107 protein-coding genes, 6 tRNA genes and 3 pseudogenes are annotated in these 111,465 nt (G+C 63.3%); 55 read left to right on the forward strand and 61 right to left on the reverse strand.

Annotated elements, in window-relative coordinates:
• The 3 genes and pseudogenes from AAIH46_RS07040 to AAIH46_RS07050 form a co-directional block, all read right to left on the reverse strand.
• A pseudogene (locus AAIH46_RS07040) lies at positions 1-76 on the reverse strand (GTP-binding protein); the annotation flags it as partial.
• Positions 77-248: 172 nt separating this feature from the next.
• A tRNA-Gly gene (locus AAIH46_RS07045) sits at positions 249-322 on the reverse strand.
• Positions 323-346: 24 nt separating this feature from the next.
• A tRNA-Tyr gene (locus AAIH46_RS07050) sits at positions 347-431 on the reverse strand.
• Positions 432-628: 197 nt separating this feature from the next.
• Here AAIH46_RS07050 and rlmB point away from each other — a divergent pair.
• Complete coding sequence (gene rlmB / locus AAIH46_RS07055) at positions 629-1,510, forward strand: 23S rRNA (guanosine(2251)-2'-O)-methyltransferase RlmB (RefSeq protein ID WP_430305037.1); 882 nt, start codon at positions 629-631, stop codon at positions 1,508-1,510.
• 37 nt (positions 1,511-1,547) lie between these two features.
• On the opposite strand, the pseudogene AAIH46_RS07060 reads toward rlmB, so the two are convergent.
• Positions 1,548-1,964 (reverse strand): annotated as a pseudogene (locus tag AAIH46_RS07060) (response regulator); the annotation flags it as partial.
• 391 nt (positions 1,965-2,355) lie between these two features.
• Between AAIH46_RS07060 and AAIH46_RS07065 the strand changes: the two are divergent.
• A complete protein-coding gene (locus AAIH46_RS07065) occupies positions 2,356-3,075 on the forward strand; it encodes a hypothetical protein (RefSeq protein WP_430305038.1) in 720 nt (239 codons plus the stop codon).
• 218 nt (positions 3,076-3,293) lie between these two features.
• Positions 3,294-3,722, forward strand: a complete 429-nt coding sequence (locus tag AAIH46_RS07070) for a YqaA family protein (protein ID WP_430305039.1) — start codon at positions 3,294-3,296, stop codon at positions 3,720-3,722.
• Between the two features lie 55 nt (positions 3,723-3,777).
• On the opposite strand, the gene AAIH46_RS07075 is transcribed toward AAIH46_RS07070, so the two are convergent.
• Positions 3,778-3,853: transfer RNA gene (locus tag AAIH46_RS07075), tRNA-Thr, on the reverse strand.
• Between the two features lie 170 nt (positions 3,854-4,023).
• Between AAIH46_RS07075 and AAIH46_RS07080 the strand changes: the two genes are divergently transcribed.
• Positions 4,024-4,797, forward strand: a complete 774-nt coding sequence (locus tag AAIH46_RS07080) for an NAD kinase (protein ID WP_430305040.1) — start codon at positions 4,024-4,026, stop codon at positions 4,795-4,797.
• 67 nt (positions 4,798-4,864) lie between these two features.
• Here AAIH46_RS07080 and prfB read toward each other — a convergent pair.
• From prfB to AAIH46_RS07095, 3 genes are all read right to left on the reverse strand, one after another.
• Positions 4,865-5,993 (reverse strand): peptide chain release factor 2 gene (prfB, locus tag AAIH46_RS07085; protein WP_430305041.1). Its coding sequence is split into 2 segments (ribosomal slippage): positions 4,865-5,923 and positions 5,925-5,993, totalling 1,128 coding nucleotides; the frame shifts between segments, so codons are not numbered across the junction.
• A gap of 106 nt (positions 5,994-6,099) precedes the next feature.
• Positions 6,100-8,553, reverse strand: coding sequence for a penicillin-binding protein 1A (locus AAIH46_RS07090; protein ID WP_430305042.1), 2,454 nt, complete (start codon positions 8,551-8,553; stop codon positions 6,100-6,102).
• A 283-nt stretch (positions 8,554-8,836) separates the two neighbouring features.
• Positions 8,837-10,084 carry an N-acetylmuramoyl-L-alanine amidase gene (locus AAIH46_RS07095; RefSeq protein WP_430305044.1) on the reverse strand — a complete coding sequence of 416 codons (1,248 nt, stop codon included), beginning with the start codon at positions 10,082-10,084 and terminating at the stop codon, positions 8,837-8,839.
• 698 nt (positions 10,085-10,782) lie between these two features.
• Between AAIH46_RS07095 and AAIH46_RS07100 the strand changes: the two genes are divergently transcribed.
• From AAIH46_RS07100 to aat, 6 genes are all read left to right on the forward strand, one after another.
• Positions 10,783-13,788: an Rne/Rng family ribonuclease gene (locus tag AAIH46_RS07100; protein ID WP_430305045.1), complete on the forward strand. Its 3,006-nt coding sequence runs from the start codon at positions 10,783-10,785 to the stop codon at positions 13,786-13,788.
• Positions 13,789-14,030: 242 nt separating this feature from the next.
• Complete coding sequence (locus AAIH46_RS07105) at positions 14,031-14,795, forward strand: DsbA family protein (protein ID WP_430305046.1); 765 nt, start codon at positions 14,031-14,033, stop codon at positions 14,793-14,795.
• A gap of 117 nt (positions 14,796-14,912) precedes the next feature.
• Entirely contained in the window at positions 14,913-15,350 is a 438-nt protein-coding gene (aroQ, locus tag AAIH46_RS07110) for a type II 3-dehydroquinate dehydratase (RefSeq protein WP_430305047.1), read from the forward strand.
• Positions 15,351-15,375: 25 nt separating this feature from the next.
• Entirely contained in the window at positions 15,376-15,840 is a 465-nt protein-coding gene (gene accB, locus AAIH46_RS07115) for an acetyl-CoA carboxylase biotin carboxyl carrier protein (RefSeq protein ID WP_430305048.1), read from the forward strand.
• Positions 15,841-15,850: 10 nt separating this feature from the next.
• Entirely contained in the window at positions 15,851-17,200 is a 1,350-nt protein-coding gene (gene accC, locus AAIH46_RS07120; RefSeq protein WP_430305049.1) for an acetyl-CoA carboxylase biotin carboxylase subunit, read from the forward strand.
• 2 nt (positions 17,201-17,202) lie between these two features.
• Complete coding sequence (gene aat / locus AAIH46_RS07125) at positions 17,203-17,832, forward strand: leucyl/phenylalanyl-tRNA--protein transferase (protein WP_430305050.1); 630 nt, start codon at positions 17,203-17,205, stop codon at positions 17,830-17,832.
• A gap of 8 nt (positions 17,833-17,840) precedes the next feature.
• On the opposite strand, the gene AAIH46_RS07130 is transcribed toward aat, so the two are convergent.
• The 6 genes from AAIH46_RS07130 to AAIH46_RS07155 form a co-directional block, all read right to left on the reverse strand.
• Positions 17,841-18,266 carry a DUF2155 domain-containing protein gene (locus AAIH46_RS07130; protein WP_430305051.1) on the reverse strand — a complete coding sequence of 142 codons (426 nt, stop codon included), beginning with the start codon at positions 18,264-18,266 and terminating at the stop codon, positions 17,841-17,843.
• Between the two features lie 92 nt (positions 18,267-18,358).
• Positions 18,359-18,757: an NADH:ubiquinone oxidoreductase subunit NDUFA12 gene (locus AAIH46_RS07135; RefSeq protein ID WP_430305052.1), complete on the reverse strand. Its 399-nt coding sequence runs from the start codon at positions 18,755-18,757 to the stop codon at positions 18,359-18,361.
• A gap of 98 nt (positions 18,758-18,855) precedes the next feature.
• Positions 18,856-19,329, reverse strand: coding sequence for an N-acetyltransferase family protein (locus AAIH46_RS07140; protein WP_430305054.1), 474 nt, complete (start codon positions 19,327-19,329; stop codon positions 18,856-18,858).
• Positions 19,330-19,337: 8 nt separating this feature from the next.
• Positions 19,338-19,838: an N-acetyltransferase family protein gene (locus tag AAIH46_RS07145; protein WP_430306510.1), complete on the reverse strand. Its 501-nt coding sequence runs from the start codon at positions 19,836-19,838 to the stop codon at positions 19,338-19,340.
• Positions 19,839-19,907: 69 nt separating this feature from the next.
• Entirely contained in the window at positions 19,908-21,410 is a 1,503-nt protein-coding gene (gene gatB / locus AAIH46_RS07150) for an Asp-tRNA(Asn)/Glu-tRNA(Gln) amidotransferase subunit GatB (protein ID WP_430305056.1), read from the reverse strand.
• Between the two features lie 104 nt (positions 21,411-21,514).
• The gene (locus AAIH46_RS07155; protein WP_430305057.1) at positions 21,515-22,009 is read right to left on the reverse strand and encodes a GNAT family N-acetyltransferase; all 495 of its coding nucleotides are present in this window, start codon (positions 22,007-22,009) and stop codon (positions 21,515-21,517) included.
• 278 nt (positions 22,010-22,287) lie between these two features.
• Here AAIH46_RS07155 and AAIH46_RS07160 point away from each other — a divergent pair, with 278 nt between their 5' ends.
• Complete coding sequence (locus AAIH46_RS07160; RefSeq protein WP_430306511.1) at positions 22,288-22,524, forward strand: BrnT family toxin; 237 nt, start codon at positions 22,288-22,290, stop codon at positions 22,522-22,524.
• Positions 22,475-22,726, forward strand: coding sequence for a BrnA antitoxin family protein (locus AAIH46_RS07165; protein ID WP_430305058.1), 252 nt, complete (start codon positions 22,475-22,477; stop codon positions 22,724-22,726). The genes AAIH46_RS07160 and AAIH46_RS07165 overlap by 50 nt, the downstream gene beginning before the upstream one ends.
• Before the next feature lie 55 nt (positions 22,727-22,781).
• On the opposite strand, the gene gatA is transcribed toward AAIH46_RS07165, so the two are convergent.
• The 3 genes from gatA to AAIH46_RS07180 all read right to left on the reverse strand — a co-directional run bounded on the left by gatA (position 22,782) and on the right by AAIH46_RS07180 (position 25,455).
• Positions 22,782-24,263 carry an Asp-tRNA(Asn)/Glu-tRNA(Gln) amidotransferase subunit GatA gene (gene gatA / locus AAIH46_RS07170; protein WP_430305059.1) on the reverse strand — a complete coding sequence of 494 codons (1,482 nt, stop codon included), beginning with the start codon at positions 24,261-24,263 and terminating at the stop codon, positions 22,782-22,784.
• A gap of 50 nt (positions 24,264-24,313) precedes the next feature.
• Positions 24,314-24,601, reverse strand: coding sequence for an Asp-tRNA(Asn)/Glu-tRNA(Gln) amidotransferase subunit GatC (gatC, locus tag AAIH46_RS07175; RefSeq protein WP_430305061.1), 288 nt, complete (start codon positions 24,599-24,601; stop codon positions 24,314-24,316).
• A 149-nt stretch (positions 24,602-24,750) separates the two neighbouring features.
• The gene (locus AAIH46_RS07180; RefSeq protein ID WP_430305062.1) at positions 24,751-25,455 is read right to left on the reverse strand and encodes a metal-dependent hydrolase; all 705 of its coding nucleotides are present in this window, start codon (positions 25,453-25,455) and stop codon (positions 24,751-24,753) included.
• A gap of 199 nt (positions 25,456-25,654) precedes the next feature.
• Between AAIH46_RS07180 and ruvX the strand changes: the two genes are divergently transcribed.
• Positions 25,655-26,140 carry a Holliday junction resolvase RuvX gene (gene ruvX, locus AAIH46_RS07185; protein ID WP_430305064.1) on the forward strand — a complete coding sequence of 162 codons (486 nt, stop codon included), beginning with the start codon at positions 25,655-25,657 and terminating at the stop codon, positions 26,138-26,140.
• Here ruvX and AAIH46_RS07190 read toward each other — a convergent pair.
• Together AAIH46_RS07190 and AAIH46_RS07195 are read right to left on the reverse strand one after the other, a co-directional pair.
• Entirely contained in the window at positions 26,086-26,409 is a 324-nt protein-coding gene (locus AAIH46_RS07190) for a DUF6105 family protein (protein ID WP_430305065.1), read from the reverse strand. The two genes, ruvX and AAIH46_RS07190, sit on opposite strands and share 55 nt — an antisense overlap.
• Before the next feature lie 314 nt (positions 26,410-26,723).
• The gene (locus AAIH46_RS07195; protein WP_430305067.1) at positions 26,724-28,376 is read right to left on the reverse strand and encodes an acyl-CoA dehydrogenase family protein; all 1,653 of its coding nucleotides are present in this window, start codon (positions 28,374-28,376) and stop codon (positions 26,724-26,726) included.
• A gap of 124 nt (positions 28,377-28,500) precedes the next feature.
• On the opposite strand from AAIH46_RS07195, the gene AAIH46_RS07200 reads away from it, so the two are divergent.
• From AAIH46_RS07200 to dprA, 4 genes are read left to right on the forward strand one after another with little or no spacing between them, the layout of a single operon-like run.
• Positions 28,501-29,457 carry an aspartate carbamoyltransferase catalytic subunit gene (locus AAIH46_RS07200; RefSeq protein ID WP_430305068.1) on the forward strand — a complete coding sequence of 319 codons (957 nt, stop codon included), beginning with the start codon at positions 28,501-28,503 and terminating at the stop codon, positions 29,455-29,457.
• Positions 29,454-30,746: a dihydroorotase gene (locus tag AAIH46_RS07205; RefSeq protein ID WP_430305069.1), complete on the forward strand. Its 1,293-nt coding sequence runs from the start codon at positions 29,454-29,456 to the stop codon at positions 30,744-30,746. Before AAIH46_RS07200 ends, AAIH46_RS07205 begins: the two co-directional genes overlap by 4 nt.
• Before the next feature lie 12 nt (positions 30,747-30,758).
• Positions 30,759-31,376, forward strand: a complete 618-nt coding sequence (plsY, locus tag AAIH46_RS07210) for a glycerol-3-phosphate 1-O-acyltransferase PlsY (RefSeq protein ID WP_430305070.1) — start codon at positions 30,759-30,761, stop codon at positions 31,374-31,376.
• A 6-nt stretch (positions 31,377-31,382) separates the two neighbouring features.
• Positions 31,383-32,534 (forward strand): DNA-processing protein DprA, encoded by a 1,152-nt coding sequence (dprA, locus tag AAIH46_RS07215; RefSeq protein ID WP_430305072.1) that lies wholly within the window; start codon positions 31,383-31,385, stop codon positions 32,532-32,534.
• Here the strand turns inward: dprA and AAIH46_RS07220 are convergent.
• A complete protein-coding gene (locus AAIH46_RS07220) occupies positions 32,508-32,717 on the reverse strand; it encodes a hypothetical protein (protein ID WP_430305074.1) in 210 nt (69 codons plus the stop codon). The genes dprA and AAIH46_RS07220 overlap by 27 nt on opposite strands.
• Positions 32,718-32,961: 244 nt before the next feature.
• Between AAIH46_RS07220 and topA the strand changes: the two genes are divergently transcribed.
• The 6 genes from topA to rpmG all read left to right on the forward strand — a co-directional run bounded on the left by topA (position 32,962) and on the right by rpmG (position 40,666).
• Entirely contained in the window at positions 32,962-35,643 is a 2,682-nt protein-coding gene (gene topA / locus AAIH46_RS07225) for a type I DNA topoisomerase (protein ID WP_430305075.1), read from the forward strand.
• Positions 35,640-38,000 (forward strand): ribonuclease R, encoded by a 2,361-nt coding sequence (gene rnr, locus AAIH46_RS07230; protein WP_430305076.1) that lies wholly within the window; start codon positions 35,640-35,642, stop codon positions 37,998-38,000. The genes topA and rnr overlap by 4 nt, the downstream gene beginning before the upstream one ends.
• A 13-nt stretch (positions 38,001-38,013) precedes the next feature.
• A complete protein-coding gene (locus AAIH46_RS07235; RefSeq protein ID WP_430305077.1) occupies positions 38,014-38,481 on the forward strand; it encodes a DUF983 domain-containing protein in 468 nt (155 codons plus the stop codon).
• On the forward strand, positions 38,478-39,191 hold the full coding sequence (locus AAIH46_RS07240; RefSeq protein ID WP_430305078.1) for an NUDIX domain-containing protein: 714 nt from the start codon (positions 38,478-38,480) through the stop codon (positions 39,189-39,191). Before AAIH46_RS07235 ends, AAIH46_RS07240 begins: the two co-directional genes overlap by 4 nt.
• A gap of 29 nt (positions 39,192-39,220) precedes the next feature.
• Positions 39,221-40,405, forward strand: a complete 1,185-nt coding sequence (locus AAIH46_RS07245) for an MFS transporter (RefSeq protein WP_430305079.1) — start codon at positions 39,221-39,223, stop codon at positions 40,403-40,405.
• Positions 40,406-40,498: 93 nt separating this feature from the next.
• Positions 40,499-40,666: a 50S ribosomal protein L33 gene (gene rpmG, locus AAIH46_RS07250; RefSeq protein WP_116405487.1), complete on the forward strand. Its 168-nt coding sequence runs from the start codon at positions 40,499-40,501 to the stop codon at positions 40,664-40,666.
• Positions 40,667-41,207: 541 nt separating this feature from the next.
• On the opposite strand, the gene AAIH46_RS07255 is transcribed toward rpmG, so the two are convergent.
• On the reverse strand, positions 41,208-42,575 hold the full coding sequence (locus AAIH46_RS07255; RefSeq protein WP_430305080.1) for a PleD family two-component system response regulator: 1,368 nt from the start codon (positions 42,573-42,575) through the stop codon (positions 41,208-41,210).
• Between the two features lie 13 nt (positions 42,576-42,588).
• Positions 42,589-42,960 carry a response regulator gene (locus AAIH46_RS07260; protein ID WP_430305081.1) on the reverse strand — a complete coding sequence of 124 codons (372 nt, stop codon included), beginning with the start codon at positions 42,958-42,960 and terminating at the stop codon, positions 42,589-42,591.
• Between the two features lie 125 nt (positions 42,961-43,085).
• Here AAIH46_RS07260 and AAIH46_RS07265 point away from each other — a divergent pair, with 125 nt between their 5' ends.
• The 4 genes from AAIH46_RS07265 (at position 43,086) to AAIH46_RS07280 (ending at position 46,783) form a co-directional block, all read left to right on the forward strand.
• Positions 43,086-43,391, forward strand: a complete 306-nt coding sequence (locus AAIH46_RS07265) for a DUF3572 domain-containing protein (protein ID WP_430305082.1) — start codon at positions 43,086-43,088, stop codon at positions 43,389-43,391.
• Positions 43,391-44,038 carry a hypothetical protein gene (locus tag AAIH46_RS07270; RefSeq protein WP_430305084.1) on the forward strand — a complete coding sequence of 216 codons (648 nt, stop codon included), beginning with the start codon at positions 43,391-43,393 and terminating at the stop codon, positions 44,036-44,038. Before AAIH46_RS07265 ends, AAIH46_RS07270 begins: the two co-directional genes overlap by 1 nt.
• Before the next feature lie 93 nt (positions 44,039-44,131).
• A complete protein-coding gene (locus AAIH46_RS07275) occupies positions 44,132-45,430 on the forward strand; it encodes a DNA polymerase IV (RefSeq protein WP_430305085.1) in 1,299 nt (432 codons plus the stop codon).
• Between the two features lie 102 nt (positions 45,431-45,532).
• A complete protein-coding gene (locus AAIH46_RS07280) occupies positions 45,533-46,783 on the forward strand; it encodes a L,D-transpeptidase family protein (protein WP_430305086.1) in 1,251 nt (416 codons plus the stop codon).
• 215 nt (positions 46,784-46,998) lie between these two features.
• Here AAIH46_RS07280 and dnaE read toward each other — a convergent pair whose 3' ends face one another.
• Positions 46,999-50,481, reverse strand: a complete 3,483-nt coding sequence (gene dnaE, locus AAIH46_RS07285; RefSeq protein ID WP_430306512.1) for a DNA polymerase III subunit alpha — start codon at positions 50,479-50,481, stop codon at positions 46,999-47,001.
• A gap of 674 nt (positions 50,482-51,155) precedes the next feature.
• Here dnaE and AAIH46_RS07290 point away from each other — a divergent pair.
• Positions 51,156-51,764, forward strand: a complete 609-nt coding sequence (locus tag AAIH46_RS07290) for a DUF2026 family protein (RefSeq protein ID WP_430305087.1) — start codon at positions 51,156-51,158, stop codon at positions 51,762-51,764.
• Positions 51,765-51,845: 81 nt separating this feature from the next.
• Here AAIH46_RS07290 and AAIH46_RS07295 read toward each other — a convergent pair whose 3' ends face one another.
• The 24 genes and pseudogenes from AAIH46_RS07295 to AAIH46_RS07410 all read right to left on the reverse strand — a co-directional run bounded on the left by AAIH46_RS07295 (position 51,846) and on the right by AAIH46_RS07410 (position 75,470).
• The gene (locus AAIH46_RS07295; RefSeq protein ID WP_430305088.1) at positions 51,846-52,529 is read right to left on the reverse strand and encodes an ABC transporter ATP-binding protein; all 684 of its coding nucleotides are present in this window, start codon (positions 52,527-52,529) and stop codon (positions 51,846-51,848) included.
• A 15-nt stretch (positions 52,530-52,544) separates the two neighbouring features.
• On the reverse strand, positions 52,545-53,852 hold the full coding sequence (locus AAIH46_RS07300) for a lipoprotein-releasing ABC transporter permease subunit (RefSeq protein WP_430305090.1): 1,308 nt from the start codon (positions 53,850-53,852) through the stop codon (positions 52,545-52,547).
• A gap of 42 nt (positions 53,853-53,894) precedes the next feature.
• Entirely contained in the window at positions 53,895-55,217 is a 1,323-nt protein-coding gene (proS, locus tag AAIH46_RS07305) for a proline--tRNA ligase (protein ID WP_430305091.1), read from the reverse strand.
• Positions 55,218-55,832: 615 nt separating this feature from the next.
• Complete coding sequence (locus AAIH46_RS07310; protein WP_430305092.1) at positions 55,833-56,108, reverse strand: DUF1467 family protein; 276 nt, start codon at positions 56,106-56,108, stop codon at positions 55,833-55,835.
• Positions 56,109-56,264: 156 nt separating this feature from the next.
• Positions 56,265-56,669, reverse strand: coding sequence for a methylmalonyl-CoA epimerase (mce, locus tag AAIH46_RS07315; protein ID WP_430305094.1), 405 nt, complete (start codon positions 56,667-56,669; stop codon positions 56,265-56,267).
• 103 nt (positions 56,670-56,772) lie between these two features.
• Entirely contained in the window at positions 56,773-58,440 is a 1,668-nt protein-coding gene (locus AAIH46_RS07320) for a ribonuclease J (RefSeq protein WP_430305096.1), read from the reverse strand.
• Between the two features lie 18 nt (positions 58,441-58,458).
• Positions 58,459-59,220, reverse strand: coding sequence for a biotin--[acetyl-CoA-carboxylase] ligase (locus tag AAIH46_RS07325; RefSeq protein ID WP_430305097.1), 762 nt, complete (start codon positions 59,218-59,220; stop codon positions 58,459-58,461).
• A complete protein-coding gene (gene nuoN, locus AAIH46_RS07330; protein WP_430305098.1) occupies positions 59,220-60,662 on the reverse strand; it encodes an NADH-quinone oxidoreductase subunit NuoN in 1,443 nt (480 codons plus the stop codon). The genes AAIH46_RS07325 and nuoN overlap by 1 nt, the downstream gene beginning before the upstream one ends.
• A gap of 17 nt (positions 60,663-60,679) precedes the next feature.
• On the reverse strand, positions 60,680-62,191 hold the full coding sequence (locus AAIH46_RS07335; protein ID WP_430305099.1) for an NADH-quinone oxidoreductase subunit M: 1,512 nt from the start codon (positions 62,189-62,191) through the stop codon (positions 60,680-60,682).
• Complete coding sequence (gene nuoL, locus AAIH46_RS07340; RefSeq protein WP_430305100.1) at positions 62,191-64,191, reverse strand: NADH-quinone oxidoreductase subunit L; 2,001 nt, start codon at positions 64,189-64,191, stop codon at positions 62,191-62,193. Before nuoL ends, AAIH46_RS07335 begins: the two co-directional genes overlap by 1 nt.
• 7 nt (positions 64,192-64,198) lie before the next feature.
• Positions 64,199-64,507 (reverse strand): NADH-quinone oxidoreductase subunit NuoK, encoded by a 309-nt coding sequence (gene nuoK / locus AAIH46_RS07345; protein ID WP_430305102.1) that lies wholly within the window; start codon positions 64,505-64,507, stop codon positions 64,199-64,201.
• A 24-nt stretch (positions 64,508-64,531) separates the two neighbouring features.
• Positions 64,532-65,146, reverse strand: coding sequence for an NADH-quinone oxidoreductase subunit J (locus AAIH46_RS07350; protein ID WP_430305104.1), 615 nt, complete (start codon positions 65,144-65,146; stop codon positions 64,532-64,534).
• A gap of 134 nt (positions 65,147-65,280) precedes the next feature.
• On the reverse strand, positions 65,281-65,772 hold the full coding sequence (gene nuoI, locus AAIH46_RS07355; RefSeq protein ID WP_430305105.1) for an NADH-quinone oxidoreductase subunit NuoI: 492 nt from the start codon (positions 65,770-65,772) through the stop codon (positions 65,281-65,283).
• A gap of 36 nt (positions 65,773-65,808) precedes the next feature.
• The gene (gene nuoH / locus AAIH46_RS07360; RefSeq protein WP_430305106.1) at positions 65,809-66,852 is read right to left on the reverse strand and encodes an NADH-quinone oxidoreductase subunit NuoH; all 1,044 of its coding nucleotides are present in this window, start codon (positions 66,850-66,852) and stop codon (positions 65,809-65,811) included.
• A gap of 12 nt (positions 66,853-66,864) precedes the next feature.
• Positions 66,865-68,946: an NADH-quinone oxidoreductase subunit NuoG gene (gene nuoG, locus AAIH46_RS07365; protein ID WP_430305108.1), complete on the reverse strand. Its 2,082-nt coding sequence runs from the start codon at positions 68,944-68,946 to the stop codon at positions 66,865-66,867.
• 62 nt (positions 68,947-69,008) lie between these two features.
• Complete coding sequence (locus tag AAIH46_RS07370) at positions 69,009-69,632, reverse strand: hypothetical protein (protein ID WP_430305109.1); 624 nt, start codon at positions 69,630-69,632, stop codon at positions 69,009-69,011.
• A 5-nt stretch (positions 69,633-69,637) separates the two neighbouring features.
• The gene (gene nuoF / locus AAIH46_RS07375) at positions 69,638-70,942 is read right to left on the reverse strand and encodes an NADH-quinone oxidoreductase subunit NuoF (protein WP_430305110.1); all 1,305 of its coding nucleotides are present in this window, start codon (positions 70,940-70,942) and stop codon (positions 69,638-69,640) included.
• Positions 70,943-71,055: 113 nt separating this feature from the next.
• Positions 71,056-71,964 (reverse strand): annotated as a pseudogene (gene nuoE, locus AAIH46_RS07380) (NADH-quinone oxidoreductase subunit NuoE); the annotation flags it as partial.
• Between the two features lie 16 nt (positions 71,965-71,980).
• Positions 71,981-72,238: a hypothetical protein gene (locus tag AAIH46_RS07385; RefSeq protein ID WP_430305111.1), complete on the reverse strand. Its 258-nt coding sequence runs from the start codon at positions 72,236-72,238 to the stop codon at positions 71,981-71,983.
• Positions 72,238-73,428, reverse strand: coding sequence for an NADH-quinone oxidoreductase subunit D (locus tag AAIH46_RS07390; RefSeq protein ID WP_430305113.1), 1,191 nt, complete (start codon positions 73,426-73,428; stop codon positions 72,238-72,240). The genes AAIH46_RS07385 and AAIH46_RS07390 overlap by 1 nt, the downstream gene beginning before the upstream one ends.
• Before the next feature lie 54 nt (positions 73,429-73,482).
• Positions 73,483-73,869 carry a four helix bundle protein gene (locus AAIH46_RS07395; RefSeq protein ID WP_430306513.1) on the reverse strand — a complete coding sequence of 129 codons (387 nt, stop codon included), beginning with the start codon at positions 73,867-73,869 and terminating at the stop codon, positions 73,483-73,485.
• A 40-nt stretch (positions 73,870-73,909) separates the two neighbouring features.
• Entirely contained in the window at positions 73,910-74,515 is a 606-nt protein-coding gene (locus AAIH46_RS07400; protein WP_430305115.1) for an NADH-quinone oxidoreductase subunit C, read from the reverse strand.
• 17 nt (positions 74,516-74,532) lie between these two features.
• On the reverse strand, positions 74,533-75,114 hold the full coding sequence (locus AAIH46_RS07405) for a NuoB/complex I 20 kDa subunit family protein (RefSeq protein ID WP_430305116.1): 582 nt from the start codon (positions 75,112-75,114) through the stop codon (positions 74,533-74,535).
• Entirely contained in the window at positions 75,105-75,470 is a 366-nt protein-coding gene (locus AAIH46_RS07410) for an NADH-quinone oxidoreductase subunit A (RefSeq protein WP_430305117.1), read from the reverse strand. The genes AAIH46_RS07405 and AAIH46_RS07410 overlap by 10 nt, the downstream gene beginning before the upstream one ends.
• 474 nt (positions 75,471-75,944) lie before the next feature.
• Here AAIH46_RS07410 and AAIH46_RS07415 point away from each other — a divergent pair, with 474 nt between their 5' ends.
• On the forward strand, positions 75,945-76,205 hold the full coding sequence (locus tag AAIH46_RS07415; RefSeq protein ID WP_430305119.1) for a hypothetical protein: 261 nt from the start codon (positions 75,945-75,947) through the stop codon (positions 76,203-76,205).
• 74 nt (positions 76,206-76,279) lie between these two features.
• On the opposite strand, the gene AAIH46_RS07420 is transcribed toward AAIH46_RS07415, so the two are convergent.
• Both AAIH46_RS07420 and AAIH46_RS07425 read right to left on the reverse strand, forming a co-directional pair.
• A complete protein-coding gene (locus tag AAIH46_RS07420) occupies positions 76,280-76,453 on the reverse strand; it encodes a hypothetical protein (RefSeq protein ID WP_430305120.1) in 174 nt (57 codons plus the stop codon).
• Positions 76,454-76,588: 135 nt separating this feature from the next.
• Positions 76,589-76,665: transfer RNA gene (locus AAIH46_RS07425), tRNA-Asp, on the reverse strand.
• Positions 76,666-77,000: 335 nt separating this feature from the next.
• Between AAIH46_RS07425 and AAIH46_RS07430 the strand changes: the two genes are divergently transcribed.
• Positions 77,001-77,076, forward strand: a tRNA-Val gene (locus tag AAIH46_RS07430).
• Positions 77,077-77,524: 448 nt separating this feature from the next.
• Here the strand turns inward: AAIH46_RS07430 and AAIH46_RS07435 are convergent.
• From AAIH46_RS07435 to clpP, 5 genes are all read right to left on the reverse strand, one after another.
• Entirely contained in the window at positions 77,525-78,544 is a 1,020-nt protein-coding gene (locus tag AAIH46_RS07435) for an NAD-dependent epimerase/dehydratase family protein (protein WP_430305121.1), read from the reverse strand.
• A 194-nt stretch (positions 78,545-78,738) separates the two neighbouring features.
• On the reverse strand, positions 78,739-79,014 hold the full coding sequence (gene hupB, locus AAIH46_RS07440; RefSeq protein WP_430305122.1) for a DNA-binding protein HupB: 276 nt from the start codon (positions 79,012-79,014) through the stop codon (positions 78,739-78,741).
• Between the two features lie 192 nt (positions 79,015-79,206).
• Positions 79,207-81,627 carry an endopeptidase La gene (gene lon, locus AAIH46_RS07445; RefSeq protein WP_430305123.1) on the reverse strand — a complete coding sequence of 807 codons (2,421 nt, stop codon included), beginning with the start codon at positions 81,625-81,627 and terminating at the stop codon, positions 79,207-79,209.
• Between the two features lie 380 nt (positions 81,628-82,007).
• Positions 82,008-83,285, reverse strand: coding sequence for an ATP-dependent Clp protease ATP-binding subunit ClpX (gene clpX, locus AAIH46_RS07450; protein ID WP_430305125.1), 1,278 nt, complete (start codon positions 83,283-83,285; stop codon positions 82,008-82,010).
• 280 nt (positions 83,286-83,565) lie between these two features.
• The gene (gene clpP, locus AAIH46_RS07455; protein WP_430305126.1) at positions 83,566-84,198 is read right to left on the reverse strand and encodes an ATP-dependent Clp endopeptidase proteolytic subunit ClpP; all 633 of its coding nucleotides are present in this window, start codon (positions 84,196-84,198) and stop codon (positions 83,566-83,568) included.
• Positions 84,199-84,579: 381 nt separating this feature from the next.
• Here clpP and ggt point away from each other — a divergent pair, with 381 nt between their 5' ends.
• Positions 84,580-86,346 (forward strand): gamma-glutamyltransferase, encoded by a 1,767-nt coding sequence (ggt, locus tag AAIH46_RS07460; RefSeq protein WP_430305127.1) that lies wholly within the window; start codon positions 84,580-84,582, stop codon positions 86,344-86,346.
• Positions 86,347-86,395: 49 nt separating this feature from the next.
• A complete protein-coding gene (locus AAIH46_RS07465; RefSeq protein WP_430305129.1) occupies positions 86,396-87,646 on the forward strand; it encodes a cytochrome P450 in 1,251 nt (416 codons plus the stop codon).
• On the opposite strand, the gene AAIH46_RS07470 is transcribed toward AAIH46_RS07465, so the two are convergent.
• The gene (locus AAIH46_RS07470; RefSeq protein WP_430305130.1) at positions 87,633-88,448 is read right to left on the reverse strand and encodes an SDR family NAD(P)-dependent oxidoreductase; all 816 of its coding nucleotides are present in this window, start codon (positions 88,446-88,448) and stop codon (positions 87,633-87,635) included. The genes AAIH46_RS07465 and AAIH46_RS07470 overlap by 14 nt on opposite strands.
• 148 nt (positions 88,449-88,596) lie before the next feature.
• Here AAIH46_RS07470 and AAIH46_RS07475 point away from each other — a divergent pair, with 148 nt between their 5' ends.
• From AAIH46_RS07475 to AAIH46_RS07485, 3 genes are all read left to right on the forward strand, one after another.
• Positions 88,597-89,058 carry a MarR family winged helix-turn-helix transcriptional regulator gene (locus AAIH46_RS07475; RefSeq protein ID WP_430305131.1) on the forward strand — a complete coding sequence of 154 codons (462 nt, stop codon included), beginning with the start codon at positions 88,597-88,599 and terminating at the stop codon, positions 89,056-89,058.
• A 173-nt stretch (positions 89,059-89,231) separates the two neighbouring features.
• Entirely contained in the window at positions 89,232-89,480 is a 249-nt protein-coding gene (locus tag AAIH46_RS07480) for a type II toxin-antitoxin system Phd/YefM family antitoxin (protein ID WP_430305133.1), read from the forward strand.
• On the forward strand, positions 89,480-89,881 hold the full coding sequence (locus AAIH46_RS07485; protein WP_430305134.1) for a type II toxin-antitoxin system VapC family toxin: 402 nt from the start codon (positions 89,480-89,482) through the stop codon (positions 89,879-89,881). The genes AAIH46_RS07480 and AAIH46_RS07485 overlap by 1 nt, the downstream gene beginning before the upstream one ends.
• Before the next feature lie 9 nt (positions 89,882-89,890).
• Here AAIH46_RS07485 and AAIH46_RS07490 read toward each other — a convergent pair whose 3' ends face one another.
• The 4 genes from AAIH46_RS07490 to AAIH46_RS07505 all read right to left on the reverse strand — a co-directional run bounded on the left by AAIH46_RS07490 (position 89,891) and on the right by AAIH46_RS07505 (position 92,873).
• A complete protein-coding gene (locus tag AAIH46_RS07490) occupies positions 89,891-90,235 on the reverse strand; it encodes a cupin domain-containing protein (protein WP_430305136.1) in 345 nt (114 codons plus the stop codon).
• A 5-nt stretch (positions 90,236-90,240) separates the two neighbouring features.
• The gene (locus AAIH46_RS07495) at positions 90,241-91,524 is read right to left on the reverse strand and encodes an O-acetylhomoserine aminocarboxypropyltransferase (RefSeq protein WP_430305137.1); all 1,284 of its coding nucleotides are present in this window, start codon (positions 91,522-91,524) and stop codon (positions 90,241-90,243) included.
• A gap of 185 nt (positions 91,525-91,709) precedes the next feature.
• The gene (locus AAIH46_RS07500; protein ID WP_430305138.1) at positions 91,710-92,249 is read right to left on the reverse strand and encodes a glyoxalase superfamily protein; all 540 of its coding nucleotides are present in this window, start codon (positions 92,247-92,249) and stop codon (positions 91,710-91,712) included.
• Between the two features lie 204 nt (positions 92,250-92,453).
• Positions 92,454-92,873 (reverse strand): CoA-binding protein, encoded by a 420-nt coding sequence (locus AAIH46_RS07505; protein ID WP_430305140.1) that lies wholly within the window; start codon positions 92,871-92,873, stop codon positions 92,454-92,456.
• A 311-nt stretch (positions 92,874-93,184) separates the two neighbouring features.
• Here AAIH46_RS07505 and rplM point away from each other — a divergent pair, with 311 nt between their 5' ends.
• From rplM to AAIH46_RS07545, 8 genes are all read left to right on the forward strand, one after another.
• On the forward strand, positions 93,185-93,649 hold the full coding sequence (gene rplM / locus AAIH46_RS07510) for a 50S ribosomal protein L13 (RefSeq protein WP_430305141.1): 465 nt from the start codon (positions 93,185-93,187) through the stop codon (positions 93,647-93,649).
• A gap of 2 nt (positions 93,650-93,651) precedes the next feature.
• Positions 93,652-94,116, forward strand: coding sequence for a 30S ribosomal protein S9 (gene rpsI / locus AAIH46_RS07515; protein ID WP_430305142.1), 465 nt, complete (start codon positions 93,652-93,654; stop codon positions 94,114-94,116).
• Between the two features lie 104 nt (positions 94,117-94,220).
• A complete protein-coding gene (locus tag AAIH46_RS07520) occupies positions 94,221-94,586 on the forward strand; it encodes a type II toxin-antitoxin system RelE/ParE family toxin (protein WP_430305143.1) in 366 nt (121 codons plus the stop codon).
• Positions 94,576-94,902 (forward strand): XRE family transcriptional regulator, encoded by a 327-nt coding sequence (locus tag AAIH46_RS07525; RefSeq protein ID WP_430305144.1) that lies wholly within the window; start codon positions 94,576-94,578, stop codon positions 94,900-94,902. Before AAIH46_RS07520 ends, AAIH46_RS07525 begins: the two co-directional genes overlap by 11 nt.
• A gap of 7 nt (positions 94,903-94,909) precedes the next feature.
• Complete coding sequence (gene speB / locus AAIH46_RS07530) at positions 94,910-95,863, forward strand: agmatinase (RefSeq protein ID WP_430305146.1); 954 nt, start codon at positions 94,910-94,912, stop codon at positions 95,861-95,863.
• A gap of 71 nt (positions 95,864-95,934) precedes the next feature.
• Positions 95,935-96,867, forward strand: a complete 933-nt coding sequence (gene argC, locus AAIH46_RS07535) for an N-acetyl-gamma-glutamyl-phosphate reductase (RefSeq protein WP_430305148.1) — start codon at positions 95,935-95,937, stop codon at positions 96,865-96,867.
• A gap of 24 nt (positions 96,868-96,891) precedes the next feature.
• The gene (locus AAIH46_RS07540) at positions 96,892-97,281 is read left to right on the forward strand and encodes a VOC family protein (RefSeq protein ID WP_430305149.1); all 390 of its coding nucleotides are present in this window, start codon (positions 96,892-96,894) and stop codon (positions 97,279-97,281) included.
• Positions 97,282-97,299: 18 nt separating this feature from the next.
• Complete coding sequence (locus AAIH46_RS07545; protein WP_430305151.1) at positions 97,300-98,151, forward strand: aminoglycoside phosphotransferase family protein; 852 nt, start codon at positions 97,300-97,302, stop codon at positions 98,149-98,151.
• 13 nt (positions 98,152-98,164) lie between these two features.
• Here AAIH46_RS07545 and AAIH46_RS07550 read toward each other — a convergent pair whose 3' ends face one another.
• Positions 98,165-99,262 carry a COX15/CtaA family protein gene (locus AAIH46_RS07550; protein WP_430305152.1) on the reverse strand — a complete coding sequence of 366 codons (1,098 nt, stop codon included), beginning with the start codon at positions 99,260-99,262 and terminating at the stop codon, positions 98,165-98,167.
• 140 nt (positions 99,263-99,402) lie between these two features.
• Between AAIH46_RS07550 and AAIH46_RS07555 the strand changes: the two genes are divergently transcribed.
• Together AAIH46_RS07555 and AAIH46_RS07560 are read left to right on the forward strand one after the other, a co-directional pair.
• Positions 99,403-99,612: a DUF2842 domain-containing protein gene (locus AAIH46_RS07555; protein ID WP_430305153.1), complete on the forward strand. Its 210-nt coding sequence runs from the start codon at positions 99,403-99,405 to the stop codon at positions 99,610-99,612.
• Positions 99,613-99,721: 109 nt separating this feature from the next.
• A complete protein-coding gene (locus AAIH46_RS07560) occupies positions 99,722-100,948 on the forward strand; it encodes a GNAT family N-acetyltransferase (RefSeq protein WP_430305154.1) in 1,227 nt (408 codons plus the stop codon).
• A 59-nt stretch (positions 100,949-101,007) separates the two neighbouring features.
• On the opposite strand, the gene AAIH46_RS07565 is transcribed toward AAIH46_RS07560, so the two are convergent.
• Positions 101,008-103,203 carry a GumC family protein gene (locus AAIH46_RS07565; RefSeq protein WP_430305155.1) on the reverse strand — a complete coding sequence of 732 codons (2,196 nt, stop codon included), beginning with the start codon at positions 103,201-103,203 and terminating at the stop codon, positions 101,008-101,010.
• A gap of 190 nt (positions 103,204-103,393) precedes the next feature.
• Here AAIH46_RS07565 and AAIH46_RS07570 point away from each other — a divergent pair, with 190 nt between their 5' ends.
• The 10 genes from AAIH46_RS07570 (at position 103,394) to AAIH46_RS07615 (ending at position 111,336) form a co-directional block, all read left to right on the forward strand.
• Positions 103,394-103,972: a polysaccharide biosynthesis/export family protein gene (locus AAIH46_RS07570; RefSeq protein ID WP_430305157.1), complete on the forward strand. Its 579-nt coding sequence runs from the start codon at positions 103,394-103,396 to the stop codon at positions 103,970-103,972.
• Positions 103,973-103,977: 5 nt separating this feature from the next.
• On the forward strand, positions 103,978-105,135 hold the full coding sequence (locus tag AAIH46_RS07575) for a glycosyltransferase family 4 protein (RefSeq protein WP_430305159.1): 1,158 nt from the start codon (positions 103,978-103,980) through the stop codon (positions 105,133-105,135).
• A gap of 71 nt (positions 105,136-105,206) precedes the next feature.
• The gene (locus AAIH46_RS07580; protein ID WP_430305160.1) at positions 105,207-106,787 is read left to right on the forward strand and encodes an undecaprenyl-phosphate glucose phosphotransferase; all 1,581 of its coding nucleotides are present in this window, start codon (positions 105,207-105,209) and stop codon (positions 106,785-106,787) included.
• Positions 106,784-108,058, forward strand: a complete 1,275-nt coding sequence (locus AAIH46_RS07585) for an O-antigen ligase family protein (protein WP_430305161.1) — start codon at positions 106,784-106,786, stop codon at positions 108,056-108,058. The genes AAIH46_RS07580 and AAIH46_RS07585 overlap by 4 nt, the downstream gene beginning before the upstream one ends.
• Before the next feature lie 31 nt (positions 108,059-108,089).
• The gene (locus AAIH46_RS07590) at positions 108,090-108,383 is read left to right on the forward strand and encodes a helix-turn-helix domain-containing protein (protein ID WP_430305162.1); all 294 of its coding nucleotides are present in this window, start codon (positions 108,090-108,092) and stop codon (positions 108,381-108,383) included.
• 76 nt (positions 108,384-108,459) lie between these two features.
• Entirely contained in the window at positions 108,460-108,609 is a 150-nt protein-coding gene (locus tag AAIH46_RS07595) for a hypothetical protein (RefSeq protein ID WP_430305163.1), read from the forward strand.
• Positions 108,610-108,725: 116 nt separating this feature from the next.
• Positions 108,726-108,914 (forward strand): hypothetical protein, encoded by a 189-nt coding sequence (locus tag AAIH46_RS07600; RefSeq protein ID WP_430305165.1) that lies wholly within the window; start codon positions 108,726-108,728, stop codon positions 108,912-108,914.
• A gap of 82 nt (positions 108,915-108,996) precedes the next feature.
• Positions 108,997-109,073, forward strand: a tRNA-Pro gene (locus tag AAIH46_RS07605).
• A 440-nt stretch (positions 109,074-109,513) separates the two neighbouring features.
• Positions 109,514-109,972: a DUF4126 family protein gene (locus AAIH46_RS07610; protein WP_430305166.1), complete on the forward strand. Its 459-nt coding sequence runs from the start codon at positions 109,514-109,516 to the stop codon at positions 109,970-109,972.
• The gene (locus AAIH46_RS07615) at positions 109,972-111,336 is read left to right on the forward strand and encodes an FAD-containing oxidoreductase (RefSeq protein WP_430305167.1); all 1,365 of its coding nucleotides are present in this window, start codon (positions 109,972-109,974) and stop codon (positions 111,334-111,336) included. The genes AAIH46_RS07610 and AAIH46_RS07615 overlap by 1 nt, the downstream gene beginning before the upstream one ends.
• Positions 111,337-111,465 lie beyond the last annotated feature (129 nt).

Genomic DNA, 111,465 nt, shown 5'->3' on the forward strand with positions numbered 1-111,465 from the left:
TCTTGCCGTGGTCAACGTGACCGATCGTGCCGATGTTGACGTGAGGCTTGTTGCGCTCAAACTTGCTCTTTGCCATTGATGCTTCCTGTGATCAAAAAGATGATGGATCCGCGCGAGCGGATTTGGTGTCGCCGTTTAAGGCTTTCCCCAACGATGCGCAAGACATAATTACGGCGGCCGCGGGAACAAGAGGGGGCGTGAAAGAAGGTGTTGCCGCTGCGGCGAAAGCCGGGCGGCTGGGGATCTGTTGGAGCGGGTAGCGGGAATCGAACCCGCGTATTCAGCTTGGAAGGCTGCTGCTCTACCATTGAGCTATACCCGCGGGCGTGGTTCGGTCGTGACAGAATGGTGGAGGGAGTTGGATTTGAACCAACGTAGGCTGAGCCAACGGATTTACAGTCCGTCCCCTTTAACCACTCGGGCATCCCTCCAGTATTCCGTCTGGACCGAAGACCAAGCTTGTGAACCGCGTCGTTCGCTGCAGTCACGGCGGCGTATATGACGGCGAGTTCCGCTGCTGTCAACACGACTTGCCGCGAAAAATTGAGGAAAGTGAAATCCGCCCTGCAAGCCGTCGTCGACCTGCGTCGGGACTATGCCGGACGCTCGACGCCCGCTATAAGGCCGCATGACCAAGGACGACCAGAACGATAAATCCGCCCGCGACACGCATTACGCGACGCTGCGCCGCCAGGTGCGCGACGCCAAGCGCGAGAGGGGTGACATCCCGACACCGCAGGAGAAGCGGCGCAGGAGCGGTGGCGAGTGGACACCGCCGAAGCTGGCCCCGGAGCAGGTGTTCCTCTACGGGCTGCACACGGTGCGGGCTGCCATTGACAACCCGCAGCGCAAGCTCATCAAGCTTTCGGTGACACAGAACGCGCTTGCGCGGCTGGATATCGGCGAAGCAGGCGCCCTGAAGTTCCCGGTGGACATGGTTTCACCGCAGGACATCGACAAGGTGCTCGGCCCGGATGCCATCCACCAGGGGGTCATGCTGGAAACCCGGCCCTTGCCCGTGCGTCGGCTGGAGGGACTGAAGGAAAGCCCGCTTCTGCTGGTTCTCGACCAGGTGACCGACCCGCACAATGTCGGCGCCATCATGCGCTCGGCGGTCGCCTTCGGGGCCGGCGCAGTGATCACCACGCAACGCCATAGCCCGACCGAATCCGGCGTGCTCGCCAAATCGGCCTCAGGCGCGCTCGAGCTCATCCCCTATATCCAGGTGACCAACCTTGCCGATGCGCTGGGTGAGCTTCACCGTCTCGGCTTCCAGACGATCGGGCTGGATTCGGAGGGCCCCGCCCCTCTCGAAGGCACGTTCGATGCCGCCAAGGTGGCGCTGGTTCTCGGATCGGAAGGAAAGGGTCTGCGTCAGAAGACGCGGGAGACGGTGACGTCGCTTGCCCGCCTCGACATGCCGGGCGCCATCAAGTCGCTGAACGTCTCCAATGCCGCAGCGATCGCTCTCTACGCTGCGCGGCACCACCTGGCGAAGAACGCCGACTAAAAGCTGCGGCCTTCAAGGCCAGGGCGCTGGCACCCGCTCAGGCGTGATCCGGATGAAACTGCCGCAAACGTTCGGGTGCCACCGCCGGATGGCCGGCGCGCAGTTCGGTCGCGTATTGTATGGCGCTGATCAGTTCCAGATCGAAGAGTGGCTTCGAGATCACGCCGAGCGTGCCCGGCACGCCGCTTGCGAGCGCTTCCGGATTTGCGGTCATGAAGATCACCGTGACGCCGTTGGCAGCGAGTGCGCGGCCGACATCCGGACCGGTCGGACCGTCCTGAAGCTGGACGTCGACGAATGCGATATCGCAGTGCTTCTCGAAGCCGAGCGCGTCGGCACGATTCGCGGCAATGCCCGCAACCTCGTGACCGAGGGCGAGCACAGCTTCTTCAATATGCAGAGCGATCAGCAGCTGGTCTTCGACCACCAATATTCTGTAAGGCATGGCCCCCTCTTTTTGCCATTCCGTCCATAACGCCTACAGCAGCGTAAGGTTCCTCAACAGCGGCAACATCAACCTGTGTACCTGAAACGCCGTGACGCATGGCGCGAGGTTTCCATTCATCCTAAACAAGATGCGGTCCGCACGGTCTACATGGATGCGCCACGGGACCTTTTGCGACGGCGATCGCCCAATGACCGCCCAGCCCGTCGCGGCAGCTGTTAGTCTACGGCTAGGAGCTTCGGCCGCACTCCAAACGCCGGAGCATGTATCACATTGATACATCTTCTGCGATTATTAGCCCCTACTAACAAATATTGGTGATGTTGGCCAGCAGGCAAGGAACCTCGGCGCAGGCTCGTCATTCTGATTCGCGCATCACGTGCATCGAATGGAGGATCCCATGCTCAGACTGTCTATAGCATTGCTGGTCGGTACCTGTCTCATGGTGCCCATCGGTCAGCCTGCATTCGCCCAGAGCATCAGTGCCGGGCTTGGCGGCGAAAACGGCATCAACGCCAGCGTCGGCCTCGGTGGTGAGGGTGGTCTCGGCGTCGGTGCTGACGTCTCCGTTGGCGGCGCCGGCGGGGTGAATGCCGGCGCCGGCGCATCCGCGGGCGGTTCGAGCGGCGTCAGCGCCGGGCTCGGCGCTTCGGTCGGCGGTGCAAGCGGCGTCAATGCCGGGCTCGGCGCCTCCGTCGGCGGCGCCAACGGCATCGGCGCCGGTGTCGGTGCGTCGATCGGCGGCGACCGGGGTGTCAGTGCCGGCCTCGGTGCCGGCATCGGAGGCGGCAGCGGAGTGGACGTCGGTGTCGGCGTTGGCGTCGGTGGCACCAGCAGCCAGGGCAACGGCCCGGGCGGTGGCGGTTCAGGAGGTAGCGGCTCAGGCGGCACCAGCGGCGGCGGCTTTAGCGGCGGCGGCGTGAATGGGAGCAGCACGGGTTCTACCGGCTCCGGCAGCACCGGCGGCTCCCTGACACCGGAGCAGCGACGGGCCTTCAACGGCATGACGGCCGGTGAGCGTCGCGAGGTTCTGCGTCGCTGCAACTCCGTCGGCTCCGGCAGCTACGATCCGGCGCTCGTCAGCCTCTGCCGGCTGCTTCGCCTGTCGGCGTCGCGCTGATCCTGCCCAATCGGCGAACGCGGTCCTCCAGGGGCCGCGTTCGCCGAGAGCCTGCGGCGATCCCGCCTCGCCTGCTCCGCAGTGTCTTGTTCGCCCGAGCAACCGACCGACAAGGCCGACATATCTTGTCGAGACCGGAGCCCGTCGCTAATGTGTGCGCCTGACACTGGCAACCCGACATCCCTTGCGCGGTTCGGCCGACATGGGATCATCCGGCGATGGCAGCCTACCTTGCTCTGTTCACGGCAGCCTTCTTTGCCGCCACCATCTTCCCCGCGCAGTCCGAAGCCTTGCTGGCAGGCCTCATTCTCAGCGGCGACTATTCTATCGTCGGGCTGGTGGCGGTTGCGGGTCTCGGCAACACGCTCGGCGCCGTCGTCAACTGGTTCCTCGGCCGCGGTGTCGAATCGTTCAAGCACAAGCGCTGGTTTCCTGTCCGCCCGGACAAGCTCGCGAAAGCACAGGAATGGTACCGCCGCTATGGAAAGTGGTCGCTGCTGCTCAGCTGGCTGCCTATCTTCGGCGACGCCGTAACCGTTGCCGCCGGCGTGATGAGGGAGCCGCTGACCGTCTTCGTGCTGTTCGTCGGCATCGGCAAGACCATCCGCTACGTCGCGCTTGCCGCGGCGCTGACCGAATGGATGTGAGCAACAGGCATCACGCCGCATACGCGGCACAAAGGAACGGTGAGTGCTGGAAAAATGGTGCCCCCGCCAGGGTTCGAACCCGGGACCCCCTGATTACAAATCAGGTGCTCTACCAACTGAGCTACAAGGGCATCTTGATGCGGGAGTTAGCATATTCTCTCCGCCTGTAAAGCGAAAACTGCAGTCGGTCACGTCTGATAAGGCAGATCGCCAGGCGAGGCACCGGCCGGCGTTCGGTTCGGCAAGGCTTGTCGCGCAACCGGCTTTTCCTGTACCAAGGCATCAGCCGAAGGGGTTGCCGATGTCATTGAACAACTTGCGTCTTTCTTTCCTCGCCTCACCGGCCCCGGAAGCGCTGAGCGCGCTCGACGAGCTCGCGCGGATCTACGGAAATGTGGCGATCGAGGATGCGGATGTGATCATCGCGCTGGGTGGCGACGGGTTCATGCTGCAGACGCTGCACCAGACCATCAACAGCGGCAAACGCATCTACGGCATGAACTGCGGCTCCGTCGGCTTCCTGATGAACGATTTTTCGATCGACGGCATGCAGGAGCGCATCGCCAATGCCATCGAGAACCAGTTCCATCCATTGGAGATGACCACGCGCAATGCCGATGGCTCCTCTTCCGTGGCACTGGCGATCAACGAGGTCTATCTCTTCCGGCAGTCGTATCAGGCCGCCAAGCTACGCGTGACCATCGACGGGCATGTGCGGCTGGAAGAACTGATCTGCGACGGCCTGATGATCGCCACGCCGGTCGGATCGACGGCCTACAATCTCTCGGCACATGGCCCGATCCTGCCGCTCGAGGCGCCGCTCCTGGCGATGACACCGGTGAGCGCCTTCCGACCGCGTCGCTGGCGCGGCGCGCTGTTGTCCAACAAGGTGTGCGTGGAACTGGATATCCTCGAGCCGAACAAACGGCCGGTCAACGCGGTTGCCGACAACACCGAGGTGAAGAGCGTGCTGTCGGTGCGGATCGCCGAATCGACGGTGCGCACGGCGCGCATCCTGTCGGATCCCGACCACTCCTGGTCCGAACGGATCATCGCCGAACAGTTTTCCTACTGATCGAAGCAAAGCGGCCCGCCTTCGAGAAGAAGGCGGGCCGCTTTCAGAAGTGCTTGGAGCCTGAGGCTCAGTCGATGTCGGCAACCTCGCCGGCACCGCCGCTGATGCGATGGGCAAGTGCTGCTTCCATGAACTCGTTCAGTTCGCCATCCAGCACGTCGCCAGGCGCCGTGCTCTCAACGCCGGTGCGCAGGTCCTTCACGAGCTGGTAGGGCTGCAGCACGTAGGAACGGATCTGGTGACCCCAGCCGATATCGGTCTTCGACGCGGCTTCCGCGTTTGCCGCCTCCTCGCGCTTTTTCAGCTCGACCTCGTAAAGACGGGCACGCAGCATTTCCCAGGCCTTCGCCTTGTTCTTGTGCTGTGACCGCTCCTGCTGGCACGACACCGCGATGCCGCTCGGAATATGCGTGATACGCACGGCCGAGTCGGTGGTGTTGACGTGCTGTCCGCCGGCGCCGGACGACCGGTAGGTGTCGATGCGGCAATCGCTTTCGTTGATGTCGATCTGGATCGAATCGTCGACCACCGGGTAGACCCAGATGGACGAAAACGAGGTGTGACGGCGCGCATTGCTGTCGTAGGGCGAGATCCGCACGAGGCGGTGCACGCCCGATTCGGTCTTCAGCCAGCCATAGGCATTGTGGCCCTTGACGAGGATGGTCGCCGACTTGATGCCGGCTTCGTCGCCGTCATGCACTTCCAGAAGCTCGACCTTGAAGCCGGCGCGTTCCGCCCAGCGGGTATACATGCGCAGCAGCATGTTGGCCCAATCCTGGCTCTCGGTACCGCCGGCACCGGAATGGACTTCGACGTAGCTGTCATTGCCGTCGGCTTCGCCGGACAGCATGGCTTCCACCTGTCGACGGTTGGCCTCCGCCTTCAACGCCTTCAAGGCATCCTCGGCATCGCGCACGATGCCGTCGTCGCCCTCTTCCTCGCCAAGCTCGATCAGCTCGACATTATCCTTGAGCTGCTGCTCAAGCGCCTTCACGCCGCTGATGGAATCGTCGAGTTGCTGGCGCTCGCGCATCAGCTTCTGGGCTTCGGCCGCATCGTTCCAAAGGGTCGGATCTTCGGCCTTGTTGTTCAACCAGTCCAGTCGTCTTACCGCCTGATCCCAGTCAAAGATGCCTCCTCAGCAGGGTTATGGCCTGCTTGATTTCATCGATAATATTCAGGGTTTCGTTGCGCATCGTGTGATTACGGTCCTTTCGGGAAGATCGCGCCGTGCATAGTGGCAGGCTCAGGCGATGTAAAGCCCGACAGGCTGTTCGCCAGCCGGCCGGGCAGATCGCATCGCTAGAAGAGGCCACCGGAGCCGGAGGTCACGGCCTGCTGCGTCTGCGGCGAGGTCTTGAGGATTTCCTCGGGCGGCAACTGGCTGTCCATGCCGATGACGGCCAGCGTGTCGGCCGGGCCGGTGCCGGGCTTGAATGCCTCGACGATGGTGTCCGGCTCGCCCTCGTAGGCGGCCATGCCGGTCTTGCGGTTGACCGAGATGAACTGCATGCCGGCCGGCACCTGGAACTTGGTCGGCGGCGACATTTTCGCAGCCTTGGCGAGAAAATCACCGAAGATCGGCGCCGCGAGACCGCTGCCGGTTCCCGCCCGGCCGAGCGGCGCAGGCGTATCGAAGCCGACATAGAGGCCAGCCACCAGATCCGGCGTGAAGCCGACGAACCAGGCGTCCTTCTCGTCATTGGTGGTGCCGGTCTTGCCGGCAACCGGACGGTCCTTGACGGGGATCTTGCCGGCGGCGGTGCCGCGGGTCACGACACCTTCCATCATCGAGGTGATCTGGTAGGCGGTCATCGGGTCGAGGACCCGCTCGCGGTTATCGACCAGCGTCGGCTCGTCCTGGCCGGCCCAGCTGTTGAAGTTGCAGCCCTCGCAGGTGCGTTCCTCATGACGGAAGATGGTCTTGCCGTAGCGGTCCTGGATGCGGTCGATCAGCGTCGGCTTGATCTGCTGGCCACCATTGGCGATGACCGAATAGGCCGACACCATCCGCAGCACCGTGGTCTCGCCGGAGCCCAGCGACATCGCCAGCAGCGGCGGCATCTTGTCGTAGATGCCGAAGCGGTTGGCATATTCCGCGACAACCTCCATGCCCATGTCCTGCGCCAGGCGGACGGTCATCTGGTTGCGCGACTTTTCGATGCCGAGGCGCAGCGTCGAGGGTCCGGCAGAATCGCCGCCGTAGTTTTCCGGCCGCCAGACCTGGCCGCCCGACACCATCTCGATCGGCGCGTCAAGAATGACGGAGGCCGGAGTATAGCCGTTGTCGAGTGCTGCCGCATAGACGAAGGGCTTGAAGGAGGACCCCGGCTGGCGCATCGCCTGTGTCGCCCGATTGAATTCCGACTGACCAAAGGAGAAGCCGCCGACCATCGCCAGCACGCGGCCGGTGTGCGGGTCCATGACGACCATGCCACCCTGCACCTTCGGCGGCTGGCGCAGGCTGTAGCTGCCATCCTTGCCGTCGACCGGCTGGACGTAGACGACGTCACCCGGATTGAGCACGCCTTCCGGCGACCTTGCGGTCTTGCGCTCCCCCTTGGCGTCGCGGTAGGCCCACTTCATGTCCTCGGCCGAGATCTGGCCGCGCGTCCGGGTTTCCTCGACCTTGCCGCCGACCGTTGAAGGCTGCAGCCCGATATCGACACTCTTTGCCGAGACGTTCAGGATGACCGCGAGTTTCCATTCCGGCACGTCCCGAAGGGTCGGCAGCTTGGCGAGTTCCGGACCCCAGTCGCCTTCGACCGATACCTTGCCGAGAGCGCCGTGGAAGCCTCGACGCTGATCATACTCCTCGAGGCCCTTCTGCAGCGAGGCGCGCGCCATGACCTGGAGATCGGGATCGAGCGAGGTGCGAACCGACAGGCCACCGCCATAGAGCGCCTTGTCGCCGTATTTCTCGATAATCTGGCGGCGCACTTCCTCGGAGAAATATTCCGATGCGAAAAGCGACGACCCACCGCGGCGGATATTCACGCCGAGCGGCTGCTTCTTCGCCTCCTCGGCATCGCTGGCGGTGATGTAGCCGTCTTCGGCCATGCGGGTGATGACATAGTTGCGGCGGGTAAGGGCTGCCTCTTCATGGCGGAACGGATTATAGTTGGCCGGCCCCTTCGGCAGCCCGCCGAGGAAGGCGGCTTCGGCGATCGTCAGTTCGGTCACCGACTTGTCGAAATAGGTAAGTGCCGCGCCCGCGATGCCATAGGCGTTGAAGCCGAAGAAGATCTCGTTGAGATAGAGCTCGAGGATCTTGTCCTTGGAATAGGTCTGCTCGATGCGGAAGGAGAGGATCGCTTCCTTGACCTTGCGGTCGATCGTCTGGTCGGACGACAGAAGGAAGTTCTTCGCCACCTGCTGGGTGATCGTCGAAGCGCCTTCCGGACGCCGGCCGGAACCGATGTTCTGGACATTGTTGACGACGGCACGCGTCAGGCCCCAGAAGTCGATGCCCGGATGCGTGTAGAAGTTCTGGTCTTCGGCGGCGATGAACGCGGCCTTGACGCGGTCGGGAATGGCCTGGATCGGCAGGAACAGCCGCTTTTCGCGCGCATATTCCGCCATAAGCGCACCGTTTCCGGCGTGCACGCGGGTCGCGACCGGAGGCTCGTAGGACGCCAGAACCTCGTAGTTCGGCAGGTCTCTGGATACGCTGGCGAGATAAACAGCGACGACGGCGGCAACTGCGAAGAAGGCAACGCAGGCCAGTCCGAAGAAGTATCCAAGCAATCTGATCATTCGAAGCTACCGTTTCGTCGTGTCCGGCGCATCTCAGGCGCACCATCTCATGTTTTTAGGGCTTTTGCACGGGCGATCCGACAAGTGCAAGTCCGGCACATGTCCGGCGGCTCGGCCGGCCCAGTCGCGGCCCGTGAGTCGGCCGCTGTCTGCTGTCGTTCGAGTAAACCCTTGAATGTGAGTAAAATAGGGCCCCTCACCCAACAAACCCAGGGTAAGTTCTTGTATATGCCGCATCGCAGCGGCTTTCTCCGCCCGCTGTCGTTTTCAGGTCACGCTCGCCTCAGCCGCCACCAACGACGGTCTGCTGGCGATAGGCGGTGACGGCCTTGGCGATGAGGTCGGCAACCTTGCTCCGCCAGCCGGGCTCCAGCAGCAGCTTTTCGTCCTCCTCGTTGCTGAGGAAGCCGAGTTCGAGCAGGATCGAAGGAATATCCGGTGCACGCAGCACCTGGAAGCCTGCCGAGCGGTGCGGGTTGTTGATCAGCTCAATCTGCCCGTTGAAGGAATTCACGAGACGGCGGGCGAGCGAGATCGAGAAAGCCTGCGTCTCGCGCCTGGCAAGATCGAGAAGGATGTCGGCGATTTCGGGTGGACCGTTCTCGATGGCGTAGCCGGCCAGCTGGTCGGACAGGTTTTCGCGCGCCGCAAGGGCTGCGGCCATGCGGTCGGAAGCAGTATCCGACAGCGTGTAGACGGTCGCGCCGCGGATGCCCTTCTGACCCAACTGGTCGGCATGCAGGGAGATGAACAGGTCGGCCGCCCCCTGTCGCGCCAGCGTCACCCGCTGGGAGAGCGACAGGAAGGTATCGTTCTTGCGGGTGAGGAACGCCCTCACCCCAGGCTCGCGGTTCAACCGGTCGGTAAGATCCCGGGCGAAGGCGAGCGTGATCTCCTTCTCCGGTGTGCCCGACTTGCCGCCCACCGTCCCCGTATCGATCCCCCCGTGGCCGGCATCGACGGCGATGGTGAAAACCGCATCGGTTGCCGGATCCGGAGAGGCGGCGGAGGCGCCGACACCCGCCGTCGGATCGGACGTGGGCTCTGCCGAGGTCCAGCTCTGCGTTTTCACGAGTTCGGCCACTGCTTCGGCGGTGGACATCTCGGCATCCAAAACGAGACGGAAGCCATGCCCCTCGTTCTTCTGCACTTCGGCATTGACCAGCTTTACCGGTCTGTTCGGCGTGAAGACGATCCGCGCGCTGCCCTCGTCCATCGCCCCATAACGAATATCCTGGAACAGGCCGCGCGGCGCCAGATCATCGGCGGGGAAGCCGAAAGCCGTTGCAGGCAGGTCGATGACGATGCGCTCCGGCGCCGCAAGATAGTGGACGGAGAAGGACGGCTTGCCATCGAAGTCGATGACGACGCGGCTGCGCGCATCATCGCCGGCGATCCGCGCGCCGAAAGCAAGGAGCGCATCGCCACGGGTCTCCGCGGCAGGCACCCCGGTCGCTCCAAGCAGGAGGATCGCCAGCCAGGCAGCAATGAAGCGTAGGCAGGCGGCAAACGGTCCACGTGCCTGAAACAAACCAAGCCGCCTAGACTTGATGGTCGGCGAGAACCCCTCACCGCTCATCCTACGGTCGTACGTCTGTCGCATGCCCCCGCAATCCGTTCTGTGTCGCGCCGCCGACACGTCTGATTCTCGTTCTACACCATTGGCAGAATCGGGAGCAAATGCCGCCCTGCCGAATGGCTCGCCCGGCCGCCCGCCGGGTTTTGCGGGTTAAGGCCGCGAAATTGATCCACAATAAGGCAGAACCGGCTTTCCGCTTGCTATTGTTATGGATAAAACATACAAGGGTTATGAGGGTTTAAGTGTCGACGGGATAGTCTGTCGATAGGCTGCCAGCGTTTCAGTTCTGGCGCCGCGGACCGCAGACATCCGCCGTCTCTACACTTGGCTCGAAACACTATCCGATCCGGCGGTGGCCGGGACAGTACCGGATGGCTCGCCATCCACGCTCATCGGGAGCAAATTCATCGGGCCCCTGTCAGGGTCTATTGTATCGTCTTTCTCGTCTGGTCTTTGATGTTGCGGCACGGATTGCATATTACGGAAACGCTGAGCGGGCCCAAGGCTCCTTTCGGCGTCCGGCCGGTGCAGCCATCAAACACTCCAACGGGATCTTTCTTATCCGGCGCACCGGACGCGAACCACGATAAGCCTGTCCTCGTGACAGACCTCTCGGCGTATGCGATCCCGCGCCGAGGAGCAGATATTCAATGGCAGACAAAATGCTTATCGACGCGTCTCACGAAGAGGAGACGCGCGTTGTAGTCGTCCGGGGCAACCGGATTGAAGAATTCGACTTCGAGTCGGAACACAAGAAACAGATACGCGGCAATATCTACCTGGCGAAGGTGACCCGCGTCGAACCCTCGCTGCAGGCGGCGTTCGTCGATTACGGCGGCAACCGTCACGGCTTCCTGGCCTTCGCGGAAATCCACCCCGACTACTACCAGATCCCGCTCGCGGATCGGCAGGCGCTGATGCAGGCGGAAGCCGAAGACCAGCGTCGCCATGCGGACTTCGATTCGGAGCCGGCCGGCGATCCTCCCAAGGTCGAACGTCCGAATGCCAAGGTCGTCGCCCAGGTTGAGGCAGCCCTTGGAAGCGAAGAGCCCGTCGCAGCCGACGAGACCGCCGCCGATCAGCCTGAACAGGCTGCTGGCGCCGAGGTCGAGGCTGTCGCCGAAGACAAGCCCAAGGCAAAGCCGCGCCGCAGCCGCGCCCGCAAGAAGGTTGCAGAGCCGGCTGGCGACGAAGCGGCCGCCGCTGAGGCCTCCGAAGCCGGCGCCGAACATGCTGGCGAGACGCCCGCCGTTCAGGCAACCGATGCCGACGACGACAGCACGCCGGACACCATGGCGGCTATGGTCGAAACCGACTCCATCTCCGAGGAAGTCGTCGACCGTCGCAGCCGCGACGACGATGATGACGATGACGACCATCACGAGAAGGAAGAAATCGAATCCGTCGGCGCCGAAGACGCCATGGAAGAGGTTCCGGATCGCGTCTACCGCAAGCCCCGCAAGCAGTACCGCATCCAGGAAGTGATCAAGCGCCGGCAGATCCTGCTGGTCCAAGTCGCCAAGGAAGAACGCGGCAACAAGGGCGCAGCGCTCACCACCTATCTGTCGCTCGCCGGCCGCTATTCGGTCCTGATGCCAAACACGGCGCGTGGCGGCGGCATTTCCCGCAAGATCACCCAGCCGACGGACCGCAAGCGTCTGAAGGAAATCGCCCGCGAGCTTGAAGTTCCGCAGGGCATGGGCGTCATCCTGCGGACCGCCGGTGCCAACCGCACGCGCGTCGAGATCAAGCGCGACTTCGAATACCTGATGCGCCTGTGGGAAAACGTCCGCACGCTGACGCTGAATTCCATCGCGCCGTGCCTGGTCTACGAAGAAGGTTCGCTGATCAAGCGTTCGATCCGCGACCTCTACAACAAGGACATTTCCGAAGTCATCGTGTCCGGCGAAGAAGGCTATCGTGAAGCGAAAGACTTCATGAAGATGCTGATGCCGAGCCACGCGCGGGTTGTTCAGCCATACCGCGACATGCATCCGATCTTCGCACGGTCGGGCATCGAAGCGCAGCTCGACCGCATGCTGCAGCCGCAGGTAACGCTGAAGTCCGGCGGCTACCTGATCATCAACCAGACCGAAGCCCTGGTTGCCGTCGACGTCAACTCCGGCCGCTCGACGCGCGAGCATTCGATCGAGGACACCGCACTCCAGACCAATCTGGAAGCTGCAGAGGAAGTCGCACGCCAGCTGCGCCTGCGCGACCTCGCCGGCCTGATCGTCATCGACTTCATCGACATGGAAGAGAAGCGCAACAACCGCGCCGTCGAAAAGAAGCTCAAGGATTGCCTGAAGAACGACCGCGCCCGCATCCAGGTCGGCCGGATCTCGCATTTCGGCCTGCTGGAGATGTCGCGTCAGCGCATCCGCGCCAGCGTTCTTGAATCGACGACCCAGATATGCTCGCATTGCGGCGGCACCGGCCACGTCCGGTCGCAGTCGTCGGTCGCGCTCCATGTGCTGCGCGGCATCGAGGAGCACCTCCTCAAGAACACCACTCACGACATCACCGTGCGCACGACGCCGGATATCGCGCTCTACCTGCTCAACCAGAAGCGCGGCAGCGTTGTCGACTACGAGAACCGCTTCGGCGTGGCGATCTACATCGAATCGGACGCGACGATCGGCTCTGCCCATTTCGCCATCGATCGCGGCGAGCCTGTCGAGAACCCGGTCAAGATCGAAAGCCTGATGCAGTTCGCCGCCATCCCGGTCGAAGAGGACGACGACGATCTGGTGATCGAGGCCGACGAGGAAGAGATCGAAGAGGAAATCTCCGGCAGCGCTCCGGCGCCGCAGGAAGCGCGCAGCGGCGAAGACGACCAGAACGGCAAGAAGCGCAAGCGTCGCCGCCGTCGTCGCAACCGTGGCGAACGCAACGGCGACCAGCCGCAGAATGATGCAGCCGAACTGTCGGACGACGAAGACGACAGCGAAGGTGGCGAAGATGACGACGCCGGCGAGACGGACGAAGCCCGTGCCGAGGATGCCGTAGCGGACGGTGACGACAGCCAGCGCCGCAAGCGCCGCCGTCGCGGCAAGCGCGGCGGTCGTCGCAACCGCCAGGAAGACGAGGCAAACGGCTCGGATGAAGGCGATGGCAACGCAGCGGTGTCCGCAGACGAAGCGGAAGGCACCGATCCGGTGGTTGCCGCGGAATCGGTTGCTGCCGAGACTGTAGCGGAGCGCCCGCCGGAAGCTCCCGAAGTCGCTTCGGATGCAAAGCCTGCAAGGCCGCGCCGGACCCGCAAGGCCAAGGCAAGCACGGTTGACGCCGAAGAAGTGGCTGCCGAGACGATCGAGACCCCGGCCATCGAGCCGCAGGCAAGCCCTGCTGCAGAAGCTGAGGCTCCGGTCGCGACGCCGGAAGAGGCTGCCGCAGAGCCTGCCGAACCGGTCAGCGCCGCTGCTGCCGAGCCGGAGGTCCCGGCAGAGGTTGAGGCGCAGCCGGAAGCCGCAGCATCTGCGCCGGAAGGCGATGCCGAGGACACGGCTGAAGACAAGAAGGTGCGGACCAATCGCGCCTCCAATATCAGCTCCTCGGAGCCGGTCGTGAAGTCGAATGCGCCTGCCGCAGATGACACCGCCGATGCCGGCAAGCCGAAGAAAGCCGGCTGGTGGCAGCGCCGCGGCTTTCTCTGAGAAGCCTTAGATCTGATCTATCTGTCGACGGCCGCAGAAATGCGGCCGTCTTCATTTGCCCCGCCATCTTCGTCCAGTGTCTCGCCGGGCGACGGAACGACCGGGCGCGACAGACGGGCCGAAACGCAGACGTGAGTTTGAGCGCGGCGCATTTGCCCTCTATGGTGCAACCCAAATCAGCTATCGAAGCATGCGCCCGGACCGGGTCCGAGAGCAGCATCAACCAATCGATGAGGAAAGACATGACGCCCGTCACCAAGATCGTTGCCGCCGTACTGATGACCGGCATCTCCTGCCTGCCCTTCGCTGGCAGCGCCGCGGCACTCGATGACCAGCAGAAGAAGGAAATCGGTGCGTTCGTGCGGGAATACCTGATCGAGAACCCGGAGATCATGCTGGAGGTTCAGGACGCACTGGAGAAGAAGCAGCAGCAGATGCGCGTCGCCCAGTCGTCGACCGGTATCGCCTCGAACAAGGACGCGATCTTCTCGTCGGCAAGCGATATCACGCTCGGCAATCCGAAGGGCGATGTCACCATCGTCGAGTTCTTTGACTACAACTGCGGCTACTGCAAGCACGCGCTGTCCGACATGGAGACTGTCCTTTCAGCCGACAAGAACGTCCGTTTCGTGCTGAAGGAATTCCCCATTCTCGGGCCGGATTCGATGGCGGCGCACCGGGTGGCCAATGCGGTCAGGCTGATTGCGCCCGAAAAGTACCCTGAGTTTCACCGGGGCCTGCTGGGCGGCCAGACACGCGCGACGGAAGACACGGCAATCGAGGTCGCCACCGGCCTGGGGATCTCGGAAGCCGCCATCCGCGCGTCGATGGAGAAGAACCCCAACGAGCCGCAGGTTCGCGCAACCTATGAACTTGCCAATGCGCTCGGCGTCACCGGTACGCCCTTCTACGTCGTCGGCGAAGAGGCTCTGTTCGGCGCAGTCGGACAGCAGCAACTGGCAGAAAAGATCGCCAACATGCGCGTCTGCGGCAAGGCGACCTGCTGACGGACTGCCCTCCTGTTCTTGCACATCCCCCGGTTATGCACGGCTTTCACAGCCGGGGGCTTTTCCTTGAGGCTGTGCCGGTCTATAGGTGGCCCTGATTTTTCTGACGGGTAATCCATGAGCAAGACCATCTTTGTCCTCAACGGGCCTAACCTCAACCTGCTTGGCAAGCGAGAGCCGGGCATCTACGGCGGCAAGACCCTCAAGGACATCGAGAACGACTGCATCGAGACGGGCGAAAGCCTGGGGTTTACTGTCGAATGCTTCCAGAGCAACCACGAGGGCGTGCTCGTCGACCGGCTGCAGGAGGCCGGTGAGCGCGCCACGGGCGTGATTATCAATCCGGGCGCCTATGGCCATACGTCGATCGCCCTGCACGACGCGATCCGCGCCATCGCCGTGCCCGTGGTGGAAGTCCATATTTCCAACATTCATGCGCGCGAAGAATTCCGGCACAAGTCGATGATTGCGCCGGCCGCCAAGGGCATGATTTGCGGATTGGGTCCCAAGGGCTACGTCCTTGCGCTACACGCGCTGCACGACATAACCAGCTAAGAACAACAGAACAGATAGGTTGACCATGTCTGAGAACAAAACCGGTATCGACAAGGGGTTGATCCGCGATCTGGCGAACATCCTCAATGATACCGACCTGACCGAGATCGAGGTCGAACAGGACGATGTCCGCATCCGCGTCTCCCGTACCATCACGGCTCCGCAATACGTCCAGGCCGCACCGCAGGCGATGACGTATGCTGCGCCGGCAGCAGCGGCTCCTGCAGCCCCGGCCGTTGAAGCCAAGAAGGACCGCAGCAACGCGCTTGCCGCACCGATGGTCGGCACTGCCTACCTGTCGCCTGCTCCGGGCGCGCGTCCCTTCATCGAAGTCGGCGCCACGGTCAAGGAAGGCCAGACGCTGCTCATCATCGAAGCGATGAAGACCATGAACCAGATCCCGGCACCGCGCTCCGGCAAGGTGACGGAAATCATCGTCGAAGACGGTCAGCCGGTTGAGTATGGCGAGCCGCTCGTTGTGATCGAGTAAGGCTTTGCCCATGATCTCCAAGATCCTCATCGCCAATCGCGGCGAAATCGCCCTGCGGGTGCTGCGCGCCTGCAAGGAGCTCGGTATCGCCACTGTTGCCGTTCATTCGACGGCTGACGCCGACGCCATGCATGTGCGGCTGGCCGACGAAAGCGTCTGCATCGGGCCGCCGCCTTCGCGCGACAGCTACCTCAACATCCACCAGATCGTTGCCGCCTGCGAAATCACCGGCGCCGATGCTGTGCATCCGGGTTATGGCTTCCTGTCGGAAAACGCCAAGTTCGCCGATATTCTCGATGCGCACGGCATCACCTTCATCGGCCCGACGGCGGAACACATCCGTCTGATGGGCGACAAGATCACCGCCAAGAAGACGGCGGTCGAGCTTGGCATCCCGGTCGTTCCGGGTTCGGACGGTGAAGTGCTGCCGGAGAACGCGCAGGAGATCGCCCGGCAGATCGGTTTCCCGGTCCTGATCAAGGCGACGGCCGGTGGCGGCGGTCGCGGCATGAAGGTGGCGAAGACCGAAGCAGACCTCGATGAGGCCGTCTCGACGGCACGTTCCGAGGCACTCGCAGCCTTCGGCAACGACGCCGTCTACATGGAAAAGTATCTCGGCAAGCCGCGGCACATCGAAGTGCAGGTCGTCGGCGACGGCGAAGGCAATGCCATCCATCTCGGCGAACGCGACTGCTCTCTGCAGCGCCGTCACCAGAAGGTCTGGGAAGAGGCAAACTCCCCTGCCCTCAACGTCGAGCAGCGGATGAAGATCGGCCAGATCTGCGCTGACGCAATGAAGAAGATGAAGTATCGCGGCGCCGGCACCGTGGAGTTCCTCTACGAGAACGGCGAGTTCTACTTCATCGAAATGAACACCCGCCTTCAGGTGGAGCATCCGATCACCGAAGCGATCACCGGCATTGACCTCGTGCACGAGCAGATCCGAGTCGCATCCGGCGCCGGTCTATCGGTCCAGCAGGAAGACATCGTGTTTTCCGGCCACGCGATCGAATGCCGCATCAATGCCGAGGATCCGCGGACCTTCGTCCCTTCGCCGGGCACGATCACGCACTTCCACGCGCCGGGCGGCCTCGGCGTACGCGTCGATTCGGGCGCCTATGCCGGCTACAAGATCCCGCCTTACTACGACAGCCTGATCGGCAAGCTGATCGTGCATGGACGCACCCGCGTCGAATGCATGATGCGGTTGCGCCGCGTCCTCGACGAGTTCGTCGTCGACGGCATCAAGACAACGCTGCCGCTGTTCCAGGATCTGGTCTCCAACCAGGACATCGCCAACGGAGATTACGACATCCACTGGCTGGAAAAGTATCTGGCCGGTGACAAGGTCGAAGGATAGCAATGGCTGGGCGGCGCGGCAGATACTATCCCGCCATTACTCCGGATGTTCTGCTGCGCGCCTATTCCATAGGCCTGTTCCCGATGGCCGATTCGGCCGACGATCCGGAGATATTCTGGGTCGAACCTGAAGTCAGGGGCATCCTGCCCCTCGACGCCTTCCACGCCTCGCGCAGCCTGCGCAAGGCGATGAAGCAGTCCTCTCTCGACATCCGGGTCAACACCGCATTCGAGGCCGTCATGGCCGGCTGTGCTCAGGAAGCGGACGACCGTCCCAGTACCTGGATCAATTCCACCATCCGCCAGCTCTATACCGACCTGCACCGCATGGGGCACGCTCACAGCGTCGAGGCCTTCGAAGGCGATGAACTCGTCGGCGGACTTTACGGGGTGTCGCTGGGTGCGGCCTTCTTCGGCGAGAGCATGTTCTCCAGGCGCACCAACGCTTCCAAGATCTGCCTCGTACACCTGGTGGAACGGTTGAACGCGCGCGCGTTCCGGCTGCTCGATACGCAGTTCACCACCGAACACCTGAAGACGTTCGGCGCCGTGGATGTGGCCAAGGACGATTACCTGAAGCTGCTGCGCGCGGCGATCGAATCGCCGCACCTGCCCTTTTCTGGCGAAGACTGAACGGTCGGCTATTTGCCCGCCGATGCCGGCGGGGGAACGTCGGACTGCTGCTTGCAGCCCGTCAGCCAGACGTCATAGATCGGGTGCTCGACAGCGTTGAGACCCGGGCTGTCGGCAAACATCCATCCGGTAAAGATGCGGCGGATCTTCCGATCGAGCGTGATCTCGTCAACCTCGATGAAGCCGTCAACCTTCTGCGCTTCGGTGTCGTCACGCGAGAAGCAGACCTTTGGCGTCACCTGAAGCGCGCCGTACTGGACGGTTTCGTTGACATAGACGTCGAACTTGGTGATGCGGCCGGTGATCTTGTCGATGCCGGAAAACTCCGCGACCGGATTCTCCAGCCGCGCAGCCTCTGCCTCTTCGACGAACGGCACCACCGTCGCAAGGAGCGAGAGCCCGTAGACGAGCGAGCGTAGGGAAGAGTGTCGCATCAGCCAATTCACCGTGAGCAAGAGCCAGTCCCGACCATGTGCCGGGACCAGACGCGTTAGGCCGCAAATGTGGCCTCAACGCGGAGGCGACATCAGCCGCCGGGGGTCCAGGCGTCATAGTCGCCGGTGACCCGCGGACGCTCACCCGTCGCCTCCAGCGAACCCTTCGGACGATAGGCCTGCGGCGTGCCGGTCATGTTGGGGCGATGCGACTTCTGCCACTCGCGCTCGACATAGGTTTCCTTCGACGGCGGAACGTCGGTGCGGTGGTGCATCCAGCCGTGCCAGCCGGCGGGAATGGCGGAGGCTTCCGCGTAGCCCTTGTAGATCACCCATCGGCGCGGCAGGCCATAGGAGCTCATCGGGCCTTCGAAATACACGTTGCCGAACTCGTCCTCACCGACGCGCGTGCCCTTGCGCCATGTGAAGAAGCGGGTGCCGAGCGTCTGGCCGTTCCACCAGGTGAAGATTTGAAGCAGCAGATTCTTCATTTTTTTCCAACGTCCTCGCGAGAGACAAGGAATGTTTCCCTGTCCCGCTTATGCAATCTCGGGCCCGCCTTGTCCAGCACTCGCAGGCCCGCCCATGACTATTTGAGCTTCATCTTGAAGCCGAGATGCGTGCGTCCAAAGCCGGCGCGGTCATAGAACCGATGAGCATCGACGCGTGCCGCATTGGAGGCCAACTGCAGCAGCCGGCAACCGCGGCGGCGGGCTTGGGCCTCTGCATGCTGCATCAACTGAGCGCCCACGCCACGGCCACGCATATCGGATCTTGTATGGACGGCCTCCACCTGGGCATCGACGGCTCCGCGGCCGCGCAGCGTGCGAAGCAGCGTCATCTGGTAGGTGGCGACAATCTCTCCGTCCAGTTCCGCGACGAACAACTGCTCGTTCGGTGACTGGTCGATGACGTGAAAGGCACGCAGATAGTCCTCGAAGGCCTCTTCATCGGTCGTATCGCCATGCGAGCCGATGACATCCTCGGCAAACAGCGCCACGAGTTGCCGCAGGTCACCCTCGCCTGCCCGCCGTATCACCAATCCCTCGACGCTCATCGCCATCCTCCCGGCTACTGCTCCAGCGGCTTTTCCATGATCACCGCCTCGATACCGCTGTCGGTGGTGGCGCAATTTTGCGTCCGGTCGACCTCGACGAAACCCAACCGGCTGTAGAACGACACGGCCCGTGTGTTCTTCGGTTCGACTTCAAGCCGCATGATCTCGGCATCCGGGAAACAGGTCTCCAGTTCGGCAAACAGGTCGCGACCGACGCCCTGCCCCTGGCAGGACGGCCGAACGTAAAGCTGGTGCAGCACGGCGGTCTTGGTCATCAGCGACGACATATCGGCATAGGCGACGCCGCCGAGGTTGCGGCCATCATCGGCGACGAGAAATTCCCCGTCGCGCTTGCCGATCCTCGCTTTGATGGCATCGGGCGTATGCAGTGCGGCGATCAGATCGTTGACCTTCGTCTCGCCGTAGAGGGTGTCATAGGTCGCATGCCAGGTTTCGATCAGCAGCGCACGGATGGCTTCGACATCCTGTTCGCCCGCAGTACGCACGAAAAACACCATGACTTTCTCCAGATCGCTGCCGCAGTGGCTGGACGGTATCCGGCCGGTCAAGACCGGATGCGAAGATCAATCCTCGATGCCGAGCTTGGCCTTGACCAGCGCCTGCACCGCCTGCGGGTTTGCCTTACCGCCCGTCGACTTCATCACCTGACCGACGAACCAGCCGGCGAGAGTAGGCTTGGCCAGAACCTTGGCGACCTGATCCGGGTTGGCGGCGATGATCTCGTCGACCGCCTTTTCGATGGCGCCGGTGTCGGTCACCTGCTTCATGCCCCGCATCTCGACGATCTCAGCGGGATCGCCACCTTCGGTGAAGACGATCTCGAACAGATCCTTGGCTATCTTGCCGGAGATTGTCTCGGCCTTGATGAGGTCGATGATGCCGCCGAGCTGAGCGGGTGAAACGGGAGTCTCTTCAATGCCTTTGCCGGCTTTGTTCAAGGCGCCCAGCAGGTCGTTGATGACCCAGTTCGCGGCGATCTTACCATCGCGGCCGGCAGCGACGGCCTCGAAATAGTCGGCGATCGCCTTTTCAGAAACCAGCACCGACGCGTCATAGACGGAAAGACCAAGCTCGCGCACGAAGCGGGCCTTCTTGTCATCGGGAAGTTCCGGAAGATCGACCTTCAGCGCCTCGACGAACGCGTCGTCGAATTCCAGCGGCAGTAGGTCCGGATCGGGGAAATACCGGTAGTCGTGCGCATCTTCCTTGGAGCGCATCGAGCGGGTCTCGCCCTTGTTCGGATCGAACAGACGGGTTTCCTGGTCGATGACGCCACCGTCCTCGATGATGGCGATCTGCCGGCGGGCTTCGTATTCGATTGCCTGGCCGATGAAGCGGATCGAGTTGACGTTCTTGATCTCGCAGCGCGTGCCGAACTCGCCGCCGGGCTTGCGGACGGACACGTTGACGTCGGCGCGCATCGAGCCTTCATCCATGTTGCCATCGCAGGTGCCGAGATAGCGGACAATCGACCGCAGCTTGGTCATGTAGGCCTTGGCTTCGTCGGACGAGCGCATGTCTGGCTTGGAGACGATCTCCATCAGCGCCACGCCGGAGCGGTTGAGGTCGACATAGGACATCGTCGGATGCTGGTCGTGCATCGACTTGCCGGCGTCCTGCTCCAGGTGCAGCCGTTCGATGCCGATCTCGATGTCTTCGAAGTTGCCCTGGCGGTCGGGGCCGAGCGAGATCACCAGCTTGCCTTCGCCGACGATCGGGTCCTTGAACTGCGAGATCTGATAGCCCTGCGGCAAGTCCGGATAGAAATAGTTCTTGCGGTCGAAGAGCGAGCGATTGTTGATCTGCGCCTTGAGGCCGAGCCCGGTGCGCACCGCCTGCCTGACGCACTCCTCGTTGATCACCGGCAGCATTCCGGGCATGGCGGCGTCAACGAGCGACACGTTCGAGTTCGGCGGCTTGCCGAATTCGGTGGAAGCGCCGGAGAAGAGCTTGGACTTCGACAGGACCTGGGCATGCACCTCCATGCCGATGATCACCTCCCAGTCACCGGTGGCACCGGCGATGAAGCGTTTCGGATCAGGGGTACGGACGTCGACTAGGGTCATCTGGATGGCTCTTCATGCAGTCTGTTTACGTGTTCGTCAGGTAGAACAAATGGTCGGCTCACGCAAGCTTTGCAGCGGCGGCGGGCCGGTCAGAACTCCCGGCCCTAGTCACCGCCTGGCGCCGCGACAAGCCAGCGGGAGAGCCCGACCGACTGAACGTCCTGATCGAGTTTCGGCGAATAGGAGATCGACAGCCAGTTGATCGCATAGCCGTTCTTCTCGAAGAAGGAGACGGCGTCGGAATTTTGTGCGTGCGTCTGCAGCCTGACGATATCCAGACCCTGATCGAGGATCTGCCGTTCGATGTCCCGCAACAGCGCCGTGCCCAATCCACGCCGCTGAAAGCCGGGGTCGATCCAGAAATCGGTGACCGTCTCATCGAGACCCTCGCGGGCAGCCCAGCCGGCGGCGACGCCATTCTCCTCGATGACGGTGATGGTGACCCACGAGTAACGGGTAAAATAGGCAAACGCGTCCAAGGCGTTGACGCGCAGATCCTCGCTGCCGCCGATCGGCCCCATCGCCTGCGCCCAGGCGCGCAGGCCGATCTCGGTCAGCAGGTCAGCCTCGCCTTCGCGAGCATTGCGGATGGTCGGCATCGTCTTCCCGCCGTTATATGTAGGATTGAACCACCGCGATGCCGGATTTCCAAGTGGAACTTCTCGGACAACGGATTAACCACCCGTCTCAGAACGCCGCTTTCGTGTCTCGCAGGGCTGTGCCCTCGGGCCCCGCAGACAGCTGAATTCGCTCTGTTGTACCGCAGTATGCTTGCGCACAGATGCGCCTGTAGCTACATTTGGCAATGCAGTTCGAGTGGGACGACGCAAAGAACCGGATCAATCTTGCCAAGCACGGTCTCTCGTTCGAGGAAGCCATGCTGATATTCAGCGGCCCTGTGCTGACGTCGCCGGATGATCGAATTGCCTATGGTGAGCGGCGATTTCTTACCATCGGAGCCCTTGAGGGTTTGATCGTCGTAGTCGCGGTTCATACGGACAGGGGTTCCATCACGCGCTTGATCTCCGCGCGTTTTGCCAACAGAAAAGAAAGACTGCGATATCATGCCCATCTCACAGCAGCGGCTGAAGACCATGGCAGCCCGAGCAGATGACGCGATCGATTACAGCGACATCCCGGAGCTCGACGAGCGATTTTTCGCGACCGCACAACTTATTCAACCGTCACAAAAGGCTCAGATCACGATGCGCTTGGACACCGATGTGCTGGAATGGTTCCGGTCGCAAGGTAAAGGCTATCAAACGCGAATGAATGCGGTCCTCAAAGCATACATGCTCAGTCAGTCGAAACGCTAAAGGAGCGCAAGACATCCAGCGACCGCCTTCCAGTGGCCGCCGCAGCACTCGGCTGCTACCACCAAGCCTTCGGGGTAAACTTTCCGGCCGCCTGCTCGATGACATGCGCGGTCTTGAACAGCGTTTCCTCTTCGAACGGCTTGCCGATCAGCTGGAGGCCGAGCGGCAGGCCCCTGCTGTCGAGACCGGCCGGCACCGACAGACCGGGAAGACCGGCCATGTTGACGGTGATGGTGAAGACGTCCTGCAGGTACATCTTGACCGGATCGGCCGCCAGTTCCTGGTCGCCAATGGCAAATGCCGAAGACGGCGTGATCGGCGCGAGGATAGCATCGACGCCGGCGTGGAAGGCATCCTCGAAGTCGCGCTTGATCAGCGTGCGAACCTTCTGCGCCTTCAGATAATAGGCATCGTAATAGCCGGCGGAGAGAACATAGGTGCCGACCATGATGCGCCGCTGGACCTCCTTACCGAAGCCGCTCGCACGGGTCTTCTCGTACATGTCAACGATGTCCTTGCCATCGACGCGCAGGCCGTAGCGGACGCCGTCATAGCGAGCAAGGTTCGACGAGGCTTCCGCCGGGGCGACGATGTAGTAGGCCGGCAGCGCGTACTTCGTATGCGGCAGCGAGATGTCGACGATCTCGGCACCGGCATCCTTCAGCCAGGCGATGCCATCGGCCCACAACGTCTCGATTTCTTCCGGCATGCCGTCGATGCGGTATTCCTTCGGAATGCCGATGCGCATGCCCTTCAGCGACTGCCCGAGCGAGGCTTCGTAATCCGGCACCGGCAGGTCGACGGACGTCGTGTCCTTGGCGTCGACGCTTGCCATCGACTTCAGGAGGATGGCGGCATCGCGCACGTCGCGGGCGATCGGGCCTGCCTGATCAAGCGACGACGCGTAGGCGACAATGCCCCAGCGCGAGCAGCGTCCATAGGTCGGCTTGATGCCGACGGTGCCCGTGAAAGCGGCCGGCTGGCGGATCGAGCCACCGGTATCGGTGGCCGTGGCACCGGCGCAGAGGCGCGCGGCAACGGCTGCCGCCGAACCGCCCGAGGAGCCGCCGGGTACGAGCTTCTCGTCAGAACCCTGGGCCTTCCACGGGTTGACCGCCGGTCCGTAGTAGGAGCTCTCGTTGGACGAGCCCATGGCGAATTCGTCCATGTTCAGCTTGCCGAGCATCACGGCGCCAGCGTCCCAGAGGTTCTGGGTAACCGTCGATTCGTACTTCGGGGTGAAGCCGTCGAGGATGTGGCTGCAGGCCTGGGTATGCACGTCGCGGGTGGCGAACAGGTCCTTGACGCCGAGCGGGATGCCCTCCAGGGCTCCGGCCTTGCCGTCGGCAAGACGCGCGTCGGAGGCCTTGGCCATGTCGCGCGCGCGGTCACCGGTCACTGCCACATAGGTGTTCAGCGCGCCGTTGGCGGCGTCGATGGCCGACAGGTAGCTTTCCGTCAGTTCGATGGCGGTGATCTCGCGCGACTTCAGCTTGTCGCGGGCTTCGGCAATGGTCAGGCTGGTCAGTTCGGTCATGATCTTTGAGCTCGTCTAAAGGCGTGGCAGGTCGGAGAAGCGTTGAGCGCTTACTCGACGACCTTCGGCACGAGGAAGAAGTTCTGGTCGGTACCCGGCGCGTTGGCGACGATGTCGTCTGCCTTGTCGCCGTCGGTCACCACGTCTTGGCGCTTACGCATCTGCATGGGCGTGACGGAGGTCATCGGCTCTACGCCGGAAACATCGACTTCCGAGAGCTGCTCGACGAAGCCGAGGATACCGTTCAATTCACCCATCATGCGCTGCGCTTCCTCTTCGGTTACGGCAATGCGGGACAAGCGTGCAACACGCTTCACGGTGGCTAGGTCGACGGACATGATCTCTCTCCGGAATGGAAATTCTCTCTCGCTATACTGACCATGCCCGCCCTTCGCAACGAGTTTGGCCGCTGCAGCGGAATTGCCCAGCACATCCGCCGGCAGTGGATGGTTCCTGCTGCCGGCGGCGAAGGTTGAAGCGGGGCGGATCAGAACGTCAGCGTCGTGCCGACCTTCGGCGCCTCGACGCGGGTCTTCAGGCCTTCCATGCCCTTGACGAACTTGTCCGGCGTCTGGTCGACGATCGGGAACGAGCCGTAGTGGCACGGGATCGCGTGCTTGAAATCGAAGAACCGCTGGCAGGCGACGGCGGCAACCGCGCCGCCCATGGTGAACCGGTCGCCGATCGGCACGATGCCGATATCCGGCTGGTGCAGTTCGTTGATCAGGCCCATGTCGGTAAAGATGTCGGTGTCGCCCATGTGCAGCAGCGAAGGTTCGCCGTCGAAGTGCAGCATCAGGCCGTTGGCGTTGCCGAGCGCGTGCGACACGCCATCCTCGGTGATCTGCGCCGAGGAATGCTGCGCCTGGGTGAAGGTGGCGGTGAAGCTGCCGAAGCTGATCGTACCGCCGGTATTGCCCATTTCCAGCCGGTTGACGCCCTTGGAGCCAAGCCAGGCAGCGAGGTCGGCATTGGCAAGCACCACGGCACCGGTTTCCTGCGCCAGCGTGATCGTGTCGCCGACATGGTCGCCGTGGCCGTGCGTCAGCAAGATGTGGGTAATGCCGTCGGCCACCGCCTTGCGGTCCTGGTCGGCAAACGACGGATTGCCGGAGAAGAAGGGATCGATGAGGATCTTCGCATCTGCGGTCTCGATCCTGAATGCGGAGTGGCCAAGCCAAGTGATCTTCACGGAAAATCTCCTTGTTTTCGTTGAGGGATGATGTGATGGCTCAGGCGCGCGCCGAGCAGGTGAAATGGCAAGCGGATGTGCTTCCTCTGGCAGGCCGCGTCAAGCGGTCCGGGCAGATTGAAGTTGCGTAAGCACATAGGCGTCGTTCGGATAAAAGTAAGTAACGGCGACGAATTTCGCCGGTAGGAGGCTGTTGAGAATGGCGGTTGCGACAATCGAGGAACTGGCCGGCCTGCTTCTGCCCAGCCAGGCGATCGCCGGTCTCGATCTCGGCACCAAGACGATCGGTCTTGCGATGTCGGACCTCGGCCGCCGCTTTGCTTCGCCGCGGCCGGTGATCAAGCGGGTGAAATTCGCCAAGGATGCCGAGGTTCTTCTGGCTTTCGCCGCCAGGGAGAAGGTTGCCGCCTTCGTCATCGGCCTGCCGATCAACATGGACGGCTCCTCCGGCCCCCGCGTCCAGTCAACCCGTGCCTTCGTTCGGACAATGGCCGAGCGAACCGACATTCCCTTCGTCTTCTGGGACGAGCGGCTCTCGACGGTGGCAGCGCAGCGGGCGCTGCTGGAGATGGACGTGTCGCGGGCCAAGCGCGCCGAGCGAATTGATTCGGCGGCCGCCAGCTTCATCCTTCAGGGCGCGCTCGACAGGCTTTCTTCCCTGGCAACGGGAGCGGACACCCCGTAGCGGCCGCTCCACCAGGCGATGATCTGCCGGCGCTTGCGGAAGGCGACGATCGACATCACGATCAGGCTGTCGAAGGCGACGGCGCGTGCCACCAGCGGCGGCAGGATTTCCGGTTCGACGCCGAGGATGCCGCCATAGATCTCGAAGACGAGATCATGCGTCTGCCGTGTCAGCATGAAAAAGCCGAAGCTGATGTCGTTGTAGGAGAGCCAGTACCAACTGCCGAGCAGCAGCACGGGACCCGCCCAAAGGATCAGAAACCACTTCATGCGGCTCCTCCATTCATGGCCGTCTCGTCGGCCGGCAGCACACTCCAACGGACCAGAGCCATCATGCTCAGAACCGTGGCCGGGAACGCGATATCGAGGGGCAACACCGCGAAGAATACCAGCAACACAAGCAGCAATGCATAACTGAGGAAACGGTTTCCGCCCACGGACTGGCACGCTCTTTGTTGGTTAACAGGTGGTTAACGAGCAACCTAGAGCTTGAAGCACAAAGCGCAACGCAAAGCCGGAGACATGGTTAACGCGCCGACGTTCGCGTGTGGAGAACCCTTGATCCACCGGCATTTCGAGTAGTTTCAGGTGGCGGCCGGGTAGAGGAGATCGACCACGTAAGCGGCATCGAAGCGCGAATCGAGCATGCCGTAGGTCGTCCGCCAGCCGCCGGCGAGACGTGTCTCGAGGAAGGCGTCGGCGATCTTGCCAGCACCCAGCCGGAAGAGCTCGGCAGCGCCCGCAGCCAGCGCCAGCTGCTCGACCAGAAGCCTCGCCGCCCCCTCGTCTCGCTCGGCAAGCGCCATGGCGGCACGCAACACGTCGGTCGTCTTGCGCCCGCTCGGGCCGAGATCGCGCTCGAGTGCCGAAAGCACCGAATCGAACAGGTCGCGACCCCGGCTGAGGACACGCAGCACGTCGAGCGCCATCACGTTGCCGGAGCCTTCCCAGATGGCGTTGACCGGCGCCTCGCGGTAGTGTCGGGCGAGCGGCCGCTCCTCGACGTAGCCGTTGCCACCCAGGCACTCCATCGCCTCGTAGATCAGCGCCGGGGCGATCTTGCACACCCAGTATTTGATGACCGGCGTCATTACCCGGGCATAGGCTGCATCGGACGGATTACTGCCCGCCTTGTCGAAGGCTTCCGCCAGACGATAGGACAGCGCTGTCGCCGCAGCCACGTCGAGCGCCATGTCGGCGAGCACGCGCGTCATCAGCGGCTGGTCGATGAGGTTCTTGCCGAACACGCTGCGGCCGCGGCAATGATGCACGGCTTCGGCCAGCGAGGCCCGCATGATGCCGGCCGAGGCGAGCGCGCAGTCGAGCCTCGTCAGCGTCACCATGTCGAGAATGGTGCGGACGCCGGCACCGGCATCGCCCAGCAGGTAACCGAAGGCATCGGCGAACTCGACCTCCGCCGAGGCGTTCGAGCGGTTGCCGAGCTTGTCCTTCAGCCGCTGGAACTGCAGCCCGTTGGCGGTCCCGTCCTCCAGCAGCCGCGGCACCAGGAAGCAACCGATCCCCTCGTTCGCCTGGGCCAGCATGATGAAGGCGTCGCTCATCGGTGCGGACATGAACCACTTGTGGCCGGACAGCCGGTAGACGCCCTCGCCCACCCGCTCGGCAGTGGAACGGTTCGCCCGCACATCCGTGCCGCCCTGCTTTTCCGTCATTCCCATGCCGACGGTGATGGCGCTCTTCTGCAAGGCAGGGCGATTGGCGCTGTCGTACTTGCGCGACAGGATCCGTGGCACCCACTCCTTGTGGACGCGCGGCGAAGCCATCATTGCCGCAACCGAGGCGCTGGTCATCGTCAGCGGGCAAAGGTGGCCGCATTCCAGCTGGGCGGAAAGATAAAAGCGTGCCGCCCGGGCACGGTGCTGAGCGTTGCGCGATTCCGGCGCATTTTCCCAGATGGATGAATGAAGGCCGCTCGCCATCGACCGGCGCATCAGCGCGTGCCAGGCCGGATGGAATTCAACCGTATCCAGCCGCTCGCCCCGCGGACCGTGGGTCTTCAGCTTGGGCGGGCTCTCGTTCGCCATCCGCGCCAGTTCCTGCGCTTCCGGAGAGGTGACGTAGCGGCCCAGTGCGTCGAAATCCTCGCGGACAGACCGATGAAGGCCGGCGGTCAGATCCACCATCAGAGGATCGGTTCGATAGGCATTGATGCCGGACCAGAGGCTGGGCTGGTTCAGCTCGTTGAAGGTGTCATCGGTCCGCGTGATCTGATTCATGGAGCGTTTCTAATCGATATCTCTGGAAAATGCATGGGGATCTCAGTTTCTCAACGGATGCATCCGCTTGCCCCATGGCCCGCCTGTCTTTATAGACCGCGTGACATCAGCGGAGGACGTCTACGTGGCCTTGTTTCCCCACCGCCATCTCCTCGGGATCAAGGGCCTGACCGAGCAGGACATCACGATCCTTCTCGACAAGGCCGACGAGGCGGTCAAGATCAGCCGGCAGAGAGAAAAGAAAACCTCAACGCTGCGCGGTCTGACCCAGATAAATCTGTTTTTCGAAGCCTCCACCCGAACCCAATCCTCATTCGAACTTGCGGGCAAGCGCCTCGGCGCCGACGTCATGAACATGTCGGTCGGCAACTCGTCGGTCAAGAAGGGCGAAACGCTCATCGACACCGCAATGACGCTGAACGCCATGCGCCCGGACGTGCTTGTGGTTCGGCATTCGAGCGCCGGTGCCGCCGCGCTACTGGCGCAGAAGGTCGCCTGCTCCGTGGTCAATGCGGGCGACGGACAGCACGAGCATCCGACGCAGGCGCTGCTCGACGCGCTGACGATCCGCCGCGCCAAGGGCAAGCTGTCGCGCATCATCGTCGCCATCTGCGGCGACGTGCTGCACTCGCGGGTCGCCCGCTCCAACATCCTCCTGCTGAACGCCATGGGCGCGCGGGTGCGGGTCGTGGCGCCGTCTACCCTGCTGCCCGCCGGCATTGCGCAGATGGGCGTAGAGGTCTTCCATTCCATGGAAGAAGGTCTGAAGGACGCCGATGTCGTGATGATGCTGCGCCTGCAGCGCGAGCGCATGTCCGGCTCCTTCGTCCCATCGGTGCGCGAATACTTCCACTTCTACGGGCTGGACGCCGAAAAGCTGAAGGCGGCCAAGGATGACGCGCTCGTCATGCATCCGGGGCCGATGAACCGCGGCGTGGAAATCGCCTCAGAGGTTGCCGACGGACCGCAGAGCGTCATCGAAAGCCAGGTGGAAATGGGTGTCGCCGTGCGCATGGCGGTGATGGAGACGCTGCTGGTCTCGCAGAACCAGGGTCCGAGAACAGAGGAATACGGCGCATGAGCAAGCCGCTCGTCTTGAACAATGTCCGCATCCTCGACCCGTCACGCAACCTTGACGAAACCGGCACCATCGTCGTTGGCGAAGACGGCCGCATCCTTGCCGCGGGCCGCGATGCTCAGAACCAGGGCGCGCCCGACGGCGCGACGATCCGGGATTGCCGTGGACTGGTGGCCGTCCCCGGCCTCGTGGATGCACGGGTCTATGTCGGGGAGCCCGGTGCGGAGCACCGTGAGACAATCGGATCCGCCAGCCTGGCAGCGGCAGCCGGCGGTGTGACCAGCTTCATCATGATGCCGGATACCAATCCGGTTCTGGATGATATCGCGCTCATCGAATACGTCCGCAACAAGGCGCGCGACAAGGCAGTCGTCAACGTCTACCCGGCCGCGGCCCTGACGCGTGGCCTCGAAGGCACCGAGATGACGGAGATCGGCATGCTGGCCGCAGCCGGCGCGGTCGCCTTCACCAATGGTCGTCATTGCCTTGCCGACACCCAGATGCTCCGCCGGGCGATGACCTATGCCCGCGAATTCGGCGCCGTCGTGTCGCTCGAAGCGCGGGACCCTTATCTCGGCGTCAACGGCGTGATGAATGAAGGATTGTTCGCCAGCTGGCTCGGACTTTCAGGCGCGCCGCGCGAAGCCGAACTGATCCCGCTCGAGCGCGACCTGCGCATCGCCGGCCTGACCGGCGCCGACTATCACGCGGCAAAGATCTCGGTACCGGAATCCGCTGAAGCCGTGCGGCTCGCCCGATCGCGCGGCGCCAAGGCGACCTGCGCCGTCTCGATCAATCACCTGTCGCTCAATGAAAACGACATCGGCGAATATCGCAGCTTCTTCAAGCTGTCGCCGCCGCTGCGCACCGAGGATGACCGGCAGGCGATGGTGGATGCGCTGGCTGCCGGCACGATCGACATCATCGTCTCTTCGCATGATCCGCAGGACGTCGATACCAAGCGCCTGCCGTTTGCGGATGCCGCCGACGGCGCGATCGGCCTCGAAACCATGCTGGCTGCCGCCCTTCGCCTGCACCACGCCGACCGCGTGCCGCTGATGCGGCTGATCCACGCCATGTCGACACGTCCGGCACAGATCTTCGGCCTCGATGCCGGCACGCTGGCGCCGGGCGCCAAGGCCGACATCACGCTCATCGACCTTGATGAACCCTGGCTTGTCTCCGAGGATACGATCGTCTCGCGCTCGAAGAACACGCCGTTCGAAGATGCCCGTTTCAGCGGCCGCGCGGTCTCGACCTATGTGTCGGGGCGTCTCGTCCACAACCTTTGAGGAACGACTGAGATGAGCGAACTCTTCGACTGGCAGATCACGCTCCCGATCGCACTTGCGGCTCTGGCCCTCGGCTACCTGCTCGGCTCCATCCCGTTCGGCCTCATTCTCACCAAAGCCGCCGGCCTTGGAGACGTGCGTTCGATCGGCTCGGGCAATATCGGCGCGACCAACGTTCTTCGCACCGGTAACAAGAAACTGGCGGCGGCGACGCTGCTGCTCGATGCATTCAAAGCGACAGCCGCAGCACTTCTCGCCGGCGCGCTCTGGGGCCCGGATGCGGCGATCCTTGCCGGCTTTGCCGCATTCATCGGCCACCTGTTTCCGGTGTGGATCGGCTTCAAGGGCGGCAAGGGCGTCGCAACCTATATCGGCACCCTGCTTGGCGTGGCGCCGGCGATGGTGCTGGTGTTCGCGTTTGTCTGGCTGGCGATTGCCAAGCTCAGCCGCTACTCATCCCTATCCGCGCTCGTGGCAACGCTGGTAATTCCGATTGCATTGTGGATCGTAGGCGACCATAAAATTGCAGTCATCATGGCGGTCATGACCGTCATCACCTACTGGAAGCACAAAGCGAACATCGAGCGGTTGATCAACGGCACGGAAACCAGGATCGGCCAGAAGGGATAAGGCTGCATGTCCTCCGGCGGCGCACGGCGGAAGGGGATTGCGCTGACGGACAAACAGAGGATCGCCTGGCTCCGCCTGATCCGGAGCGACAATGTCGGACCCTCGACCTTTCGCGACCTCATCAACCACTTCGGTTCAGCCGAAGCGGCGATAGCAGCTCTTCCGGAATTGTCGCGGCGTGGGGGTGCAGCCCGCGCCATTCGCGTCGCGTCCGTCGAGGATGCGGAACGGGAACTTGGTCTGGCGGACCGGCTCGGCGCCCGGCTCGTCGGCATCGGTGAGGACGACTACCCGCCTGCGCTCCGTCAGACCGATGGCGCACCGCCGCTGCTGGCGATGAAGGGCGACTTCTCCATCTCTCAACACCCATCGGTCGGAATCGTCGGCTCCCGCAATGCGTCGATCAGCGGTGCCAAGTTCGCAGCGATGATGGCGCGCGACTGCGGACAGGCAGGCTATGTCGTGACATCGGGCCTGGCGCGCGGCATCGACACGGCAGCCCATCGTGCCAGTCTCGATACCGGTACGATCGCCGTGCTGGCCGGCGGGCTCGACCAGCCCTACCCGCCCGAGAACATCGACTTGCTGCGGCAGATCACCGATGGATCTGGATTGGCGGTCAGCGAGATGCCACTCGGCTGGGAGCCGCGGGCTAGAGATTTCCCCCGCCGCAACCGACTGATCGCCGGGATCTCGCTCGGCGTTGTCGTTGTGGAAGCCGCCGACCGGTCCGGCTCGCTGATCACCGCGCGCATGGCGGCCGATTTCGGCCGTCTCGTCTTCGCCGTTCCCGGCTCACCGCTCGATCCGCGCTGCCATGGCACGAACGGACTGCTGAAGCAGGGTGCGATCGTCACCACCGGGTCCGCCGACGTCATCGAGGCCCTGGCGCCGATCTCGGAGCTCGATGCGCACGGTCCGCCGGTGATCGAGGAACCCGGCGACGACCGGCCGCCCTTCTCGATGCTGCCGCCGGAACAGAGCGCCCGCACCCGCATCCTCGATGCGCTCGGACCGACTCCCGTCGAGATCGACGATGTCATCCGGCATACCGAACTGCCCGCTTCCACAGTCTATCTTGTGCTTCTAGAGCTGGATCTCGCCGGTCGGCTGCACCGGCATCCGGGCGGCCTAGTGTCGCTCTCGATGATCGATTGACAGACTGCGGCGACCCGCCTGCAGGTCGCCGGCCTCCACATAGGCCATCTCGATCAGGTAGCAGAGCATGTCGGCGCGCTCCTGAAACGCGACCTGGCGCAGTTGGCCAAGCATCTGCAGGATGTAGGCAATGTTTGCCGCCGTGTCGCCGACAGATCCGGTTTCGCCCCGCTGAGTTCCCATTGCCGCCATCCGCCCCAACTGAAACTCGCGCTAAAGGCGCAGTTCATTGCCGTCATCTCAACCTGACATTATTTATCCCAGATTGCAACTAACGCGATTACTGCTTCTGGTTGCATCAGGTGGTGCCTGGCTAAAAATGGGCGTTACCTCTTGACCGCGAGCGAAAGCCCATCCATGTCGAGAGGTCAGATTTTGAGCACAGGCACCTGAGCCTGAAGCCTCTCGCACGCCCCAGAGAACCAATATGAACGTTGTCGTCGTCGAATCTCCGGCCAAGGCCAAGACCATTAACAAGTATCTTGGCCCTGGCTACAAGGTTCTCGCCTCCTTTGGTCACGTCCGAGACCTGCCTGCCAAGGACGGCTCGGTACTGCCCGACCAGGACTTCGAAATGACGTGGGAGGTCGATACGGCGTCGGCCAAGCGGATGAAGGACATCGCCGATGCGGTGAAGAATTCCGACGGCCTGTTCCTGGCAACCGACCCGGATCGCGAGGGTGAAGCGATCTCCTGGCACGTGCTGGACCTCCTGAAGAAGAAGAAGGTCATCGGCGACAAGCCGGTCAAGCGCGTCGTCTTCAATGCGATCACCAAGAAGGCCGTGCTCGATGCCATGGCCAATCCGCGCGACATCGACACGCCGCTGGTCGACGCCTATCTCGCCCGCCGGGCGCTGGATTACCTGGTCGGCTTCAACCTGTCGCCGGTCCTGTGGCGCAAGCTGCCGGGTGCCCGTTCCGCCGGCCGCGTTCAGTCGGTGGCACTGCGCCTCGTCTGCGACCGCGAGTCCGAGATCGAGCGCTTCGTTGCCGAGGAATACTGGAACCTCTCGGCGCTTCTGAAGACGCCGCGCGGCGACGAGTTCGAAGCCCGTCTTGTTGCAGCCGACGGAAAGCGGCTTCAGGCACGCGGCGTGAAGAACGGCGAGGATGCCGGACGGCTGAAGGCGCTTCTCGAAGGCGCCAGCTATACGGTCGAAACCGTCGAGGCCAAGCCGGTCAAGCGCAATCCCGGCCCGCCTTTCACCACATCGACACTGCAGCAGGCGGCTTCCTCCAATCTCGGCTTCTCCGCCTCGCGCACCATGCAGGTGGCGCAGAAGCTCTATGAAGGCATCGAGCTCGGCGGCGAGACCGTCGGTCTCATTACCTATATGCGTACCGACGGTGTGCAGATGGCGCCGGAAGCCATCGATGCTGCCCGCGTCGCAATCGGCGAGCAGTTCGGCGCTCGCTACTGCCCGGAAAAGCCTCGCTTCTATTCGACCAAGGCAAAGAATGCCCAGGAAGCTCACGAAGCGATCCGTCCGACCGACTTCAATCGCTCGCCTGACCAGGTGCGGCGCTTCCTCGAAGGCGACCAGCTGCGCCTGTATGAACTGATCTGGAAGCGCGGCATCGCCAGCCAGATGGCATCGGCGGAGATGGAGCGCACAACGGTCGATATCGAGGCATCCAATGGCACCGAGCGCGCCGGTCTGCGCGCCGTCGGCTCCGTCGTTCGTTTCGACGGCTTTCTCGCCGCCTATGTGGACCAGCGGGAGGAAGGCGATGCCGCGGAGGATGACGATGATGGTCGCCTGCCGGAGATCAACGCGCGGGAAAAGCTTGTCAAGAGCAAGGTGAACTCCAGCCAGCATTTCACCGAACCGCCGCCGCGCTATTCGGAAGCGTCGCTGATCAAGAAGATGGAAGAGCTCGGCATCGGCCGTCCGTCCACCTATGCCGCGACGCTGAAGACGCTGAGCGACCGCGAATATGTGACGATCGACAAGCGCAAGCTCACGCCACAGGCCAAGGGCCGGCTGGTGACGGCGTTTCTCGAAAGCTTCTTCACCAAGTATGTCGAATATGACTTCACGGCCGACCTTGAGGAAAAGCTCGACAAGATCTCGGCCGGCGAACTCGACTGGAAGCAGGTGCTGCGCGATTTCTGGAAGGATTTCTTCGGCCAGATCGACGAGACGAAGGAACTGCGCGTCACCAATGTGCTGGATGCACTGAACGAGGCGCTGGCACCGCTGGTCTTCCCGAAACGCGACGATGGCAGCGATCCGCGGATCTGCCAGGTGTGCGGCACCGGCAACCTGTCGCTGAAGCTCGGAAAGTACGGCGCCTTCGTCGGCTGCTCCAACTACCCGGAGTGCAACTTCACGCGCCAGCTGTCGTCGGACGGATCGGAAGCCGAAGCTTCGGCGCTCTCGGAGCCCAAGGCGCTTGGCGCAGACCCGCATACGGGCGAGGAACTGACCCTTCGCTCGGGACGCTTCGGCCCCTACATCCAGCGTGGCGACGGCAAGGAAGCCAAGCGCTCGTCTCTGCCGAAGGGCTGGAAGCCGGAGGATATCGACCACGAGAAGGCGCTCGCCCTGATCGGTCTGCCGCGCGACATCGGCAAGCATCCCGAAAGCGGCAAGATGATCTCCGCCGGCCTCGGACGTTACGGACCGTTCGTGCTGCACGATGGAACCTATGCCAATCTCGAAAGTATCGAGGACGTCTTTTCCATCGGCCTCAACCGGGCGGTGACGGTGCTGGCCGACAAGCAGAGCAAGGGCCCCGGACGCGGCCGCAATGCAGCCGTGGCGCTGAAGGAACTCGGCGACCATCCGGATGGTGGTCCGATCGTCGTGCGCGAAGGCAAGTACGGCCCTTATGTCAACTGGGGCAAGGTCAATGCCACCCTGCCGAAGGGCAAGGATCCGCAGTCGGTGACGGCCGAGGATGCGCTGGCACTGATCGCCGAGAAGGCCGGCAAGATGCCGGCGCCGAAGACGAAGGCGAAGAAGGCACCTGCAAAGGCTGCGACCGCAGCTGCCAGGACGACCGTGACCAAGGCCGCCGCAACGAAGAGCGCGGCCAAGACGAAAACCGCCGCCAAGCCGAAGGCCAAGGCGGCACCGAAGGTGAAGAAGACAGGCACGTGACGAGAGAACCGCGGGAAGGCAAGCGTATCAAGGCCGGTGGACCGACCCTATCGGTGCGTGCCGGAAAGCCGGCACAGGCAGAGCGTCCGGCGATCGTGCATGGCGTGGTGCCGCCACGGGAGATCCTTCTCGAGTTCATCTCCGACAACCCTGATCGCGCATCCAAGCGCGAAATCGCCAAGGCGTTCGGCCTGAAGGGCGACGCCCGGGTCGAGCTGAAGGACGTGCTGCGGGATCTCGAAGCCGAAGGATTGCTGCAGAAGGGCCGCAAGTCGCTGACGCGACCGGGCGCGCTGCCGCCGATGACGGTTCTCGACATCACCACCCGCGACAAGGATGGCGACCTCATCGCCCGGCCGGCCGAATGGTTGGACGAAGCAGGCGTCGCGCCGGCCGTGCTCATCCGCCAGTCTTCCGGCGATCGCGGCAAGGGCAAGACGCCGACCGCCGGTCTCGGCGACCGCGTCCTGGCAAAGATCTTCCCCAACAAGGACCGCTCCGGCCCCGCCTATACGGCGCGCGTCGTCAAGGTCATCGACAAGCACCGCAACGCCGCACTGGGCGTCATCCGCATGATGCCGGAGGGCGGTGCGCGGCTGATGCCGATTGATCGGCGCAGCGAGGAAATGCAGATCTCTGCCGCTGATCTCGGCGATGCCAAGGACGGCGACCTGATCGAAGCCGACGTCCTGCGCGGCGACCGGTTTGGCTTGACCCGCGCCAAGGTGCTGACCGTCGTCGGCTCCGTCGCCACGGAAAAGGCGATCTCGATGATCGCCATCTATTCGCACGGCATCCCGCACATCTTCCCGCAGGCGGTCCTGAACGAGGCGGATGCCGCCAAGCCTGCCAGCCTGTCGAAGCGCGAAGACTGGCGCAACGTACCGCTGGTGACCATCGATCCGGCCGACGCCAAGGATCATGACGACGCCGTGTATGCCGAACTCGACCCGAGCCCCGACAATCCCGAGGGCGTTATCGTCACCGTCGCCATCGCCGACGTCTCCTGGTACGTGCGCACCGGCTCGCCTCTCGACCGCGAAGCGCTGAAGCGCGGAAATTCGGTCTATTTCCCGGACCGCGTGGTGCCGATGCTGCCGGAGCGGATTTCCAACGATCTCTGCTCCCTGCGGGAAGGCGAAGACCGTCCGGCGCTTGCCGTGCGCATGGTGTTCTCCAAGGAAGGCCGCAAGGCCAGCCATACCTTCCATCGCGTGATGATGAAGAGTGCCGCGAAGCTATCGTATCAGCAGGCGCAGGCGGCGATCGACGGCAAACCCGACGACAAGAGCGGGCCGCTGCTCGAACCGATCCTGAAGCCGCTGTGGCACGCCTATGGCGTGATGAAACGCGGCCGCGACCGGCGCCAGCCGCTGGAGCTGGATATGCCGGAGCGCAAGATCAAGCTGAAGGAAGACGGCACCGTCGACAGCGTCGTCATTCCCGAGCGCCTCGATGCCCACAAGCTGATCGAGGAGATGATGATCCAGGCCAACGTCTGCGCTGCCGAGACGCTGGAAAAGAAAAAGCAGCCGCTGGTCTACCGAATCCACGATGCGCCATCGCTCGCCAAGCAGGAAACGCTGCGCGAGTTTCTGGCGACACTCGGCATTCCGATGGCCAAGGGCGGCGAAATGCGCGCCAACTCGTTCAACGGCATTCTCGCCAAGGCAGAGAACACGGCACATCAGGTGATGGTCAACGAGATGGTGCTGCGCTCGCAGAGCCAGGCCGTCTACAGCCCGGACAATATCGGTCACTTCGGCCTCAACCTGATGAAATACGCGCATTTCACCTCGCCGATCCGCCGCTACGCCGACCTGATCGTGCACCGCGCGCTCGTCGGTTCGCTGGCGCTCGGCGAAGGCGCCATCACGCCGGAGGAAGAGGCGCAGCTCGAGGATATCGCGGCGGAAATCTCGACCTTCGAACGCCGTGCGATGGCGGCCGAGCGCGATACCATCAACCGGTTGATCGCCCACCATCTGGCAGAGCGGGTCGGCCAGCAGTTCGAGGCTCGAATTTCAGGGGTCACCAAGTCGGGACTTTTTGTCGCGCTGCCCACCTATGGCGCCGATGGCTTCGTGCCCATATCTACGCTCGGAACGGACTACTTCCATTACGACGAGAGCCGTCAGGCGCTGGTCGGCGAACGGAGCAGCCTGGGCTACCAGATTGGTGACCCAGTCGACGTGAAGCTTGTCGAGGCCATCCCGCTTGCAGGCGCGCTGCGCTTCGAGATGCTGAGCGAAGGGCGCAAGATGTCTCCGGCGACGCGGTCCTTCCACAAGGCGGGACGACGGGAACGCCGGACGACGCACAAACCAGGTACGCGACCGCCCCGCCGCGGGCGGTAGGAGATTTTCGACGATGACAGCCGCAAGCGATCATGCGCATGAGCCGGTGGACGGTCTGCACTACGGTGACGCCGGTCGGCCCGAACGACCGCTGGGCCGCTCGATACTCCGTGGCCTTCGCTGCAAATGTCCGAACTGCGGCAGCGGCCGGCTTTTCCGCGGCTTCCTGAAGCCTGTCGATGCCTGCGCAGTCTGCGGCGAGGACATCCACCACCACCGCGCCGACGACCTGCCGCCCTACCTCGTCATCTTCGTCATCGGCCACGTGACGGTCGGCGGCTTCATGATGACCGACATGATCTGGCCGCTGTCGATTTGGGTCCATCTGGCGATCTGGACGCCGATCACCATCGCCATGGCGCTCCTGTCGATGCAGCCGGTCAAGGGCGCCGTGATCGGCCTGCAATGGGCCCTGCGGATGCACGGCTTCGGCAAGCAGGACGAGAGTTTCGATCCTGGTCGCGGCGGCCCGCTGGAATGAGCCCCGGCGACGGCCTGGCGGCCGCCGGCAAAGCTGGGGAGCAGGATAACGCGGAGCGTCCGCGGCACTCACTGCGGCCACGCGCCTCTGCATCGATCATCCTGATCGATCGTCGGGCTGGCATCCCCCGCCTCCTCGTCGGCAAACGCGGCAGCGGGCACGCCTTCATGCCCGACCTGTTCGTATTCCCGGGCGGACGGCGAGATCCTCGCGACCACGCGCTTCCATTTCAAGAAGACCTGCGGCCCGAGGTCATCGACAAGCTGATCCTCAGCGGCGCGCCGCGAATGACGGCTGGCGGCGCAAGGGCGCTAGCGCTTGCGGCTGCTCGCGAGCTCGAAGAGGAAACCGGTGGCCGGCTCAACGGCTGCCAAACGCCGCGCGGCTGGGCGCCGGATCTCTCCAGTCTGCGCTACATCGCCCGGGCCGTCACGCCACCCGGCGCAATCCGGCGCTTCGACAACCGGTTCTTCGCCACATTCATCGACGAAGCTCGCATCGATCCCGGCCTGTTGCGGGAGAGCGAGGAATTGAACGAGCTCCGCTGGGTCGACATCAACGACCTGGAGTCCGTCAAAATGCCAGCCATTGTCAGCGCCGTAGCCGGTGACTTGAAAATTTCACTTGAGTTGGACGGTGCTTTGCCGTTTGGAAGCCCATTGGTGGTTTATACGAACCGCGACGGTCAATTCTTGCGCAGTCGGCTGTAACGATGGATGCACTTTCTAAGGAACGGCAGATGGCCAATACGGCGGGCGGCGATAGCGGCCACCGGGAAGAAATCCACTGGCCGTCGCTGGTGGCTGCGATTTCCGCCATCAGTGCCGTCGGCATCGCCATCGGTCTCGGGCTGCCACTGCTCAGCATCATCCTGGAGAAGCGCGGCATCTCGTCGACGCTGATCGGCCTCAACTCGGCGATGGCCGGCATCGCGGCGATGGCGGCGGCTCCCGTCACCACCAAGCTCGCCCATGAGTTCGGCGTTGCGAGGACCATGCTGTGGGCGGTGGTCATCTCCGCCATCAGCGCGCTCGGCTTCTACTATGCCGCCGATTTCTGGATGTGGTTCCCGCTGCGGGTCGCCTTCCATGGCGCCGTGACGACGCTATTCATCCTGTCGGAATTCTGGATCAACGAAGCGGCGCCCCCCCGACGGCGCGGGCTGGTGCTCGGGATCTACGCGACCGTGCTTGCCATCGGCTTCGCAATCGGACCGTTGCTGTTTTCGGCGATCGGCAGCGAAGGCATCCTGCCCTTCCTGATCGGGGCTGCGGCAATCCTCGTCGCCTTCATCCCCATCTACATCGCGCGCAACGAGAGCCCGGTGCTGAGCGACCGGCCGCAGCAGCATTTCCTGCGCTACGTCCTCCTCGTGCCGACCGCCACGGCCGCCGTGTTCGTGTTCGGCGCCGTGGAAGCCGGCGGACTGTCGCTGTTCCCGATCTATGCCAATCGCTCCGGCCTGACGGAATCGGATGCGGCTTTGCTGCTGACGGTAATGGGCATCGGCAACATGGTCTTCCAGATCCCGTTCGGAATGATATCCGACCGCCTCAAGGATCGCCGCCCGATGCTGTTCCTGATGGCTCTGGCTGGCCTGGTGGGAGCACTCGCGCTGCCGTCGCTCATCGGCAACTGGTGGCTCATGGCCGGCCTCCTGCTCGTCTGGGGTGGCTGTGTGTCCGGCTTGTACACGGTCGGCCTTGCGCATCTCGGATCGCGACTCACCGGCTCGGATCTCGCCGCCGCCAATGCCGCCTTCGTCTTCTGCTACGCAGTGGGCACGGTTGCCGGTCCGCAGGCGATCGGCGTATCCATCGATGTCTCGGGCAATGACGGGTTTGCCTGGGCATTGGCAGGCTTCTTCGCCCTTTATGTGCTGATATCCCTCTTCCGCGGGCTTTTCCGCCGAGAACGGACTTGACTTTCCGGGCGCGATTTGTAGTTTCGCGCCAGATTTCGCCGTGGATTGCGCTTAGGCATCCGCGGCCCGATTTTTATTAGAGGCAGGAAGACCATGGCGAAAGCTACGACCATCAAGATCAAGCTGCTGTCGACGGCCGATACTGGTTTCTTTTACGTCACGACGAAGAACAGCCGTACGATGACGGACAAGATGACGAAGACCAAGTACGACCCGATCGCTAAGAAGCACGTCGACTTCAAGGAAACGAAGATCAAGTAACTCTGATCCTCGATCCCATTCAAAAAGGCGCGGTACCGCAAGGTCCCGCGCCTTTTGCGTTTCCGGTCCTGCTATCGGATGAGGTTGCGTCTGCCCCAGGTCACGGGACATGACAGGCCAATCCCTCCCCGGCCGGTGCTGGACGCCTCGAAGGTCCTGTCTCGATTATTTCAAAGTCGGGAGATCGGTGATGGCGGGGGCCGGCCGACATGCAAAGCGGCACGAGGAACCGCGTGATATGCATGCCGGCCAGCCAACCCCACGACCCAGGAGATGCGGCGGACCTGAGCATCATGGGGTATGACTGTTCCCTGAGGAACTTATTCCGCTATAGTAAACTCGCGTAGATCGGCAGAAAAATCAACCTATTCTTAACGGGCTGCGCAAATCTCATGCAACATGGTTAAAAACGGGACGGTTGCTGCAAAGTTCAAGCATTGGTTATCGACACTTCGTGCGGTGCCGGCAGGCTGACAGGCTTTTCTTCCTGCCTTCCATACAAGGCTGTCGACAGGTTCCGAGTGTTTGCTTCAGGTCGATATTACGCCGCTGCTGCGACAACACGATTACGGCCGCTGCCCTTGGCCTCATAAAGTGCGCGGTCTGCCTGCTTGAGCAACTGCTCCGGCGTTTCGATGCCGGTTACGTTGGTTGCCAGCCCGAGAGACGCCGTAACCTTCAGATTGACCGCACCGGCATTAAGCTCGAAGGAGATGGATTCGATCATTCCGCGCAAGCGCTCAGCGATGGCCGCTGCTGCATCCGCATCGGTGTCAGGCATGACAACGACGAACTCCTCGCCGCCGTATCGGCAGGCGAGATCCGCGCCCCGCACGGTCGAGCGGATCCGGCGGGCGAACTCCTTCAGCACCTCGTCGCCGACATCGTGGCCGTAGGTGTCGTTCACCAGCTTGAACCGGTCGATATCGGTAATGCAGACGGACAGCGGACGGCCACGCGCGGCCGCCCGGTTGAACAGCGTCTTCAGATGGTTGTCGAGGTAGCGCCGGTTGTGAAGGCCCGTCAGGCCGTCGGTGACCGCCAGTTCGATCGATTGTCTTACGCTGGTGCGCAGCAGGTCGTTGTAGCGCTTGCGCTTCATCTGGGTCAGCGTGCGGGCCACCAGCTCGTTCGGATCGAGCGGCCGGACGATGTAATCGTTGACGCCGAGGTCCAGCGCCCGAATGATGACGTCCTCTTCGCCGAGTTCCGTCACCAGCAGCAGCGGCAGGAAACGGGTCCGTTCAAGCATGCGCAGCTGCGAGCACAGGCGCAGCGGGTCGTAGTCATCGCCGCTGCCGTTGACGATCACGAGGTCGAACGGGTTCTCAGCCGCCTCGAACACGGCGGCCTGCGGATCCGACATCGCGGTGACTTCGGCCACCGGCTTCAGTGCCTTGATGATCCGCTCCTGCGAGCTTGCCCGCCCGTCGACAAGCAGCACCTGACCCGGCGCGTCCAGATGATCAAGCTTGGTCACGTCGTCGATGCCGATGTGCAGGGCGGTCTCGGCGCGGATGCGCAATTCGTCGCTGAGCGTCTTCAGGCGCACCAGGCTCTTGACGCGGGAGATCAGCTGCAGGTCGTTGACCGGCTTGGTCAGGAAGTCGTCGGCACCGGCCTTCAGGCCGCGAACCCGGTCGGTCGGCTGGTCGAGCGCCGTCACCATGACCACCGGGATATGCGAGGTCGCGGGATTGCCCTTCAGCCGCTCGCAGACTTCGAAACCGTCCATGCCCGGCATCATCACGTCGAGCAGGATGATGTCGACAGGCGTCTTGGCGACGATCTCGAGCGCCTTGAATCCGTCTTCGGCCGTCAGAACGTCGAAATACTCCGCCAGAAGACGCGCTTCGAGCAGCTTCACATTGGCCGGGATATCATCGACGACGAGGATCCGCGCAGTCATCCGTCACGCTCCCTCAGGCATCGCCGAGATAGGTCTTGATGGTTTCCAGAAACTTGGGCACCGAGATGGGCTTTGAGACATAGGCCTCGCAGCCGCCCTGCCGGATGCGTTCCTCGTCACCTTTCATGGCAAATGCGGTAACGGCGACGACCGGTATGACATGCAGTTCGTCATCTTCTTTCAGCCACTTCGTCACTTCCAGCCCCGACACTTCCGGTAGCTGGATATCCATGAGGATCAGGTCGGGGCGATACTTGCGGGCAAGGTCCAGCGCTTCCATGCCATTGCGGGTCTGGATGGTGGTATAGCCCGAAGCTTCGATCAGATCGCGGAAGAGCTTCATGTTGAGCTCGTTGTCTTCGACAATCATCACCCGCTTGGGCATTTGCGTATCCTTAAATCCAGCCTTACAAGCAGCTTGTCGAGATATAAGCTCGCGGGCGGCCGATTCCATCATTGGAAACGGTAGACTAAAGTCATTTGGTTGAAGAAAAGGTAACTTGTTCGTTCATGCGTCCTGACACCGGCAAATCGCAGCGCCTCCCCTCGCCCGAAGAGACGGCCGGCGCCATTCTTCAGTGGCTGGCGAACGAGCCGGAAATGCTTAGCCGATTCCTGACGCTGTCGGGCGTCCAGCCGGGGCAGATGCGTGCTGCCATGGACGATCCGGGATTCCTTGCCGGGATGATCGATTTCGTCATGGCGCACGAGCCGACGCTTCTCGCTTTCTGCGAGGCGAGCGACTGGAAACCGGAGGCCGTGGTCAGCGCCTGGCAGCATTTCTCCGGCCCGGGGCTGGATTCGGGCCAATACTGATGGGCGAGATCGTCGACCTCGCAAACTTGCGGCTGAGCGACCGGCCCCTGGCGGTCTGTGACGTCGATGACGTGGTGCTGGAGTTCCTGACGCCGTTCCAGGGGTTTCTCGGCAGCCTAGGGCACCGGCTGGTGCCGCGATCCTACAGGCTGCACGGCAATATCGTCTCGGCTGCCGACGAGATGCCGTTGGCCGACGCTGCCGTCAGCCAGTTGATCCTCGACTTCTTTGCCGCCCAGGAGACCTGGCAGACACCCTTCGGCGACGCCGTGTCGGCACTGACGGAGATCGGTGCCGAGGCCGATGTGGTGTTCCTGACCGCCATGCCGCCGCGCTACACCGAGATGCGCCGCCGCCTGCTCGACAGGCTCGGCCTGCCGTTCCCGCTGCTGGCGACCGAAAGTGCGAAGGGGCCGGTCGTCAGCCAGATGCACGGCAACCGACCGCTGCCGCTCGCCTTCATCGACGACATGGCGCACAACCACGTGTCCGTCGCCGACAGCGTTCCGGAATGCCTGCTCGTGCATCTGATGCCGGCATCCGAAATGCACCGCCATGCACCCAAGCCCGGCCCGCACGTGGTTCAGGTGAAGGACTGGCAAGCGGCTTTGACGGCCCTGCGTCGACATTTCGCCAGCGCCGCCTGATCCGGCGGTCAATCTGCCGGCCATCGGTTCGGAGCGCTTGCCGCGGTGAACCAACCGGCCTATGGTCGGGATCGTTCAACCTTTGTTCCCGAGATGACTCGCTCCTTCGCCACCGATCCGGGCTTCTGTCGCGACTGCCTGACCGGGCAGGCGGAGGGTCGGCGACGTTGCACCAAGTGCGGCAGTCCCCGCCTCGTCTACCATCCCTCGCTCTACGACCTTGCCATTGCCCATATCGACTGCGACGCCTTCTATGCCTCTGTCGAAAAACGCGACAATCCGGAGCTGGCCGACAGACCGGTGATCATCGGCGGCGGCAAGCGCGGCGTCGTCTCGACCGCCTGCTACATCGCCCGCATCAGTGGCGTGCGCTCAGCCATGCCGATGTTCAAGGCGCTGGAAGCCTGTCCGGACGCCGTGGTCATCAGCCCCAACATGGAAAAATACGTGACTGTGGGGCGGCAGATCCGCACGCTGTTCCAGGAGCTGACGCCGCTCGTCCAGCCACTGTCCATTGACGAAGCCTTCCTCGACCTGTCGGGCACCGAACGCCTGCACCAGGACCCTCCGGCCCGAATTCTCGCCAGACTTGCCCGTCGGGTGGAGAGCGAGATCGGCATCAGCATCTCTGTCGGCCTCTCCTACTGCAAGTTCCTCGCCAAGGTGGCCTCCGACCTGCAGAAGCCGCGCGGCTTCTCGGTAATCGGCGAGGCGGAAGCGCTCGAGTTCCTGGCCCCGCGCCCCGTTACCACCATCTGGGGCGTCGGCAAGGCCTTTGCCGCGACGCTGGAGGCGGATGGCATCCGCACGATCGGCCAATTGCAGCGAATGGAGGAAGGCGACCTGATGCGCCGCTACGGCAGCATGGGCCAGCGCCTCTTCCGCCTGTCGCGCGGCATCGACGAGCGCGTGGTGCATCTGAACGATGCGGCAAAGAGCGTCTCGGCCGAGACCACCTTCTTCGACGACATCTCCCGCCACGAAGAACTGGTGCCGATCCTGCGCAGGCTTTCCGAGAAGGTGTCCGCGCGGCTGAAGAAAGAGGGCATCGCCGGACAGACCGTCGTTCTGAAGCTGAAGACCGGCGACTTCAAGAGCCGTACCCGCAACCGGCGGCTGGAAGACCCGACACTGCTTGCCGACCGCATCTTCCGCACCGGTCTGAGCCTCCTGGAGCGGGAGACCGACGGCACGCGGTTCCGGCTGATCGGGATCGGCGTCACTGATCTCACCGACATGGCCCGGGCCGATCCGCCGGACCTCGTCGATGCCCAGGCGAGCCGACGGGCGGCGGCGGAAGCCGCGATGGACCGGTTACGCCACAAGTTCGGCACCGGCGCCGTGGAGACCGGCTACACGTTCGGCACCGGGCGGCGCATCAAGCAACCGTGATCCGCTTTTCCACAGCGTGCGAGAGCCTTTCGCCCGGCGTCTAAACCTTCCTTAAATTTCGAGGCGTATTGTCCGGACCTTGGTTCTGCGTAAGAGGTCCCCATGTTGAAGCGCGCCGCAATCCTGGCTGCCCTCGTCGCAAGCTGCGCGACTTCGGTTGCCGCAGCCGACGATCCGCGCAGCCTGCAGATCATCGTGTCGAAGGACAGCCAGTCGCTTTCCGTCTATGACGGCGGCAGGGTGGTCGCGACCTCCAAGGTTTCGACCGGAAAGCAGGGCCACGAGACGCCGACCGGCATCTTCTCGGTGCTGGAGAAGCGCAAGTTCCACAAGTCCAACATCTACTCAGATGCGCCGATGCCCTACATGCAGCGGCTGACCTGGTCGGGCATCGCGCTGCACGAATCCAACAGCGTGCCGAACTATCCGGCCTCTCACGGCTGCGTGCGGCTGCCGGCGGCGTTTGCAAAATCGCTGTACCAGATGACCGGCCCCGGCGTTCACGTGATCATCAGCGACGCGGCCGTCGCACCCGTTGTCATCGACCATCCGCTCCTGTTCTCGCCGCCGGCGCAGCGCCCGGCCGGCGATCTGCTCTCCGACGTGCCGCTTCGCCCCTCCTCCGCGCACAGCTCCATCGAACAGATCGAAGTGGCGATGAACATGCCGAGGGCGCCGCTGAACATCTTGAGCGACCGTGCCGCGACAAGCGCCGACGAGCCGGAACCGCTGCGCATCCTCATCACCCGCCGGACCGACCGGGAGACGATTGCCGACGTACAGGCGATGCTGACCGAGCTCGGCTTCGACGCCGGCACGCCGGACGGCGTTGCCGGATCGGCGACCCGCAGCGCCGTCGAGGCGTTCAAGCGGTGGAAGGATCTGCCGGCCAGGGGCGGCATTCTGAGCGCCGCCTTCCTCAAGGCGATCTATGCGAGCGCCGACCGCCCGGCGCCGCCGAAGGGCCAGCTGATGGTACGCCGGGGGTTTGCGCCACTGATTTCTGAGCCGGTCGACATTGCCCGGCCGGAGATCGCGCTCGGCACGCATTTCTACAGCCTGACGGCCATCGACCGCGGCCGCGGCAAGGCCAGCTGGCAGGGGCTGACGCTTGCCAACGCTCTGCCGGCCGCGACCGCCAAGCGACTTGGCATCACATCCGGTGAGACTGCAGGCGAGAGTAGCCTCAAGGGCGTCCTGGACCGGATCTCGATCTCCGACGACCTGCGCCGGCGGATCTCGGCGATGATCTCCACAGGCAGCTCAATGACGATCACCGATGCCGGCACCGAGAGCGAGACCGGCAAGGGCACCGACTTCATCACCGTCACCCACGGCGGCGCCAAAGGCTGACATCCACCTTGCCGCTCATGCCCCTCAGGATTTGATTCCGATCGCTCCGCCAAGCCGCTGGTGGAGAAGGCAAATCCTTCGCCCCCGGGTTAGCTGCCGCGGCTTGATGTCCTTTGTCAGCGGTCTGGCATCTTGATTCCGGCGCCCGCCGCAAGTGATTGAGCGAACGCGGAATTTACGATCCGAAAACTTATCCCGCGTCTCGCCAGATCTGGCTAGACCAGTTCGACGTCCAGCACGCCGGGCGCCGCCCGTAGGGCTGCGGCGATTTCCGGCGAAATGCGGTACTTCTCCGTCAGCTCCACCTCGATCTCCCGCCGGCCGTCATCCTTGATGACGACGAACGAGACAAGCCCGTCACCGCGGGCGTTCAGATGCTTGGCGACCGTGCGCATGGGCCCGGAATCGCGGACGAAGACGCGTAGCGCCTTCTGCATCTGCACCGACTTCTCCTCCAGCGACTGGACGGTCTGGATCCGCAGGCCGATGCCTTCCGGTCGCTCGTCGGCCTGGACGGTGATGACTAGCGACTTGCCGGGTTCCAGCAGGTCGCGGTACTGGTTCAGCGCCTCGGAAAACAGCACCGCCTCGAACTGGCCGGTGGCATCGGAAAACATCACGATGCCCATCTTGTTGCCGGTGCGCGTCTTGCGCTCCTGCTTGCCGGTGACGGTGCCGGCAAGACGTCCGGCATTGGCGCCGGCCTTCACGGCTGCCGAGAACTCGGCAAAATTCTGCACCCGCATCTTGGCGAGCACGTCCTTGTAGGTATCGAGCGGATGGGCCGAGAGGTAGAAGCCGAGCACCTGGTATTCGCGCATCAGCATGTCGGAGGCCATCCACGGATCGAAGGCCGGCAGGATGAGCTTTTCGGGTCCTGCGGCCGACGAGGAGCCGAACATGTCGCTCTGGCCGCTGGTCTTGCCTTCGGCAGCGCGCTGCGCATAGCCGATGATGCGGTCCAGCCCGCCGATCAGTTCCGCACGGTTGCGACCGAAACCGTCGAAAGCGCCGGCATTGATCAGGCTTTCGAGCACCCGCCGGTTGACCTGCTTCGGATCGATGCGCAGGCAGAAATCCTCAAGGCTCGCGAAGGGCTGGTCGCCGCGCACCGCAACGATGTGCTCTACCGCCGATTCGCCGACCCCTTTCAGGGCTGCAAGCGAATAATAGATGCAGTTGTCGCCGGTCTCGAACATGCGGAACGAGGTCTGGATCGACGGCGGCATGACCTTGATGCCAAGCCGCCCGGCATCTTGTCGGAAATCGTTGAGCTTTTCGGTGTTGGCCATATCGTAGGTCATCGATGCGGCGAGGAATTCGACCGGGTAATGCGCCTTCATGTAGGCCGTCTGGTAGGAGACGATGGCGTAGGCGGCCGCGTGGGACTTGTTGAAGCCGTAATTGGCGAACTTGGCCAGCAGTTCGAAAATGTTCTTCGCCTGCGGCTTGGAGACGCCGTTCTTTACTGCGCCATCGATGAAGCGCTCGCTCTGCTGGTCCATCTCGGCCTTGATCTTCTTGCCCATAGCGCGGCGCAGAAGATCGGCTTCGCCAAGCGAATAGCCGGACAGGACCTGGGCGATCTGCATCACCTGCTCCTGGTAGACGATGACGCCCTGCGTCTCCTTCAACAGGTAGTCGATGGTCGGATGGACCGATTCGATCTCCTCCTCGCCGTGCTTGCGGGCGTTGTAGGTGGGGATGTTTTCCATAGGGCCCGGGCGATAGAGAGCGACCAGCGCGATGATGTCCTCGATGCAGTCCGGCCGCATGCCGATGAGGGCCTTGCGCATGCCCGCACTTTCCACCTGGAACACGCCGACCGTTTCACCGCGCGACAGCATCTCGTAGGTCTTCTGGTCGTCGAGCGGGATCTTGGCGAGATCCACATGGATGCCGCGCTTGGCGACGAAATCCACCGCCGTCTTCAACACCGTCAGCGTCTTCAGTCCGAGGAAGTCGAATTTGACCAGGCCGGCCTGCTCTACCCACTTCATGTTGAATTGGGTGACGGGCATGTCGGAGCGCGGATCGCGGTACATCGGCACCAGCTTTGACAGCGGCCGATCGCCGATCACGATGCCGGCCGCGTGCGTCGAGGCATGGCGGTAGAGGCCCTCGATCTTCTGGGCGATATCGAGAAGCCGGGCGACGACCGGTTCGCGATCGGCCTCCTCCTGAAGTTTCGGCTCCTCCTCGATCGCCTTCGACAGCGGCGTCGGATTGGCGGGATTGTTGGGCACCAGCTTGCAGATCTTGTCGACCTGGCCGTAGGGCATTTCCAGTACGCGGCCGACGTCGCGCAGCGCGGCGCGCGCCTGCAGCGAACCGAAGGTGATGATCTGCGCCACCTGTTCGCGACCGTATTTCTGCTGCACGTAACGGATCACCTCTTCGCGGCGATCCTGGCAGAAGTCGATGTCGAAGTCGGGCATCGAGACGCGTTCCGGGTTGAGGAAGCGCTCGAACAGAAGCGAGAAGCGCAGCGGATCGACGTCGGTGATGGTCAGCGCATAGGCGACCAGCGAACCGGCACCCGAACCGCGCCCGGGGCCGACCGGGATGTCGTGCTGCTTTGCCCATTTGATGAAGTCGGCAACGATGAGGAAGTAGCCCGGGAACTTCATCCGCTCGATGACCGACAGCTCGAAATCCAGCCGCTCGCGATAATCCTCCACCGTGTAGCCGCTGGCCATTCCGAGCGCTTCAAGCCGCGCCTCGAGCCCGTCGACCGACTGCCGCCGCAATTCGGCCGATTCTGCCCGTTCCGCCTCTTCCGCGTCGTCGGTTGCGCCGGTGAAGCGCGGCAGGATCGGCTTGCGGGTCTTCAGGACGAAGGAGCAGCGCCGGGCGATCTCGACCGTGTTTTCGAGCGCCTCCGGCAAGTCGGCAAACAGCCGTGCCATCTCCTCGCGGCTCTTCAGGTAGTGATCGGGCGTCAGACGGAAGCGGCTGTCATCGGAAACGATGGCGTTGTGAGCCACCGCCATCAGCGCATCATGGGCGTCGTAATCGGACTTCGACGGGAAGAAGGCTTCGTTGGTGGCGACGATCGGCAGATCATGTGCATAGGCAAGCTCGATCAGCTTGCGCTCGTGGCGGCGGTCATAGCCGTTCTGGCGCTGCAGCTCGACATAGAGGCGATCGCCGAAGACCCGCTTCAGCCTCACCAGCCGCTGTTCTGCCTGCGCCCGGTGACCTTCCTTCAACAGCGGATCGATCGGCCCGGAAGCAAAACCGGTGAGCGCGATGATGCCGTCGGCGCCCTCTTCCTCCAGCCACGACAAGGCAATGTGCACCGCCATGTGGCTGCCCTCGCCGCCGAGATAGGCCCGGCTGACGAGATCCACGAGCCGCTCATAGCCCACCGGGTTTGCGGCCAGCAGCACCAGAGAGGGAAGCTTGGCTAGACCGCCATTGCCGCCGCGCTTCTCATCGCCCTGGTCCTGCATATCGATTGCCATCTGGCAGCCGATGATCGGTTGTATTCCCTCGCCGACCGCCTTTTCGGAAAACTCCAGCGCGACGAAGAGGTTGTTGGTGTCGGTAATGGCGATCGCCGGCTGTGCGTCGGCGGTGGCCTTGGCGAGAATCTTCTTCAGCGGCAGAGCGCCCTCAAGCAGCGAAAAGGCCGAGTGCACCCGCAGATGGACGAACTGCGGCGTCGTTTGCGCCTGCGTGTCCACCCGCTTCATATCGATCGTATCTGCCATGTCGCCGCCGTGCCCTGCTGAATCGACGCATTGTCCGGCGGCAGCGCCTTTAAGTCCAGCCGAAGCTTCGACGATCAACCGAAAACCGCGCAACGTCGATGCGAATTCCGCCCCCCCGGGTCGGCTGATCAGGAGGAGCGGTTGCGGCTTCAGAAGGCGAGGACGAGAATGCCGATGCTGGCGACGAATGTCATGATCGAGGCGAAGGCTGCAACATCGCGGATGAGGTCAGTCATGATCAATCTCCTGTTCCGTAATGTTTGCATTTTGTTCTCTTTCTGTACCGGCGTCAAGAGCAAGAACGAAGGCGGAACAAATTTACTCAACGGGCGGTAATAGACCGGGCACTTGGCCGTCATCTTCAAATCTGTCCCGAGGATCTACTGCCGGTTCGCCCTGTCTGCGACGCCGCCGATCTTTGCCATGCCGACGTTGGACTGCCCGGGAACTGCGGCTGCGGATCCTCGGGACGAGCCCGAGGATGACGGAGTGTGAGTTGGCGGCCGGTGGCAGACGACAGGTTGTGGCCAGGTGCCGTAGTATCCTTGTCCCCGCCGCCGGACTCGACGGGCGACCCAGGCCAGCCTTGGCGTTTACATCGCCGGCCGCCTCGCCTACTGAAAGCCGAAAACCACCAGCAGCGCAGGCGAACACCAATGTTGATCAAGCAGAGCGACTATCACCGGATCTACAAGGTCATCAACAGCCTGCTCGTGGCGCAGAATGCCGATCCGGCCACCGCGTCGATGTATTTTGCCAGCTTCGGTGCGTTCATCCTCAAGCATCACTTCAAGCTGCAGGCCGTGCCCAAGGGCGGGCTTGCCGCCTATAATCTCGATGGCGCCGTGGTGCTGTTTGTCGACCACCGCGAGGACGGTTACGTGACCGGAGCCGGAGATAACTTTCACTGCTGGGTGGAGGCCGACGGCTTTGCGATCGATTTCATGGCGCCGGCTTTCCCGCAAAGTGTGAAGACGGTGACGGTCGCGGCGCGGATGTTCCAGCGGCCGCTCTCGGCGATGGCGCCGTCGATCAACGCGCTCGGCCAGTCGGGCGACTTCTTCTACCAATCGGAACCGGAGGCCATGGCACGGCGGTTCGCCGACTGGCAGAGGCACGGCCTCACCGGCGACCTCGCCTCGATCGCCAGTCAGTGGTTTCGCAAGTCGCCGAAGCAGATGCAGACATCGCTGTCGGTTAGCGACGATGCCGGCGCCAAGCGCAGCGTGCCGCTGATCGGCAACGCCCTTTCCGGCAGCTGGTAAGCTCCGGTTTGAAAAGATGAAGAACGGGGCCGGCTGAAACGCCCCTCACCTGCTCCGCAGTGCCGGCAACCGGAAAAACCGTCAGAAATCGACGATGCGGCCGCCTTCGATGGTGACGCGGCGGTCCATGCGCGCAGCCAAATCATGGTTGTGGGTGGCGATCAGCGCTGCGAGACCCGACTGGCGCACCAGTGCCTCCAGCGCCTCGAAGACATAAGAGGCGGTTTCCGGATCGAGATTGCCGGTCGGCTCGTCGGCGAGCAGCACAAGCGGCGCATTGGCCACCGCACGGGCGATCGCGACGCGCTGCTGCTCGCCGCCCGACAATTCGGCAGGGCGGTGTTCGGCGCGGTGGCCGATGCGCATGTAGTCCAGGAGCTGGGCAGCACGCTCAGCCGCTTCCTTCTTCGGCAGTCCGCCGATCAGCTGCGGCATCATGATGTTTTCGAGCGCCGTGAACTCCGGCAGCAGGTGGTGGAACTGGTAGACGAAGCCGATATCGCCGCGGCGGATGGCGGTGCGCCGGTCATCCGGCAGGTTGCCGCAGCTTTCGCCGTTGATGAAGATCTCGCCGGCATCCGGGTGTTCGAGCAGGCCCGCCAGATGCAGGAGCGTCGACTTGCCGGTGCCCGACGGCGCCACCAGTGCGACGATCTCGCCGGCATGCAGCTCGAAATCGGCACCCTTCAGGATGGCGAGCGTCGTATCGCCCTGGCCGTAGATGCGATCGACGCCGGCGAGCTTCAGAACGGTTTTGCGGGGCATTGGCGACAAGGGATCCTATTCGTAACGCAGCGCCTGCACCGGATCGAGCCGGGAGGCCCGCCAGGCGGGGAAAATGGTCGCAATGAATGAGAGGGTCAGCGCCATCAGCACCACCGATACCGTTTCGCCGACGCTCATCTCGGCCGGCAGCTGGCTGAGGAAGTAAAGTTCCGGATCGAACAGGATGGTGCCCGAAACCCAGGAGAAGAACTGCCGGATGGATTCGATGTTGAGGCAGACGACGACGCCGAGCAGAACGCCGGCGACGGTGCCAACGATGCCGATCGCCGCCCCGGTCATGAAGAAGATCCGCATGATGGCGCGCGACGAGGCGCCCATGGTGCGCAGGATGGCGATGTCGCTGCCCTTGTCCTTTACCAGCATGATGAGGCCGGAGATGATGTTGAGTGCTGCGACGAGCACGATCAGCGTCAGGATCATGAACATCACGTTGCGCTCCACCTGCAAGGCGGAGAAGAAGGTCTGGTTGCGCTGGCGCCAGTCGCTGATGAAGATCTGCCGGCCGGCGGCTTCCTCGATCTTCGGCCGCATCTCGTCGATCGCATCCGGATCGGAGAGGAACAGTTCGATCGACTGCACGAGGCCATCGGCGTTGAAGTAGATCTGCGATTCGGCGAGCGGCATGTAGATGATCGATGCGTCGTATTCCGACATGCCGATCTCGAAGACGCCCGACACGCGGTAGGATTTCACCCGCGGTGTGACGCCCATCGGAGTGACGTCGCCTTCCGGCGAGACGAGCGTGATCTGATCGCCGGCGCCGATGCCGAGGGAGGCTGCAAGCCTCGACCCGACCAGCACGCCGTCGCCGGTTGCAAAGCCGGTCAGATCGCCGGAGCGGATGTTGCCGGAGACTTCCTTCAGCTTCTCGATGTCCTCGGTGCGGATGCCGCGCACCAGGGCGCCGGATCCGGCACCCTGCTTGCCCGAAGCGAGCGTCTGGCCCTCGACCAGCGGCAGCGCCATGGTGACGCCGGGCACGGCCGAGAACTTCTGGGCAAGCTGTGCGTAATCGGTCAGCGGTTGGTCGACCGGCTGGACGATCATGTGGCCGTTGATGCCGAGGATGCGCGAGATCAGCTCGGTGCGGAAACCATTCATCACCGCCATGACGATGATGAGTGTGGCGACGCCGAGCATGATGCCGACAAACGAGAAGCCGGCGATGACGGAGATGAAGGTCTCCTTGCGGCGCGAGCGCAGGTAGCGCCAGGCGACCATGCGTTCGAACGCCGAGAAGGCACCGGCGGCTGGAACCGTGCCGGGTGTCTGGTCTGCCGTTTCCGTCACGCTCTTGGCCATCTCGTCTCCTGTGCTTACGCCTCGCCCAACCGTCTTCGCGGGTCAGGCGGTCAGACGGTTCAATGCCGCTTCGACGGTCATCGTCTCGCGGGCGCCGGTCTTGCGATCCTTGACCTCGACCTCGCCCGTCGCTGCCGAGCGCGGACCGACGATCAGCTGCACCGGCACGCCAATCAGGTCGGCGGTGGCGAACTTGGTGCCGGCACGATCGTCAGTGTCGTCGTAGAGGACGTCCATGCCTGCCTTGACGAGACCGGCATAGAGGCTGTCGCAGACCCGGTCGCAGGCTTCGTCGCCGGCCTTCATGGTGATGACCATCGCATCGAAGGGAGCAACCGAGGCCGGCCAGATGATTCCGTTCTCGTCATGCGAGGCTTCGATGATGGCGGGAACAAGGCGCGTCGGGCCGATGCCGTAGGATCCCATGTGGACAAGGTGCTCCTTGCCGTCAGGTCCCTGTACCTTGGCGCCCATCGGCTCGGAATATTTGGTGCCGAAGTAGAAGATGTGGCCAACCTCGATGCCGCGCGCCGAGAGGCGATCGGCCGACGGAATGGCGTCGAACGCGGCTTCGTCGTGCATCTCGGAGGTGGCGGCGTAGACCGACGTCCACTTGTCGAAGACCGCCTGCAGGCCGGCAACGTCATCGAAATCCGTGTCTTCGCCGGGGATGTCGAACTCGATGAAGCTCCTGTGCGAAAACACTTCCGATTCGCCCGTGTCAGCGAGGATGATGAATTCGTGGCTGTGATTGCCGCCGATCGGGCCCGTATCGGCGCGCATCGGGATCGCCCGCACGCCCAGCCGCGCGAAGGTGCGCAGGTAGGCGACGAACATCTTGTTGTAGGAATGGATGGCGCCTTCCTTCGTCAGGTCGAAGGAATAGGCATCCTTCATCAGGAATTCGCGCGAGCGCATGGTGCCGAAGCGCGGACGGATCTCGTCGCGGAACTTCAGCTGGATGTGGTAGAGATTGAGCGGCAGGTTCTTGTAGGACTTCACCGACGACCGGAAGATGTCGGTGATCATCTCCTCGTTGGTCGGACCATACAGCATCGGCCGCTCCTGGCGGTCCTTGATGCGCAGCATTTCCTTGCCGTAGGCCTCGTAGCGACCGCTTTCCTGCCATAGCTCGGCCGACTGCAGCGTCGGCATCAGAAGCTCGACGGCTCCGGCGCGGTTCTGCTCCTCACGGACGATGGCGTTCACCTTGTCGAGCACGCGCTTGCCGAGCGGCAGCCAGGAATAGATCCCCTGGCTCTGCTGCCGGATCATGCCGGCGCGCAGCATCAGACGGTGGGAGACGATTTCCGCTTCCTTGGGATTCTCCTTCAGGATCGGCATGAAATAGCGGGACAGACGCATCGCGTTTTCCGTGTTTGAGAGCCGTTTCACCCGGTCTGGGAATCGGCATCCGAATGGCTGATATGCGTGGGTACATAGCCGTTTCGGAAGCGCATGGGAACCCGCAGCGGCGAGCCGATGAACCTGTCGCTAAAGGGGCGACCGATCACTTCGGGCGAACCGGCAGGAGGACGGACACCACAAATGCGCCATCCATATGACAGATGACAGTTTCGAAGGCCGCTCAGGAAAATTTTTGCGCAGTGTAGCAAAACTGCCAAAATTTAAGGTGACAAAGCCCAAAGTCTGGGCTAGGTTTGGCCCACAAAAGAGGCAGGAAGAACAAATTTCTGCCATTCGCGTTCAAGTCTTGGGAGGATCAGATCTAAGGCGCGTTCACTCGCAGCCCCGGCAACGGTTAAGGATCACGCGACACTTGAAACAAGGCTTCAATGCCTTGTTTTTTTTTGGACTTCCCCACAAACCCGTCACTCAATCAGATTTTTCAGGCCTCCCAGGCGCGGAATGGCGCCGCGATGATGGTCCGTGCGCGCCGTCTTCGGCGTCACGTCGTGCCTCCCGGCTTCACAAGATCTTCCCGCCGCAGGTTGGATGTCCGCCTCCCCGTGCGTGCGGTCAGGTCCGGCCGAAATCAGGAACGATGCGTGGCAGGTTGCTAAGGCTGAAGCCGTACCAGCTCGACGCTGCGTGCCAGACGCCGAAGATCACTGCCGAGGCAAGCGTCGTCAACAGGACGACGCGCAGGCCGCGGAACCGTGCCGGAGCGCTCGCTACCGTTCCGAGCAGGACCTCGTCCTCGTCATCCTGCGTGCGCAGGCCGATCGGCAGGATGGCAAACAGCGTGATCCACCAGATGACGAAGTAGACGGCAAAGCCCGACAGAAACTGCAACGGAAGATCTCCCTGATGACCGCGCCACTCTAGCGCTGCTTCCGCGCCCGCGCCACCATATGCGACACTTGGACGCCGCCTATGCTGCCGTCAAGCCACAGCGCTGGCAGACACTCCCGCAACGTTGCCGACGTTTCGAGGCCACAGCATTTGGCGTCAAACCTGCTCAAGCTCGATCAGCGTGCCGAAGAAGTCCTTGGGGTGCAGGAACAGGACAGGCTTGCCGTGCGCGCCGATCTTCGGCTCGCCATCGCCCAGCACGCGCGCGCCGGCATTCTTCAACTGGTCACGGGCGGCCAGGATATCCTCGACCTCGTAGCAGATGTGATGCATGCCGCCGGACGGGTTTTTGTCCAGGAAGGCGGCGATGGGAGACGCATCGCCGAGGGGCGAGAGCAGCTCGACCTTGGCGTTTTGCAGTTCGACGAAAACGACAGTCACGCCGTGCTCCGGCAGGGCCTGCGCCTGCGACACGCGCGCGCCGAGCGTGTCCCGATAGGCAGTGGTGGCCGCGCCGAGATCCGGTACGGCGATGGCGACGTGGTTGATGCGTCCGAGCATGCCTGTCTCCTCCCTCGACACGAAAGCTGCCCGGTGCCGGCAGAGGATATCGGCGAAAAAGGACAGATCCGAAACTTCGGGATCCGTCCTCAACTCTGCCTCATCACACCTTGCTGACGAACACCGTGACGATCGGCTTCTTGCCCCAGGTGGCGTTGGCCGTGGACCGGACGGCGCGACGAACCGATTCCTGCAGCGCGCCGAGATCCTTGCGGCGACCCCGCGGGATGCTTTCGACCGCCCCCAATACTGCATCATAGAGTGTGTCGGCCATGTCTTCACCCTCGTCGTCATAGTCCGGCAGGCCAAATGGCACGACGTCCGGGTCGGCGAGGAAATCATAGCGGCTGTCGAGGAGGATGCTGACCGCCACATGCCCGACGAAAGCAAGCTTGCGACGATCGGAGATGCCCATCTCGTCGAGATCGCCGATCAGCCTGCCATCCTTGAAGATGCGGCCGTGCGGCGCATCGCCGATGACCTGGACGTCACCCGGCGCCAGACGCAGGATGTTGCCGTTGCGGACCTTCGGTACGGTCTGGATGCCGGCGCCGCGGGCAAGCTCGGCCTGCGCCATCAGATGGGCCGCCTCGCCATGCACCGGAACCAGCACCTGGGGACGCACCCACTCATACATCTGCAGCAGCTCGTTGCGGCGCGGATGGCCGGAAACGTGCACCAGCGCCTGCGCATCGGTGACGATCTTGACGCCCTGCTCGATGAGGCCGTTCATGATCTCGAGGATGCCCTTCTCGTTGCCGGGAATGGCGCGCGAGGAGAAGACCACCGTATCGCCGGCGGTCAGAGCAACGTGGCGCATTTCGTCGCGCGACAGCTTGGCAAGCGCTGCGCGCGATTCGCCCTGGCTACCGGTGAGGATGACGACGACCTTGTCGCGCGGGATGTAACCATATTCGTCCTCTGCGATGAACGGCTGCACGCCCTCCATGATACCGAGATCGCGGGCAACGTTGACGACGCGCTTCAGCGACGAGCCGAGCAGCAGGACTTCGCGACCGGCCGCTTCCGCCGCCTTGGCGATCGAGCGGATGCGCCCGACATTCGACGAGAAGGTGGTGACCGCGACGCGGCCTTCGGCCTGACTGATGATCTTGCGCAAGCCTTCCGAGACTTCCTGCTCCGAGGGCGAGACGCCGTCACGCATGGCGTTGGTGCTGTCGCACATCATTGCCAGCACGCCTTCCTCACCGACGGCGCGGAAGCGCTGCTCATCGGTCAGCGGTCCGAGCGACGGATCGGCATCGATCTTCCAGTCACCGGTATGGACGACATTGCCGAGCGGCGTGCGGATGACCAGCGACATCGGCTCGGGGATCGAGTGGTTGACGCCGACTGCCTCGATCTCGAACGGACCGACATTGATGCGGTCGCCGGCCTTGAAGATGGTGATCGGGATCTGTGCACGGCTGCCTTCGTATGCGCGCTTGGCTTCCAGCATGCCGGCGGTGAAGGGCGAGGCATAGACCGGCACGTTCAGACCCGGCCACAGGTCGTTCAGCGCACCGTAGTGATCCTCGTGGGCATGGGTGATGATGATGCCCTTCAACCGGTCCCGCTGCTTGGCGAGAAAGCGGATATCCGGCAGCACCAGATCGGCGCCCGGCAGATCCGGTCCCGGGAAGGTCACGCCGCAATCGACCATGATCCACTGGCGCTCTGCAGCCGGGCCATAGCCGTAGAGAGCGAGATTCATGCCGATCTCACCCACTCCACCCAGCGGCAGAAATACCAGTTCGTCCTGTTTGGCCATCACGTACTCATTTCACTTTCAAAGATAGAAGACATCGCCGGCGGCGATCGCTTGCGTGCCGTGTCCGGTATCGAGTAGCAGAAGTCCCCGATCATCGATACCGGCAAATCGGCCGTCGATCGAGCGATCGGGTAGATTGACGCGGATCGGCTGGCCGATCCCGCAGGCGACCTGGCGCCAGCGGCGGGTGATCTCGGCCACCGCACGGCCCTCGTCCCAAAGATCAAGGATCTCGGCCATCTCCCGGTAAAGATGGGAGAACAATTCATGCGCCGAGATGTTGCAGCCCTGCTCCTCGAGCGAGGTGACCCCGTAGGGCGCATCGTCCGGACGATGGCGGATGTTGATGCCGATGCCGATCACCACTGCCCGGCTGAGGTCCGGCAAACCCTCCGATTCCAGCAGGATGCCGCAGGTCTTCTTGCGGCCGATCAGCACGTCGTTCGGCCACTTGATCTCCAGCGGCTCGGCAGCCGGCGGCAGGAACGAACGGATCGCGCCGTGAACGGCAAGCGACACCGCGAGAGGCAGCGAGCCCAGAAGCTCGGCCGGAGCCGGATCGATCAACAGAAGGGAAGCGTAGAGATTGCCCGGCTCCGAGGTCCAGGCGCGGCCTCGCCGGCCACGGCCGGCCGTCTGGCGGTCGCCGGTGACCCAGAGATTGCCCGGGTCACCCTGCCTGACGCGCGCCAGGCATTCCGTGTTGGTGGAGGTCACCTCGCCCAGCGCCTCGTGGCGGAAGGCATCGAGGGAGTAGCGCCCCCCTCGCCCCAGTCGCATCAGAAGAAGGCCTTCGCCGCTGCCGTTGCAGCGGTGCCGAGCGGACCGCCGAGCAGCACATAGGCCGTGACGAACAGGCCGGACGCGCCGAACACCAGCCGCAGTTCGCCGGAGGTGCGGCCGAACTCACCGCGAGCTTCATCGAACCACATCAGCTTGATGACGCGCAGGTAGTAGTAGGCACCGACGACGGAGGACAGCACGCCGATGATCGCCAGCGCATAGAGCTTGGCTTCGATCGCCGCGACGAACACGAAGTACTTGGCGAAGAAGCCTGCGAGCGGCGGGATGCCGGCCAGCGAGAACATCAGCGCCGTCATCACCAGCGCCATGAACGGCTTGGTCGATGCGAGCCCGGCGAGATCCTCGACGTTCTCCACCGAGGTGCCGTCCTTGCGGCGCATCGACATGATGCAGGCGAAGGTGCCGAGCGTCATGACCATGTAGATCAGCATGTAGAGCGCGACACCGGAGACACCGGTTTCCGATCCGGCGGCAAGACCGACCAGCGCGTAGCCCATGTGACCGATCGACGAATAGGCCATCAGGCGCTTGATGTTCTTCTGGCCGATGGCCGCGAACGATCCCAGCAGCATCGAGGCGATGGCGATGAACACGACGACCTGCTGCCAATCGGCAAATACCGGCATGAAGGCTTCAGTCACGACACGGACGAAGATGGCCATGGCGGCAACCTTGGGACCGGCGGCGAAGAAGGCGGTGACCGGGGTCGGCGCGCCTTCGTAGACGTCCGGCGTCCACATGTGGAACGGAACCGCCGAGATCTTGAACGCCAGGCCGGCGAGGATGAAGACCAGGCCGAAAACGACACCAAGCGAGCGGGTTTCCGCCGTCAGCACGGCTGCAATGTTGTCGAGGCCGGTGTTGCCGGTGAAGCCGTAGACCAGCGACATGCCGTAGAGCAGCATGCCCGACGACAGGGCGCCGAGCACGAAGTATTTCAGGCCGGCTTCGGTCGAACGCAGGCTGTCGCGGTTGATGGCGGCGACGACGTAGAGCGCCAGCGACATCAGCTCGAGGCCGAGGTAAAGGGCGATCAGGTCGTTGGCCGAGATCAGCAGCATCATGCCGAGGGTTGCCAGCACCAGCAGAACCGGGAACTCGAAACGATCGAGCTGCTCGGAGCGGGCATTGCCGACCGTCATCACCAGAGCGGTGATCGAGCCGATCAGCGCGATCACCTTCATGAAGCGCGAGAACGGATCGAGGATGAAGGCGCCGCCCCAGGCTTCGCCTGCGGTCGGAACGAGAACGAGCCAGAGACCGGCGGCGATCATGATCGCCACGGCCAGACCGGTGACCGTCGGAGCCGACCGGTCACCCGAGAAGACGCCGATCATCAGGAGCGCCAGCGCACCGATCGCAAGGATCAGCTCGGGCGTCGAGATCTGCAGGCTCGCGAGGAGGATTTCAGCAGTCATGTCCAGTCGTGTCCCGTTCAGTGCACTACGAGTGCAAGTTTCTGCGCAGCCTGCAGGGCAGCGGAGTAGTTGTTGATCAGCAGGTCAACCGAGGCGGCGGTCGCATCGAAGACCGGAGCCGGATAGACGCCGAAGAAGATCGTCAGCACAACCAGAGGGTAGAGAATGATCTTCTCGCGGGTCGTGAGGTCGAGCAGACCCTTGAGGCTTTCCTTCTCGAGCGCACCGAAGAGAACGCGGCGGTAGAGCCACAGCGCATAGGAGGCCGAGAGGATGACGCCGGTGGCGGCAAACAGTGCCACCCAGGTGTTGACGCGGAAGATACCGATGATCGTCAGGAACTCGCCGACGAAGCCGGAGGTGCCCGGCAGGCCGACATTGGCCATGGTGAAGACCATGAACGCAACGGCATATTTCGGCATGTTGTTGACGAGGCCGCCATAGGCAGCGATCTCGCGGGTGTGCAGGCGATCGTAGATGACGCCGACGCAGAGGAACAGCGCGCCCGACACGATGCCGTGCGACAGCATCTGGAAGATCGCACCCTGCACGCCCTGCTGGTTCGCGGCAAAGATACCCATCGTCACGTAGCCCATGTGGGCGACCGAGGAGTAGGCGATCAGCTTCTTGATGTCCTCCTGCATCATCGCCACCAGCGAGGTGTAGATGATGGCGAGCACGGACAGCGTGAAGACGAACGGCGCGAAGTAGTCCGATGCCAGCGGGAACATGGCGAGCGAGAAGCGGATGAAACCGTAGCCGCCGAGCTTCAGCATGACGCCTGCCAGGATCACCGAGCCTGCGGTCGGTGCCTGAACGTGGGCATCAGGCAGCCAGGTATGCACCGGCCACATCGGCATCTTGACGGCGAAGGCGGCAAAGCAGGCCAGCCACAGCCATGTCTGCATGCCGGCCGGGAAGCCGAACTTCAAGAGCTCGACCATGTCGGTCGTGCCGGCCTGCCAGTACATCGCCATGATGGCGAGCATCGTCAGAACCGAGCCGAGCAGCGTGTAGAGGAAGAACTTGTAGGATGCGTAGACGCGATCCTTGCCGCCCCAGACGCCGATGATGATGAACATCGGGATCAGCGTCGCCTCGAAGAACACGTAGAAGAGAACGATGTCGAGCGACACGAAGACGCCGGTCATGACCACTTCCAGAAGCAGGAAGGCGATCATGTATTCCTTCAGGCGCTTCTGGACGGACTCCCAGCTTGCCAGCACGCAGAACGGCATGAGGAAGGTGGTGAGGATGACGAACAGCATCGAGATGCCGTCGACGCCGAGATGATAGGAGATCCCGGTGCCGAGCCAGCTGTGCTTCTCGACCATCTGGAAGCCCGGGTTTGAATTGTCGAACCCGATCCAGACGAACAGCGAGACGATGAAGGTGAAGACGGTCGTCAGCAGCGAGACGTTGAGGATGTTGCGGCGGCCGAAGGGGCCGTCCTCACGCGTCAGCAGGAGGAGCACAACACCGACCAGCGGCAGGAAGGTGACCGTGGAAAGAATGGGCCAATCGGTCATCAGAAGGAACTCCCGAGCATCATCCAGGTGACGAGGGCGGCGATGCCGATCAGCATCGCGAACGCATAGTGATAAAGGTAGCCGGACTGCAGGCGCACGACACCGCGGGTGATGTCTGCGACGCGCGCGGCAATGCCGTTCGGGCCGTAGGCATCGATGACGGCGACGTCACCCTTTTTCCAGAGGAAGCGGCCAAGTGCCTTGGCGGAGCGGACGAACAGGAAGTCGTAGAGCTCGTCGAAGTACCACTTGTTCAAGAGGAACTGGTAGAGCACCCGGTGGCTATCGGCCAGCCGCTTCGGTGTCGAGGGCGACTTGATGTACATGTACCAGGCAGTAACGAAACCGAGCGCCATGGCGATGAACGGGCTCCACTTGACCCACAGCGGGACGTGGTGGAACTCCTCCAGGATCTCGTTTTCCGGCAGCGTGAACAGCGCACCCTTCCAGAACTCGTTGTACTCGTGGCCGAAGAAGTGGCCCTCGAAGACGACGCCGGCAAACACTGCACCGAGCGCGAGGAAAGCGAGCGGCAGCAGCATGACCAGCGGCGATTCATGCACGTGGTGCATGACGTCCGACGAGGCGCGCGGCTTGCCGAAGAAGGTGAGAAACGCCAGGCGCCATGAGTAGAAGCTGGTGAACAGCGCCGCGATGACCAGCAGCGTGAAGGCGAAGCTGCCGACCGCCGAATGCGAGGCGAAGGCCGACTCAATGATGACGTCCTTGGAGAAGAAGCCGGCAAAGCCGAACATCGTGCCGGGGATGCCGACGCCGGTCAGCGCCAGCGTGCCGATGGTCATCGCCCAGAACGTGTACGGGATGTGCTTCCTGAGGCCGCCCATGTAGCGCATGTCCTGTTCGCCATCGACGGCGTGAATCACCGAGCCGGCGCCCAAGAACAGCAGCGCCTTGAAGAAGGCGTGGGTGAACAGGTGGAACACGGCAGCACCATAGGCACCGACGCCGAGCGCCACGAACATGTAGCCGAGCTGCGAACAGGTCGAATAGGCGATGACGCGCTTGATGTCGTTCTGCACCAGGCCGACGGTCGCGGCGAAGAAGGCGGTGATCGCACCGATGATGGTGACGACCGTCAGCGCATCCGGCGACAGTTCGAAGATCGGCGACATCCGGGCGACGAGGAAGACGCCGGCGGTGACCATGGTTGCGGCATGGATGAGAGCCGAGACCGGGGTCGGGCCTTCCATGGCGTCCGGAAGCCAGGTGTGCAGCAGGAACTGCGCCGACTTGCCCATGGCACCCATGAACAGCAGCAGGCAGACGCCGGTCAGCGCATGCGCCTTGTCGAGCTGCATGCCGAACAGGTTGATGACGGCCTGGCCGGCATCGGCTGCACCTTCGGCCGGCAGATAGGTCGGCGCGGTGGCAAAGATGGTCTCGAAGTTGATCGAGCCGAACAGCACGAAGACACCGGAGATGCCGAGCACGAAGCCGAAGTCGCCGACGCGGTTGACGATGAAGGCCTTCATCGCGGCAGCCGAGGCCGACGGCTTCTTGAACCAGAAGCCGATCAGCAGGTAGGACGCGAGACCGACGCCTTCCCAGCCGAAGAACATCTGCGCCAGGTTGTCGGAGGTCACCAGCATCAGCATGGCGAAGGTGAACAGCGACAGGTAGGCGAAGAAGCGCGGCCGATGCGGATCGTGGTGCATGTAGCCGATCGAGTAGAGATGGACGAGCGTCGACACCGAGTTGACGACGACGAACATCACCGCCGTCAGCGTATCGATGCGGAAGGCCCACTCGAAGTCGAGGCCGCCGGACTGGATCCAGCGCAGCACCGGCACCTTGATCACTTCATGTCCCTCGCCGTGAGCGAGCGCGACGTTGAAGAAGACGATCCAGGACAGCACGGCGGCGATGATCATCAAGCCGGTGGTGATGTATTCCGATGCCTTGGCGCCGATCGAACGGCCGAACAGGCCGGCGATCAGGAAGCCGATCAGGGGGAGAAAGACGATAGCCTTGTAGATCATGACCTGATCAGCCCTTCATCATATTGATGTCTTCGACCGCGATGGAGCCGCGGTTGCGGTAGAAGACCACGAGAATTGCCAGACCGATCGCCGCTTCCGCCGCCGCGACGGTGAGGATGAACAGCGCGAAGACCTGGCCGACGATGTCATTCAGGAAGGACGAGAACGCCACCATGTTGAGGTTGACCGAGAGCAGGATGAGCTCCACCGACATCAGGATGATGATGACGTTCTTGCGGTTGAGAAAGATGCCGAAGATGCCGAGCGTGAAGAGGACGGCGCTGACGGTCAGGTAGTGAGAAAGTCCGATTTCCATTTTCGCTGTTCCTTGATCGCGCGCTCAGAGACCCTGGCCCGGCTTGACCTTGACCACTTCGACGGCCGTTGCCGGCGTCCGGGCGACCTGCTTGGAGATATCCTGGCGCTTGATGTTCTCCCGGTGACGCAGCGTCAGCACGATCGCGCCGATCATCGCCACGAGAAGCACGAGGCCGGCCACCTGGAAGAAGTAGACGTAGTTCGTATAGAGCACGTCGCCGAGTGCCGCGGTGTTGGTGCGGTCGGCAGGCGACGGGATCGGCATGGTGATCGACTGGGCGGCTTCCGGCGTCAGCACTGCGCCGCCGACGACGACGATCAGTTCAGCCGCAAGAATCAACCCCACCAGCGCGCCGACCGGCGCATATTGAAGGAAGCCCGAGCGTAGCTGGCCGAAGTCAATGTCGAGCATCATGACGACGAAGAGGAAGAGGACCGCCACCGCGCCGATGTAGACGACGAGCAGGATCATCGCCAGAAATTCGGCGCCGGTCAGCAGGAACAGGCCCGCAGCGTTGAAGAACACCAGGATCAGGAAGAGCACGGAATGCACCGGGTTCCTGGCCGAGATGACCATGAACGCCGACGCCACCGCGACGAAGGCGAACAAATAGAAGAAAACAGCCTGCAAACCCATGGTGGTGCCTTTTCGTCTTCCCCGGCGAGGTTTGTCGAGAACCCCTCACCGTCAAAACCTGGCGGTCGTTCACCGGCCAGGCATATACTTGATCCGAGATCCGGCACCCGGGCGGGCGCCGGCAGTTCCATTCATCAACGGTACGGCGAGTCCTGCGCGATGTTGCGCGCGATCTCGCGTTCCCACCGGTCGCCGTTGTCGAGCAGCCGCTGCTTGTCGAAGTACAGCTCCTCGCGAGTCTCGGTCGAGAACTCGAAGTTCGGACCCTCGACGATCGCATCCACCGGGCAGGCTTCCTGGCAGAAGCCGCAATAGATGCACTTCACCATGTCGATATCGTAACGCACCGTGCGGCGCGTGCCGTCATTGCGGCGCGGACCGGCCTCGATGGTGATGGCCTGGGCCGGACAGATCGCCTCGCACAGCTTGCAGGCAATGCAGCGTTCCTCGCCGTTCGGATAGCGGCGCAGCGCATGCTCTCCACGGAAGCGCGGCGAGACCGGGCCCTTCTCGAACGGGTAGTTGATGGTCGCCTTCTGCTTGAAGAAGTAGCGCATCGACAGGAAGAACGCCGAAACGAACTCCTTCAAAAACAGCGAACTGACCGATTGTGCCAGACTTGCCATTGTTATTCTCCAGTTAAGCCGCGCGGCGGCGCCAGATCAGGCGCCGGCCGTCAGCTTGATGACGAATGCAGTGATGATGACCATGGCGAGCGACAGCGGCAGGAACACCTTCCAGCCGAGACGCATGAGTTGGTCATAGCGGTAGCGCGGAACGAAGGCTTTCACCATGGCGAACATGAAGAAGACGAAACCGGCCTTCAGGATGAACCAAATGATGCCCGGGACCCAGTTGAGGATCCAGACGTCGACCGGGGGCAGCCAGCCGCCAAGGAAGAGGATGGTCGTCAGCGAGCAGATGAGCAGGATGGCGGCGTATTCGCCAAGCATCAGCATCATGTACGGGGCGGACGAGTACTCGACCATGTAACCGGCGACGAGTTCCGATTCGGCTTCCGGAAGGTCGAAGGGCGGACGGTTGGTTTCGGCCAGACCCGAAATGAAGAAGATGATGAACATCGGGAACAGCACCAGCCAGTGCCAGTCGAGGAAGGAGGCCGGCAGGCCGACGGCCGTGCCGATACCCGTCGTCTGGGCATTGACGATGTCCGTGAGGTTCAGCGATCCGACGCAGAGCAGGACGGTTACGATGACGAAGCCGATCGAGACTTCGTAGGAGACCATCTGTGCCGCCGAGCGCAGCGCGCCGAGGAACGGATACTTCGAGTTCGACGCCCAGCCCGACATGATGACGCCGTAGACTTCCAGCGACGAGATGGCGAAGACGTAGAGGATGCCGACATTAATGTTGGCAATCACCCAGTTCTGGTTGAGCGGAATGACCGCCCAGGTGGCGAGCGCCAGGGTAACCGAGACGAGCGGCGCCAGCAGGAAGACGCCCTTGTTGGCGCCGGCCGGGATGATCGGCTCCTTGAAGACGAACTTCAAAAGGTCGGCGAACGACTGGAACAGGCCGAAGGGACCGACGACGTTCGGGCCACGGCGCAGCTGGACGGCTGCCCAGATCTTGCGGTCAGCGAGCAGGATGTAGGCGATGAAGACCAGCAGGCAGACGAGCAGCAACAGGGACTGTCCGATCATGACGATCGCCGGCCAGAGATAGGTCGAGAAGAAGCTGTCCATGTGTCTGAGCCTTTACTCTGCCGCAGCCTTGAAGTTGTTGCGGGCCAGTGCCGAACACTCGGCCATCACGGCCGAAGCACGTGCGATCGGGTTCGTCAGATAGAAGTCTTTGATCGGCGACGCAAACACGGACTTGGTCAAGCTCACCGGTTTTTTCGAGAGCGTTGCAATCTGGTCTGCGCTGCCGGGAGCGATTTCGTCCAGCGCCTTGAAGTGCGGATGAGCCGCATAGAGCCTCTGGCGCAGCTGCGACAGCGAATCATAGGGCAGCTTCTTGCCGAGCACGTCGGAGAGCGCGCGGATGATCGCCCATTCCTCGCGGGCTTCGCCCGGTGCGAAGCCGGCGCGGTTGCCCATCTGGACGCGGCCTTCTAGGTTGACCCAGGTGCCCGACTTTTCCGTGTAGGCGGCGCCTGGCAGGATGACGTCGGCCTGGTGCGCCCCGGCATCGCCGTGGCTGCCGATGTAGACGGTGAAGCGTGCGTGCTTGGAGGCAAACTCCATCTCGTCGGCGCCGAGCAGGAACAGCACGTCCATCGAGCGCAGCATGGTGGCGGCGTTGGCGCCGTTCGGACCCGGCACGAAGCCGAGGTCCAGACCACCGACGCGCGATGCGGCGGTGTGCAGGACGCCAAAGCCGTTCCAGCCTTCGGTGATGGCACCGACGGTCTGCGCCAGCGAGGCCGCAGCAGCAATGACGCTATCGCCGTCATCGCGGGTCAGCGCGCCGGAGCCGACGATGATCATCGGGTTCTTGGCATTGCGCAGCGTTTCGACGAAGGCGTGCGAACCGCCGACCAGGTCGTTCAGCGTGTCCGGGCCAGCACCGAGATAGCTGTACTGGTAGCGCAGGTCGCCGGCTTCGCCGATCACGCCGATCGGGAAGTTGCCGCGCCGCCAGCGCTTGCGGATGCGGGCGTTGAGCACCGAGGCTTCAAAGCGCGGGTTGGCGCCGATGAGCAGCAGCGCGTCGGCGTCTTCGATACCCTGGATGGTCGGGTTGAAGATGTAGCTGGCGCGACCGAGCGAAGGATCGAGCTTGGCACCGTCCTGGCGGCAGTCCATGTTTTCCGAGCCGAGCGAACCGAGCAGTTCCTTCAGCGCGTACATCTCTTCGACGGAGGCGAGATCGCCGGCGATGGCGCCGACGCGGGCGCAGGTCGTCGAGGCCACGGCCGTCTTGATGGCCGAGAAGGCTTCAGCCCAGGTTGCCGGCTGCAGGCGGCCGTCACGGCGCACGTAAGGCCGGTCGAGACGCTGGCTCTTCAGTCCGTCCCAGATGAAACGGGTCTTGTCGGAGATCCACTCCTCGTTCACCTGCTCGTTGACGCGCGGCATGATGCGCATGACTTCGCGGCCACGGGTATCGACGCGGATCGCCGAGCCGACGGCATCCATAACGTCGATCGATTCGGTCTTGCCGAGTTCCCACGGACGGGCGGTGAAGGCGAACGGACGCGAGGTGAGCGCACCGACCGGGCAGAGGTCGATGACGTTGCCCTGCAGCTCGGATGTCATGGCGTGTTCGAGATAGGTGGTGATCTCGGCATCCTCGCCGCGACCGATCAGGCCGAGCTCGGAAATGCCGCCGACTTCCGTCGTGAAGCGGACGCAGCGCGTGCAGTGGATGCAGCGGTTCATCACCGTCTTCACCAGCGGGCCGATATACTTGTCTTCGACGGCGCGCTTGTTTTCGGTGTAGCGCGATGCGTCCATGCCGAAGGCCATCGCCTGGTCCTGCAGGTCGCACTCGCCGCCCTGGTCGCAGATCGGGCAATCCAGCGGATGGTTGATCAGCAGGAATTCCATCACGCCTTCGCGGGCCTTCTTGACCATCGGCGTGTTGGTGAAGATTTCCGGCAGCTCGCCGTTCGGGCCGCCGCGCACGTCGCGCACACCCATGGCGCAGGAGGCAGCCGGCTTCGGCGGTCCACCCTTCACCTCGATCAGACACATGCGGCAGTTTCCGGCCACCGAGAGGCGTTCATGGAAACAGAAGCGCGGCACTTCGGCGCCGGCTTCCTCACACGCCTGCAACAGCGTGAAGTGATCCGGAACCTCGATCTCTTTACCGTCAACCTTGAGCTTTACCATCGTCACTTACGTCCTGTTTCCAGTCCCCTGCCCTCTTGCGGAGGGTTTGGCGACACATTCCGTCACCGCAGCAGTGCCTTTGCCTGCGCGATCCAATTGTCTTTCGCAATGCGGCCATCGAGCCCCAGCTCACGGTCGAAATGCTCCACGTCCTTGTCCGACCAGGCCGCGATGTCCCGGTAGAGCCGGACGTCCATGCCGTTCAGCAGGCTTTCCAGCTTCGGGCCGATGCCCGAGATCTTCTTCAGGTCGTCGGCAGCCTTTGACGACCGGCGGGGCTTGCGCTTCTCGCCGGCCTTTTCGGCCACCGCCGCCGTCGTCGGCTCGGCGAGCCGCTTGCCAGGCTTGGCCGCGACCGACTTGGCCTTGACCGGCTTCGCCTTCGCGACGGCACTTGGCGCGGGCGCTGCCGGAGACGCCGGAGCGTCGGACGGCGCGGGCTCCTCGGCCGCTTCCGGCTTCGGCGAACCGGCTTCCGGCCTGGCGCCGGTGGCTTCCATCGCCGCCTGCATCATGCCGAAGAACAGATTTGCGAACTGCGCCGTCACGGCCATGCCGGCCGCGGTCGCCGCCGCCATCATCTCCATCGGATTGACCGGCGCGCTGTCGGCAAAGGGCAAGGTGAAGCCGAGCGATGGCTTTTCAGCCGCTTTCGGATCCTTGCCCTGGTCGCCGTCGCCGGTCATTTGCCTTACTCCGCTGCCTCCAGCACCGCGCCTTCGCGGGTGGCATTTGCCGTGTACTGATCGATGCGCTTTTCGATTTCCGGGCGGAAGTTGCGGATCAGGCCCTGGATCGGCCATGCGGCCGCATCGCCCAGAGCGCAGATGGTGTGCCCTTCGATCTGCTTCGTCACCTGGAACAGCATGTCGATCTCGCGCTTCTGCGCGTTGCCCCTCACCATACGCTCGACGACGCGCATCATCCAGCCGGTGCCTTCACGGCAGGGCGTGCACTGGCCGCAGCTCTCATGCTTGAAGAAGGCTGCGATACGCCAGATCGCCTTGATGATGTCCGTCGACTTGTCCATAACGATCATGCCGCCGGTGCCGAACGAGGACTTCACCTCGCGCATGCCGTCAAAGTCCATGATCGCATCCGCCATGTCCTCGCCCTTGACGACCGGACAGGATGCGCCACCCGGGATGACCGCAAGGAGATTGTCCCAGCCGCCGCGAATACCACCGCAGTGGCGGTCGATCAACTCGCGGAACGACAGGCCCATGGCTTCTTCGAAGGTGCACGGCTTGTTGACGTGGCCGGAGACCATGAACAGCTTGGTGCCGACATTGTTGGCGCGGCCGATCGACGAGAACCAGGCGCCGCCGCGGCGCAGGATGGTCGGCGCAACGGCAATCGATTCGACGTTGTTGACGGTCGTCGGGCAGCCGTAGAGACCCATATTGGCCGGGAACGGCGGCTTCAGGCGCGGCTGGCCCTTCTTGCCCTCGAGGCTTTCGAGCAGCGCGGTCTCCTCGCCGCAGATGTAGGCGCCGGCGCCGTGGTGGACGTAGATGTCGAAATCCCAGCCGCACTTGTTGTTGCCGCCGAGAAGACCGGCATCGTAGCACTCGTCGATCGCGGCCTGCAGCGCTTCACGCTCGCGCATGTATTCGCCGCGCACGTAGATGTAGGCGGTGTGGGCGCCCATTGCGAAGCCGGCGATGACGCAGCCCTCGATCAGCGTATGCGGATCGTGGCGCATGATATCGCGGTCCTTGCAGGTACCGGGCTCGGATTCATCGGCATTGACGACAAGGTAGTGCGGACGGCCGTCGGACTCCTTCGGCATGAACGACCACTTGAGACCGGTCGGGAAGCCGGCGCCACCACGACCACGAAGACCGGAGGCCTTCATCTCGTTGATGATCCAGTCACGACCCTTCTCGATGATCTGCTTCGTGCCATCCCAGTGGCCACGGCTCATCGCGCCCTTCAGAGACTTGTCCTTGAGGCCGTAGATGTTGGTAAAGATGCGATCCTGATCTTTCAACATGATCTATTCCACCAGTCCGCCGCCCTCACCGGGCCGGCTCTTCGAATTCATCGGGCGCCCGAGACCGGGCACGGTCCAGACCGGGATCACTCGCCGGTTTCGGACGTCGTCTTCTTGCGCGTTCTCTTCGGCTTTGCCGTTCCGGCGATCTCGCTGCCTTCGGCCGGTGCGCCTTCGGCAGTGCTGCCGACGGCCTTCGGATCCGGATCGGACGCCTTGGTGCCGGACAGCGGCTGGGCTTCGGCAGCCTTGACGTTCTGCTCGGCGGCGGCCGGAGCGGTTGCCGGCGTCTTCAGCGACGCATCGGTTTCCGGCGCGGTATCCTTCGGACGGCCCGCATCGGCCGGCGGCACGCTGACGGCTGCAGCCGGCGCTTCCGGCTGGGCGTCGAGGTTGGTGCGGACGGGCCTGATCTCTTCGGTCAGCGTCACCGGCGCGCCTTCCGGCGCCGAGGTGTTGCGATCGATCTGCGGGCCGGTTCTGACGTCGGCGCCGTTGCCTGCCTCGAACGCGTCGATAATTTCTTCCAGACGCTCCGGCGTCAGGTCTTCATAGGCATCCTTGAAGATCATCACCATCGGCGCGTTCACGCAGGCGCCCTGACATTCGACTTCTTCCCAGGACAGCGTGCCAGACGCATTCTGGACCAGCGGATCGTGGTGGATCTTGCGGCGGCAGACGTCCATCAGCGCTTCGGAACCGCGCAGCATGCACGGCGTGGTGCCGCAGACCTGGATATGGGCGCGCGTGCCGATCGGCTTCAGCTGGAACTGGGTGTAGAAGGTCGCCACTTCGAGCACGCGGATGAACGGCATGTCGAGCTTCTGGGCGACGAACTCGATCGCCGCACGGGTGACCCAGCCGTCCTGTTCCTGGGCGCGCATCAGCAGCGGGATAACCGCCGACTGCTGGCGACCCTCGGGATATTTGCGGATCGTCGCCTCAGCCCACACCGCATTATCGGTGGAGAAGGCAAAGGCTGCCGGCTGGACTTGATCTTCGGCTAGTCGACGAACGGACATTCTTTCTCACGCCTTATCAATTGATCGATGCACAACGCGTCTTCGCGACATTGACGAATTCGCAGGCATAGCCCGACGTGCCCTTCTGCATGAAGACAATCAGCTTCGATCCATTGGGCACGGCAGACTTGATTTCATACTCCCGGGAGAGAAGTTCCGCCATGGTGGCATCCGCCCCGCCGCGCGACGCCGTGTCGACCGGACCGGTCTGCGACTGCGCGACGGCAGGCAGAGCGGCGGCGACAAGGCCAGCGCTGAGGACGAGACGACGCATCAGCGGTCAACCTCTCCGAACACGATGTCGAGCGAGCCGAGCACCGCCGACACGTCGGCGAGCTGGTGGCCGCGGCAGATGAAGTCCATGGCCTGCAGATGCGCATAGCCCGGAGCGCGGATCTTGCAGCGATACGGCTTGTTGGTGCCGTCGGCGATGAGATAGACGCCGAATTCGCCCTTCGGCGCTTCGACTGCCGCGTAGACCTCGCCTTCCGGCACGTGGAAACCTTCGGTGTAGAGTTTGAAGTGGTGGATCAGCGCTTCCATCGACCGCTTCATCTCACCGCGCTTCGGCGGCACCACCTTGCCGTCGACCGAAGAGATCGGGCCGGTCTTGGCATCAGACAGCAGGCGGTTGACGCACTGCTTCATGATCTTCACCGATTCGCGCATTTCGATCATGCGGATCAGGTAGCGGTCGTAGCAGTCGCCGTTCTTGCCGATGGCGATGTCAAAATCGAGGTCCGCGTAGCACTCGTAAGGCTGCGACTTGCGCAGGTCCCACTTGGCACCGGATCCTCGCACCATGACGCCGGAGAAGCCCCAGGCCCAGGCGTCTTCGAGCTTCACCACGCCGATGTCGACGTTGCGCTGCTTGAAGATGCGGTTGTCGGTGATCAGTTCGTCGATGTCGTCGAGCGCCTTCGGGAAGGCGTCGCACCACTTGCCAATGTCTTCGACCAGCTCGACCGGCAGATCCTGGTGGACGCCGCCGGGACGGAAATAGGCGGCGTGCATGCGCGAGCCCGAGGCGCGCTCATAAAACACCATCAGCTTCTCGCGCTCCTCGAAGCCCCAGAGCGGCGGCGTCAGCGCGCCGACGTCCATCGCCTGCGTCGTGACATTGAGCAGATGCGACAGGATGCGGCTGATTTCGGAATAGAGGACGCGGATCAGCTGACCGCGGATCGGCACGCCGATGCCGAGCAGCTTTTCGATCGCCAGACAGTAGGCGTGCTCCTGGTTCATCGGCGCGACGTAATCCAGCCGGTCGAAATAGGGCAGCGCCTGAAGATAGGTCTTGGCTTCAATCAGCTTTTCGGTACCCCGGTGAAGGAGGCCGATATGCGGATCGACGCGCTCGACGATTTCGCCGTCCAGTTCCAGAACCAGACGCAGCACGCCATGCGCGGCCGGATGCTGGGGTCCGAAATTGATGTTGAAGTTGCGGACGTTGTGTTCTGTCATCTTAGCGCTCCGCGCATCGAGGCAACAGCCATCAGGCAGTAGCCATTAGGGCATTTATTCACTCGTGCGACCATTCCGTTCATCCTGCAAACTGCGGATCAGCGACCACAGCATTTTCCCGACTCCGTCGCTTAGCGATATCGACTTGACCACCCGTCGTTCCAACATCAGGGCGAGCCGTACGCTCAGGAGCAAATGCGTTTCCAACTCTTTCAGAGAGCCTTGAGCTATCTTCAAATGCTGTACATATGCACCTGTCGAATGTCGTCCGTAACCTTCCGCAATATTCGCCGGCACAGAGACCGCCGCCCGCTTGATCTGCGAACCAAGCCCGTAGGTTTCGTTCGCAGGAAGGTCACGTGAGAGCTCGTAACTCTCCACCGCAAGATCCATCGCGCGTTGCCACACCTTCAGGTCCCGGTAAGAGTTGATCGTCGTAATGCTCCTTGTTGCTACTGCCTACTGCCTACTGCCTACTGCCTTACGGCTGCTTGGCCTTCTCGTCACCCGGCAGCACATAGTCGGTGCCTTCCCAGGGGCTCAAGAAGTCGAAGCTGCGGAATTCCTGGCGAAGTTCGACGGGTTCGTAGACGACGCGCTTGGCGCTGTCGTCATAGCGAACTTCGACGAAACCAGTCAGCGGGAAATCCTTGCGCAGCGGATGCCCCTCGAAACCATAGTCGGTGAGGATGCGGCGCAGATCCGGATGGCCGGTGAACAGGATGCCGTAGAGATCCCAGGCTTCGCGCTCGAACCAGTCGGCGCCCGGATAGACGGCGCAGGCGGACGGCACAGCTTCGTCTTCGGCGACCTCGACCTTGATGCGCACGCGCATGTTCTGGCGCGGCGACAGGAGGTGGTAGACGACGTCGAAGCGACGCTCGCGCTGCGGCCAGTCGACGCCGCAGATATCGACGAAGTTGATGAAGCCCGCCTCCGCATCGTCGCGCAGGAAGGTCAGCAGCTGGATCAGCTTGTCGGCTTCGACCTTCAGCGTCAGTTCGCCGAAGGAGATGGTGGCGGATTCGACCAGACCCGGCCGCACTTCGGCCAGGTAGGAAGCGAATTCGTTCAGGGCTTCACTCATCACTCTGTCCTTGCCCTTTAGCGCTCGATCGTTCCGGTGCGACGGATCTTCTTCTGCAGCAGAAGCACGCCGTAAAGCAGTGCTTCTGCCGTGGGGGGACAGCCCGGCACATAGATGTCCACCGGCACGACGCGGTCGCAGCCACGCACCACCGAGTAGGAATAGTGGTAGTAGCCGCCGCCATTGGCACAGGAGCCCATGGAGATGACGTAACGCGGCTCCGGCATCTGGTCATAGACCTTGCGCAGCGCCGGCGCCATCTTGTTGGTCAGCGTGCCGGCGACGATCATCACGTCGGACTGGCGCGGCGAGGCGCGCGGCGCGAAGCCGAAACGCTCGACGTCGTATCGCGGCATCGACAGCTGCATCATCTCGACGGCGCAGCATGCGAGACCGAAGGTCATCCACATCAGCGAGCCGGTACGGGCCCAGTTGATCAGTTCGTCGGTCGAGGTGACGAGAAAGCCCTTGTCGGCGAGTTCGTTGTTGATCTCGCCGAAGAACGCGTCGTCGCTGCCGATCGGCTTGCCGGTGGCGGGATCGATGATCCCCTTGGACTGCGGCGCGACCAGGGTCGTAGTGCGATCTGCTACTCCCATTCCAGCGCTCCTTTCTTCCATTCATAGATAAAGCCGATGGTCAGCACGCCGAGGAAGACCATCATGGACCAGAAGCCGAACCAGCCGATCTCCCCGAACGACACGGCCCAGGGGAACAGGAAGGCGACCTCGAGGTCGAAAATGATGAACAGGATCGATACCAGGTAAAAGCGAATGTCGAACTTCATACGCGCATCGTCGAAGGCGTTGAAGCCGCACTCATAGGCGGACAGTTTCTCCGGATCCGGCGACTTGTAGGCCACAGCGAACGGCGCGATCAGAAGCGCCAAGCCGATCACGAGGGAAATGCCTATGAAAATCGCGATCGGGACATAGGAACTGAGAAGTTCTGTCATGGTATTCGATCCCTGCTTGCCAAGCGGTGCCGGGCGGCACAAAAGCGAATGCGCGGCAAGCGAACGTGCATTGCAACAAGCCGTGACTAGCGCAGGCGTGACCCGGGCGCAAGACATTTTCAGAGCCTGCTCCCGCACCAAAATGACACAGACCGCGACACTTGCCACGTAGACACAGAGACCGGCCCTGGAACCCGCCACCGTGTCGAAACGCGCACCGCATCCGGTGATGAAGACCCGGGTGCGCGACCGATGCGAAGCCTGTCAGCGCCCTGCCAAGAAAACCTTGCCCCGGCACGGCGCCCCGCCCTCAGCGGAGATAAGAAGCCGTTGCGGGCCTCGCAACGACATCCACCGTACAGACCGGCTGCAGATCTTTTAGCGGAAGCTTACGCAAAACGCACCTATTGCATGGCGGCATTGGCACAATCGCCTGTGTTGGCGGTTGGGCGGCGGCAACAAGGAGGAAGTCACATGACCAGCCAGGAGAAAATCAGCACCGGCGCCAACGATCGCTCGCGGGACGCCTCGATCGCGCAATCGGCAGAAGGCCTGCCGGACGACAGCGGTACGACGATGCCGGTAGACGACACGGAGGTAGAGGCGGTCCGCCGCAAGCTCGGCGCCGGCGGAGGAGCAGACCAGGGAGCCGGCAGCGACCAGCAGGACGCGCGGCAGGCGCTGAAGCGGCAGGTGGACGAAGAAATCAAGGCGTCCGAGCGAGGCTCCGAGTAGCGACCGGCATCGGTGCGGGCGGCGGCGGCGAACGCTCCGCCGCCCAGACCATTCGAAGGCAGTGTGCGTGGGAACTAGCGAGCCTGCTTGTCACGGGGCGTCTGCGCTTCGCCGGGCTGCTGCTCCAGACCCTTGCCCTCGGCTTCGCCCTGCTTCAGGTCTCGGTCCGAACCGATTCGCTCCAGCCCTGCGTCCTTCACGTCGAGCGATCCGCCGGTGGTCGTGGATTTGTTGTCTCGGTCTGCCATGATTCTATCGATCCTCCGTTGCTGTTCGGAGAACCAACCGCCCGCAGCCATCGATGTTCCGGACGAAGATCGCCCGGATGGCTGGAAGACAGATGTGGGATGGGGACTTCTGGGGGGAGGTAACCAGGCGAGGAATGGCGCGAGTGACGGGGCTCGAACCCGCGACCTCCGGCGTGACAGGCCGGCACTCTAACCAACTGAGCTACACCCGCGCATTTCAAAGGGGCGAAAACCGGCCCCGCCGACCGGCATAACCAGTCGATGAGCGGGTCTCTAAGGGGTTCGCCGATGGGTGTCAAGCGGCTTCGAAGACAAAACCGTGACGGAAGAAAATTTGCACAGACCACGCCTCCCCCGCCCGCTTCGCGCCTGGGGATTTCCACGTCGAGGCGGCCTGGCAAAGCCCGTGCGCCACAGGCATTTCCGCCAGACCGGCGGCGCTGCCACTCAAAAAAAATCGCATTTGGCCATAAATACTCTTGCGTCTTTTCCGCGATCCGCATAGATCACGGCCACCGACGCGGCGGACTTGATCCGGCCAGCGAGCGGGCGATTAGCTCAGTTGGTAGAGCGCCTCGTTTACACCGAGGATGTCGGCGGTTCGAGTCCGTCATCGCCCACCATTCTTTTCTCATTGATGAATTGATCGATGTCTGGCGGCGACTGATGGTTATCTGGGCCATCTCGACGGTCCGATCGTTTGGCACACAGCTTCTGCGCTAGATCCTCTGGCCGGCCAACTCTTCCACAGGTGGATAGATCTGCAAGGATCGCCGGCCTTTGCCGCTGAGATGACGCTGTTGAAGCTCCCGAGCGGAGAATTCGGTACGTTCGATTCGCCTTTCTCGCGTTCCATTCGGGCTGGACACTGCCCGTCCCGTCTGCCAAAAGCCCCGCCGGGGGCGCGACCGCCGTTATCTTTAGAACGGGGTCGGGCGGCAGATTGACGTCACGTTGCTGACACGAGACCACGTGGCCGCCCCCACTCCCCTTCACATACGACCCACCGACTGGCTGACGACTCGCAGACGCCACCTGCGATGTGGATAGGCCTGTCGGAAGTGCACCCCTTCAGAGCTGCAGCGCGTCGCGATTGTCGAGATACCACTCGACGAAAGCCCGGACCCCCTGCTCCAGCCCGGTTTCCGGCTTGCCGCCGGTCAGCGCCACCAGCAGGTCGGGGCTGGCATAGGTGCGCGGCACGTCACCCTGCTGCATCGGCAGCAGTTTCTTGGCTGCCGGGCGGCCCATCACCTTCTCGATGGTCTCGACGAAGTCCAGCAGGCCTACCGGCTGACCGCCGCCGACATTGACGACCCGGTAGGGCGCCTGGCGCGACAGCGTGTCGGTGACACCCGCCGTCTCCACCCGGTTGGTCTCGTTCGGCACCACCTTCGACAGGGCGATGATGCCGGAGATCAAGTCGTCGATGTAGGTGAAGTCGCGGCTCATCCTGCCTTCGCCGTAGATCTCGATCTCCTCGCCCTCCAGCATCGCCTTGACGAACTTGAAGAGCGCCATGTCCGGACGACCCCAGGGGCCGTAGACGGTGAAGAAGCGGAATGCGGTGGTCGGTACCTTGTGCAGATGCGCATAGGCATGCGCCATCAGCTCGGTGGATTTCTTCGTAGCAGCATAGAAGGTCAGTGGCTCGTCGGCACGGTCGGCCTCGGCGAACGGGATCTTGTCATTGGCGCCGTAGACGGACGAGGTGGAGGCAAGCATCAGGTGGCCGACGTTCACGCGCCGGGCAAGCTCCAGCACGTTCCAGGTCCCAACGAGGTTGGAATCGAGATAGGCCTTGGGGTTTTCGTTGCTGTAGCGGACGCCGGCCTGCGCGGCGAGGTGAACGAGCACGTCCGGCGTCCCCTCGTCCAGCACCGCCTCCAGCCGCGCCTGATCCTCCAGCATGCCGATCACCGGGCGGAAGCTTGGAAACTGCGCGAGCGCCGCGTGGCGGGCCTCCTTGAGCCGCAGATTATAGTAAGCGGTCATCCCGTCGAACCCGGTCACCCGATGCCCCTCCTCCAGAAGCCTGCGGGCAAGGTGAAATCCGATGAAGCCTGCGGTTCCGGTGATGAGGTAATGCATGGTCTGTCGCGCTCCGTCTGATGGCGGCGGATAGAAGACCATTCGTTCGGAGGATGCAACCTCTGCCTTGCCGCCGCCCGACGTGCAGCGGGCGGCCGGAACGCGGCTGCCGGAACAAAAAAGACCCGGCGCCAGGCACCGGGTCTCGAAGCTCGATTATGAAGATCGCCGCACAGCGGGCGCGGCAAAACAGCTTAGCTGTTGACGGCGTCCTTCAGGCCCTTGCCGGCCGAGAACTTCGGGACATTGCGGGCCGGGATATCGACTTCAGCGCCGGTCGAGGGGTTACGGCCCTTCGACGCTTCGCGGCGCGAAACGGAGAAGCTGCCGAAACCGGCGAGACGAATGTCACCACCGTTCTTGAGTTCAGCCTGGACGGTTTCAAACACGGCATCGACAGCCGATGCAGCATCAGCCTTGGAGAGTCCGGCCTTCTCGGCAACGGCGGATACCAATTCGTTCTTGTTCATGTTTCCACCCCTTTCAATGGGTTCACACACACGGATCAGTCGGGCGACTCTTGCCTTCGACGACCCCTTCGCAATCCCCAAAAGCTCCGGGATGGCCTGAAAAACAAGGGGGTTCGCGGTGTTTGCACAAAAAAGGCCGGCGAAATGCCGGCCTTTTTTTCATTCACGTGTCATTTCCACAGGCTGGCCCGGTCAGTGGGCGAGCGAAGCACCGTTGTCGTCGACGCCTTCGACGGTGGCGATCACCGGCGTTTCCACCGTGCCGTCCCATTCGATCGCCTCCGGCTGGCGCACCAGAGCATGCCTGATCACCTCGCCCATGCGGGATACCGGGATGATCTCCATGTTGTTCTTCACGTTATCCGGAATGTCCGCCAGATCCTTGGCGTTCTCTTCCGGGATCAGCACCTTCTTGATGCCGCCGCGAAGCGCTGCAAGCAGCTTTTCCTTCAGGCCGCCGATCGGCAGGACGCGACCACGCAGGGTGATTTCGCCCGTCATCGCAACGTTCTTGTCGACCGGGATACCGGTCATGATCGAAACGATGGCCGTTGCCATGGCGACACCGGCGGACGGTCCGTCCTTCGGGGTTGCGCCTTCCGGCACGTGGACGTGGATGTCCGACTTGTCGAAGCGCGGCGGCTCGATGCCGAAATCGACGGCGCGGGAGCGGACGTAGGACGCCGCTGCCGAAATCGATTCCTTCATCACTTCCTTCAGGTTGCCGGTGACCGTCATGCGGCCCTTGCCCGGCATCAGCACGCCTTCGATCGTCAGCAGTTCGCCCCCGACTTCCGTCCACGCCAGACCCGTCACCACGCCGACCTGATCCTCGCGTTCGGCTTCGCCATGGCGGAAGCGCGGCACGCCCAGGTAATCGTGGATGTTCTCAGCCGTGACCTCGATCGACTTCGCCTTGCCCTTGATGATCTCGGTGACCGCCTTGCGGGCGAGCTTCATCAGTTCGCGCTCGAAGTTACGAACACCGGCTTCGCGGGTGTACTGCTGGATGACCGCCATCAGCGCATCGTCGCTGACGGAGAATTCCTCCGGCTTCAACGCATGCTCCTTGATGGCCTTCGGCAGCAGGTGCCGCTTGGCGATCTCGCGCTTTTCTTCCTCGGTGTAGCCGGCGATCCGGATGATCTCCATGCGGTCCATCAGCGGCGCCGGGATGTTGAGCGTGTTGGCCGTGGTGATGAACATCACGTCCGACAGGTCGTATTCCACCTCCAGGTAGTGATCCATGAAGGTCGAGTTCTGCGCCGGGTCGAGCACTTCGAGCAGGGCCGACGACGGATCGCCACGATAATCCTGGCCCAGCTTATCGATCTCGTCGAGAAGGAACAGCGGGTTGGACTTCTTCGCCTTCTTCATCGACTGGATGACCTTGCCGGGCATCGAGCCGATATAGGTGCGGCGGTGACCGCGGATCTCGGCCTCGTCACGCACGCCGCCAAGCGCCATGCGCACATATTCGCGGCCGGTCGCCTTGGCGATCGACTGGGCGAGCGAGGTCTTGCCGACGCCCGGAGGACCGACGAGGCAGAGGATCGGCCCCTTGATCTTCGTGGCACGCGCCTGGACGGCCAGATACTCGACGATGCGCTCCTTGACCTTGTCGAGACCGAAGTGATCCTGCTCCAGGATTTTTTCGGCGTTGTTGAGGTCGGTCTTGATCTTCGACTTCTTGTTCCACGGAATGGTCAGCAGCCAGTCGAGATAGTTGCGCACGACGGTGGCTTCAGCCGACATCGGGCTCATCTGCTTCAGCTTCTTCAGTTCCGCATCCGCTTTTTCGCGGGCTTCCTTGGTCAGCTTGGTCTTGGAGATGCGCTCTTCCAGTTCGGCCATCTCGTCGCGGCCGTCTTCGCCGTCCCCGAGTTCCTTCTGGATCGCCTTCATCTGTTCGTTCAGGTAGTACTCGCGCTGGGTCTTCTCCATCTGGCGCTTGACGCGCGAGCGGATGCGCTTCTCGACCTGAAGAACCGAGATCTCGCCTTCCATGAAGCCGAGCGCCTTTTCCAGACGCAGCTTGACGGAAACCGTTTCCAGCATTTCCTGCTTTTCGGTGATCTTGATCGACAGATGCGAGGCGACCGTGTCGGCGAGCTTCGAGTAATCCTCGATCTGGCTTGCGGCGCCCACCACTTCCGGCGAGATCTTCTTGTTCAGCTTGACGTAGTTCTCGAACTCCGAAACCACCGAGCGCGACAGTGCCTCGACCTCGACCGGTTCTTCTTCCGGCTCGGACAGGACCTTTGCGTGCGCCTCGTAGAATTCCTCGCGGTCGGTATAGGTGTCGATCTCGGCGCGTGCGCGGCCTTCGACCAGAACCTTGACGGTGCCATCGGGCAATTTCAGAAGCTGAAGAACGTTGGCAACCGTGCCGACCTTGTGGATGGCGGACGGTGCCGGATCGTCGTCACCGGCATTGATCTGGGTGACGAGCATGATCTGCTTGTCCGAACCCATGACCTCTTCCAGCGCGCGAATGGATTTTTCGCGCCCGACGAACAGAGGTACGATCATGTGGGGGAAGACCACAATGTCGCGCAAAGGCAGGACCGGATAGGCTTCCCCGCCAGGTGCCGCAGACGCTGTATTCGTCATGTCATTTCCTTTCACTCGTCCCGTTTCCGGGGACCGGCCCAGTCAGTTGGCTGGACGCTTTCTTTCCTCCCTAAAGTGGAGGTTCAGAATGATGTTTTCAAGCCTTACGCGTCGCACGCACCGCCGTTGCGGCAGCCTCAACCTTGCGCCGGGAGGCTTACGCGTGACTGTCTCGGCCGACATTTTGCAGACCGTTCGGCCCGAGAAACAGCGCCCGGAAAAGGCTGCGACCGACCGGTCGGCAGTCGAGGCAGAGCCGCCGTCAGCTGCCATGCTGCCTATGCCAGCCGACATGTGACAGCCTCGCCTGAGCAACAGCCATCACCTGAAGCCGACAGGGCCAAGGGCACGATCGCGCCCCCGGCCTTGGCAAAGCTCGATCAGGCCGAAACGTTGGCCTTCTCGTCCTGGCGATCCGCGTAGATATACAGCGGACGGGCGGTGCCGCGAACCACGTCCTCGGAGATCACCACCTCCCGAACGCCTTCCAGCGTCGGAAGTTCGAACATCGTGTCGAGCAGGATCTTTTCCATGATCGAACGGAGGCCGCGGGCGCCGGTCTTGCGGGTGATCGCCTTCTTGGCGATTTCGCGCAGAGCGTCCTCGTGGAAGTTCAGTTCCACGTCTTCCATCTCGAACAGGCGCTGGTACTGCTTGACGAGCGCGTTCTTCGGCTCCGACAGGATCTGGATCAGTGCATCCTCGTCCAGATCTTCGAGCGTCGCCAGGACCGGCAGACGGCCGATGAATTCCGGGATGAGACCGAACTTCACCAGATCTTCCGGCTCAAGCTCGCGCAGCACTTCGCCAACCCGGCGCTCGTCCTGGGCGCGAACCGTCGCACCGAAGCCGATCGAGGTCTTTTCGCCGCGCGCCGAGATGATCTTGTCCAGTCCGGCGAACGCGCCGCCGCAGATGAACAGGATGTTCGTCGTGTCGACCTGCAGGAATTCCTGCTGCGGATGCTTGCGGCCGCCCTGCGGAGGCACGGAGGCAACGGTGCCTTCCATGATCTTCAGGAGCGCCTGCTGCACGCCTTCGCCCGACACGTCACGGGTAATCGACGGATTGTCAGACTTGCGGCTGATCTTGTCGACTTCGTCGATATAGACGATGCCGCGCTGCGCCCGCTCGACATTGTAGTCGGCCGACTGCAGGAGCTTGAGGATGATGTTCTCGACGTCCTCGCCGACATAGCCGGCTTCGGTCAGCGTCGTTGCATCAGCCATGGTGAAGGGCACATCGATGATGCGGGCCAGCGTCTGGGCGAGATAGGTCTTGCCGCAGCCGGTCGGACCGACAAGCATGATGTTCGACTTCGCCAGTTCCACGTCGCCATTCTTGGAGGCGTGCGCCAGGCGCTTGTAATGGTTGTGCACGGCGACGGAGAGGATCTTCTTCGCCTGCTTCTGGCCGATGACGTATTCATCGAGCACCTTGATGATATCCTGCGGCGTGGGTACGCCGTCACGGGATTTCACCATCGAGGTCTTGTTCTCCTCCCGGATGATGTCCATGCACAATTCGACGCATTCATCGCAGATGAACACCGTCGGTCCGGCAATCAGCTTGCGGACTTCGTGCTGGCTCTTACCGCAGAACGAACAATACAACGTATTCTTGGAGTCGCCGCCGTTGCTGCCGCTGACTTTGCTCATATCACTTCCCTTCCAGCACACCGCCCGTCATACGGGCGCGGACACTTCGTTCGCCGGCCGGCAAAGCCTCGCAGGAAGCTTTGCCCGCCGTGCTCCTGGGGTACTCTACCGGATGGAACCTGACGGCCCCGGCCCGGTGGCAACGAAAACCCCGTCCAGACCGCACGCTATGTCATAATGATTCAACACAGCATTAATAGGTACTATTAGCGCGTTCGCAGCCAGTTGAAACCCCTGTTTTCAGTCACAACGGGGTGACACCGGCGAAGCGGAAGCGTGGTCAGTCAGGCGTCGCGCCTTCAAGCTCGAGACGCGAGGTCAGGATCTTGTCGACCACACCCCAGGTGAGCGCTTCGTCCGAATCCATGAAGTGGTCACGGTCGAGGGTCTTTTCAATCTCCTCGTACGTGCGGCCGGTGTGCTTCACATAGACTTCGTTCAGTCGCTTTTTCATCTTCAATATGTCACGAGCGTGGCGTTCGATATCCGAGGCCTGACCCGAGAAACCGCCTGACGGCTGGTGCACCATGATGCGCGAGTTCGGCATGGCAAATCGCATGCCCTTCTCACCGGCGGCGAGCAGCAGCGAACCCATGGAGGCGGCCTGGCCGACGCACAGCGTCGAAACGGCCGGCTTGATGAACTGCATCGTGTCGTAGATCGCCATGCCGGCAGTGACGACGCCACCCGGCGAATTGATGTAGAGGGCGATTTCCTTCTTCGGATTCTCGGCTTCGAGGAACAGAAGCTGGGCGCAGACGAGCGAGGCCATATGGTCTTCCACCGGACCGGTGAGGAAGATGATCCGCTCTTTCAGCAGGCGCGAGTAGATATCGTAGGAGCGCTCGCCGCGGTTGGTCTGCTCGACGACCATCGGCACCAGGGCCATAGCGGTATCAACGGGGTTTCTCATGGTGTTCCTTTGTTTCAACAGGCGCTGACGGCTGAATCGCGCCAGGAATCGTCTCAATCGGTCAGCTTCCTACATAGAGTGTCGGAGCACCGCACTTCAAGACGCAGAGGCCGATATCCTTAACTGAGCATGGCCGCTCTCGGTCCTAGATAGGAAGCACCTCGAAAATCTGCAATCCACCCGTCCTGACAGCTGAAACGCGGTTCCTGTACGGCAGGATCAGGAGGGTTGGAGTAAGGCGATTCCTCGCCAGCGAACCAAGAAGCCGAGCAGCGGTGCGAACCAGCGGGCAGCCAATCCCTCCGCCGAGCGGCGGCTCCAGCCCTTGCCCTTGGCCATCCCATCGGCCACACTCGCACAGCAACAGATCCGGAGGCGACCATGCGCACCCATTCGATCCCGGCCATTACGGCGCTTATTTCGGGGCTTCTCCTCTCTTCATCTGCATGCCTTGCCCAGCAGGCATCCGACATAATCGCACCCGAGCGGGCGACAGCGACGAGCACCGCCAAGCGCAGCGAGGCGAAGCGCTTCATGGTCGCCGCCGCCAATCCGCTGGCGGCCGAAGCCGGCCGCGAGATCCTCGCCCAGGGCGGCAATGCCATCGACGCCATGGTTGCCGTGCAGACGGTGCTCGGCCTGGTCGAACCGCAGAGCTCCGGCCTCGGCGGCGGCGCCTTCCTCGTCTACTACGACGCCGCCCAACAGAAGCTGACCACCTTCGACGGGCGCGAGACGGCGCCGATGGAGGTAACGCCCAAGCTATTTCTCGACGACAAAGGCCAGCCGCTGAAGTTCATGGATGCGGTGGTCGGCGGCCGCTCGGTCGGCACGCCGGGCACCGTGCGGCTGCTCGATACTGTCCACAAACGCTACGGCAAGCTTGGTTGGGAGACGCTGTTTGCGCGGGCGCAGACGCTCGCCACCGACGGCTTTGCCGTCTCGCCGCGTCTGGCAGGGCTGGTCGCCACCGAGGGCGACAAGCTGAAACGCTATGACGGGCCGAAGGGCTATTTCTTCGACGCTGCCGGCGCGCCGCTGAAGGCCGGCACCGTGCTGAAGAACCCCGACTACGCGCAGACGCTGAAGACGATCGCCGCCGGCGGAGCGGACGCCTTCTACACAGGGCCGATCGCCGAAGGCATCGTCAGAAGCGTGCGCGGGGCGGTCGGCAATCCCGGCGTGCTGTCGCTGACCGACCTTGCCAACTACCGGATCAAGGAACGCGAGCCGGTCTGCGCCGCCTACCGGGCGCTCGACGTCTGCGGCATGGGACCGCCCTCGTCGGGTGCGGTGGCCATCGGCCAGATGCTTGGCATGCTCGAGAACTTCGATCTGAAGGCGCTCGGTGCGCAGAACGTCGACAGCTGGCGGCTGATCGGCGACGCCCAGCGCCTCGCCTTTGCCGACCGCGAAAGATATCTCGCCGATACCGACTTCGTCCCCTCGCCGATCAAGGGCCTCATGAAGAAGGACTATCTCGGCGAGCGCGCGCGTCTGCTCGATGGTGACAAGGCGCTGACGACCGATCAGGTAAAGGCCGGCGAGCCGACCTGGGATCATGCGATGCTGTTCGGCCGCGATGCCGCAATCGAGCTGCCGTCGACAAGCCATTTCGTCATCGTCGATGCCGACGGCAATGTCGTGTCGATGACCACCACCATTGAAAACGGGTTCGGTTCGCGGCTGATGACCGGCGGGTTCCTGCTCAACAACGAGCTCACCGACTTCTCCTTCAAGACGCATGACGGCTCGCTACCGGTCGCCAACCGCGTGGAACCGGGCAAGCGGCCGCGCTCGTCGATGGCGCCGACCATCGTCATGAAGGACGGCAAGCCGCTGCTCGCCATCGGCTCACCAGGCGGCAGCCAGATCATCGGCTACGTGGCGCAGGCGCTGATCGCCTATATCGACTGGGGCATGCCGGTCGAAGCAATCGTCGCCCAGCCGCACCTGATCAACCGTTTTGGCAAATACGACATCGAGGCCGGCACGGCGGCGGAGACATTCGCCGAACCGCTGAAGGCGCTTGGCTACGAGGTGAACCCGACCGAAATGAACTCGGGGCTGCAGGCAATCGAGATCACAGCCAACGGTCTTGCCGGCAGTGCCGATCCACGGCGCGAAGGCATTGCGGTCGGTGAATGACGCTCGAAATCGGCTTCTGCTTGTCGCGCGGATGGTCTAGGCATCGGGCATGACCGACATGTCCGATTTCCTCCGCATCGATCCCACCAACCGCCGCGTCTCCCTGGATGCCCGCGATCCGCGTTTCTACGGCGATCCGAACGCCACCTACGCGGAGCTGCATGCGCAGGCTCCGACCTTCTACTGGGAAGAGCAGAAGCAATGGTTCTTCTGCGGCTACGACCAGGTCAACGCGCTGCTGCGCGACAGGCGTTTCGGACGACAGATCCTGCATATCGCCAGCCGCGAGGAACTTGGCCTGCCCGAACCCGCCGCTCATACTCGCAACTTCGACCTTGCAGAGCGTCACTCGCTGCTGGAGATCGAGCCCCCCGAACACACGCGGTTGCGGACGCTGGTCAACCGTGCCTTCGTCTCGCGCCATGTCGAGAAGATGAGCGGCGAGATCGAGACGCTCGCCAACCGGCTGATCGACCGGTTCGTGGATGCGGGCGAGACGGAACTGCTGTCGAGCTTTGCCGACATCATTCCGGTGACGATGATCGCCCGGATGATCGGCATTCCGGAGGAGATGGGACCGCAGCTCCTGAGGTGGAGCCACGACTATGTCGGCATGTACATGTTCAAGCGCAGCCGCGCCGACGAGGACGCCGCCGACCGGTCCGCAGCAGAATTCGCCGCCTATGTGAAGACGGTGATCGCCGGGCGCCGCGAAAAGCCGCGCGACGACCTGCTCAGCCACATGATCCACACCGAGCACAAGGGCCAGTATCTCACCGAGGACGAGCTGGTCTCGACGACCATCGTGCTGCTGAATGCCGGTCATGAGGCGACGGTGCACCAGATCGGCAATTCGGTTCGGGCGATCCTCGACAGCGGATGCGATCCCGCAGAGCTGTTCAAGGACGCGGCAACGACCGAGCGGACGGTGGAGGAGACGCTGCGGCTCTGCGCTCCCGTACACATTTTCCAGCGCTGGGCGCTCGAGGATGTCGAGGTCGACGGCGTGTCGTTCCGGCGCGGCGACAAGGTGAGCCTGATCCTCGCCGCCGCCAATCTCGACCCGAGCAAATTTGCCGATCCGCTGACGTTCCGGCCGGAGCGCACCGATGGCGCCAACTTAAGCTTCGGCGCCGGCATCCACTTCTGCATCGGCGCGCCGCTGGCGCGTCTGGAGCTCAACCTCGCCCTGCCGCTGCTATTCCGGCGCCTGCCCGGCTTGCGCCTTGCCGCCACGCCCGTGGTCAAGGACGTCTATCATTTCCACGGGCTGGAACGGCTGGATCTCAGCTGGCGATAGACTGCGGCGCGCCGTAGCGGGCGGCCGGGTTCTTCAGTGACAGATGCGGCCCGAGGGCGGTGCGGGCGGCGTGAAGGCTATCGAGCAGACCTGCGTCGGAAAGCGACGGGATGGTCAGCACCTCCCCCTGATCGAAACCGGCAAGCGCGGCATCGACCATGTCGGTCGCCTCCATCACCATGTCCGGGTTGAGATTGTCCATGGACGAGCCGACCCGATCGAAAATCTCGGTGCGGGTCAGGCCCGGCAGGATCGCCTGGATGCGCACGCCGGTATCCTTCAGGTCCGCAGCCAGCGATTCCGTCAGGCTGAGCATGAAGGCCTTGGTGCCGCTGTAGGTGCCGTTGAAGATTTCCGGGGCCAGCGCGACGACCGAGGCCGTATTGATGATCGCGCCAGCCTTGCGGGCGACGAAGATCTGCGCAGCGGCAACCGCCAGACGGTTGGCGGCGACGACGTTCAGGGCCACCATGCGGTCGAGATAGTCGAGGTCGTTGGAGAGCAGCGGACCGTTCGGCCCGACGCCGGCATTGTTGACGAACAGCACGATCGCCGGATCGGAGCGGAGACGCTCCTCCACCTTCAGCACGTCGCTCCGCTCGACCAGATCGGCCTCGAGTGTATCGACGGAGATGCAGTACTGAGCGGAGAGTCGGCTCTTGGCAGCGGTCAGTCTCTCGCGATCTCGGGCGACCAGCACCAGATCGTAGCCGCGCCGGGCCAGGCGATCCGCATAGACAGAACCGATGCCCGATGAGGCGCCGGTGATAAGAGCAGTTCCGAGCGTTGACGACATTTCCATCTCCTGGGATTTGATTTACTGGTATATGCCACTAAATGGGAAAGGGTGCAAACGCTTTCCATCGAGCTGCATCGGCGAGTCGCCAATGCCTTGATGGACAACGCCGTGGCGCCTAAAGCGTGGAGACGGCACCGTAATGGAGACGATCATGATCAAGCAGCACCAAGGTGTCTGGGAGTTCTGTACCCACAGCGCAGTGCGCCGCGCGGCGCGGCAGCTGGGTCAGCTCTACGACGGCATGATGGGTGACGCCGGTTTGCGCGGCACGCAGTTCTCGTTGCTGACACAGATCCTCCAGCTGGAGATGCCGACGCAGAAGATGCTGGCCGACGCGCTGGTGATGGATCTTTCGGCGCTCGGCCACACGCTGAAGCCGCTGATCCGCGACGGGCTGGTGGAACTGGTCGTCGATGAAAAGGACCGCCGGGCCAAACGGGTGCGGTTGACGCAGGACGGGATCCGGCAGCAGCAGGCCATGCTGGCCGACTGGGAGCGGGTGCAGGCGCGCTTCGACGCAGCCTTCGGCAAACAGAAATCGCAGGAGCTTCGCCAGGCGCTGGCCTTCATCGCCTCGCCCGAGTTCGCCAAGGCGTTTCGCGAGGAGACGTGAGGGCTTGGCGATCGGCAATCACAGAGTCCGGCCAGAGGGTTCGGCCAATGCGTTGAGGAACGACGTCCGGTGCGCCTCCCTTCCCGACGGCGGCACTCTCCTGGCCGTTCTTTGCCGATCTGCCGGGCCCGTGTATAGTCACAGCAATATCAAAAAGCCCATCGGAGCCGACGATGCGCCACGTGACGGTTGATGAAGCGAAGACAATGTTCGACGAACTGATCACCCTGGTGCGCGAGGGTGAAACCGTCGTCCTCACGGAGGGCGGCGTGAGCGTCGTCGAGCTCAAAGCCGCGCCGGCGGCGAGGAAGCCCGTCGACATGGAAGCGCTGAAACGCGATCTGACGGAACTGCGGGCCTCTATGCCTACTTTCACCGCCGAGGAGCTTGCCGAATATCGGCGTGAAGGCCAGAAAGGCTGATGCGCTACATCATCGACGCTTCGGTCACTGCGTCATGGCTGCTGCCGGACGAGAACGTGCCGGCGGCCCAAGTGATTCTCGACAAGCTCGCCTTCGCAGACGGTCTTGTGCCGGCGCTCTGGCTCTACGAGGTGACCAACATCTGTGTCATGGCGTTCCGGCGGGGCAGACTATCTCAGCACCAACTCACCGACGCGCTCAACCGGATGGACAGGCTGCCGATCAAAGTCGAGACGGACATCCCGCTTCTGCCTATCCGCTATCTTGCCGAGCGCTACGCACTGACGATCTATGATGCCGCCTATCTGGAACCGGCGCTGCGGCTCGACGGGCAGCTTGCGACGTTCGACAAGGCGCTCGCCGCCGCAGCGCTCGCCAACGGCGTTCTCGCCCGCGCCTGATCGTCCGGCTCAGTGCCTGATCACGTAGTCCTTGCGAGTCGTTTCAACCACTTCCCAGCTTCCCCTGAAGCCCGGCCTGAGGATCAGCCTGTCGCCTGCCAGCAGATGGATCGGTTCGCCGCCCTCTTCCGTGACGATCGAATAGCCGTCGAGAATGTGGAAATACTCCCACTCGTCGTAGACGATGCGCCACTTGCCAGGCGTTGATTCCCAGACGCCGGCATAAACCCCGCCATCCGCTTCCTCGAAGTTCCAGGTGCGGAATTTCGGCTCACCGGAGATCAGCCGGTCGGGCGCCGGAGCGCCCTCCTCCGGCTCGATGGCGGATATGTCGAACGGCAGCACAAGGGTCATGCGGGTCAGATCCTCTCGAGCGACTGCTGGAGGTCGGCGATGATGTCGGCAACATCCTCTATCCCGACGGACAGGCGCACGACATCCGGCCCGGCGCCGGCAGATACCTGCTGGTCGGAGGTCAGTTGGCGATGCGTGGTGGAGGCCGGGTGGATGACCAGCGAGCGTGTATCGCCGATGTTGGCAAGGTGCGAGAACAGTTTCAGCCCCTCGACAAAGCCCTTGCCGGCCTCGTAGCCGCCCTTCAGGCCGATGGTGAAGACGGAGCCCGCGCCGTTTGGCGAATACTGCTGCTGCAGCGCATGGTTGGGATCCTCCTCAAGCCCGGCATAGTTGACCCAGGCGATCTTGTCGTGACCCTTCAGCCAGCGCGCGACGGCTGCCGCATTGTCGCTGTGCTTCTGCATGCGCAACGGCAGGGTCTCAATGCCGGTCAGGATCATGAAGGCGTTGAACGGCGATATCGCCGGGCCGAGATCGCGCAGGCCAAGCACGCGGGCGGCAATGGCGAAAGCGAAATTGCCAAACGTCTGATGGAGGACGAGACCGGCATATTCCGGACGCGGCTCCGACAGCATCGGATAGCGCCCGGACGCCGACCAGTCGAACGTGCCGCCGTCGACGAGGACACCGCCCATCGAGTTGCCGTGACCGCCGAGAAATTTCGTCAGCGAATGGATGACGATGTCGGCGCCGTGCTCCAGCGGCCGCACCAGATAGGGGCTGGCCATCGTGTTGTCGACGATCAGCGGCAGGCCGCGGCGGTGGGCCACGTCGGCGACTGCCTGGATGTCGACGAAGGTGCCGCCTGGATTGGCGAGGCTCTCGATGAATATCGCCTGGGTGTTGTCGTCGATCTGCGCGTCGAAGCCGGCCGGATCGGCGGCATCCGCCCAGCGAACCTGCCAGCCGAAATTCTGGAAGGCGTGGCCGAACTGGTTGATCGAGCCGCCGTAGAGGCCGCGGGCCGCGACGAAATTACGACCCGGCGTCATGATCGTGTGGAACGCGAGCATCTGGGCCGCATGGCCGGACGCGACCGCCAGCGCCGCGGTGCCACCTTCAAGCGCCGCGACCCGCTCTTCCAGCACCGCCTGGGTGGGGTTCATGATGCGCGTATAGATATTGCCGAACTGCTGCAGGCCGAACAGGGCCGCTGCGTGATCGGCATCGTTGAAGACGAAGGACGTCGTCTGGTAGATCGGTGTCGCCCGCGCGCCGGTCGTCGGATCCGGTGCGGCGCCCGCGTGAACGGCAAGCGTCGAAAATCCCGGGTTCTGGGTTGCCATGTCGTCTCCTCCCATCAATGTCTGCTACTCGGGCTCGTCGGCTTCCGTCGGAAGATCGGCACCGCCCCATAACTGCGAGGCCAGCAAAGGCCGTCCGTCGATTGCGATCAAGGAATATCATTCCGCGCAGCCAGCCGCCGGTGAAAATTGAACCGCTATCATCCTGATCAGATGCTGCCGGCATGTCAGCTGCCAATGACCTCCATGAACCGGATGCGGTTGTTGAACGGATCGGTCACCGTCACTTCCAGCCGGCCGTCGACCTCTTCCAGCCCCGGTCGCATGTAGCGGTAGTTCCGGGCGGTCAGTTCCGCATGCAGGGCGCGGATGCCCTTCATGTAGACAACGGTCGTGCCGCCGGGCGTCGCATCACCGGCATGTTCGGAGAGATGCAGTTGCAGGCCGGCGCGCGACACCTGAGTGTAAAGCGGGAAGTCACTGCCGAAGCGATGCTCCCAATCAATGCTGAAGCCGAGAAAGCCGAGGTAGAATTCGTGGGCCTTGGCGACATCGAAGATGCGCACGATCGGCACGGTGCGTTCGAAGGCTATCGAACCTTGCGTCATGCCGTCGCCGATCCTGGCGCTGAGGATGTTCCAGCTGGCCAGCCCGAACTGACGGGCGACGATCTCCAAAGCTTGCGAATGGGTGATGGGGGCGTCGTGGGCGGCAAGTGCCTCCCGCAGGGCTTTCGCCATGGATTTTGCGTCGCGGTAATCGCGCATGTCCGTTCCTTCGTCAGACGGCGAAGTTCTGTTGGTGCCCGCATTGCCAACACCCTCGCCTGACGGGAAACGTTCAGGATCCGGCGCATGGAGGCGTTCACCAGGCTTGAAGACAAGCGCGAGCGGCCGGCCGCCTCCAGCCGTGCCGCAAGACTAGCGCAGGACCCCGCCCGGCGCCAGCGAGAACGGCTGTGGACAGACGGGTCAGCTGCGCAGTTCGATCGCCGGGCAGCGATCCATCACCACCTTGATGCCGGCCGCCTCGGCCTTGGCGGCGGCCTTGTCGTCGCGCACTGACAGCTGGCCCCAGATGACCTTCGGCGGCGTCTCCAGTGCCAGCGCCTCGTCCACCACACCGTCCAGAAATTCGGCGGCCCGGAACACGTCGACCATGTCCACCGGCTGCGGTACGTCGGCGAGCCGCGCATAGACAGTCTGGCCGAGGATCTGCTTGCCCGCCTGCCCGGGATTGACCGGAAACACCTGGTAGCCCTTCGACAGCAGGAAGCCCATCACGCCGTGGCTCGGCCGCGCCGGGTTGGGCGACGCCCCGAGCAGGGCGATCGTCCGCGTATCCTCAAGGATGCCGTCGATGTACTGACGTTCGTAGCGATCGTGATTCATGGCTATAGGCCTCCGGTGATCCACTGTCCTCGGCTATATGGAAACAGCCCGGCGTCAGAACCAGCCGGATACCCGGTAATTTGTGTGGCCTCATAGTACCACATTGCTAACGCCCTGTTTTACATGGGTTTATTTTCCGACGCGGAAAATCGCTTGTCTTGACCGTTTTCGGCGCACCGCCTATAAGCCGCGCAGGTCAAGACTTGGCGTGGATCAATCCCGCCGCTGTTGGCCTGTCATACCAAGCAACAAGAAACGCCCGCGGTCGAGGCCTGCCTCGCTCCCGGGATCATGAAGAAGAGAGCAACTCAATGTCTACCTTCGTACAGAAGCCCGCTGAGGTGGAGAAGAAGTGGGTACTGATCGACGCCGAAGGTCTCGTCGTCGGCCGTCTCGCCACCGTCATCGCCAACCGTCTGCGCGGCAAGCATAAGGCGACCTACACGCCGCACGTCGACGACGGCGACAACGTCATCGTCATCAACGCCGACAAGATCGTCTTCACCGGCAACAAGTACAACGACAAGAAGTACTACTGGCACACCGGTTACCCGGGCGGCATCAAGGAGCGCACTGCACGCGCCATCATCGAAGGCCGTTTCCCGGAACGCGTCGTCGAGAAGGCAGTCGAGCGCATGATCCCGCGCGGCCCGCTCGGCCGTCGCCAGATGAAGAACCTGCGCGTCTATGCCGGCTCGAACCATCCCCATGAAGCACAGCAGCCCGTCAGCCTCGACGTCGCCAAGCTCAACACCAAGAACGTAAGGAGCGCCTGATCATGGCTGACCTCTCTTCCCTGAAGGATCTCGGCACGACCGCTCAGGCCGCTCCGTCGCGCGAACGCAAGGTCGACACGCTGGGCCGCTCCTACGCGACCGGTAAGCGCAAGAACGCCGTCGCCCGCGTCTGGGTCAAGGCTGGCTCGGGCAAGATCATCATCAACGGCAAGGACTTCACGGCATACTTCGCCCGTCCTGTCCTGCAGATGATCCTGCAGCAGCCGGTTGTCGCCGCTGCCCGCACCGGTCAGTTCGACGTCATCGCCACGGTTGCCGGCGGCGGTCTTTCCGGCCAGGCCGGTGCCGTTCGTCACGGCATCTCGAAGGCCCTCACCTACTTCGAACCGAGCCTGCGCGCGGTTCTGAAGAAGGGTGGCTTCCTGACCCGCGACAGCCGCGTCGTCGAGCGTAAGAAGTACGGTAAGGCCAAGGCCCGCCGTTCGTTCCAGTTCTCCAAGCGTTAATCGCGGAGACCGGATACGGTCATTGGAAAGGCGGGGCTTCGGCTCCGCCTTTTTCGTTGTTGCAGACCGATTGAAATATTCCACGCAGGGCATATCATCCGGGGATGAGCTATGTCGTCGAGTACACGAACGAATTCGAGGCATGGTGGCAGACTCTTAAGCCGAGTGACCACATCAGCATCGACGCGCATGTGCGACAGCTGGAAGCGCGCGGTCCCAACCTGCCCTTTCCGTACTCAAGCGGCTTGAGGGGCTCGCGACATGCGCACATGCGGGAACTGCGCGTCCAGAGCAGCGGCAAGCCTCTCAGGATATTCTACGCCTTCGATCCCCGGCGCATGGCCATTCTCTTGATTGGCGGCGACAAGACGGGAAATAAGCGCTTCTATGAGACGATGATACCGATATCCGACGAGCTCTACGATGAGCATCTGGCGGAACTGGCAAAGGAGGATGGTCATGAGCGGTAGAAACAGTTTCAGCGACTTGCGAAGCCAGATGCCGAAGGTCGACCGCGCACAGGCCGAGGAAGAGGCTCTGCGCCTTGGCGAAGAGATGCATCTGGCGGACGTGCGGCGGGCACTGAAGCTGTCGCAGGAAGACATCGCCCAGACGTTGCAGATCGGCCAGAGCTCCGTGGCCAAGCTGGAGAAGCGAGCCGACATGTATGTCGGAACGCTTCGGCGGTTCATCGAGGCGATGGGCGGCGAATTGGAGATAACGGCCCGCTTTCAGGGGCGCTCCATCAAGATCCGCAAATTTTCCGACCTTTCCGAGACGAAATAGAGCACCGATGCCATCCAAATCCATCGACCACGCATTTACCGCCAGCGCCTATCGTGGTGCTGCCTCTGATCCGACCTATGCTGGCGCGCTGTCCTTCATGCGCCGGCGGTTTACCAAGGACTTGCAGGGCGTCGATGCGGTGGTGCTCGGCATCCCCTTCGATGCCGCGACCTCCAACCGCCCCGGCGCCCGGTTCGGGCCGCAGGCGATCCGCCGCGCCTCGGCGATCTTCGACAATGATCCGCAGTATCCGTTTTCGCGCGACCTGTTCGAAGAGATGGCGGTGACCGACTACGGTGACGTGCTGCTCGACTACGGCAACCATCAGGAGACGCCGGCGCGGATCGAGGCACAGGCGGCTCAAATTCTCGCATCCGGCGCCTATCTGCTGGGGCTCGGCGGCGATCACTTCGTCACCTGGCCGCTGCTCAAGGCACATGCGGAGCGGCATGGCCCGCTGGCGCTTGTGCATTTCGACGCGCACCAGGACACCTGGGACGATGACGGCCAGCGCATCGATCACGGCTCGTTCGTTGCCCGGGCGGTGCGCGAAGGCGTGATCGATGCCAGCCGCTCGATCCAGATCGGCATCCGCACGCAGGCACCGGAGGATTTCGGCATCCGCATCCTGCACGGTCATGACGTCGAGGACATGAGCGCATCCGCCATCGCCGAGACGATCCTCACCCATGTCGGCGATCGACCCTCTTACCTCACCTTCGACATCGACTGCCTCGATCCGGCCTTCGCGCCGGGCACCGGCACGCCGGTCGCCGGCGGACCGTCCTCGGCAAAGATCCTTTCGGTACTGCGCAAGCTCGGCAGCCTCGACATCCGTGGTTCCGACGTCGTGGAGGTGGCGCCTGCCTACGACCATGCCGATATCACCGCCATTGCCGGTGCGACAGTCGCCATGTATATGCTGGGCCTCCGGGCGGAGCGGCTTTCCCGCAGCGCTTGAGAAACAGAATCAACTGGCGGAGAGACTGATTCCGCCGAACCTGCCAACCTCCTGTTATTGTGGACGAAGACATGAGCGCGAAAATCTTCATCGATGGCGAACACGGAACCACGGGCCTGCAGATCCGCACCCGCATGGCCGGCCGCCGCGACGTCGAGCTCCTGTCGATCCCGGAGGCCGAGCGGCGCAATCCGGCCCTGCGCGAGGACCTGCTCAACAGCGCCGACGTGGCGATCCTCTGCCTTCCCGACGATGCGTCGCGGGAAGCTGTGTCCATGCTGTCGGGCAACAACCGCGTTCGCATCATCGATACCTCGACCGCCTACCGGATCGCGCCCGACTGGGCCTATGGCTTCGCCGAAATGGACCGGCAGCAGGCGGACAAGATCCGCGACGCTCGCTACGTCGCCAATCCCGGCTGCTATCCGACAGGCGCCATCGGCCTCATCCGGCCGCTCAGGGCCGCCGGCATCCTGCCTGACGGCTATCCGGTCTCGGTCAATGCGGTCTCCGGCTATACGGGCGGCGGTAAGCAGATGATCGCCCAGATGGAAGACCCGTCGCGGGACGACGCGATTTCCGCCAACAATTTCCTCTACGGCCTGCCGCTCAAGCACAAGCACGCGCCGGAGATGAAGATCCACGGCCTTCTCGACCGGGCGCCGCTGTTTTCGCCGTCGGTCGGCCGCTTCCCGCAGGGGATGATCGTCCAGGTGCCGCTGTTCGTCGAGGATCTCGCGCCCGGCACGACGCTGGAGAGCATCCATGCGGCGCTTGCGGCGCATTATGCCGGGCAGGACATCGTCACCGTCGTGCCGCTTGAAGAAAGTGCCAAACTCGGCCGCATCGACGCCGAGGAGCTGGCCGGGCAGGATTCGATGAAGCTCTTCGTGTTCGGCACGCCGGGCGGCGCGCATGTGAACCTCGTCGCCGTCCTCGACAATCTCGGCAAGGGCGCCTCCGGTGCGGCTGTGCAGAACATGGACCTGATGCTGTCGGACTGAAACCCATCGCAACGGAGTGCGGCAATGCTGGATCATCTGGGACTATCGGTGGCCGATTTCGGCCGCTCCCGCCTGTTCTACGATGCCGTCATGCCGGCACTCGGCGCCTCAATCGTCCTGGCGGTGACGGCGGCGGAAACTGGCGGAACCTATGAGGGCGTCGGATACGGCCGCGACGGCAAGGCCTCCTTCTGGATCGGCAACGGCGCGCGCAGCAAGGGCAGCATGCACGTCGCCTTCAGCGCGCCCGATCGGGCAGCGGTCGATGCCTTCTACGCAGCGGCCATGGAGCATGGTGCGACGGATAACGGCCCGCCCGGTCTGCGCCCTGAGTATCACCCGAACTATTATGCCGCCTTCGTTCTCGATCCCGACGGGCACAATATCGAGGCGGTCTGCCACCTGCCGGCCTAGCTGTGCGGGCGGATGATGGTGGCGAATGTCGACCCCTTCCTTCTACGACGCTGGCGGCTTTCCGACCCGGTGCTGATCGCCGATACGCACAGCAGCCATGTCTGGCGTGCGCGCACGAACAGGGGCGAAACCGTCATCCTCAAGCGGCTCAAGCCGGAAGGCTTGGCCGAGCGCTCCGGCTTTGAATTCCTGCGCTGGCGCGACGGACAGGGAACGGTCCGGCTGCTGGAGGCGACGAATGACTGTGCCTTGCTGGAAGATGCCGGCGCACTGACGCTGGCGCGCGTTTTCGGTGCGGCTCGGGACATTGAAGCGACGAGCGTCATCCTCAGCCTGCTGCCGGAGCTGCACAGCGCGATGTCTCGCCCCGCGCCGCGCGGCATGATGCCGTTTGCCAACCACGCCAAGGCGCTCTTCGCGCTGGAGGAGCGCGGTGGAGAACATCGCGAGATCTGTCGCTGGGCGGCGGACGACGCCCGCAGCCTTCTGGCGCAGACGCGCGACGTGCGGCCGCTGCACGGCGACCTCCACCACGACAACATCCTCTTCAACGGCAAGGATCGCTGGCGGGCAATCGATCCGCACGGCCTGATCGGCGACCCCGTCTACGACGTGGCGAACGTCTTCGGCAATCCGCTTGGCGCCGGGGCGCTTATCGTCTCACCGGAGCGGATCCGCCGCCTCGCCCGCGACTTCGGCATTCATTTCGGCTGCCCGCCCGGCAAGGTTCTGCGGTTTGCCGCCGTGCATGCGATGCTGTCGGTCGCATGGTCGCTCGAGCGAGCGGACGCGGAAGGCGCACAGCAGAACATCAAGGAGCGACTGGCTTTTGCCGGGCTTGTGCGGAGGATGCTGAGCGACGGCCTCTAATGCCCGCCGATCGTCAGCTGCGCATTGCCGAATCGCGCGGAAACTCGCCGTAGAAGCCGCGCCAGTGGGCGATGGCATAGCCGAGCACCAGAAGCCCGCCCAGTTGATGCAGCAGCCCCGCCTCTATCGGCACGTGCAGGAGAAGCGTCGCAATGCCGATTGCCGCCTGCAGACAGACGAGGCCGAACAGCAGCATGGCGCCCCGGGCATGGCCGGTGCCGGGGGTCAGGCGCAGCGACTGAAGCATGTGCACGAAGGTCAAGATCAGCAGCAGGTAGGCGCCGCAGCGGTGGACGAACTGTACGGTCTTGGGGTTCTCGAAGAGGTTGATCCACCAGGGCTGCTGGATGAACAGGTCGCCGGGGACCAGCGCGCCATCCATCAGCGGCCAGGTGTTGTAGGTGAAGCCGGCATCGAGGCCTGCGACCAGCGCGCCCAGATAGATCTGAAACAGCGCCAGAAACGCCAGGGCACCGGCTGCGAGATGCGAGTGGCGGGTCGGCGGCCGGTCGACCGTCTGTGGCGTCAGCCCACGCATGATCCAGACGCAGGCGGCGTAGATCAGGCAGGCAATGGTGAGATGCGTCGCCAGCCGGTACTGCGAGACGTCGGTGCGCACCGCAAGGCCGGAGGACACCATCCACCAGCCGACAAAGCCCTGCAGGCCGCCGAGCGCCAGGAGCCCGACGAGCGGCATGCGCAGACGGCGCTCGACGCGGCCGGTGAGCCAGAAGAACACCAGCGGCAGGCCGAAGACGAGACCGATCGCCCGGGCCAGCAGCCGGTGCGCCCACTCCCACCAGAAGATCGACTTGAACTCGTCGAGCGTCATGCCGTGGTTCAGCTGCTGATACTGCGGGATGCGCTGGTAGAGCTGGAATTCCTCTTCCCATTCGGCGACCGAAAGCGGCGGTATGGCGCCATGGATCGGCTTCCACTCGGTAATCGACAGGCCGGAATTGGTGAGCCGCGTGGCGCCGCCGACAACGACCAGGCAGACCAGCGTCAGGATGACGAGCTGCAGCCAGCGGCGCAGAGCGAGGCGATTTCGCTCCAGCCGGCGGCTCTCCTCACTGCTCGTATCCCGGATGATTGCGTCCGAGGTGACCATGACCGTCTCCTGACATCTGTCGACAATGTCGTCTCGGCGTTGATTTGCCCCATGGGCCCGTGCAAAACAAGTCCTGCAGGTTTGCGGCATGCCGTCGCGGCAAGGTCTTTGAGAGTGGACCGGCCTGCAAGAGGAAGCCCATGCCACTGCGCCTGAAGAAGTTCATCGGAACGATCCTGCTGATCATCCTTGTCCTCAGCTACGCGCTGATCGCCACCAGCATCGCCTCGCTGACGCTCGGCACCTCGCCCTGGTATGTGCATCTTGCCTATTTTGCTTTGAGCGGGCTGTTGTGGATCCTGCCGGCAATGCTGATCATCCGCTGGATGGCGGGGCCGCGGCCGCGCTGATTCACCGGCGCTTAACCACACCCGTCGATCGGACGCTCACTGTCTTTGCGCCATAACCGGTTGTTGCGATTCCTGCCTTAGCCTTCTGCCCGGCACCAAGGAGTACCGCGTGCAGACAATCCGCTCGGCGATCGATGAATGCCCTGCCCCAACCGACCCGAGCGCGGAGCCGGGAGAGACTGCGGCCGAATCGACGGCAATCCTGTGCCGCCTCGTCGACATGGCCTCCCTTGAACATGAGTGGCGGCGACTGGAACGGCTGCCGCTCAATTCGCTGCATCAGGGCTACGACTGGTGCCGAAGCTGGTCGATAGCGCATGGTCGAACACCGCTGGTCATCGAGGGGCGTGCCGGCGATCGGACGCTCTTCCTGCTGCCGCTTGAGATCGCCAGGCGCAACGGGATCCGGGTCGCGGCGTTCCCCGGCGGCCGTCACAACAATCTCAACACCGGGCTGTGTGCCGAGGATTTTCGACCGGCGCCCGCCCGGCAGATGGATATCCGCCGACAGATCGCCCTGCTGCTGAAGGGCAAGGCCGATCTTGCCGTCCTTGAAGCGGTCCCGCGGCGCTGGCGCGACGGGGATCATCCGCTCGCGGCGCTCTGCATGCGGACCCACCTCAACCCGTCCTTTCAGCTGCCGCTTCATCCGAGCTTCGAGGAAACGCTGAAGCAGCTGAACGCCAAGCGCCGGCGCAAGAAATTCCGCACCCAAAACCGGCGCCTCGAAGAGGCCGGCGGCTATGACCACTGGGTTCCGGAAACATTGGCCGAGCAGCACACGCTCCTCGACCTGTTCTTCCGCCAGAAGCGCGTCCGCTTCGAGGCGCACGGGCTTCCAGACGTCTTCGCCGATCCGGAGATCCGGGCCTTCTTCCACACGCTGATCGACGCCGGGTCAACGGAGCAGGATTATCCGCTTCGGCTGCATGCGATCCGGCTGAGGGAGGGCGGCGACATTGCCGCCATCGCCGGCCTGTCGCGCAAGGGCGATCACATCATCTGCCAGTTCGGGTCGATCGACGGAACGCTTCACCCGGAAGCAAGTCCCGGCGAGTTGCTGTTCTGGCTGATGATCGAGCAGGCTTGTGCGCAAGGTGCGGCGCTCTTCGATTTCGGCGTCGGCGACCAGGGCTACAAGCGCAGCTGGTGTCCGGTGGAAACCGTTCTCTACGACATCTCGATCCCGATCTCGACGGCCGGCCGGATCGCCGCGACGCTGCATGCGGCGATTGGGCGTGCCAAGCTCGGCATCAAGCGCAACCCGCGTCTCTACCGCATCATCCAGCGGCTGAGGGCCGGCTGGAGATCGCCGCTCCCCACCGAGCAGGACTAGAGACGGCAAGCCGACCCGGAGCGGATCGGCTTGGATTACTGTCAGCGTTGAGAACGGGATCAGGCGGCGACGCGGCCGCTGCGGCTGGGACGGCCGGCAAGTTCCGCCGACATGACGAGCGGATTGCGATAGCCGGCCTGCGCATAGTCCTCGAGCAGTTCGCCGATCTCACCTTGGCTTGCTAGCGGCAGCGACAGGATCAGTTCTGCTTTGTCGCCGCGCATCAGGCGTTCGAGGCCCTTGGCATCGGCCTGGCCGCACTCAACGAGCACCACATCATAGGCGCCTGCCAGCGCATCAAGGATCATCGTCAGGCGATCCGCGCCGCGCATCGCCTGCTCAGCGTCGGCCGTGCCCTGCGGAACGATATGCGCATCCGACAACCGGTCCGGGTGAATGGTGTCGCCGAACGGCGTGGTGCCGCAGAGAAGGTCGGTGACGCCCGGAAGGCTGATGCTGTCTGCCATCAGCCGGGTCGGGCAGCCTGAGCCTGTCATGTCGACCAGCACGACGGTGCGGCCGGCTTCCGAGATTTCGCGCGCCAGGAGGACGGTGGCCGTGGAGCCTTCGTCGCCGGTCGGAGACACGGCGACGGCAAGCGGTGACCCGCGCCGCAGAAGGTAGTCGCGCACCGCTTCGAGGCTGAGCGCTGCATGAATGGCAGCCGGCATATCGGAGGGCACATCCGCCCCGGGCGCTGCAGGGGGCGAGGAGGAGGCATCGTTCTTTGCGGCGGCAAGATCGTTCAATGCATGTGCATCAAACTCGCCCTGCTCAGTGTCGTCGGTCCTGTCCTGGGAAAGACGGTAGCGGCCCGGCATCGTGTCTAGCGCCGGCGCTTCGCTGCGATCCTCGTATTCGTAGGTCGGGCGCAGTCCGCGACCGGAAAACAGCGCGGCGACGATGATGCCGATGACGTGCAGGATGAGCGTCGCCAGCGCGACGATGATGGTGATCGGAATGACCTTGGGGAAATAGGCTTCGACAGGCTCGATCGCGGTCGACACGACACGCGCGTCGGCCGGCGTCGAACCCGGGTCGACGCGCGAGGCGGCCTGCCGGTAACGCGACAGGTAGGTTTCCAGCAGCTGCCGCTGGGCGGCGGCTTCGCGCTCCAGCGCCCGCAGGCCGACTTCGTCCTCGCCGGCGCGGGCCGAATCGGCCTTCAGGCCGTTCAGCTGCTGTCCGAGCTGCTGTTCCCGCAGCTTTGCGACATCCGCCTCGCTTTCAAGGCTGGCGAGAATCTTGCGGGTTTCCGATTCGATCTGCTGGCGGATGCCGGCCAGCTGGGCGCGCATGCCCTTCAGCCGCGGATGTCCGTCGAGCAGAGAGATCTGCGTCTGCGAGATCTCCGCCTGCAGGTTGGCCTCGGTTTCCTTCAGCCGCTGGATCATCGCCGAGCCGACGACGTCGCCCAGCGTATCGAAACCGCGGCCGAGTTTTAGCGCCGCGCGGACGTTTTCCGACCGCGCCTCGGCATTCGCTCGTTCGCCGCGGACGCGGGCGAGCTCGGTCGAAATGTCGTTCAGCTGCTGCGCCGAAAAACTGGTGTTCTCGCCGGACTGGAACAGGCCGGCCGTGGTGCGATAGTCGGCAACCTTGCGTTCCGCATCACGCACCTTGTCGCGCAGCGAGGCGATCTCGGGCTCCAGCCAGCGGGTGGTTTCGCTATGCGTGTCGAGCTTGGCGCCGCTCTGCATGGACAGGTACACCTCGGCCATCCTGTTGGGTATGGCGGCGGCAAGCTTGGGATCCTCCGAGGACACCTCGATGGCGATGACGCGCGACCCCTCGACCGGATAGACCTGCAGCTTCTCGCGAAACGCCTTGATGACGCGGTCTTCCGGCGGCAGGTCGAGCGGGTTCTGCTTGAGGCCGAGCATGACCAGCGGATCGGGCAGCAGCGAATGCGCTTCCGGGTCGAATTCCTTAAGGTCGAACAGTTTCAGGTCGCGGGCCACGGTCTTGATGAGATCCGCCGACTGAAGGAGCTGCGCCTGGCTGACGATGTTGTACTGGTCGAGCACCGGCTCGTTGGCGCCCTGGGTTTCCTGCCCGGCAGTGTTTGTCTCGCGCGCCTCGATGAGGATGCGCGTCTCCGACTTGTAGCTCGGGGTCATCAGGCTGGCGCAGACGAAGGCGATGGCCGCAGCGATGGCGGTCGACGCGAGGATCGCGTTGCGGCGGTCCTTTACGGCGCCGAACAACTGGCCGATATCAATATCCGCATCCTGATTTCCGGTGACGCCTGGCATCGCGCGCTCCACGTGTAATTCACGAAGACCGTAAACGAACAGAGTAAGCGGGACGTTAACGCCCTCCCCGCCGGCATTTCCGATGCTGAGCCCCACATATGGCACAGTCAGGCCAAGGCTCTTTACCGGCCATTAACCCTAATGGATCGATAACGGATGAAGTTGGTTTCTTAAGCCGGAGTCCGCGCGAATGAAGTTCGCACGCCGTAAATCATCCATCGCACTGGCCCTCGCCGTTTCGGCGCTTGGGGTCCTGTCCGGCTGCACCTCCTACAAGCCGGCGCCGAAGGCATTCCATGAGGCGACGATCCAGCCCTACCGGCTGGACAGCGGCGACCGACTGCGCGTTGCAGTCTTCGAGCAGCAGAGCCTGACGAACACCTACACGGTGGACCAGGCGGGCTACATCTCCTTCCCGCTGATTGGCCAGGTGCCGGCCCGCGGCGAGACGCTGGCAAGCCTCGAAGGTGCGATTGCCACCAAGCTTCGCCAGGGCTATCTGCGCGACCCGGACGTGACCATCGAGGTCGATCGCTACCGGCCCGTGTTCGTGATGGGCGAAGTCGGCAGGCCGGGCCAGTATTCCTACGTGCCGGGCATGACGGTGCAGAACGCCGTGGCAATCGCCGGCGGCTTCACGCCGCGCGGCAACCAGCGCGACGTCGACGTCACACGCAAGCTGAACGGACGGTCGCTGACGGGCCGCACCACCATTTCCAGCCCGGTGCTGGCCGGCGACACGATCTACGTCCGCGAGCGGCTTTTCTGACATCCATGGCCGCCGGCGAACCCCTCAGGATCATCCATTGCTTCCGGTCGCCGGTGGGCGGGATCTTTCGCCATGTGCGCGATCTGGTCGAGGAGCATGTGCGCGACGGCCATCAGGTCGGCATCCTCTGCGACAGCTCAACGGGAGGCGCACACGAGGAGAAGCTGTTCGAGGCGATCCTGCCGCATCTCGCACTCGGCCTGATCCGCCTGCCGATCCGCCGCGCCATCAGTCCCTCGGATCTGGCAGCGCTCTACGCAAGCTACAAGCATATCAGAAGTTTGAAGCCGGATGTCCTGCACGGACACGGCGCCAAAGGTGGCGTCGTGGCTCGTCTCATCGGCTCAGCCCTGCGGGTCAACAGGTATTGCGTCGCCCGCCTCTATTCGCCGCATGGCGGAAGCCTGCATTATGATCGCCGCAAGCCGGTCGGCCAGATCGTGCTGCGGCTCGAGCGCTTTCTGGAGCGCTTCACAGATCAGCTGGTGTTCGTCTGCGAGTTCGAGCGGCGGACCTATGAGGAAAAGGTCGGCACTCCCACGGTGCCGGCCGAGATCATCTACAACGGCATCCGCGACCAGGAGTTTTCACCCGTCGCCACGCGGCCGGATGGTGCCGATTTCCTCTACATCGGCATGATGCGCGACCTCAAAGGGCCGGACGTCTTCATCGACGCCTTCGCCCGCACCGAACGAAGCCTTGGCCGGACGCTGTCGGCGGTGATGGTCGGCGACGGACCCGACAAGCCACGCTACCGGCAGACCATCGACGAGCGCGGGCTCGGCCGCCGGATTAGGCTGCTGGACGCGATGCCGGCGCGCGAGGCGTTCGCGCTGGCGCATGTGGTGGTCGTGCCGTCCAGGGCAGAAGCCATGCCCTATATCGTGCTGGAGGCGCTTGCGGCGGAAAAGCCGCTCATCGCCAGCCGCGTCGGCGGCATCCCCGAGGTTCTCGGCACCCACAGCGCGGCGCTGGCCGTGCCCGGCGATGCGAACGATCTTTCCCGGCTGATGCTCGAGGTGCTGAGCGTGCCCGACTGGCAGGCGCAGGTGATGCCCCGCCCGGAGGCGTTCAAGTCGCGCTTCTCGGCTTCCGTGATGGCATCCGCTATGCTCGCACTCTACCAGCGCCGGCTGGATCGCCCGAATTCAAAACTTTATTAGCATCTTTCTGATAGACCTGCCCATTGCGCGGTGGCCGCCGGCCGGCGCATGAGCGCGATTGGGATCTTGCGATGAGCGACCCGGCACAGCACGAGGGACTGGACGTCGACGCCCTTCGGCGCAGCGTGTCCGATGTTTCCGGCGGCGCTGCGGGTGGTGAGCAGGCCAAGGCTTTCGAACGCAACAGCTCTGACGCCCGGGCACCGGAACTCAATGCCTTTGCCCGCCAGATCGCCGAGCAGTTCAGCAATCATTCCCAGAGCCCGTCGCTGCTGATCGGACAGTTCCGGCTTCTGGAGATCCTCATCCTGACCGCCACCGGTCTCGCCGTCGGATTGTTCGCCGCGCCGGACGCGATGTTTCCGCATCTGCTGCATGTCGGGCTGACGCTGTTCGGCGCAGTGCTCGCCATGCTGTTCCTGCAGGTTGCCGACACCTACCAGATCCCCCTGCTCAGGGCGCCGCGCCGCGCCGCGCCGCGGGTTCTGGCCGCCTGGCTTGCGGCCTTTGCGCTGCAGCAGCTGGTCGCGCAGCTCATCGACGCCCGGCTGCCGCTGCCGTCGCTCGGCACCTGGTTCGGTTTCGGCTGCGTGCTGCTGGTGACCGTGCGCTACCTGCTCGCCTTCGGCATCCGCAACTGGTCGCGCAACGGCATCATGGAACGTCGCGCGGTGATTGTCGGCGGCGGTCAGCCGGCCAAGGACCTTGCCCGGGCACTGGAGCAGCAGCCCGACAACGACATTCGCATCTGCGGCATCTTCGACGATCGCGGCAGCGCCCGCTCGCCGGAGGTGGTGGCCGGCTACCCGAAGCTCGGAACCTTCGGCGAACTGGTGGAATTTGCCCGGCTTGCACGCATCGACATGCTGATCATCGCCCTGCCGGCGACCGCCGAACAGCGCATCCTGCAGCTGGTGAAGAAGCTCTGGGTGCTGCCGGTCGACATCCGGCTCGCCGCCCACGCGCATCGCCTGCGCTTTCGGCCACGCGCCTACAGCCATGTCGGCGCCGTGCCGATGCTCGACATCTTCGACAAGCCGCTGCGCGACTGGGATTCGGTTGCCAAGCGCATCTTCGACGTGACCTTTTCGGCGCTCATGCTGGTCGTGTTCTGGCCGGTGATGATCGGTTGCGTCATCGCGGTGAAGGCGACGTCCAAGGGGCCGGCGCTGTTCGTCCAGAAACGCCACGGCTTCAACAACGAAGTCATCGACGTCCTGAAATTCCGCTCGATGTATACCGAACTTGCCGATCCGACGGCCAAGCTGGCAGTCACTCGTAAAGACCCTCGGGTAACGCCCGTCGGCCGCTTCCTGCGCAAGTCGTCGCTTGACGAGTTGCCGCAGCTGTTCAACGTGCTGCGCGGCGAGCTGTCGCTGGTCGGGCCGCGTCCGCACGCGGTGCAGGCGCAGACCGGCAACCGCAAATATGTCGATGTGGCGGAGAGCTATTTCGCCCGCCACCGGGTGAAGCCGGGCGTCACCGGCTGGGCGCAGATCAACGGCCTGCGCGGCGAACTCGACAGCGACGACAAGATCCGCGCCCGCACCGCCTACGACCTCGACTACATCGAGAACTGGTCACTGTGGCTCGACCTGAAGATCCTGGCTCTGACGCCGATCCGGTTGTTCAATACGGAAAACGCCTATTGAGCGCCGTGAGCCACGCGCACCCGGCAACCTTTCGCCCGCAGCTCGCGGCGCTGCGCATCGTCGGCTCGGCCTTCGTCGCGGTCGGCGTATTCCTCTCCGGCTTCGTGATCTCCGAACCCGCCCCTTACGAGCTGATGATGGCGATGCAGATCGCCCTGTGGTTCCTGTTCGGGCTGAAGATCTCGCGGGCGATCGCCCCGCTGCTGATCCTGCTTCTGCTGTTCAACATCGGCGGCATGCTGTCGCTGACGGTGATGAAGGACATGACCGGCGCGCCGATGTACGTCGCCGTCTCGACCTTCCTGGGACTTTCGGCGGTCTTCTACGGCGCCATCGTCGAAGACGACCACCGGCGGCTGAAACTGATCTTCCAGGCCTGGGTGGCCGGCGCGGTGATCACCGCGATACTCGGCATTCTGGGGTATTTCCACGCCTTTCCCGGCGCCGAGGTGTTTACCCTCTACGACCGGGCGAAAGGCGCCTTCCAGGATCCTAACGTCTTCGGCCCGTATCTGGTGCCGCCGGCGCTCTACCTCATGTACCGGGTGCTCTCCGGATCGCCGCTGCGCTCACCCCTCTACATCACCGGGTTCCTGGTGCTGACGCTCGGCGTCTTCTTGTCCTTCTCACGCGCCGCCTGGGGGCTGTTCGTCTTCGCCTGCCTGGCGCTGGTCGTCGTCATGCTGCTGAAGGAGCGGACAGCCGCCTTCCGGCTGAAGATCTTCACGCTGTTCATTACAGCCGTGCTGGTGCTGATGATGGCGATCGCCGGTGCCATGCAGTCGAAGAAGGTGTCGGACCTGTTCCTCAACCGCGCCCGGCTGGTGCAGGAGTATGACGGGGCGCGGCTCGGCCGCTTCGAGCGCCACAAGCTGGGCTTCCTGATGGCGATGGAGCGCCCGCTCGGTCTCGGTCCTATGGTGCTCGGCAAGATGTTCGGCGAGGACGAGCACAATATCTGGCTGAAGTCGCTCACCACCTACGGCTGGCTCGGCTTCGTCACCTATGTGACGCTGATCTGGGCGACGCTGATCGTCGGCTTCCGGGCGCTACTGCGTGACAGGCCGTGGCAGCCCTACCTGATGATCGCCTGGATCTCGATCCTCGGCCACGCACTGATCGGCAACGTCATCGACATCGACCACTGGCGGCACGTCTACATCCTGTTCGGCGTCGTGTGGGGCTGTCACGCGCTCGAATGGCGCCATAGGCGCGCTGGTCGGCTTGCCTTGAGGCCTGCTGCGGATCCGGCTCTACGACCGGCATCTTGACCTTCCGGCGCTCGGTTCCAGATACTTGCGGATGATTACAAACGCCCAGATCCGCGCCGCGCGTGCCCTGCTCGGCCTCTCCACCGAAGCGCTTGCCTCGTCGGCCGGCCTTGCGACTGCCGACCTCGACCAGATCGAGCGCGGCGAGACCGCTGGAGACATGGACAGCTTCCACAGGCTGCGTCAGGCGTTGGAGCAGCAGGGCGTGGTGTTCCTTGCTGCCGGCCAGGACGATCCCGGCGTCGGTCCAGGTCTGCGGCTCCGCGATCAGCCGTCAGACGAGGGAATGCGGCCAGAAAACCTGAGCTCCGCCAACGACGGCTGAATTGTTCCAGCGCTCTGGGAACAAGTTTGCGGGACCGGCGTTTCTGCGCGCCTTTTGCAATGTCCACGGAGTTCCCATGACACGCAGCAACAATCTCTACTTCGTAATCGGCGCGCTCGCCGTGCTCGTCGTCGGCCTCGGCGCCTACCTCATCCACGAGCAGACCAAGCCGAAGGGCGTTGAAATGAGCATCACCAGCAACGGCGTGAAGGTCGAGGAAAACTGACGCCGGAAGCGGTGGCATGCAGCCGATACGCTAAATTACATTTTTAGCGTTTTGCCCTGGAACATTTTACCCCCTTCGCAGTTGTCGGGCCAAGCCACGACAGCGAGGGGGTCATCATGACGCAGCATATCGACAAGCAGACGGTTCAGAACGTGCCGCTGAAGAAGGTATGGAACGTCAGCGATTTCGCCAAGCGCTACCGCCTCGACGCCAAGGAAGAGAACCGGCTGCTCAAGCTTCTCGGTCCCTTCGCCTCCGAGCAGGAACTGCTGATGAACGCCACCCGGGCGCCGCTCTACCGGTAATCATCTTTCAAGGGTTCCGATTTTTGGTCTTGCACCGGATGCGGCAAGTCAGTATGGAGTTCGTGCTTCTCACGAAGCGGGTCGGGGCGTAGCGCAGCCCGGTAGCGCACTTGACTGGGGGTCAAGGGGTCGTCGGTTCAAATCCGGCCGCCCCGACCAATGAACACCTTGATAGCCCAGTTGTTTTACCTGAATCTCTGAACCGGCGACAGCGGTCCCCTCGCTGTCATCACAGACCGTCGCGTCGATCAAACGGCCGTATCCATCTGTGTCTGGGCGGCCGCCACCGTGATCACTGATAGCCTGCTCAGCGCCGGCTTCTGCCGACGGCTCTTCGCCTCCCCTCCTCCTGAAATCTCCCCCGGACACGGCAACTCCGGCCGCGTCAAACTCGACTGCGCGCAACGACATCCCTTGGCCGCTTGTCAGCGCCAGGCCTTGAGCTGGTTCGCCGAAACCTTGTTGCCTTGCCGCGGCAGCGCGAAAGGGCGGCGCAGCATCTCCCATGGCGGGCGGCGGCAAGGCAGGCTAGGATCCCCTCAAGGCGCGTCTCCAGATCAAGTGCCCGCGGGCTGCCCGCACCAACGAAGGGAACCACCATGCTACTCGTTCTTGCTCTGCTTATCGGTGTGGTCGCGGGCCTGCGGGCATTGACGGCGCCTGCAGCCGTGGCCTGGGCCGCCAGCCTCGGCTGGTTCGACATCTCGCAGACGCCGCTGGCCTTCCTCGGCTACCAGTGGACGCCGTGGATCCTGACCCTGCTTGCGGCCGGCGAGTTCGTCGCCGACCAGTTGCCGGGAACGCCGTCCCGCAAGGTGCCGATGCAGTTCGGCGCCCGCCTCGTCAGCGGTGCCCTGTCGGGTGGGGCGATCGGCGCGGCCGGCGGCTCCCTATGGCTCGGCGTGATTGCCGGCATCATCGGGGCCGTCATCGGCACCTATGGCGGCGCAGCGGTGAGAACAAGGCTTGCTGCCTCCTTCGGTCGCGATCTGCCCGCTGGGATCCTCGAGGATGTGGTCGCCGTGGTTGCCGCCGTGCTGATCGTCTCGGCCGTGTGATGCGGGAGTTCGACGCCATCTTCATCGGTGCCGGCCAGGCCGGGCCGTTCCTTGCGGCGCGGATGGCGTCGGAAGGCTTCAAGGTCGCGCTGCTGGAGCGGAAATATCTCGGCGGGACCTGCGTCAATGCCGGCTGCATGCCGACAAAGGCCCTCGTGGCCAGCGCCCGTGCCGCGCATGTGGCGAGACGTGCGGCCGACTACGGGGTTCTCGTCACCGGCCCTATAGGTATCGACATGCGCGTTGTACGGGGCCGCGCCGACAAGGTGACACTTGACGCGCGGCAGGGGCTGCAGACCGGGTTCGACGGACTACCCGACATGACGGTGATCTTTGGCCAGGGCCGGTTCGAGGATGCAAGGACGGTCGCAGTCAACGGCGAGCGGCTGACGGCGCCGCGGATTTTCATCAATGTCGGCGCGCGACCGGTGATCCCCGATTATCCGGGCCTCGCCGACGTCCCCTACCTGACCAGCACGTCGATCATCCATCTCGACGTGGTGCCTCGCCATCTGGTGGTGATCGGCGGAAGCTATATCGGCCTTGAATTCGCGCAGATGTACCGGCGCTTCGGTGCCGAGGTGACAGTCATCGAGCGAGGCGACCGGCTGGCATCGCGCGAGGACGAGGACGTCTCGGAGGCGATCGCCGAGATCCTGTGCGCCGAAGGCATCGCCGTCCATACGGCGGCGGGCGGTCTGTCGTTCACCAAGGCCGGAGACGAGATCGAGGTAACGACCGACAGCGGCAGCTACACCGCAAGCCATGTACTTGTGGCGACGGGCCGGCGGCCGAACACCGACGATCTGGGCCTGGAGGCGGCCGGCATTGGCGTTGACCAAAAAGGCTTCATCCAGGTCGATGACCAGTTGTCGACGAATGTCGAGGGCATCTGGGCGCTCGGCGACTGCAACGGCCACGGCGCCTTCACCCACACCTCCTACAACGACTTCGAGATCGTCGCGGCGAACCTGCTCGACGGCGGCGACCGCAAGCTGAGCGACAGGAGCCTCGGCTACGCGCTCTACATCGATCCACCGCTGGGGCGGGTGGGCATGACGGAACGGCAGGCGAGAGAGACCGGCCGGCCGATCCTGGTCTCCAAGCGGCCGATGTCGAAGGTCGGCCGGGCCGTCGAGAAAGGCGAGACGCGGGGTTTCATGAAACTCGTCGCCGACGCCGAGACGCAGCAGATCCTTGGTGCCGCCTTTCTCGGGGTCGAAGGCGACGAGGCGATCCACGGGATCATCGACGCCATGAATGCGAAGACGCCCTATCCGGCGCTGCAGTGGGCCGTGCCGATCCATCCGACTGTATCGGAGTTCATCCCGACGCTGATCGGCGATCTAAAGCCCGCATCCTGATCTCTGATCGAGTGCGCGGCGTCAGCCGTGCCGTAGCGCGTCGCGCGCACGGCGGCCGCCTGCTGGCACGCCTGATCTTCTCGCTGCCATCCCAAGGTCTTCGAACCGATGTTGCTACCGGCCCGGGGA

The organism is Rhizobium sp. 0TCS1.26 (assembly GCF_050455525.1).
In the GTDB taxonomy this organism is placed as follows: domain Bacteria; phylum Pseudomonadota; class Alphaproteobacteria; order Rhizobiales; family Rhizobiaceae; genus Neorhizobium.

Excerpts from the sequence above, each read along its gene's own strand:
- AAIH46_RS07335 (WP_430305099.1), bottom strand. The coding sequence starts at position 62,191 with ATGACCGATTGGCCCATTCTTTCCACGGTCACCTTCCTGCCGCTGGTC.
- AAIH46_RS07090 (WP_430305042.1), bottom strand. The coding sequence starts at position 8,553 with ATGATCAGATTGCTTGGATACTTCTTCGGACTGGCCTGCGTTGCCTTC.
- nuoF (WP_430305110.1), bottom strand. The coding sequence starts at position 70,942 with ATGTTGAAAGATCAGGATCGCATCTTTACCAACATCTACGGCCTCAAG.
- clpX (WP_430305125.1), bottom strand. The coding sequence starts at position 83,285 with ATGAGCAAAGTCAGCGGCAGCAACGGCGGCGACTCCAAGAATACGTTG.
- nuoH (WP_430305106.1), bottom strand. The coding sequence starts at position 66,852 with ATGGACAGCTTCTTCTCGACCTATCTCTGGCCGGCGATCGTCATGATC.
- AAIH46_RS07435 (WP_430305121.1), bottom strand. The coding sequence starts at position 78,544 with ATGCATTACCTCATCACCGGAACCGCAGGCTTCATCGGATTTCACCTT.
- ggt (WP_430305127.1), top strand. The coding sequence starts at position 84,580 with ATGCGCACCCATTCGATCCCGGCCATTACGGCGCTTATTTCGGGGCTT.
- rpmG (WP_116405487.1), top strand. The coding sequence starts at position 40,499 with ATGGCGAAAGCTACGACCATCAAGATCAAGCTGCTGTCGACGGCCGAT.
- AAIH46_RS07405 (WP_430305116.1), bottom strand. The coding sequence starts at position 75,114 with ATGGGAGTAGCAGATCGCACTACGACCCTGGTCGCGCCGCAGTCCAAG.
- AAIH46_RS07500 (WP_430305138.1), bottom strand. The coding sequence starts at position 92,249 with ATGCGCGATTACCGCGACGCAAAATCCATGGCGAAAGCCCTGCGGGAG.
- AAIH46_RS07520 (WP_430305143.1), top strand. The coding sequence starts at position 94,221 with ATGAGCTATGTCGTCGAGTACACGAACGAATTCGAGGCATGGTGGCAG.
- AAIH46_RS07260 (WP_430305081.1), bottom strand. The coding sequence starts at position 42,960 with ATGCCCAAGCGGGTGATGATTGTCGAAGACAACGAGCTCAACATGAAG.
- argC (WP_430305148.1), top strand. The coding sequence starts at position 95,935 with ATGAGCGCGAAAATCTTCATCGATGGCGAACACGGAACCACGGGCCTG.
- AAIH46_RS07100 (WP_430305045.1), top strand. The coding sequence starts at position 10,783 with ATGGCAGACAAAATGCTTATCGACGCGTCTCACGAAGAGGAGACGCGC.
- AAIH46_RS07485 (WP_430305134.1), top strand. The coding sequence starts at position 89,480 with ATGCGCTACATCATCGACGCTTCGGTCACTGCGTCATGGCTGCTGCCG.
- AAIH46_RS07370 (WP_430305109.1), bottom strand. The coding sequence starts at position 69,632 with ATGACCGGCGACGGCGACCAGGGCAAGGATCCGAAAGCGGCTGAAAAG.
- nuoL (WP_430305100.1), bottom strand. The coding sequence starts at position 64,191 with ATGATCTACAAGGCTATCGTCTTTCTCCCCCTGATCGGCTTCCTGATC.
- AAIH46_RS07235 (WP_430305077.1), top strand. The coding sequence starts at position 38,014 with ATGACAGCCGCAAGCGATCATGCGCATGAGCCGGTGGACGGTCTGCAC.
- gatC (WP_430305061.1), bottom strand. The coding sequence starts at position 24,601 with ATGTCCGTCGACCTAGCCACCGTGAAGCGTGTTGCACGCTTGTCCCGC.
- AAIH46_RS07600 (WP_430305165.1), top strand. The coding sequence starts at position 108,726 with ATGACGCAGCATATCGACAAGCAGACGGTTCAGAACGTGCCGCTGAAG.
- gatB (WP_430305056.1), bottom strand. The coding sequence starts at position 21,410 with ATGACCCTAGTCGACGTCCGTACCCCTGATCCGAAACGCTTCATCGCC.
- nuoK (WP_430305102.1), bottom strand. The coding sequence starts at position 64,507 with ATGGAAATCGGACTTTCTCACTACCTGACCGTCAGCGCCGTCCTCTTC.
- mce (WP_430305094.1), bottom strand. The coding sequence starts at position 56,669 with ATGCTCGGACGCATCAACCACGTCGCCATCGCCGTACCGGATCTCGGC.
- nuoN (WP_430305098.1), bottom strand. The coding sequence starts at position 60,662 with ATGACTGCTGAAATCCTCCTCGCGAGCCTGCAGATCTCGACGCCCGAG.
- AAIH46_RS07490 (WP_430305136.1), bottom strand. The coding sequence starts at position 90,235 with ATGACCCTTGTGCTGCCGTTCGACATATCCGCCATCGAGCCGGAGGAG.
- nuoI (WP_430305105.1), bottom strand. The coding sequence starts at position 65,772 with ATGGCAAGTCTGGCACAATCGGTCAGTTCGCTGTTTTTGAAGGAGTTC.
- aat (WP_430305050.1), top strand. The coding sequence starts at position 17,203 with ATGGCTGGGCGGCGCGGCAGATACTATCCCGCCATTACTCCGGATGTT.
- nuoG (WP_430305108.1), bottom strand. The coding sequence starts at position 68,946 with ATGGTAAAGCTCAAGGTTGACGGTAAAGAGATCGAGGTTCCGGATCAC.
- dprA (WP_430305072.1), top strand. The coding sequence starts at position 31,383 with ATGTCCTCCGGCGGCGCACGGCGGAAGGGGATTGCGCTGACGGACAAA.
- AAIH46_RS07540 (WP_430305149.1), top strand. The coding sequence starts at position 96,892 with ATGCTGGATCATCTGGGACTATCGGTGGCCGATTTCGGCCGCTCCCGC.
- ruvX (WP_430305064.1), top strand. The coding sequence starts at position 25,655 with ATGGCGGTTGCGACAATCGAGGAACTGGCCGGCCTGCTTCTGCCCAGC.
- AAIH46_RS07275 (WP_430305085.1), top strand. The coding sequence starts at position 44,132 with ATGACTCGCTCCTTCGCCACCGATCCGGGCTTCTGTCGCGACTGCCTG.
- AAIH46_RS07135 (WP_430305052.1), bottom strand. The coding sequence starts at position 18,757 with ATGAAGAATCTGCTGCTTCAAATCTTCACCTGGTGGAACGGCCAGACG.
- AAIH46_RS07265 (WP_430305082.1), top strand. The coding sequence starts at position 43,086 with ATGCGTCCTGACACCGGCAAATCGCAGCGCCTCCCCTCGCCCGAAGAG.
- AAIH46_RS07575 (WP_430305159.1), top strand. The coding sequence starts at position 103,978 with ATGGCCGCCGGCGAACCCCTCAGGATCATCCATTGCTTCCGGTCGCCG.
- AAIH46_RS07590 (WP_430305162.1), top strand. The coding sequence starts at position 108,090 with ATGATTACAAACGCCCAGATCCGCGCCGCGCGTGCCCTGCTCGGCCTC.
- AAIH46_RS07555 (WP_430305153.1), top strand. The coding sequence starts at position 99,403 with ATGCCACTGCGCCTGAAGAAGTTCATCGGAACGATCCTGCTGATCATC.
- plsY (WP_430305070.1), top strand. The coding sequence starts at position 30,759 with ATGAGCGAACTCTTCGACTGGCAGATCACGCTCCCGATCGCACTTGCG.
- dnaE (WP_430306512.1), bottom strand. The coding sequence starts at position 50,481 with ATGAAGCGGGTGGACACGCAGGCGCAAACGACGCCGCAGTTCGTCCAT.
- AAIH46_RS07155 (WP_430305057.1), bottom strand. The coding sequence starts at position 22,009 with ATGCCGACCATCCGCAATGCTCGCGAAGGCGAGGCTGACCTGCTGACC.
- hupB (WP_430305122.1), bottom strand. The coding sequence starts at position 79,014 with ATGAACAAGAACGAATTGGTATCCGCCGTTGCCGAGAAGGCCGGACTC.
- AAIH46_RS07205 (WP_430305069.1), top strand. The coding sequence starts at position 29,454 with ATGAGCAAGCCGCTCGTCTTGAACAATGTCCGCATCCTCGACCCGTCA.
- AAIH46_RS07415 (WP_430305119.1), top strand. The coding sequence starts at position 75,945 with ATGACCAGCCAGGAGAAAATCAGCACCGGCGCCAACGATCGCTCGCGG.
- topA (WP_430305075.1), top strand. The coding sequence starts at position 32,962 with ATGAACGTTGTCGTCGTCGAATCTCCGGCCAAGGCCAAGACCATTAAC.
- AAIH46_RS07400 (WP_430305115.1), bottom strand. The coding sequence starts at position 74,515 with ATGAGTGAAGCCCTGAACGAATTCGCTTCCTACCTGGCCGAAGTGCGG.
- speB (WP_430305146.1), top strand. The coding sequence starts at position 94,910 with ATGCCATCCAAATCCATCGACCACGCATTTACCGCCAGCGCCTATCGT.
- rlmB (WP_430305037.1), top strand. The coding sequence starts at position 629 with ATGACCAAGGACGACCAGAACGATAAATCCGCCCGCGACACGCATTAC.
- AAIH46_RS07070 (WP_430305039.1), top strand. The coding sequence starts at position 3,294 with ATGGCAGCCTACCTTGCTCTGTTCACGGCAGCCTTCTTTGCCGCCACC.
- AAIH46_RS07390 (WP_430305113.1), bottom strand. The coding sequence starts at position 73,428 with ATGACAGAACACAACGTCCGCAACTTCAACATCAATTTCGGACCCCAG.
- AAIH46_RS07470 (WP_430305130.1), bottom strand. The coding sequence starts at position 88,448 with ATGGAAATGTCGTCAACGCTCGGAACTGCTCTTATCACCGGCGCCTCA.
- AAIH46_RS07130 (WP_430305051.1), bottom strand. The coding sequence starts at position 18,266 with ATGCGACACTCTTCCCTACGCTCGCTCGTCTACGGGCTCTCGCTCCTT.
- AAIH46_RS07525 (WP_430305144.1), top strand. The coding sequence starts at position 94,576 with ATGAGCGGTAGAAACAGTTTCAGCGACTTGCGAAGCCAGATGCCGAAG.
- AAIH46_RS07350 (WP_430305104.1), bottom strand. The coding sequence starts at position 65,146 with ATGGGTTTGCAGGCTGTTTTCTTCTATTTGTTCGCCTTCGTCGCGGTG.
- lon (WP_430305123.1), bottom strand. The coding sequence starts at position 81,627 with ATGACGAATACAGCGTCTGCGGCACCTGGCGGGGAAGCCTATCCGGTC.
- rpsI (WP_430305142.1), top strand. The coding sequence starts at position 93,652 with ATGGCTGACCTCTCTTCCCTGAAGGATCTCGGCACGACCGCTCAGGCC.
- AAIH46_RS07580 (WP_430305160.1), top strand. The coding sequence starts at position 105,207 with ATGAGCGACCCGGCACAGCACGAGGGACTGGACGTCGACGCCCTTCGG.
- AAIH46_RS07615 (WP_430305167.1), top strand. The coding sequence starts at position 109,972 with ATGCGGGAGTTCGACGCCATCTTCATCGGTGCCGGCCAGGCCGGGCCG.
- AAIH46_RS07300 (WP_430305090.1), bottom strand. The coding sequence starts at position 53,852 with ATGGCCAAGAGCGTGACGGAAACGGCAGACCAGACACCCGGCACGGTT.
- AAIH46_RS07160 (WP_430306511.1), top strand. The coding sequence starts at position 22,288 with ATGCTGATATTCAGCGGCCCTGTGCTGACGTCGCCGGATGATCGAATT.
- accC (WP_430305049.1), top strand. The coding sequence starts at position 15,851 with ATGATCTCCAAGATCCTCATCGCCAATCGCGGCGAAATCGCCCTGCGG.
- AAIH46_RS07465 (WP_430305129.1), top strand. The coding sequence starts at position 86,396 with ATGACCGACATGTCCGATTTCCTCCGCATCGATCCCACCAACCGCCGC.
- AAIH46_RS07475 (WP_430305131.1), top strand. The coding sequence starts at position 88,597 with ATGATCAAGCAGCACCAAGGTGTCTGGGAGTTCTGTACCCACAGCGCA.
- AAIH46_RS07255 (WP_430305080.1), bottom strand. The coding sequence starts at position 42,575 with ATGACTGCGCGGATCCTCGTCGTCGATGATATCCCGGCCAATGTGAAG.
- accB (WP_430305048.1), top strand. The coding sequence starts at position 15,376 with ATGTCTGAGAACAAAACCGGTATCGACAAGGGGTTGATCCGCGATCTG.
- AAIH46_RS07190 (WP_430305065.1), bottom strand. The coding sequence starts at position 26,409 with ATGAAGTGGTTTCTGATCCTTTGGGCGGGTCCCGTGCTGCTGCTCGGC.
- AAIH46_RS07480 (WP_430305133.1), top strand. The coding sequence starts at position 89,232 with ATGCGCCACGTGACGGTTGATGAAGCGAAGACAATGTTCGACGAACTG.
- AAIH46_RS07105 (WP_430305046.1), top strand. The coding sequence starts at position 14,031 with ATGACGCCCGTCACCAAGATCGTTGCCGCCGTACTGATGACCGGCATC.
- AAIH46_RS07065 (WP_430305038.1), top strand. The coding sequence starts at position 2,356 with ATGCTCAGACTGTCTATAGCATTGCTGGTCGGTACCTGTCTCATGGTG.
- AAIH46_RS07295 (WP_430305088.1), bottom strand. The coding sequence starts at position 52,529 with ATGCCCCGCAAAACCGTTCTGAAGCTCGCCGGCGTCGATCGCATCTAC.
- AAIH46_RS07595 (WP_430305163.1), top strand. The coding sequence starts at position 108,460 with ATGACACGCAGCAACAATCTCTACTTCGTAATCGGCGCGCTCGCCGTG.
- AAIH46_RS07290 (WP_430305087.1), top strand. The coding sequence starts at position 51,156 with ATGTTGATCAAGCAGAGCGACTATCACCGGATCTACAAGGTCATCAAC.
- AAIH46_RS07420 (WP_430305120.1), bottom strand. The coding sequence starts at position 76,453 with ATGGCAGACCGAGACAACAAATCCACGACCACCGGCGGATCGCTCGAC.
- AAIH46_RS07140 (WP_430305054.1), bottom strand. The coding sequence starts at position 19,329 with ATGGCGATGAGCGTCGAGGGATTGGTGATACGGCGGGCAGGCGAGGGT.
- AAIH46_RS07610 (WP_430305166.1), top strand. The coding sequence starts at position 109,514 with ATGCTACTCGTTCTTGCTCTGCTTATCGGTGTGGTCGCGGGCCTGCGG.
- AAIH46_RS07325 (WP_430305097.1), bottom strand. The coding sequence starts at position 59,220 with ATGCGACTGGGGCGAGGGGGGCGCTACTCCCTCGATGCCTTCCGCCAC.
- aroQ (WP_430305047.1), top strand. The coding sequence starts at position 14,913 with ATGAGCAAGACCATCTTTGTCCTCAACGGGCCTAACCTCAACCTGCTT.
- AAIH46_RS07565 (WP_430305155.1), bottom strand. The coding sequence starts at position 103,203 with ATGCCAGGCGTCACCGGAAATCAGGATGCGGATATTGATATCGGCCAG.
- AAIH46_RS07505 (WP_430305140.1), bottom strand. The coding sequence starts at position 92,873 with ATGAATCACGATCGCTACGAACGTCAGTACATCGACGGCATCCTTGAG.
- AAIH46_RS07220 (WP_430305074.1), bottom strand. The coding sequence starts at position 32,717 with ATGGGAACTCAGCGGGGCGAAACCGGATCTGTCGGCGACACGGCGGCA.
- AAIH46_RS07320 (WP_430305096.1), bottom strand. The coding sequence starts at position 58,440 with ATGGCCAAACAGGACGAACTGGTATTTCTGCCGCTGGGTGGAGTGGGT.
- gatA (WP_430305059.1), bottom strand. The coding sequence starts at position 24,263 with ATGACCGAACTGACCAGCCTGACCATTGCCGAAGCCCGCGACAAGCTG.
- AAIH46_RS07280 (WP_430305086.1), top strand. The coding sequence starts at position 45,533 with ATGTTGAAGCGCGCCGCAATCCTGGCTGCCCTCGTCGCAAGCTGCGCG.
- AAIH46_RS07410 (WP_430305117.1), bottom strand. The coding sequence starts at position 75,470 with ATGACAGAACTTCTCAGTTCCTATGTCCCGATCGCGATTTTCATAGGC.
- proS (WP_430305091.1), bottom strand. The coding sequence starts at position 55,217 with ATGCGTCTGTCCCGCTATTTCATGCCGATCCTGAAGGAGAATCCCAAG.
- AAIH46_RS07080 (WP_430305040.1), top strand. The coding sequence starts at position 4,024 with ATGTCATTGAACAACTTGCGTCTTTCTTTCCTCGCCTCACCGGCCCCG.
- AAIH46_RS07550 (WP_430305152.1), bottom strand. The coding sequence starts at position 99,262 with ATGGTCACCTCGGACGCAATCATCCGGGATACGAGCAGTGAGGAGAGC.
- AAIH46_RS07385 (WP_430305111.1), bottom strand. The coding sequence starts at position 72,238 with ATGCGTCGTCTCGTCCTCAGCGCTGGCCTTGTCGCCGCCGCTCTGCCT.
- rplM (WP_430305141.1), top strand. The coding sequence starts at position 93,185 with ATGTCTACCTTCGTACAGAAGCCCGCTGAGGTGGAGAAGAAGTGGGTA.
- AAIH46_RS07195 (WP_430305067.1), bottom strand. The coding sequence starts at position 28,376 with ATGAATCAGATCACGCGGACCGATGACACCTTCAACGAGCTGAACCAG.
- AAIH46_RS07165 (WP_430305058.1), top strand. The coding sequence starts at position 22,475 with ATGCCCATCTCACAGCAGCGGCTGAAGACCATGGCAGCCCGAGCAGAT.
- AAIH46_RS07240 (WP_430305078.1), top strand. The coding sequence starts at position 38,478 with ATGAGCCCCGGCGACGGCCTGGCGGCCGCCGGCAAAGCTGGGGAGCAG.
- AAIH46_RS07495 (WP_430305137.1), bottom strand. The coding sequence starts at position 91,524 with ATGGCAACCCAGAACCCGGGATTTTCGACGCTTGCCGTTCACGCGGGC.
- AAIH46_RS07270 (WP_430305084.1), top strand. The coding sequence starts at position 43,391 with ATGGGCGAGATCGTCGACCTCGCAAACTTGCGGCTGAGCGACCGGCCC.
- AAIH46_RS07570 (WP_430305157.1), top strand. The coding sequence starts at position 103,394 with ATGAAGTTCGCACGCCGTAAATCATCCATCGCACTGGCCCTCGCCGTT.
- AAIH46_RS07245 (WP_430305079.1), top strand. The coding sequence starts at position 39,221 with ATGGCCAATACGGCGGGCGGCGATAGCGGCCACCGGGAAGAAATCCAC.
- clpP (WP_430305126.1), bottom strand. The coding sequence starts at position 84,198 with ATGAGAAACCCCGTTGATACCGCTATGGCCCTGGTGCCGATGGTCGTC.